A 115343-nucleotide genomic window follows, 5' to 3' on the forward strand; every position below is an offset into this window, starting at 1 on the left:
TAAGTCTGGTAAAACGTTGCACAGTTCTCATTAACCCTCTATACTATGAAGCAATAGAATTCAAACGGTCGAGGAGGATTCATGAATCCCACACAGATTAGCCTTGGCATCGCTTTTCTCGCAGGCCTGGCATCATTTCTCTCGCCATGTGTGTTGCCCCTGGTTCCAATCTATTTAGCACAACTGGTTGGACCTAGCGTATATCAATCAGCAGGTCAACAACAAACGCTACAAGCCCGCTTAAATACGTTTCGTCATGCCGTGCTATTTGTCGCTGGCTTTACGCTGGCGTTTGTGGCATTGGGAGCTACAGCCAGTGCACTGGGGAGTTATTTGAAAGAACATATTGCCATTCTACGTCAGGCTGGAGGTGTAATTATGCTTATCTTTGGCTTGCACCTGACTGGCATCTTGCGCATACCATTCCTCAATAGCAACAAACGTTTTACATTTATACCCGAACACCCAAACTATCTCGCCTCAATGCTCGTCGGTCTGATCTTTGGAATAGCCTGGACTCCCTGTGTTACACCAATCCTGGCTGGTATCTTGATTCTGGCTGCCAATGCCACAACCTTGCAACAGGGAGTGCTCCTCTTGTTGATTTACTCACTTGGCCTGGGCGTACCTTTTCTTCTGCTTGGTCTGGGCGTGAATCAGTTGAGTCGCGTGTTAAAATGGTTTAAGCCATATCTGGGAAGAGTTGAACTTGGGACTGGAATATTAATGATGGTGGTAGGGGTACTGATATTTTTTAACGTTCTGACATATCTCAATTCCCTCTTCACCATAAGTCTCAATTGGTAATCTCTCTTAGGATGAGATATGATCCAGAGAGCTTCTGTAAAACGTAATACATACAGAGAGAGACCGATCATCCGTGCACTACTGCTCTGACTACGAGCGGTACTCTCTACCTGAGCCCAGGACTATTCATAGAACGGACACGCAGATACATATCTGAGACTTTGACATATTGCTATACATGTCATGCTTATGCTTGCGAGCTGAATCTTTAACATGCATGTACAAAATAGCACATTCCGTTATATGCAAAAGTCCAAACGGGCTTTTAGCTGCTTTCTGACGAGACTATGACCACTCTTTAAGGTCAGCCTTAATTTCGTCCCTGATTTCTCTTGCTAGATCCGCATCCAGATTGTTACGCTGGCCTTGTGCCAGACGCATCACGGCTTCCCGCAAATGAGCAGGAGCGCGTTGAATTGTACAGCGCTCATGTAACAACCGTTTTAGTTGCAAGTCGAAATGAAAGCGGCATTCACAACTCGGGCAACCCGACAAATGCTGTTGGACGATTTCTACTTCTTCGACCGTGAGTTCACGATCGATATAAAGATGCAGACGCGCTGTCGTCTCAACACAATCTAAACATTCCATAATAAAACTTCTCCTACTCTAGCTCGCCACTCTATCTGTTCATTCTAACATAATTCAGTAGCCCTTTCATTCCCACCGCCTATAAGATATACTAAGATTACTTTCCGAAAGAAAGAAGGAGGAACTCGTGGTGAGCCCCTTGTCAGAGGAGTATTTGATGCAGGACAAGTCAAGATTTGATGATATACAGACCTCGGAGTTAATAGATGCAGAAGAAGAGGAGATTGAAGAGACACCAACGAAGAAAGAGCCTCCAACCGAAGATTTTGAGGCGGGACTTCTCGCCCAATTAGATAGTCTGTACCGTACCGCACTGCGTATGACCAATAACCCACAAGAAGCTGAGGATCTGGTTCAAGAGACCATGCTCAAAGCCATACGTTTCGCTCATACCTATCAATCAGGTACAAACTTACGCGCATGGCTCTTTCGCATACTCAACACATCTGCTATTAACCGTTATCGCAAACAAGCAGCTCATCCGACTCCAATCGCGTTACCTGATGGAGAAGAATTTTACCTCTACAATCAGATTCGAGATTTAAGTGGGCAGGAACGCAACCAGGGAGCTGAGGAAGAAGTTTTAAACCAATATCTCGATGAAGATGTCTATACCGCATTAAAAGACTTACCCCCCAATTTTAGAATGGCGATCATTCTGGCCGATATTGAAGGGTTGTCATACAAAGAGATTGCTGATGCTCTACAAATTCCCATTGGAACTGTGATGAGCCGCATCTCACGTGCTCGCCGACAATTGCAAAAGTCCTTATGGCAATATGCCAAAGATCGAGGTTATGTCAGAACGGAAGCATCTTAGAGCTCAAACAAGGGATTGAGCCAGATCTTCCGCACTGCCATCATATGTCTAAAAATAGGCTCAGCCATTCAACTACACAGGATTAACCATCTGACTTACAGCATTACTACCCGCATGTGTAATACGCACATTTACACAGCGCCGATCCATCATATCCACCGAACGCGAAACCAGACCTTTACGTTCAAGACGCACAATAGCTTTTGTTGCAGCAGCAGAACTCACTCCCAGCACAGCGGCAACTTCGCCAACTAACCAGTGCTCACGTCGTGCTAGAAATGCAAGGACTTCCAGTTGACGAGAAGTAATACTGGCCGCTGTCCGACGCATTGTAGCCATACGTATTTTCTCCTATACACGAAATTCACTATGCATATACCTACTATATGTCATTCATAGGAAATGACGTTGTGCAAAAGAAAACCGGGTAGCTTTCCTAAAGAGTCCTGGTAGCGCATTAGACAGGAATTTGTACACTTGCGGCTTCTCTATGCCGCTTTTTTGGGACTACCTGGAGAGCAAAGACCAGGGCACTTCCTTCACCTGTCACGCCGCTACTCTCAATCCAAATTTGTCCTCCCATGACTTCCAGCAGGCGGCGGCAGATAAATAAACCCAGTCCTGCTCCACGCACCGGGCTATTGATGTCACGCTCTAAGCGCACAAAGCGTTCAAAAAGCTGCCCTTGCTGCTCTAGAGGCACACCCAATCCTCTATCCTGGATACGAATGATCGCTTGCTGCTCTACATAGCGCGCAGAAATGCCGATACTTGAGCCCTCAGGAGAATATTTCAAAGCATTACTGACCAGATTCAGCAGCACCTGACGTAAACGCGTATCATCGGCAGATACATACATATCATCGGCAATATCGACCACAACGGTGCGATGCTCACGCGTGATCGTAGCCTCCATCATCTCCAACACATATGATGTCGTTTGTATCAGAGAGATTGGACGCAAATGAACCGTATCAGCATAATTATTTACATGGCTGGCATCCATAATATTACTCACCAGCAGCGAAAGCTCATCACAGCCCAAACGTGCCTTCTCAATAAATTCAGCGCGTGAAGTCACCTCAAGTTGTTCATGATATTGATCTAACAGCTCGATATAGCCCAGTACAGTTGTCAATGGGGTGCGCAATTCATGCGATGCAGTCATAATAAACTGATCTTTTAATCGATCAAGTTCCTTTTGTCGTTCATAAGCATTTCGCAACTCCGTAGTCATTTGAACGTTTTCCAGAGTAGAGAGACATTGATTCGCAAACATCTCCAGCACACACATTTCTTCCCATAAAAATATATGTGGACGAGCATAAGTAATCATCAAAAATCCCATATACTGCTCATCCTTATGCAGTGGCAGCCAGGCAAAAGGGCAAGGAGGAATCTTTGGCAGGCAAGAAGGCAGATAAGTTGCCTGCATCTCCTCATCGATAGCCTGACCTTTGGCGAAGAAGCAGGCGGACCAATCTCTCTTTTGTATATTCTTGAGACGCTCGGGAGAAAACAGATGAGGGCCATGACCAGTCCTCACGGCAAGCTGTAATTCATTCTTCGATCTATCATATAACCACATCTCAACCGCCGCAGAAGTAGATTGAGCGGCCATAGTAGCGTACGTCGTCGCCGCCTCTATAACGTTACTAAAGGCGGAGTTGGGCATAACACTGACATTATACAAGCTGTTAAGCAGGTTGGTATGTTGGCTCACCCTTGCATAGAGACGAGCCCTCTCCAAAGCCATCGCATAGCACTCTGTCAACTGATGTACAATTTCAATATCAGTACCGCTATATGGTTGCCGTTCATCGCGTGCTCCCAGAAGTAACAAACCAATCATATTTCCCTGTGCCCGAATAGGAGCCAGCAGCCAACCATTATCATCAAAAAAAGAGGCGGAAGAGATATAACGTTCCATAGTTCGAGGAACTGCCAATGCCAGTTCTCGATTTAACACCAGCGGACGACGGCTCCGTTCTAAGTATTGGACAATGGGTAAATGAGCATCCAAATAGACAATGTTACCCTCTTGATTTAAGTCAGTCACATGCAATATATGTTCCAAAGATGTGAGCAATGCGTGGCCATCAGTATCAATCGCACGTGTAGCCAGATCGGGATGGAGAATATATTGCCCACTGCTCTCATCAAAGACAAACACACAGACTTGATTAGCTTGCAACGCATATAAAACTGTAGATGTGATCAAGCGAGCAGCAGCATCGATCTCTAAAATATTTTCAGGCAGCCTGGCAGGCTCATCAAACAGATGGCGATAGAGTTCTACCTCACGAAAAAAGAATTTTTCAGTAAAGCTTCGCGCCAGCCACCAGATCAGAGGAGTTAACAATGTCACGGTAAGAACAATGCCAATGACGACAGCATTTCTCTGCTGTACAATCCATTGAGAGGGGAAAAGATATCCAAATATAAAAACGCACGTGGCGAGCAGAGCAAAGAAAGCTATCCCAAAAAGAAGCGAAACCCATCGTCCCACCAGCGAATCGAACAAGAGTATTTGATCACGCAAAAGTGCATAGCCCGCAATCAAAGGGAGAAGACACAGCATCCCCTCAGCAAGTAGAGCATGTAAGGAAGCATAATTCGAAAGGTGGTTGAGCAGTAAGAAGGCAAAAAATGGTGTGCTGGTAATTATCATCCCACACCCAAGTAGCAGCAATTGTGAACGTTCGCGTGATCCTTTAGAATGCTGATATGACCACAAAAAAAGACCGAGCAATCCCGGCAAGGTCAGAGCCAGATAGAAGATACGACTGATTGATAAAACCCATGCAAGATCAAAGAGATGCATACTCATGCACAGATCCACTACGCCTATCCCCCCCCCTCCAACGCCAATCAACCAGAGATAACTCTTTATTAACAGTTTAGAACGTATCGTGTTTGCATCAGAATCAATTCGCTTCAACGTTTCAGCGTGACCACTGAATGAGTTCTCACGAGGAAAAAAAACGAATATAGCCGACAAGCAGACAATGAGACTGCTACTACTCATCCAGCAAAGCACATCCATCCAACCAATCATAGGATCATGAGTTTTGATAGTAAAGAAAACCATCATAGATAGACAGCCGATCAGAAAGGGGAGAGCAATCCTACGATTGCGTGCCTGGCACCAGACAAACAACCCGGCAGTAAAAAATGCTGACGCTATAAGAAAAGAAAATGCTGATGAGACCCAAACAATCGGGGCCTGGGCAACGGGATAGAAAACAAGATACATTGCGTAGGATGAGTCCAACACGAATACGGTAAAAAAGATCAATAGCGCTAATAAGATGCCGATGGATTGCTGAGATTTCATTAGCATTCGAGAAGCATGTAGCATGCCAATTCCTCTCAAAAAATGGTTGATATGTCAAGTCGGCCAGGATATTTGTGATTTCCCCTTGTGTTAAAGGTATTATGACCTTATGACTATTCTTTCAGCTTGTAACAGATGATAGAGAGTGTGTTTATAATTGTCAAGCTGAAAGGATTTTGCGACCATCTAACTAGTACTAAAACCAGTGCTGGACCAGCAAAAATTGACGCTTCAGCTTTATGCTGATCCGGTCACAAAAGCATACAGACAACCAAAGAAGGGCAACAAGACATACTATAACTGTAAATACCTTAAAATCCTCTTAAATAAGAGTACCAAAGAACCAAAGAAAAATCAAGAGAAAAGAACATCATAGCCTGAATGCCCACAGAAAAATAGTCTGCCACTAAACAAATACAAATGAAACGTTTAAATCAACCGATATTACCTATATCACCTATCCATTGATAAACGAATGATTGACGAAACCAGAGTTTGTTTGTAGAATCGAAACGAAAAGACAGAGGCGCGTAATACTGAAGAAGGTTTCGAGGCAAGCGGCAATCAGGACCAATTAGCCATTTTCGCCAATTATAATCATCCTCAAGCGCTTCAAGATTATAATGTACACGCGTACTACTTACTGCTCATACCTCGCAACAGGCGAGTTTTATCATACTAAGAAATCGAAAATAAACTGATTGGTACAGAAAAAACATGCATTTACAGACATTACTTGCATCTCTTACACATCAATCTCGGCCCTCGCAACCCGATCTTTTACCTGATCAAGAGAGGGAAATCATATCTATTGCCTATGACTCTCGCAAAGTCCAAAAAGACGGAATCTTTGTAGCCATCGCAGGTACTCATACTGATGGGAGACGCTACCTTGCAGATGCGGCTTCACGCGGTGCGGTAGTAGCAGTTGGAGAGGCGCTCTCCAGTGCTAAACAAGAGCTTCCTATTCCTTATATAGAAGTACCAAACGCGCAGCTTGCCCTGGCAGAACTGGCCTGTGCTTTTTACGATTATCCAGCTAATCATCTTTGCACAATAGGTGTAACCGGAACTGATGGAAAAACTACAACCAGCAATCTCATCAGTACACTCTTTGAGACTGCTGGGCGGCGCAACGGACTCATGACAACAGCTAACTTTAAGCTAGATGGGCAGGAATGGGAAAACACGACGCGCCAAAGTACGCTGGAAGCATTGGAGATACAAGAATTTCTCAAACGTTTGCAAACAGCCGGCATTCGCTATGGAATCGTTGAAGCTACCTCCCATGGGCTGGAACTTGGTCGCGTTCACGGCTGCAACTTCGATGTGGGTGTCGTCACAAATATTACACATGAGCATCTGGACTTCCATAAGACGATCGAAAGATATCGCCGTGCCAAGGCTCGCCTCTTCGAAATGCTTGATCCACAACGCGACAAAGGACTACAGAGCCATCCGACCGCCATTCTCAACCGGGACGATGTTAGCTATGAGGTGCTGAAACCGTACTGTCAGGTGCCTATTCTTGACTACGGCATCGACACACCTGCCGCTGTCAGAGCCGTTGACCTCCAGCTCCGTCCACACAGCACACGCTTTCGCGTCATCCTACCTGACTGCGAGGGGACGATCGAAACAGGCCTGGTAGGACGTTTCAACGTCAGCAACAGTCTGGCGGCCATTGCCACCGCTTACAGCCAGGGTATCACCATCGCTGAGATTGAAAAAGGGATGGCGACCGTTACAGGAGTGACTGGACGCATGGAAAACATTGATGAAGGACAATCGTTCGCCGTCATTGTAGACTATGCACACACCCCTGATAGCATGGGGAAAGTTATTGAGACGCTACGCCCTTTGACTACAGGAAATTTGATCGTCGTGTTTGGATCAGCTGGTGAGCGCGATCTGCAGAAGCGACCAATTATGGGGCGTATTGCCGCAGAGAAAACCGACTTTTTTATCATTACAGACGAAGATCCTCGTGAGGAAGACAGAGAACGCATCCTGGAGGACATCGCCACCGGAGCCGAAGCAGTCGGAAAACGGCGTGGACAGGACTTTCTCTGCATTGCAGACAGGACTCAGGCTATTCGCACAGCATTCGAGCGCGCACGACCGGGCGATACCATACTCCTGGCAGGCAAGGGGCACGAACAGAGCATCATCATTGGTCGAGAAAAATTCCCATGGGATGACCGCCGCGTTGCCCACGAACAACTAAAAAAGTTAGGTGGACAGGCATGAATCAGAACTCACCGTGGCAATTACTACTTGTATTTATTATCTGTGCCATAGCCAGTGTTTTACTTTGTCAGGCAGCCAGAATGCTTTTCCCCAGGTTTCGCAGCGGTGAGCACAAACCTGGTACGCATCGTGTCGACATGCCTGTGGGAATGCGTGAGATTAGAAATGTTGAGCTACCCTTGGTCGGAGGTCCAGCCTTTACGATCGCAGTGATTGGCATCGGCATTGGTACAGGCTATTTTCTCAATTTTTCACAGGACCAATGGACATTGCTCTTAATCTCATTGGGTGCCATGTTTGGCTATGCCCTGGTAGGTTTTATTGATGACTGGCGCAAAGTTTATCGCAAAGAAGGACTGGAAGAAATCACCAAGTTTGTGGGAGTATTTCTCGTCGGTGTAATTGCGGCTGCGTTATATTTTTTCTTACTGCCAAAGAGCGGTCAGATATCTTACAGCCTCTGGAAAGACCTCCCTATTCTCAATACATTTCTCTGTCCCACTCCCATTCATGGCCACACAGAGATCTGTTCAGTTGCAGGCAACCCGATCTCCTATTATGGTTGGCTCATTTTCCTCATGCTCATGACTGGAGTCGTCGGCAGCCTTACCTCTATTTCGGTCGATTTCAGCGACGGGCTGGATGGCCTGGCTGGTGGCTTGGTATTTAGCGCCTCATTAGGTCTAGGCGTAGTAGTCACTGGCCTGGTCGGCACACAACCAAATGGAGTCGTTTTAGAGGTACTTGCACTCTTAGGCGCGGGCGGAGTATTAGGATATTTACCTCTGAACTGGCCTTCTGCATGGGCAGCACGGCGTGGACATGCAACACGGCGTGCAAAAATCATCATGGGAGATAGTGGAGCACTGGGCATGGGTGGGCTCCTGGCAATGATTGCTATCTTCTCACGTAATGAAACCTTGCTCCTTATGATCGGTGGAGCTTTCGTTCTAGAAGGGCTATCCGCGCTTATTTCTGCCCGTCTCATGACACGTTTTTTTCGACGCTATCTTACCATTTTACGCTTTGCCAACAGCGATAAATTCGTTCCACATACGGAATTCCCGTTACCATTCTTGGCGACACCACTCCATCATCACTTCGACTTACTCGGCTGGGATCGTCGTCGCCTCGTATACGCTGCATGGTCACTGGGAGCATGTTTCTCTATTCTGGGCATCGCCGTCAGCCTGGTGCCATTACCCTGGGAGCGTTATATCGGACGTTTCTTAATCATCCTATTAGCCGTGTTGATCTGGTCCAGCGGGTCCTGGTCGAAAAACTATTTTGTCGGTAAGCATGCAGAAGAACGATCCAGACGCCGCCGTCTGGCACTCTATTATGGGTATCCCTTTAGCATCATGCGCATCAAACTTTATCATCTTGTAGAAGTCACCGAAGCCAGCGAGGATGTTATCGAAACGCCCGCCGAGGAATTAGCTCTCTGGCAACGTATGACCATCTTTGACACCAGAGCGATGCTAGGACTGTATTGTTACCGTGCAGGCTACTATCCAGCGGCACTTACTCAATGGACACGTATTCCCGAGCGTAATCGCGTGCTGCGTCCAGAGATCGTCCATTTGCTGAACGAACTTGAAAATCAACTCACCCTGGAAAACCAGATCACGCAACCAATACGCCGCCAGGATGTCTTACGACGTCAACAGGAGCCGATTCTGGAAGGGAATCTACCACCAGCAGATCTTCCTAACCCATTTGAGCCTGTCAGCCAGGAAGAAGCTCAGAGTGGTCCGACGAAGGTATGGACCACCCATGCGCCGTCGTACCCAATTGAAAGCGATGATGAGGAGATCAACATTTCGACAGCAGCAGGTGCAGAGGTACTAAGCACAATGACCACGCACGAGCACAATGGTCAGGAAGCACATGCTGCAACCAATGGACATACTCTGCCATCACAGCTAGAAGCGAGCGATGAGGCCGCTCAGAATAAGCAAAAAGATGAAGCATCTTCAGATTGGCTGGAACATGTTCTTCATCAGACAACAGACAAGTAAAAGAAAGCGATGTGTCCTGAATTGAGTTTCAGGACACATCCAACTACGCTGGTTTACCACGTTTGTTAGAGAGAGTATACTCCGCTTCCAGGTGATATTGAGTCACCATAAGCTCTACCTTTTCCCGCAACAGCCCCTCATAGGGATCACTTGCATCTTTACTGGAGTTCAGCGCTTGCAGCCATACATCCAAAGCTTCGCGATATTTCTGCTGGGCTTCATAGAGTAACCCCAAGTTGTACCAGATCTTGCCATGTTCACTTTGTAGCATCAGATCAAGGTGCAGAAACAGTTCATCAGCTTCACGATAATACTGTTCAGCCTCAACGAACTGATGAAGCACACGCGCCACATTCCCCTGTCCGAATAATGCCACCGCATAAATGTGCTGTGCCCCACACTCCTGAGCTACAAACTGAGCCTGTTCATACTTTTCTTTTGCATCCAAATAGCTACCATCGGCAAAGAAAAGCGCTCCCAAAGCATTGAAGGTCAAAGCCAGATCGATACGGGCTCCCAGTGATGTTAACAAAATGAGAGCTTCATTGTAACATCCTCTTGCCTGCAAGAAATCCTGTTTACGACAGTACACATCTCCTAGCGTGCGCAAAATTTGAGCTTCTCCAAGAGGCAGTTGATACTCGCGAAAGCGAGAGAGCAGTTCCAAACAAGCTTTTTCTGCCTGCTCTAATTTCCCCTGCCAGCAATGAACCATACACTTACTGGCAAGTACCCAGGCCTGATCTAGAGGTCGCTTCAACTCATTAAACAGACGTAAAGCTTCTTCGAAGTCACGTATCGCTTGATAATATTGACCCAGTGCCATATACACCATGCCACGATTATGCACTATTCGCGCTCGCCCAACGACGTCTGAGCCATGACTGCATAATAAATAAGCCTGTTCAAAGTGTGTAAGTGCATCCTGATATTGTGCACGTCGGCGACAGATTACGCCAAGGACATTATGTGACCATGCCAGCCCCTGCTCATGCCCACTGGTTTCAAAGAACGCCTGTGCATTTTGGGCATACGTCAGAGCCTGTTGAAAATCGCCCTCATCCGAGTATAAAAGAGACAGCTCAGCCAGAGACCACCCAACGGACTCACTTTCCTCCTCATATTGTTGCATAAACGCCAGACTACTTTTGAGGCAGACTTCCGCCTCCGCATAGCGTCCTAGTTGGCGCAACAATATCCCCAGATGCCCTTGGAGTTGACTGACACTGGTCTGATTATCCAGGCGCGTCGCGTATCCAACCGCTTGGCGAAGCATAGATTGCAAGCTTGAGAAGAGTCCAGCTCCTTTGAAGCTATCGGCCGCCCGTAAGGACACCCGTATTGCCTCCTGGATATCCTGAGCCTCCCCGGCCGCGACCAGATGCTCAAAAGCTTCAATCCACTCTTCCGGACCGGGCTGCGGGAGGCTGTAATAATATGCAGCCACCACACGATGTACACGACGTCGTTCTGCTTGCGGCAAGCGAGAAAGCGCAAAGTGACGAATCTGAGAATGGATGATATAGGACTGACCATCGAATGCTACAAATGAAGCCTGAACCAACTCATCGCGGGCTTCACGCCAGTGTCGGATCAATGTAGTAATAGAAGCCTCTTGCTGCGATGGGCTAACACCTTCATCAGGTCGGAAGGAAATTTGCGCCGACTCATGAGCAGCTTCTAACGTATCAGGTGAGACCAGAATAGAGATCTGCTTACTGCTAAATGGTAACCGGAAAGCGGCCAGATACGAAAGCAAGAGGCGCGCAGGTGCACTCAGGCGTTGATAAGACACCTCCAGGACAGCCATGATGCCAGCCAGAGGATTACTATACAATTCGTCGCGTACCTCTTCCAGCGAGCGTGTCGCCGCTTCAGGAGTGAAGACCTGTCCACCAATCGAGCGAGCCGTACCGAAGATCAATTCTGCTCCGAGTGGATAGCCGTCCAATAAGAGGCAGATCTCCTGCAAGATCTCCTGCTGTTTCGCATCTTCTAAATGGATACGCTGATCCAGTCCATTGCTGGCAGCCAGATCGGCAAAAAGCATGAGGAGATCGTTACTGGTCATCTTCCCAACACGATATTCATACCAGCGAGAGGTGATACCTTCAACGACCATCATATTTTCTGGATTAGAGTGAGACGTAACCATCACCACGACTTCGGGAGGTACTAAGCTGAAAAATTGTAACCATTGCTCTAACTCTCCACGATCACTAACTTCTTCAAAGCTATCAAATAATAGGAGGCATGGCAGTTCGCGGCTGGATAAAGAACGTAACGTCCCCTGTACCAGACGCGCTAGCTGCCTGGCATCCATAGTCTGTGTATTGCGTGCCTGGATAGGTAAGGCATGAACGATTTCCAGGAGAGCATCCTGGAATGTCTTACCCTCCTCCAAAGAAACGCCAATAATTCCACCCAGAAATTTGTCTCGATTCAAGCGGATCGCTTCAAATGCCAGAGCGCTCTTACCAATACCGGGCGACCCTGTCAGGGCAATATGGTGATATCCCTGGCGTAAACGCCTCTCTCCACGCGTCGATGGTCTCTGCTGATTAGTTGCGGCAGCAATAATTAAGAGTTCGATCTCTTGTAGCTCACGCTCACGTCCAACAAATGTGGCCGGCGGCCCAAGATGTAAAAGAGGATGTGCATGTTCATCTTGAGCATCAGACTTCACCATCAAAGCGACAGGGCCTTCTTCACCTTCAGCCACATGTCGATAAAGTACGGGAACAAACCAACTCTGCTGCGGCATCGAGAGCAGCGACTGGCGAGCACGGGATAAAGCTTCTTCTAAAGTTCTGCCATCAGCCAGAGCCTCATAAAAATGATACATAAATGTCGAGCTCAAGTCATCCTGGACAGAAAACGGCATCGCCACCACCGCCGGGACCTGCGCCGTGACCAGAGAAGTAGCCAATGTAGAATCGACAGCAGCCAGCGCAAGAGACCCCTCAAGAGCATTTTCGCTCTCATTGGACATCATAGCCGTCTCGCAGGCAGAAAACACAGCCAGGCGTACGTCACTACTTACCAGCACCCGGCGTAAAGCCTGCGTATCGACAAAACTATTATATCCATTTTCATCACAGAAACAGAGATAGGTCTGTGCGGTCACACGACTCAACGCATAGCCACATGCACTACATTTGCGAGCATAAGGACTATTGATCGTCTCACAGTCATCCCTGGGGCATAGCTTGCCATAGGCACCGTGGCCATCAAAATGCACCACATAGCAAGGCAGCATCGTTTCGTTATCATCTAACTTTCCTGCGCCGCCATATGAATTAAGATAACGCACAAATTGACCAAAGGTTGGCGGCTCTAAGCGATCCAGAAATACCTGGCCTGCATCAATGAGAGGTGTCAAAGCCTCTTCGATCGCCTGAAAGCTACGCTCGGTCTCCAGGGGAGCAAAATTTGAAGGGGATGCGCTAATATAAAGCATCCGAAAAGGTGGATGAACAGGCAATTCGCAGCCAACAGGAGAATCAGTACGCAGCAGCGACCGACTCAAGGTGAATACCCCAGAAGCCGTTAAAAAATGATTACCATTATGGAGCAATTCCCAGGGATAGCGCACAAATTCTTCGCATCCTGGCTCGAAAATCAATGAAAGCGCGACTGTTCCACGGCGCTTCAAAGTCCGTGAGATAACGCCTTGAAAAACGGTCTGGACTGATGTATCCGCTGCTGTGGCGAGCAGGCTTTTGCCAGGCTCGATGGCACAGATGGCACGAAAAAGCCGACACCCTACTTCACGTAGTTCTGCATCACTACTCTGTAAGGTATTCAACTTCTTCTGTAGTATGCTCACCTGCTTAGGCGTATATGGAGGCACAAACTTTCCGCCAACGGTATGTCCAGACCAACTTTCCTTCAGTTGTACCTCATATGAACCATTCTCACACGCTCGAAACAGTAAGCTTAATGTTTCCCCCATGAGTTTAAGTGCACCCGCATTCCGTTGCTTGTTCGCGTTTGTGTAAGAAGGCAAACGCAGAATATGGATCTTATCGCTCTAGTATAACATACTGCTAGGATGGGAAAGACACACTAAAAGGCAGAAACGAGTTACTCTCCCCAAAAGAGTTCAGCCTTGCCACAACGTACAGTATCGCCGACCTTGACGCCAGCCGCCTCGAGAGACTTTGTTACACCCATTTTCTCTAACTGGACCTGCATACGATCCATGCTCTCTTCGCTCTCTTGATTCGTCATATTAACCATACGCTCCACACGCCGTCCCCGCACGATAAAGACCCCATTTTCAACCGAAACAGTAAAAGCATCGTCTGGTTGAGGACGCAGAACAGGGCTCTCACCATCACGCAGATCGACAATCACTTCCGCAGCAGCTTTTTCAGCCTCATCGCGTTGCATCTCCAGCAAGAGGCGAGAAACTTCGGTCATCAATTCATCGGTCCCCTGATGAGCAGCAGCCGAGATCGCAAACACAGGATAATGAGCCGCACGAGCCTTCGCCTGAAAATCCGGCCAACGCTCCTGAGTTTCGGGAATATCCATTTTATTCAGCACAACCACCTGAGGACGCTCAGCGAGTTGTTGATCATACTCGCGCAATTCATGATTGATCGCTTCAAAATCCTGCCAGGGATCTCTTTCTACAGCCGACCCGTCCACCATATGGATCAGGATACGTGTACGACGGATATGACGCAAAAATTCATGGCCAAGCCCTACACCTTGAGCCGCCCCCTCAATCAGACCAGGGATATCAGCCATCACAAACCCATAGCCATCGCCGCCACGAGGCTGACCCACCTCAACTACACCCAGATTTGGCTCAAGGGTCGTAAAAGGATAATTAGCAATCTTTGGACGTGCAGCGGAAACAACCGAGAGCAAGGTCGATTTGCCAGCGTTTGGATATCCAACCAGACCAACGTCGGCAATAACGCGCAACTCAAGGTTTAACCAGCGCTCCTCCCCCGGCTCACCCTTCTGAGACTCCTTTGGAGCCTGACGCGTCGAGGTCGCATAATGGACATTTCCTAATCCACCTCGTCCACCACGGGCAACCATCACCTGCTGACCAGGCTCAGTCAAATCAGCAACCAGAGCGTTCGTCTCAGCATCACGAATGACTGTACCACATGGCACCTTCAAATAGACATCGCCACCTTTTGCTCCATGCATCTTTTGACGTATGCCCGGCTCGCCTGATTCCGCCTTAAATTGTTGTTTATAGCGAAAATCAATCAGAGTATTTAAGCCATTGGTGGCTTCAAAGTAGATACTTCCACCACGTCCACCGTCCCCACCGTCTGGGCCTCCAAACGGAGCAAACTTTTCGCGACGGAAATGTATTGATCCGTCGCCTCCACTACCAGCCTTCACAAAAATCTTAGAATGATCGTAAAACATAGTCTATCCCCAATATGTTGCGCAGGTATCCATATATATAACCAGGTATACTTTATCCTCTGGTTATATGCTATAACCGCTTCCCATACGCAATACAAGCGTACGCTAATATATCTTTATGGCGTGTGGAGTATATCACAAATCCGCTTCTGATGGTAGCAAGACCATTTGTTTCACCGCCCAGACTTTCGCAAAAAGGTTGGAGGGATCTCAAGAGAAGCCATCATACCAGTCGGGGGCTGCCGATAACCAGTGCCAGAAGGTGAAACATCCCAGGTGCCATAACCACCAGAATAGTCACACTGATTATTCCGATAACTACAATAATTGCCAGACATAGCTCCATTGGACTGAATGGTTCCTTGAAAAAAAAGCGGCATCAATGTCGAATACGAAGGCACAAGAAAGGAGATAGAATTTCCACTTACCGTACCGCTAAAATTACCATTGCCAGATAATCCGGTCCCAAACGCTACGTAGCCAGTCACAGCGGTACCATTCTGGCTCACATTAGACAATGACATACTGGCGTTTACACTGGCCGGTGTATTATGAGCTGTACCGAAATAAGCACTCGACAGCACAGCTGAGCCAAGCGTAGGCGGGCTCGTCGGAGGATTTGCGGTAGGAGTTGGTACTTGAGCAGTTGTTGGTTCCGGAGTCACCGTTGGCGCTGGCGTAGGAGTTTGCCTTGGTTGAGCCGTTGGAGTCGATGCTTGCACTGTACTTTTAGCCGTTGGAGTATGTATCACCGCCGCAGTAGGCACAGCGACAACAGCAGGAGTTCTCGTTCCAAACCAGGCGGCTGTTCCAATACCAATACTGAGAAGAACCACTATCACCAGAGCAGCCAAAATATATAACTTGTTACGAGATCGACGCCGTACGGGTGTCTCAGGAGCAAGCATAGCTGCTGGAGTCTGCTCGACAGCTTTGCGAGGTTGGGATATGGTTGCAACTGTTGTACGCCCTGCCTCTTCTCCTATGGAATGTGGAGTATCAGTAAGCGGCTCGACCGCAGCCAGCACCATAGCGCCATCATTTTGTACTGTATCCTCAGGGTATTCCTGCTCCGACAATTGTGATTGGGACAATACTGTACCATCAGCATCATGCGCTTTAATCTCTTCAACCTCTGCTTGCACAATACTCCAAAGATCAGCCACATCGGCGAAACGATCGTTGCTGTTAATTGCCATGGCACGCTGAAGTGCCTCAGAGATAGAGAGAGGAATGCCATCAAAAACTTCATGGACTGGTGGAAGTGGATCTGCTCGATTGACACTCATCCGTGTAATCCGGTAGAGAGCATCGATAGGAACGACACCCGATAACAGCGTATAGAGTGTCGCACCCAGTCCATAAACATCGGTTTGAGTAGCCGTTCCACTGACATATTGCTCAGGCGCACCATATCCGGGTGAGCAATGCCGAATCGCTGTCGTAGTTGAATCTTCGTCGTACTCTTTTGCAATGCCAAAATCGACAAGTACAGCAGATTCTCCCGAAGTTGGCACAATAATATTGGAAGGCTTCACATCACGATGGATAATTGGTGGCTGCTGAGCATGTAAATACGTCAGAGCCTCAACAATCGGCGTCATCATGCGCACAACTTCAAGTAAAGGGAAGCGTTTCTCAGGCTGTTGCAAGCGCAACTTCTCTAGATTAGGACCCGCCACATAATCCATCAAGATACAGACACGATTGCTCTTCGGTTCCTCAAATACCCGATAGACACGCGGTAAGGCGCGATGATCCAGGCGACGTAGCACTTCCCCTTCAAACAACACGCTCTCCCGCTGATGTCTTTCCGGGCTCTCTACCTCTTTAAGAGCAAAGATATTTCCTTTAACGCGTCTGTCCCGCACGCGATATACGGCGCCAAAGCCACCTTGCCCCAAAAGATCCTCAATAATATAGCGATCTCGGACAATTTTGCCTTTGGGAAGTCTATTCTGAAACTCTCGCATCCCTTTACCTCAAGTTCTTACTGTTCGCATTTTTGAATTATATGCGAATTAAAGGCTTGTAGCAAGGACTAACGAGGCAAAAGTTCCGGTTCTTTCTGCTTCGCATGGATGAAAGTACTGGCAGTATGATCATGCGCGATCAAACGTGCACCACGCTGGAACGTGATATAGCCCCAGAGCGACTGGAATAACACCAGGAAGCGGTTACGGAAACCGATCAGGAAAGCAATATGTACACCTATCCAAAATACCCAGGCCATAAAACCCGAAAATTTCACTTTTCCTAGATCTGCAATGCCAAATGAGCGTCCTACAGTTGCCAGGTTACCTTTATTTTTATAATGAAATGGCTGGCTAGTAGCCTTACCAGTCACGCGAGCTCGAATCACTGAAGCGGCATACTTCCCTTCCTGCATAGCAGCGGGAGCGATACCCGGAATCGGTTTACCATCTTGTACCGCCAAGCAGGTATCTCCAACGATAAAAAGATTGGCGTAACCTGGTAAATTGAGATATGCATCAACTTTTGCACGTCCAGCTCTATCCAATTCAGCATCCAGCCACTTACCAGCAGGAGACGCTGAGACGCCCGCCGTCCACACGACTGTCCCTGCTTCAACTTGTTGACCACCTGATACGACTCCGTGATCGTTTACTTCTGCAACTGGCGAGCTGGTACGCACCTCAACCCCCAGGCGATGCAACCCTTCCTGAGCTTTCTTCGCTAGTCCTTCATCAAAGGCAGGCAAAATGCGCGGAAGAGCCTCGATGAGAATGATACGTGCAGATCGGGGATCAATATTGCGGAAGTCGCCTGCCAGAGCACGATGCGCCAGTTCAGCGACAGCTCCAGACAACTCGACGCCCGTCGGGCCTGCACCAATAAAGATGAACGTTAAGAGGGCGCGCTGGCGATCAGGATCTGTCTCAACCTCCGCCTGCTCAAAGGCGAGTAAAATTTTATGTCGCAGGGAGGTCGCATCAGAGATCGTTTTCATTCCCGGGGCATAGGGAGCCCATTGATCGTTTCCGAAATAGCTATGACTGGCTCCGGTTGCCACGATCAAGTAATCGTAATGGATAGAACGACCATCTGCGGTCAGAACTAATTGCCGCTGACGATCTATGCCGTTCACATCGGCGAGCAAGACACGTGTATTCTTTTGTCGACGCAAGATCGCACGAATGGGCGCAGAGATATCCGCTGGTGATAATACCGCCGTCGCAACTTGATATAACAAAGGCTGGAAGAGATGATGATTATTCCGATCAATAACAGTTATATTAACGGGCGTATCTTTGAGATCTTTTGCTGCATTCAATCCGGCAAAGCCGGCACCAATAATCACTACATGAGGCCGTTGAGTCGATGCAACCACAGCTACGTTACCCTGTGTTTGTATAGTATCCAATATATGGTAGTCTCCCTGACTCATCCATGAAATAGCAGTTCCTCAGCGAACCTTGTTAGATTGATTAGTATATACAGATAGTATATCTATACCTTTTAGCTTATCACGTTTTCTTATTTTTCAAAATACCCTCCCTCTTTGATTTCTTCTCCTTAAAAGAGTTCTGTAAACTTCTCCGCACCCATATAGATAAAATAACCATAATCAGGATGCTCCAAAAACAATAAATTCTCGCAAAGCTACTCGCAAACAATAAAGTTCGGAGAAGCAATAAAGTATCTTTCCTCTTGCATCAAACACTTTCGCCTGTATAATATAGGCATGCGTTGTGTCTGCTTCTTGATGCATCACTTCTCTGTACAGCAGGGACCACTAGGATGGACCCAACGCGTATCCTTATCTGCTAACCTCACAAGCTTTCCTTCTAGACCGATTACGTGCTAAAATATTATTTACATGCAATTTTTTACATGCATACGGAGACAGAGAGCAAATCAGACTCAGACTTGGACAATTGTGTTTCCATCTTGTATCATAAAGGCATACTTTATGGAAATACTACCCGTGTCATCACTCATACAGAAAAACACGTTTTCCATCCAAACTGATTGCAAGATATATGCCAGGACCAGGAGCAACGATGAGTAAATTTAATCCACGTGATCCCAAATGGATCAAGGAATCACGCGAATATCTCGAGCCAAGAGGCATCATTCCTTATGTTGTGGAAACCACACCACGAGGAATCGTCAGTCATGACCTCTTCTCACGTTTATTGCAAGATCGCATCATCTTCGTGGGCACGCAGATCGATGACATGGTCGCCAATAGTGTGGTAGGCCAGTTACTCTTCTTGCAAAACGAAGATCCGAATAAAGATATCAGCATGTACGTCAATAGCCCTGGCGGAGTTATCTACGCAGGACTGGCGATCTATGATGCGATGGAATCGCTCAAAGCAGACGTCTCCACGGTCTGCATGGGGATGGCAATGAGTATGGGAGCCGTTTTGCTCGCCGTCGGCGCAAAAGGAAAACGCTTCGCCCTACCTAATTCAACCATCTTAATTCATCAGCCTCTGGGAGGCGCCGAGGGTCAGGCATCCGACATCGAGATCACCGCCCGCGAGATCCTGCGCTTACGCAAAAATCTGCTTGAGATCCTTGCCAAGCATACAGGACAACCCATGGAACGGCTGCAAAAAGATGCCGATCGTAACTACTATCTCAGTGCACCACAGGCCGTCGAATACGGTCTCATTGACGAAGTTCTCACCCGTGGGGAGGACTAATCTCTCCCGAGGAAAGCGCCATGGAGAATGTGTTCTTCATGGCGCTTTTTCTATGTTCCCAACGGCTTTGGAAACCTACGTGCTTGGATGATTGCTTTTCTTCCTGGAATCGAGTATTCTTAACAATAGGATATAGTCAGTGTCTTTCTCTTCGTAACCTACGGAGGCAGAGGCGATAAAAGTGGGACCATGTATGTGTTGAGCCCTCTGGCGTCTACATCAGAGCGTACGCCAAATCTCTACAGATATACCACAAGTCATACGCTAGCAACTCCTCTTTCAGGTAAAATCAGAGCGCATTGCCGCGCTGTACCCCTTTGATTTTTAATAAATCACCACGACGGTGACGATGCGTGAGCATGTATATCGAAGAGATTTTGTTCCGTTCAGCCCACACCTTTCTCACGCAACAAGAGCGGGGCAAAAACCTGGCAAAGACCGCCAGCTAGACAACACATATAGCCTGCCTTTTTATTCTCTTACTCGTTAAGGAGTATACTATGAGACAGACTATCGACACATTGGTCAACGCCCATCTGAAGGGCAATGGTCCTGGAGCAGCTATTGGGGTCATGCAGGCAGGCAAAATGCTGCATTGTCAGGGCTATGGTATGGCATCGATTGAATGGAACGTTCCCGTTCAACCAGACACGGTTTTTCGCGTCGCATCATTAACGAAACAATTTACCGCGATGGCGATCCTCATCTTACAAATGCAAGGACACCTCTCCATCGAAGACCTACTCGTGACCTATATGCCAGACTGTCCTCCAGCCTGGTATTCGATCCGACTCAGACATCTGCTCACGCATACGTCAGGACTGGTCAATGTTTCAGAATTGCCAGAATTCCAGGCACGCTCGGCTCAACATCTCTCCCTTCAAGAGGTGATTGAAATCTTCCGACCGCAACAATTACTCTTTGAGCCCGGAACAGATTTTTGCTATAGCAATTCTGGCTATCACCTACTCGGTCAGATCATCGAACATATCACACAGACCAGCTATGAAGACTTCATCCACGCAGCCATCCTGGAACCGCTGAAGATGAAGAATTCCTACTTTCAGCGCAAAACACCGATCATCCTCCGCCGCGCAAGCGGCTATATTATGCAGGACAGCAAAGTCATCCCCGCACCACTGGCCAGCAGCATCAGTACCCACTCATCTGGAGCCATGGAATCGTCTCTGAATGATCTACTCATCTGGGAGGCCGCATTACATAATAATGTGCTCGTCGATGCCGACACACAAAGGCTTATGTTTATGCCTACACGCTTGCCCGATGGACGATGTGTAGAATATGGCTTTGGCTGGTCATTCTCAACGTATCGAGGCAAAACGGTCACGTGCCATGGAGGCTGGGCCAATGGCTTCCGCTCCCTTGTCGCCAGATTCCTCGAAGATGATCTGACAATCGTAATCTTAACCAATTGTAGAGAGTTTTCCACAGAACGCGTCGGCCTGGAGATCGCCGCGCAATTCATTGATTTTCCTCCCATCACGCGCCAGGCACTCTCTCAGGAAATCATCTCCTTCAAAAAAATCGTCGGATGCTACGATATACCCGGCGCACATATTGAGGTAATCGAGAGAGAACAGCGCGTATTCCTACGCAAGGGTTCTAAAGAATTGACACTTTTTCCGGTCGGTGAAAACGTTTTTGTGCCAGAAACCGATCACGACGTTATCTACCACTTCGATGAAGAGCGGGACGGTACTTTCCATTCACTCGTGATCTCTTATCCACTTCACTTTACCGTCGCCAAACGTAAAACGCACGAATATGCCAGTTAACCTCCACGTACACGTATCCTTGCATTGACGCAAAGCATGAGTAATCTCGCATAGGACAGCATGAAGCTAAAGGCCTCGAAACTCTTCAAGGTTAGCCTTGATGCCAAAGAGTTTCAGGGACCTGATAAGTTCATAACGCCATTCAAGTCATAGACCCGGACAATCGTCAGAAGGACACAAAGAAGCAGATGGCATCACAGCAATTGTGTGTGATGCCATCTGCTTCTTTGATGAGCTATTTCTAGGAGATTACCAAATAGCAGCATCCCCTTGCATGTATGCATGGGTGCTTCACAGTATTGACCAGTAATCAGCTGCGTCGTCGGCATTCTGATCAGCATTCGAAGAGGTCGATACGACCGTATCGCCTTCTTTCATCATAGCGCGCATTCTACCAGTAACCTGGCTGACAGGTGGACCTGCATACGCAGGCGATGGCATAGGCTGACCCGGTTGTTGTATGAGCCTACCACCCTGACCAGCTTGACTTGGAGGGCCTTGTGGTCCCTGAGTTTCATACGCTGGTGAGGCTCCCGCAATCCCCGAATTGGAGATGGGAGCGTTAGGATTAGGTAATGGTGCCGAGACATTCCTCTCATTTCTCATATTCGCCAACGTTTCCGTCGGCGAAATGATCGCGGGAATACGGACCACAGGCTGCACAACCCCTTTATTCATCATCTCATAATACTCAGTCAAGCGTAATGCGATCAACTGTCCCGGATTATCAATCATATGGTGCTTAACGGCATCTTGCCGCAAGGCCTCCAAAGCGTCAGAGTCCTTCAACAGGCCAACGGTAAAATAGAGGAATTTATCTGCTGGAGTTTGTGACATATGATTTCTCCACTATATTTTTTAGAATATACGATTACTGGTTGAGCTCCCACTGCTCACCCCATTCGAGGGGCTACTTCCGCTCGTACTGCTGCTAATATTGCCAGTCTGCACCTTGCGTATCAACAAGCGACCCGCTAATGTACAATAGCCAATACAATTCGCATGGACCGGATCATCCGGGCGTGAGAGATGAGGTATACGCTTCTTGAGAAAGTTATAAAAATAGAAAACTCCACCACCAATATTTAAGACTGGTTGGAAGCTAGCAGCCACGGCGTCGCGATCACTCTGTCTCCAAGCCGAAGCAACAAAGGAAACAATTTCGCTCCCGACCTGCGTCACAGCCTCTTTGACCAGGCGCTCCAGATCGTAGTGACTGATCGATTGTCCGTACGAAGAGATTTCAGGATATCTGGTGATCTCTCCCTGTGCCTGGGCCGCGTAGGCATGCATAATTTCACGCGCTTCAAGCAGAGAAAGCGGACGATCATATTTATTCTCAAAAGAATCCATGACCATCTGCGTTGCCATTTCCACGCCGACTGGTTTACCTTTACAGTATTCAACCACAGGTACCTGTCCACGTGCTACATACAGATCAGTCGTTCGCCCACCGATGTCAATAACCGCACTCTCGGTAAACTTGTTCGACGAGCGATCATTATACGCAATCAGTGCGCCAGCACCTTCCATGACAACCGTCGCTACTTCTACAACGATACGACGCGGAGTTTTTTCGTCATTCAGAGTGAAAAGATACGTACCATCAAGCGATTCTTTAATCGCCGTACGTAGGGGAGCATTCTTAATATAAGTCTCAGCTGGGAGACCGGCCACTACATAAATACCAAATTCAGGATCAGGAATTAATGTCGCTGCAATAGTAAGCAATCCACGCAGACTAAATTTACCAGCGTAACGCTGAATATCACCACGCCCGTTATACACATCGATCGACTGCTGCAAAGCCAATTCACCAATGGCGTAAGCAGCCTCCTCATTCACAAATTGCATTATGTGTACGTTCGATTGCTCGACATTGATACCAAGATTGCGTAATGCCGTCGTGTCAACCTTGGCAAATGCTGTCGGAATGCTGAGCGTAACTGTCTTACCGTTGATAACGGTCACGCCTCCGATTTCAGCATTCCCAAAATCGTGACCATACGGGTACCATTTCATTAGTTTTAACTCTCTTCTGTCATTTCTAGAAAATGAGAAAGAATAAAATACAGGTTCCATGCCACACACATATATATATTCAATTGTGTAACAATGAACGCTCTTATGAACAGCTTTGTGGGACATATTGGTACTTATGGCAGTTTTCCACAATGTATCATCCCAACCAAATTGTGATAGAACGCCCCAATGCTACTGAAGTAGCAGGCTTTTTTCTCTCCCATAATTGCACAGATCAGGCAAAAGATATCTGTCAAGGATAAACACTCGTATAAAGGGAGATTTTAGGGGGAAGAGGTTTGTATGTAGCAAGGAAGTGGGCCCAGTTGGGGTCGAACCAACGACCAATCAGTTATGAGCCGACTGCTCTAACCACTGAGCTATGGGCCCTTGCGAGAAGCATTATACCATAGCCACCTCGATTTGGGAAGTAGCATGAAGGTGAATTTTTGATCATCTCTCTAATTGCATTTGTCTGAAGCCTTTTGCGTGCGGAGGCTCATCACAGGCAAAAGTAGGTAGATCTCATACGTGGATCTGTCCAGTGAAGTCAGGCAATAAATTGAGATGAAGCTCTCTTAAAAAGCGGTAGATGGTCTCTTTTCGTGTACGCACATCAATTTGTTGTGCTATAATACCACTAGTCAAAGTGCCAGGGTCAACCCGACACAGTCATAGGAACGGACAAGTTAGATTGAGGATGTATATGCCCAGTCAGCTAGGAACGGGGTTGGTATAATGCACTTGTTGACACATTCCGTTCAATGTTGGCTGGCATGTAGAAGAAGAACCTATAGTTTATGGAATATGTTTCTCGCTCTCGTGTTGAGAGGGAGTTATAGATTTTTCTGTACAAAAAATCCCCTTCTGATTATCTATCCTACTGCGCTACACGACGTTTTGTTTTTGCCGCGCTATGCTTGAGGGTATAGCGCGGTCAATGCTTTTCAGGGGGCATTCAATGACGAATGAGGTGACAATTCGAATCGGAGGCGAGTCCGGCGAGGGTACTATCTCTGGCGGAGATATCCTTGCTTTGGCCTCCGCTCGTTGGGGGTATCATGTCTATACCTTCAGGACGTTTCCGGCCGAGATCCTCGGTGGGCCATGTATGTTTCAGGTTCGTATTAGTGATCATCCGGTGAAGTCTATGGGCGATTACGCTGATGTGTTGATCTGCTTGAATAGAGAGGCATATGATCGAAACATTAGTGAGTTGCGTCATGGTGGCGTGCTGATCTATGATCCCGCCGACTTTACTCCCGATCCGGGTGACAGTATCATGTATGCCATTCCTTTTAACGAGATTGCACGTAAAGAGGTTCAACTTTTCCAAACCAAGAATATGGTCATGTTAGGAGCCATCTGCGGCCTCTTCGGACCTCCTATTGAAGCCATCATCCAGGTAGTACAATCAAAACTCTCGCGCTCACGCAAAGCAAATGCAAATCTCATGGAAAAGAATTTGCTGGCGCTCAATATCGCGAAGACATACGTTCAAGAAAAAGTCCACAAAAGCGATCCATACATGCTTGGCGCCGTAGAGAAAGCTGATCGCGTCGTGCTCAATGGCAACCAGGCAGTTGTAGCTGGTGCATTAGCAGCCCAGTGCCGCTATTTTGCAGGATATCCAATCACGCCTGCTAGCGACATTATGGAAGGCATGGCCAAAGAGCTTCCTCTCGTGGGAGGCACGTTTTTGCAAGCCGAGGATGAGATAGCAGCTCTGGCATCTGTACTTGGTGCCTCCTATGGTGGTAAGCGGTCAATGACAGCCACCTCTGGTCCCGGTCTTTCGCTCATGACAGAGTTGATCGGTCTCAGTTCAATGGCAGAGTTACCAGCCGTGATCGTCGATGCTCAACGCGCTGGCCCCAGTACCGGTATGCCCACCAAGATGGAACAATCCGACCTCAGCTTTGCGCTGAATGCTGGGCATGGTGACACTCCACGTATCGTGATCGCTCCATCCGACGTAGCAAACTGCTATGAGCTTATCATCCTGGCATTCCATCTAGCCGATCGTTACCAGATGCCTGTCCTGTTTCTGACAGATCAATCGCTCACAGCCCGCGTCGAAAGTATTGACACGTCGATCTTTCAAATGCCTGAGATTCAGGAGCGTATCCAATATCATGATCGTGCCTCTGATGGAAGCAATAGCCATCATGAAGATATCTATGCAACCATCCCAAGCACGTCTGGTGCGGATGCGTATGAACGCTATGCCTATACCACCAGTGGCATTTCTCCTATGAGTATTCCAGGAACAGGCGCGCCGTCTTATGTAGCCACTGGCTTAGAGCATGATGAGGCTGGACATCCTAATTACGAGCCTGAAGATCATACGGCCATGATGAAGAAACGCTTCCGTAAACTCGAAACAGCTGCCGCTGAATTGCCGCAACCACAGCGTTATGGAGATGAGCAAGCCAGAATCGGCATTATCGGCTGGGGCTCAACCGAGGGAACTATTCAGGAAGCAGTTGATCGTGCTTGTGCCAAAGGGCATAAAGTTGCATCACTGCATCCAAAGGTGCTCTCGCCCCTGCCTGATCAAGCGATCCAGGAATTCATTCGTTCTGTCGACAAGGTAATTGTGCCAGAAAACAACTATTCGGGACAGCTGGCTAATCTGCTAGGCGCTAAATATGGCTTACAAGCAATTCGCGTCAACAAATATGGAGGCCTGCCATTCACAGCGGGAGAGATCCTCCAGGCAATTGAGGAGGTTTGTTAATCATGACTCAAACAATCATCAATCCAACACCCAAAGATTATAAGAGCGAGGTCAAACCCACCTGGTGTCCTGGCTGCGGTGACTTCGGAGTACTCAACGCCGCATTCCGTGGCCTGGCTGAAATGAAATTGCCAACGGATCAAACCGTCGTCGTGTCTGGGATTGGTTGTTCCAGTCGTTTCCCACACTTCATGAAGACTTTTGGTTTCCACACCGTCCATGGGCGTGCGCTACCAGTCGCTCAGGGACTCAAGATGGCACGTCCCGATCTGAATGTCGTTGCAGTTGGTGGAGATGGCGACTTCTTCAGCATTGGTGCCGGACACCTCCTCCATGCGGCGCTCCGTAACATCGATATCACCGTGATTGTGATGGATAATGAGATCTATGGGTTAACCAAAGGACAGACCTCTCCAACCTCACCACAGGGTCATGTGACAAAATCCACTCCTTATGGTCTGTTAGCTTCTCAATTCAATCCAATCGCTACGACGCTCTCGTTAAATGTCAGCTTCGTCGCCCGAGGATACTCGGCAAAGCCAAAGGATCTCGCTGCACTTATCAAGCAAGGAGTTGAACATAAAGGCTTCTCATTCATCCATGTTCTCAGCCCATGCCCGACTTTCTTCCACACGTTCGATGCCTGGGACGCATCTGTCACACCGATCGATGCCAGTCACGACATACACAATAAAGCGGAAGCCATTGCACTTGCACTAGAAACTGAGAAACAATTTACTGGCATTTTCTACAAAGAAGAAGAAAATCGTCCTACCATGGATCAAGCCGCCCATCATCTTGTTCAACAGGCAAAAACATTTGATGTCAATCAATATATACAGCGTTATGCCTGATCAGTCAGTTTAAAAACATAACAAAGAGAGGGCTGGTGTCAATACGCCAGTCCTTTCTTGTAAGCGAGCCTAAGACCACCGGCTGAATTGAACCATCTCTATTGCTGCTGCTGACGCGCTGAAACAGCAGCCTTCACCGGGCGCACCGATTTTGCAACTCCCTGCGTAAATAATTCACCACAGGAACGGCAAAAAATACCACTCTCATTGTGATATGAACCACCAATAGCTGTTAATTGTCGTTCTGCGGGCTTTCCACACCATTCACAATGGCTACCCTGGGGGGCAAAATCTACCGAGACGGGTCGTTGAAATTCATTGGGCATAGGAGTCTCCTCTACTGCGCTAATCAGTGTGACGGATCATACATGGGAAGATAAACAGCACAACATCAGAGGTGATCTCGTATCGGATGGAGAAAAAGGTTATCCACACGGATACGTCTATCCACATGCATCTTTGCCCTGGAGCCCCATTGCTCGCATGCTCAGCCCTATAGATTATGATTTCACTATAAGTTAAGCTGAGTAAAAGATACTATACCACATATGGGAAGAAGATTCCAAACCACAAATAATGTTCACAAGTACTGACCTATTTTTATTACAAAGAAGGCCGATCGTTACGCATTTCTTCTTCGGCTTCCGTAATCTGTACCTCAACTTCTGTTGCAACTTCTTGCTCTACACTATCGACTGGAGCTTCATCCTGCGCACTTTCAGTGGACCCTTGTCGCCCCTCTGAGGCTATAAGCTCGGCTCTCTGAGCAGCAAGCTGCTTTTGCGTCGTCAAAAATGCACCAATGACCCACCCAACCAGGCCAAGCCCAAGTGTGAGAGCTAACCAGATTAACGAGACGGTATTAAAAGAGACATTGAAGGAGGCGGCCAGGATACCAGCCAGAACAATCCCCAGGATCAAGCCAGTGGTGATGCCTATCAGACAGCCAGGATGAGCGAGGTTTCGCCCTTCTAAACGATTCATCATGATGATTAAAAATACCTTTACAATTTTTTGTTGCATTAGGATGATAGCGCGATGGCTCAGGCACGTCAAGAGATTTTTTGTCCACGACAGAGCAAAGAAAATACCACAATGGCATACACCTATACCCTAAGGACATCAGTAAGACATCGTAACTATTAGATACACAAAAAGATCCAGAGCATACTCACTCACGTATAATAAAAGTGTTAGTGAAAGATACTCCGGGCATTGGATAACTACCCGGGAGCTCTATATAGCCTGCTTTTTATAGCTAGCCATGCACATCTGTGCAATTGAAAAGGATCATGTTTTATGACACAGACAACCCGAGAAACCCCTGTCTATAGAATCGAGATCGTTGATCAACCAGAAGAAAATGAGCAGCCCAAAAAGAGGGGGCTTCGCTTCTCATTGCCATTTATTTTGGGATTAACCCTGTTAGGCATCCTCTTGCTCCTTCGTCTACGTTCTCAGCCAGAAACACAATCATAAAGCGCAAGCTGTATGTATCTGTATGATTTAGTTAGCTGAAATTTCACCTCAAGTTCACACTACCAACCATACAGATACATACTTCCTTAACACTTAGATGTTTTCCTTTGTAACAATATAACGTAGAACCAGCATGTCCAGTAGAGGAATGCCATCAACGACTAAAGGTGGCTGAATATACGAAAAGAAGTTGGATCGCACATGATCCATCCGAAAACCACATTTCTGATAAAAAGCAATTGCTCCCCAGGCAGTGTTATCCGTTCCAACCAGGATTGATGCAATGTTTCGTGCATGAGCCTCTTCAAAAATCTGCGCAATTATCGCCTTGCCATAACCACGACCGCGCACATCAGCTGTCACAGCGATATACTCGATCTCACTTGCAGCGGACTCCCAGCGCATGACCACAGATCCGACCAGAGATGCTCCATCCCAGGCCGCATACGATGTATGCGTCCCATCACTAACAAGAGAGCGAATACGCTCATCATCCTCATCTGCATCGTGAAGCAGCGGCAAAATAGTATCGCAGTCAGCTACAGGAACAACCCGCAGCACAATTGGCCGCATAGGCAACCTTTCTCTATCTACTTTATGGCTATAAGATAACCAATTGCAAAGCACGATAGCCAGCAAGAAAATTTTACTACCAGGCAGTGGAACCACCATCAACCACAATCGTCTGCCCGGTAATATAGGCTGCTGCCGGCGACGCCAGAAAAACAAGCACCCCCTTTAAGTCCTCCGGAGCCCCAAAGCGAGCCAGCGGAATGTCTGAGAGCATTTCTTTTCCATAGCGTTCAAGTAAGGCATGAGACATACGTGTGGGAAACCATCCTGGTGCAATCGCATTCACTGTAATACCGTAACGTGCCCAACTCGTTGCCAGATCGCGTGTCATATTGATTACCGCAGCCTTGCTGGAATGATAGCCCACTACCTGGATATATTTCGGATTTCCCCCGGTCAGACCAGCCACAGAGGCTATATTGATAATTTTACCACCCTGCCCTTGCGCAATCATCTTGCGACCGACCAGTTGACTCATAATAAAGGTACCCTTGATATTGACGTCAATCACCTGATCAAATTTATCCAGCGGCATATCCTCTGCGGGGGCGCCCCAGGTAGCTCCACTATTATTAATTAAAATATCGATAGCACCAAAGCGTTCCAGAGTAGCTTCCACGACATGTTCAACGTCACTCAATTTCGTCACATCACAGGCCAGAGCCAGAGCATGACCACCTTGCGCCTCAATCTCCTGACGGACCTCCTCGCAAGCCGCCAGTTTCCGCGAACACAGCACCACATTGGCGCCTCCATCAGCCAGAGCCTGCGCGAAATAGCGCCCCAGACCACGACCGCCTCCCGTAATAATCGCAGTCTTGCCATCCAGGCGAAATAGATCTAGTGTACTCATCTCTGAATATTCCTTCCTGACCAGCTTTAGTCATACCTCAGATATACTTACTTTCGCAACCAGGAGAGATCAATGGGAAGTTTCCTGGATAACCGAAAAGAGACAGTCACGCATGTTTGCGAGCTCGTTCTTCAGTTTGCGCTCGACAACTCAAGCATGCTATGATTACTTTAACACCTATATTGATACATCTTTTCTAGTACAATCGCAAGGAGCCTATCATAGTTAGCAACCCAGCCAAAATACAACTTACCATGGATAGAGAGCATCGACGCAGACTGGAAGATCTCCCCTGGGATATTCAACTCGAAGAATGGGAAACGCATGGCATCCAACTGCTCGTCGTACGCCGTGGCGACTCTCGCCATCCAGTTATCTTCATCGAGCGGCAAGGTGTGCGCTATGCGATTAAAGAAACGACTCCACACATGGCGGAGAAAGAGATACGCAATCTGCAAGAGATCGAGCACCGTGGCATCCCCGCGCTGAGCCCGATTGGAACAGTACACGTCACGATGCCGCCAATTGCCATAGACGTCCCCGGAGTCAGAGGCATGCGCCAATACATCAACGCAGATAGAGGCTATACCGTCACGCAGTTAGCTCCACGTGTTGTCCCCCACGTTCTGCTCTACAGACTCCCCCTGACACGCAGGACCAAGCAACGCATGCTTTCAGCCGTTGCCGTTCTGATGGTTGAGCTACATGAGCATGGTGTCTATTGGGGTGATCCTTCGCTCGCCAACGCGCTTCTGCGCATCGATGGCCGTGAGATTCTTGGCATCATGGCCGATGCAGAGACCGTTGAGATGTTTTCAGGACCAATCAGTGAAGGTCTGCGTGAACAAGATCTGGCACAATTTGGAGAATCACTGGCCTGGCAGGCAGAAGATCTCCGACAGGCCAAGGGACTCCCAGAGGACGTCCAGGTGTTAGACGACAGCGACTATCGTTACTTCTACCAGCGCTATCGTGCTGTACGCAAAGAGCATGCCCGTATCACTGGAAGTCATGATATAAACACCATTTATCAAACGCAGCGCTTGCTTCGAGCGGTAGACGATTGGAGAGGCATCGTATCGGAGAAGGCCAGTGGTGCAATTCATCAGCTCACACCCATCATCCCAGGATGGTATCAGCAACGCGTTTACGACCTTATTCACATCACAATTCCGCGAGCGTATGCACGTCGTTTCTACAATTTGATAGTGGGCCACAAAGATATCATGACGAAGAATACCGGACGCGAAGTCAGTCTTGAAGAGGCGGCTCGGGACTGGTATGATCATTATCATTTGCCAACGATTTTGCTCTTAAGTCAACGCCTGACCAATGAGCAAGATCCAATGCTTGCATACTTCGCAATCATGCAGCACAAATGGAACATGAGTATGAAGGCCGGCTATGAAATCCCACTCGATGAGGCGATACTGGACTGGGAACTTCATTCAGCGCGGACCGGGAAACTTGGTCCTGTTGATCCCGCGACGATAGCGACCTGGTGGAGAAAACGAAAACCTGTAGTGAACGTCCTGGGAACGCCTTTAATTGAAAGCGAAGAGTTGGACCCATTGCTCACTACCGCAGAGAGACCATTGATCCATCTGGACCCACCCAGCCTTGAGCAAAAGTTACCACAAATCTTACATCCAGAACCACAAGCCTCGCAAGAGGCTGATAAGTCCCAGGCTTAGCTATAGACAACAGCAAGAGCGAGGCTCTTTTCTGAAGAGTAAACCCTCGCTCTTGCTGTTATGACAAAAAAGCACAAGAGAGTAATGGATCCTACAGGTTCTCTTCTATACCTGCTTCTGCCAGCACTGTCTCTTCTGTCTCTTCTTCTTCCTCAACCACTTCGGCATCGGCAGTTCTGAAAGCCAGCATATTTCCGCGAATCTGATCTTCGATGGCAATCGCCACGTCGCTGTTCTGACGTAAGAATTCTTTAGCGTTCTCACGACCCTGACCAAGGCGAATATCACCAACCGTAAACCAGGCGCCACTCTTTTTCACCAGGCCCATCTCCAAGCCCAGATCGATCAAGCCACCTTCACGAGAAATACCCTCGCTATACATAATATCAAATTCGGCGGTTTTGAAAGGAGGAGCCACTTTATTTTTCACGACGCGGACACGGGTACGATTCCCCATGACATCCTGTCCCTGCTTAATCGAATCAGTGCGGCGAATATCCAGGCGTACCGAAGCATAGAACTTCAACGCCTTACCGCCAGCCGTCGTTTCTGGATTGCCGAACATCACGCCGATCTTCTCACGCAATTGATTGGTAAAGATAACAGTCGTATGTGAATTACTGATAGCACCTGTCAATTTACGCAATGCATGACTCATCAAACGTGCCTGTAGACCCACATGCGAGTCACCCATCTCGCCTTCGATTTCGGCGCGAGGTGTCAAAGCAGCAACCGAGTCAACCACGATCACATCGATAGCATTACTGCGCACCAGTGAGTCCACGATCTCCAGAGCTTGCTCACCAGTGTCGGGCTGCGAGATAAGCAGATTCGTCGTATCGACACCCAGCTTGGATGCATAGAGCACATCCAGAGCATGCTCGGCATCGATGAAAGCGGCATATCCGCCAGCGCGTTGCGCATTAGCAATGACATGCAAACAAAGCGTGGTTTTACCAGAAGACTCAGGACCATAGATCTCGGTGACGCGTCCGCGTGGAATACCCCCGATGCCCAGAGCCAGATCCAGCGCGATTGATCCCGATGGGATGGCCTCAACATGAACTTTGGCGGCATCACCAAGTTTCATAATCGCACCTTTGCCGAAGCGGCGCTCGATTTGATTCAGCGCCAGATCGATCGCCTTCTCGCGATCGCTCATACCGGCTGTATTTGTGCTGCTACTGGCAGCGGCTGCGGCTGCACTTTTTTCTTTCTTACTTATTGGCATTGTTTCACTTTCACAGGGCGTGAGATACAAATTGACTTGAAGTCATCTCATAATCCCTCACACTCTGCATCCTCCTTTTTTCAATCCTCGCAGGGGCTGCGACGTACAATAGATGTATGTTTCACAGAGTACACGGATATAAATGGATGTGCAGAGAGTATAACCGTGCCGCTCTCGTTTATGTTTCTACTATCTTTATTCTTTCATAGGGATAGGAAACCGGAAATAATTTCTGTCAACGCTCAAATCTCGCCCGAAGTAGAACAAGTGTACCATGAGGTGATATATGTGTCAAGTTGTACGAAGAGGCGTTACAAAGGATACTCATCTGGTGCCGGTAGAAAGAAACGGGGATGCTTCTAGAAGCATCCCTTCTCAGTGCTAGCTATAATTCGCGACGTCCCTCAAGGGCTCGACTCAGTGTCCCTTCGTCTGCATACTCGAGATCGCTCCCCAGAGGAAGTCCGCGAGCCAGAGTAGTCACACGCAACTGTGGCACATTGAGCTCATTTTTAATCCCATCTTTGATCACGCCAGCGGTATAATCGCCTTCGAAGCCTGGATTGGTGGCCAGGATAACTTCGTGCACGGTTCCAGATGACAGACGTTTTAACAGCTCATCGATACGTATATCTTTGCGCCCAATACCATTTAAAGGTGACAGAGCCCCATGCAAGACATGATACTGTCCTTTAAACACATTCGTCTTCTCTAAAGCCAGAACATCAAGCGGCTCTTCTACCACGCAAATACTATCCTGATCCCGACCCGGATTACTACAAATAGAGCAAGGGTCAACCTCAGTGATATTATAACAACGCGAACAATAGACGATATTCTCTTTGACGCGCATGATAGCCTCAGACAGGCGACGGGCCTGGTCCGTAGGGCTACGCAAAATGAAAAAGGTCAAGCGCTGCGCAGTTTTCACGCCGACCCCAGGCAGCTTGGATAGTTCATCAACTAAGGCTGCCACAGGAGCTGCGACTTCATTCATGATTTAAAACAACCCGGGAATCTTCATTCCACCAGTGGCGCTACTGACAAGCTTCTGCTGAGCATCGGTTACTCGATCATGAGCATCCTTCGCAGCCGCCTTCACCATCACCTCTAGCTCCTCGATATCATCCGCACTAAATGCCTCGGAATCAATTTTTACGCTACTAATTTCATACTTTCCACTCATAACGATAGTTACGGCACCACCGCCAGCAGTTCCAGTAAATGACTTGGCCTCTAACTCTTCCTGCATCCTCATCATCTGCTGCTGCATCTTCTGAATTTCGCGCATGTTCATGAAACGAAAACTCCTTATTTCGGTCGAATATCATTGATTTCTGCTTTAAACATACGAATCACTTCTGTGACGACAGGATTGCTCTCCGCATGCTGCTTCACACTTTGATAACGTGTCTCACCTTGTTCAGGTGTCGCTTTAGTATTCTCTCTCACAGACTCTTTTCTGGCAAGGGGTTGAGAGGGCAAGTTGGCCTTTTCTTCTGGCACAGATTGTTGAGCTGCCGGTGCTTTCGGCGGTCGAGATCCATAATCAGAAGGCGGCGACGATGGCTGAGCCGGAGGAGGCTCAGGGCTGGCTGGACGCACAACATTGGACGATGATTGAGGGGGAGATGTGGGTGGCGAATGCTGTCCTTTGGGAGGTGGCAATACCGCCGGAATCGTAACTTGAGCCTGCGGCGATAATAAACGCACATCACACTCAATATCTAATTCCATTTTCAACGCCCAACGGATAGTCGCATAATACTCTTCATTTTGTAAGGTCTTATAATGGAAATCAGCAATAGCTTTACAGATGACGATCGGCAACTGACCAGTCCCCTCCACCCCAAGAATCTTATATCCACCCAGGAGGGCTGAAATCTTCGAGCCATCCTTGCGTGTTCTCACACGCTTTCTAATCAATTCCCATTTTTCGGTCACATCCCCAAGAGTTAGCGTCGGCACATCAACGTTGTCTGTGACCGTCTCCGTTACAGCAATGATTGTTGAATCCTCCACAAAAGGCGGCTCGGCAGCCACAACTGGAGGAGTCACCTCCACAGTGCTATAGGGAGTGGTAACGACATCCACCTCAACCTCCTCAATACGATACGAGGCAGGAATATCGATCTCATCAGGAACTGCATGCCCTGACGCGGATGAGGGACGCACAAGAGATGCGTTTGACTCAGGCTGCTTGAGAGACTCGAAGGTAGATGCCGAGGAATAGGATGGGGGCGATGACGAAGCATCACGTGGAGGACGCGGTATGGCTGGTGTCTGTACAGTTGGTGCAGACGACGGTCTCATCTGTGCGGCCTGGACAGTTGGTCCGGAGGATGGTCGCGAGGAAGATGCAGGAACCATCGCCCCAGATCCATCCTGGCTACGACGATGTAATTCCACGCAGGCCAAAAATGCCAGCTCAAGTCCCAGCTGTGGAGTCGCCTGACTCTTCTGCATTAACTCATTTTGTGCAAAAATACGAGCGCATTCGGATAGCTCTACGAGCGTAAAATGCTGAGACATCTGCACAATCTCACGAATCTCCTCATCAGTATTATCCAGGATCTCCGCAATCGTAGCGCCAGCTTTCGCTAACATCATCGCACGCCAGAATTCCGCCACCTGCACATTAATCTGACGCAGATCAGCTCCCGATTCGGAGAGCTCATTGATCAGATGCAGGCCATGAGCGCTATCTAACGTCGCCACATGAGAAATAAACTTCTGAATAGCACGAGGATCGGCGACTCCCAGCATCGTCTGTACCTGCTCCAACGTCACAACGCTGCCCGAGTACGCAATCGCCTGATCCAACAGACTCAAAGCATCGCGCATACCTCCGGAGGCCGCACGAGCAATTAACTCAGCCGCACCGTTCTGCAATTCGACATGCTCTTCTTGCGACACATAATGGAGGCGCTCCACCAGCTGCCTGAGGTTAAAGCGCTTAAAATCAAAGCGTTGACAACGTGACAGGACAGTCGGCAACATTTTATGCACATCGGTCGTTGCCATCACAAAAATAGCATGAGGAGGAGGCTCTTCCAGTGTCTTGAGGAGGGCATTAAAGGCTTCCGTTGTCAGCATATGTGCCTCGTCCAAAATATAGACTTTGTATTTCCCGGTGGTCGGAGGCATCATAACTTTTTCGCGTAGATCGCGGATACTATCGATACCACGATTGGAGGCTGCATCGATCTCAGAGACGTTAAAGGAGCTACCAGAGGTGATTTCGCGACACTGATCGCAGACATTGCACGGTTCACCGTCCCGGGGATTCAGACAATTGATGGTTTTGGCGAGGAGACGCGCGGTGCTGGTTTTGCCAGTACCTCTTGGACCCGTGAAGAGATAGGCATGCGCGAGCTTACCACTATTGAGTGCATTCTTCAGCGTACGAATTACTGGCTCTTGACCAACGAGATCGCTAAAGGTCTGAGAGCGCCATTTACGGTAGAGTGATTCTGAGGCCATATTATTACTCCCGCCTATGTGTCCTCATGACGGGCCACGAGCCCACTTTGTTGCCAGAAGAGTTGAACGAGGTTTTTAACAGCGAAAACCGATTTTTTCCCGGTCCTGCCGGTTAGCGTAATCAGGCGACCTGCATCACCCAGAGAGGTCCATTTACCGTTGCTTCCTCACGGACCTAGCGGGATTCATAAACATCTGCCGCGCAGGACCCAATTACGCCAACCGACAGGACCGGAAAAAAATCGGTCCATCCCACCTGAATGTATTGCTTTATTCCCCTATGGGATGAACCCATTTTACACCTGATTGGCCTAGCTGTCAAGAGATGTAACGTCCAATTAACAACTGATATTTTTCTTTAATCTCAGCCGGTATGCGCGTCGCATCGGTCATGATGGTTGACTCAAGCGCGTGATCACAACTACAGATCTGACTACTCCGATCGGGCGGTAATTTTTGTGCGATACTGAGTAGAATACGTTTGGCATTCTCAATATTCGCGTTCAGATTACCGATCACCAGATCAACTGAGACCGTCTCAGCAGATTCATACCAGCAATCGTAGTCAGTAGCACAAGCGATCGTAGCATAGCAAAGCTCAGCTTCACGTGCTAATTTCGCCTCAGGGAGAGCTGTCATACCAATGATATCCATGCCTAACTTTCGATAGACATTCGATTCAGCCTTAGTCGAGAATAGCGGACCTTCCATACAAACGTATGTGCCTCCCTGATGAACCTTTACATCACCCAGCTCGTTAGCCGCATCTAAAAGTAGCGTGCTCAACGTGGGGCAAAACGGCTCTGCGAAAGCGCAATGAACGACCACGCCGCCCTCAAAAAAGCTATTGACGCGACTTTTGGTGCGATCAAAGAGCTGATCAGGTATCACCAGATCGCGAGGAGCAATATCCTCCCGCAGACTACCAACTGCACTGACAGAGATCACCCATTCAACCCCCAGGCTCTTTAACGCCCATATATTGGCCCGCGAGGGAACCTCTGTAGGATTGAGGCGATGCCCACGACCGTGACGAGGCAAGAACGCCATTGAGACGCCTGCGACCTTTCCCACCGTAATCACATCGCTCGGATCTCCAAAGGGAGTATGAACCTGCACCTCCTCAATATCCGTCATCTGCTCCATATGGTAGAGGCCGCTACCTCCAATCACGCCAATCTTCGCCTGTGGTGCCATCTAGACATCCTCCTTGAATACGACTAGCTTCAATATCAAAGATTACGCCTTGATACGAATATACTGGCGCTTGCCTACTTTTAGTATAGACCCATCCACCGCATCAAGCGTGAAAGCAGGATCAGTAATACGTTGAGATTCGCCACTGGCTCCCTGAGGGAAAAGAGCAACGCCGCCTTGCTTAATCAGTTCACGAGCCTTATTATTACTCGCAGCTAATCCAGCGCTCACAATCACCTCGACAATATTGGTCGCGCTCGCCAGAGGATAATCAGGAATATCGGTCGGCAGCTTGCGCTCTGAGAACTGGCGAATAAAGGCCTCTTCAGCCTCATGGGCAGACTCAGCATTATGGAACTCGGTCACGATCTCGCGCGCCATCCGCAACTTTACATTACGCGGATTCAACGTCCCCTCGGCCATTTTGCGCTCGAACTCATCCAGTTCATCATCATCCACCTCAGTCAGCGCCTCAAAGTAAGAACGCATAATGGGATCGGGCAACGACATCAATTTCCCGAACATATCTTTAGCGGGAGCAGTCATCGCAATATAATTATCGAGCGACTTACCCATCTTTTTCACGCCATCCAGACCAACGATAAGATTCATCGTCAGAATCTGCTGTGGCAGCTGACCAAAGATAGGTTGCAGTTCTCGCCCAACCAAGAGGTTAAAAGTCTGATCTGTACCACCAATCTCCACATCGGAGCGCAGCGCCACAGAGTCATAGCCCTGCAACAGCGGATACATGAACTCAGACAGATAAATCTCAGTACCACCTTTATAACGCTTCGAGAAATCATCGCGCTCAAGCATCTGAGCCACCGTTTTATGGCCAAGCAGTCGAATAGCATCACCAAGATCAAACTTGTCAAACCACTCAGTCTGATGATGAACCTCCGTCTGCTCCCTATCTACAATGCGATAGAATTGCTCAAAGTAGGTGGACGCATTTGACTGAACCTCTTCAGCAGTCAAAACCTTGCGCGCCTCAGCACGGCCACTCGGATCACCCAGCCGAGCTGTCCAGTCACCGATCACCACCACGGCCTTATGCCCCAGACGTTGGAACTGGCGCAGCTTCCGGAAAACAACGGCATGCCCAATTGTCAAATCATAATGCGTTGGATCAATGCCAAGCTTGACACGTAATGGCTCTCCTTTGTTGCCTTCCAGCAGCAAGCGCCGCATATCTGCTTCTTTCTCGACCTGCGAGACGCCGTGCTTTAAGAGATGATCTATCTCTTTCTTCGTTGGAGACTGTTTCAACACCATTATTCCTTCTTCCCATGATACGTAAGTGCTATGTTAGCTGCATTGTAGCAGAAGATAAGAATGCCGTCGATAGTACAGCCAGCACCAGAAAGCTTGATAGTCTGGCTATCAAAGTTTCTAACAAACTTCTTACACTACGCTTACGTTCCTCTAACACTTCATGGAGTATAGTATCACCAGAAAGAAAAAACACCGATGTGAGGATGAGGACACATGAAGAACTTCTACTTCCTCACATTATAAAAAAAGTATATGTCATATGAAATACAGAAAGAAAGAAGGAGTTACGACAATGGCTAACATTACACGTTACAATCCTTTCAGTGAAGCAGTTTCCTTACGCGATGCGATGGATCGCTTGTTTGAAGATAGCGTGATTTCTCCACGTTTGGCTGGTACGTTAAGTGGTCGTGGAGTAGCTGCTAACCTTTACGAGACAGCAGAAGGTTTCACTCTGCAACTGCCAATTCCTGGCATCAAACCTGAAGATGTCGATATCACCATCCAACAGGATGTTGTCAACCTCAAATGGGAGACAAAGGTGCAATTCCCAGAAGGCGCTCACGTCCATTGGAACGGTTTCCAGGCAGGGAAATATCAGCAATCCATCACATTACCCGCTCCTATTAACTCAGAGCGTGTTGAAGCTCGCTATGAGAATGGTATTCTGACACTGCAACTGCCAAAAGCAGAACATGCAAAAGCACGTAGTATCAAAGTGAACGCGCTTTAATACCACATCAAATTTCTGCTCTTCTAAATAAAAGGAAAAGGTTGCGGATTAAATGCATTTTTTAGCACGCAACCTTTTACTTCACCTTTACCAACTTATATTATCGATATAGACAGGCTGTACTGTCCCTCCGCCAGATGTTATATAATAAAGGTTGATACCTATCTCGCCAATCGGCGCTGAAAATGACTGGGCGGTATAGCTAATATAATTCCAACTTCCAGGTGAAAGTACAAACTCATTGGAACCTGACCAATTGCTGTTTGCATCAGATACTGATATATCAGCATGAACGCTCACACTTCCAGATGGTACATAAATATAAGCGCCAATGGTCTGTCCAGTCTTCAGAAGAGAACCCTTACCTCCATCAAGATAGAGATAAGGGTTCTTATTACTTGTTCCTGTGTTGACATGAGGCTGGGTAATCGCTAGAGAGTGACTTCCTATCTGCGCTGTAGTAGTGCTATTAGCAAAAGAGCAATCTGATACTTGCCAATTATCCAGAGTTCCATCTTCAAAAGAATAGACAGTTCCTGTGGTTGCTATCGTTGGGGTTGCCGTTGGCGCAAGAGTTGGAACTGTCGTTGGGACTGTCGCTGGAAGCTGTGCTACCGACGTTTGATGCTCCGCTACCGACGTTGGAAGCTGTACTACGGACGTTGGACGCGGTGACGCCCTGGTAGGTCGTGCTGCGGGCCGTGGCGTTGCGGTTATTTGTACGTTTCGAGTCACATCAGGAGTTGGGAGCGTCGTCGCGACGGTGGTCAGGGGTGCATGCTCCTCTGATGTTATCTTCCCTGTATTAGAAGGATGTAGCAGCAAAGCAGCAACAGTGGTTATCAACAATAAAACCACTCCAAGTACTACAATTGACGATTTCCAGCCGGCCAACAGTGGACGTGTAAATGCTCTCTGCTTTTTCGGAGGTGGACTTACTACCATGCTGCTATGAAGCAGATTTGTGGCTAGATGCACGTTTTGAAGGGCCTGTGCTCTTTCATTTACTGGCTCTTCATTGATTTCTGCAAGCATCGCTGGGGACAGCAGATCTCCTTCTTCGGTGGTTTCAGAAGCAGCTTCATGCGATAGTTGACCATAAGAATGGATATGAGCATCATCTCCGATAACTGGCAAGGGGTTTGTCGCTTGCTCAGGTTCATCTCCGATAACTGGCAAGGGGTTTGTCGCTTGCTCAGGTTCACTTCCGATACTTGGCAAGGGGGTTATCACTGGCTCAAATTCTTCTTCAGTAGGTATTGCCAGAAACTTGCTCTCAGTTGCCGCAACCTGACTCTCTGGCCGAGGCGCTGATTTTATTCCTGACATGATTTTTTTGAGCGCGGATAGTGATGGTGGATCAATCTCAAGGAGAGCATCCTGCTCCGGCATGACACCCTTTTCGAGTGCTTCAGGTCGTTTAACCAGATGAGCTCTCTCTGCCGCCTCTGGAAACGGCGTAAATCCAAAGGGCTTGGTCACTGGAGCTTTTTGTATGTCAGTTGGGGCATTTGAGAGCAAGGCAGCAAACGCTGAGGTGCTTTCAAATGGCTTTTCAGACTTTGATGCGGATAAGGCATGCTCAAGTGCGAGCAAAAATGCGTCCATATCTTCATAGCGATCCTCGCCTTTCTTCGCCAGGGCTCTGAGAATAGCTGCATCGATCGGCATTGGTATCTGTACGTACGAGGAAAGGGGGGAAGCATAATCATTTGTATGCATCCTCCACATCGATGAGAAGTTCTGCGCTTCAAAGGGCACGTGTCCTGTAATCAGTTCATGAGCCAGGCAAGCCAACGCATATTGGTCGCTCGCTTTTTCCGTTTTCCCAACAAATTGTTCGGGTGCCATATACCTCGTTGTATGCAGATCCGATTTATACTCTAATTTGGTCACATCAATAAACGGCGACAGGCTAAAATCGGTGAGCTGTACCACATCATTATCAGAGTAGAAAATGTTTTCAGGCTTGATGCGTCCATGAATAATCCCATGGCTATGGGCATAGCTTAATGCTTGACCAATTTGTTGCACAATATGTACAGCATCAAGCCACCTCATATGTTTATGAGCACCACGCTTAAGATCCTTCAGGCGTAGAGCAAGAGAACCCAAAGCTCGATATTCACTGACAATATACGGCTTCCCTTGCTCTACACCAATATCTAAAATTGGTACAATAGAGGGATGATCCATACTCATCAATGAATTTAAGCTCACTGAGCGTGCTTTTTGATCCTGATTGGCACATTCTTTATCAAATATCTTAACAATAACTTTTTTTCGCGTCTCTCGCAACGGATAAGCAAGGTAAGTTATTCTTAATGTTTTGGATGCCAATTCTTCTACAAGATGATAAAAAAGGAAAAAATCTTGCATAAATACTATCCATTTAAGTACACTGCTATATTTTGCGGCATCTGAGATGAGTTCCTCTTAAATGAGTTCTTCTTGATTATAACATACTTTCTAATTCTCAGAGATAAGGCAAAAAAGTGCGATTTCCCGGTAGAATACACAAAATGGGAATTTGTAATGTCCTCAGTAGATATATCATTTCGATTCGACATATGAACAAACACTTGACCTTCTTCTCACCAGTCGATGTTCTGTTTGTTAGAATTGGAAAGCCATGCTCATTCGAGCATTATGGTTGACTTGCAAAGCTAATTCACAAGTAGTATACTTGTACAATCCAGGCGTAGCAGATATCTTTTGCTGGTCAAAATCACAGCAATAAAATACTACGCAGTGGAAGGAAATATCTCTCATTGTTGAAAGTTCGACTAGTTAATAATTCAAAGAAGAGGAGAATAGCCCTATTAACAAGGATTTTCGGGGGAACGACCGTTCACGAGAGCGAGAAACACGTGTTAACGAACGTATTCGTACACGTGAGGTACGCCTAATTGATGAAAATGGCGAGATGTTGGGAGTCATGTCTCCTATGCGAGCTTTAGATATTGCTCGTGACAAGAATCTAGATCTGGTTGAGGTATCTCCAAACGCCATGCCACCAGTTTGTAAGCTGATGGACTACGGTCGCTACAAATATGAGCAAGCTAAGAAAGAAAACGAAGCCCGCAAAAACCAGAAAACCATCACGCTCAAAGAAATTCGTATGCGCCCACGTACAGACGATCATGATGTCGAAGTGAAGACGCGTAAAATCCAAGAATTTTTAGCTGACGGCGATAAAGTAAGAGTCAGTGTACAATTCCGAGGACCCGACATGCGTCATCCTGACATCGGTCGAAAGTTACTTGATGGTATAGCAGAAGAGTTAAAAGGCATTGCGACCATCGAACGTACTCCGGTCATGGAAGGCCGTATGATGTCGATGATCGTCTCCCGAGCTCCCGGTTGGGAACCACCCAAAAAACAGATACCTGTCCCTGCTAACAAGAACAAAACCGAGCATGTAACTGAGACCACTACGCAAGCATCCACAGAACAAGCAACTGCGACTACAGAGCAGGAGTCTGCAACTACCGAACAGGCGCCTGTCGAGGTTCCTGAGGAGTCACGAGTTGCGGAGCCACAGGAACTGTAAGTTATTCACCTCCTACGCAAAGCTTCCTATGCCGTATGGTTTGTAGGTTGGCCTGACAGTGAACTTCATCAAAAGAAACGATAGAGGACTATAGTTCAATTGGACTGTAGTCCTCTTTTTTCTAGCACTATTATTTGACTTTTAGCACAGCGACCACTAAGATAGAATTACTACATCCAGAAAAAAGAGATCAAATCAACAGAGATTAACGCACTCAAACAGATAGTGCCGTAGGAGGCTATTGGTGAGCAGATATGACGAACCAAGCTGGTACGAACAACAATTTACAAATGATCAATCGTCCTCATCAGATTCCCAGCCAGCGCCCGATGACTTCGATCATTATCCCTTTCTTCCAGGTCAAGATGCCAATCGGCAAAACAATCCGGGGCAGACAGCTCTAGCTGCTCCCAATGCATCGCAGCACCATCTGCAACGTACAATTGGACGAGTTATTGCACTCATTGCACTTGTAGTCATTGCATTTTGTGCGGGCTGGTTTAGCCAGCAATATTATAGTAATAATTTCTTTAATCAGAATGATAAATCACAAGCATACGCCAAACTCTTCCAGCAAGCCTGGAATAATATAGATCAAAACTATGTCGATCGTTCAGCGATCAATTACCAGAAGATGTCATACGCCGCCATCAACGCCATGGTTGCTACTCTGGGCGATACAGGTCATACGCGCTTCATGGATGCCAAGACAGCCAAGGAGGAAAATCAGCAGCTTAGCGGTCAATTTAGCGGCATTGGTATTTATCTCCAACAGGATGCCAAGACAAAAAAGCTCATTGTGACATCCCCTATTCCTGGTTCGCCTGCGGAAAAAGTTGGCATTAAATCCAATGATGTGATTACTGCCGTGGATGGTAAAAGTACCGAGGGCAAAGACGTTGCCGGTGTCAGCGCCATGATCCAGGGAAAAAATGGCACCAGCGTTAAAATCACCGTTCTTCGTCCCAGTGAAAATAAATCGCTCACATTTACAATCACACGTTCCGAGATCAACGTTCCAAACGTTCTCATGTACTATATTCCTCAAGATCATACAGTACAGATTCAAATTGTACAGTTTGCCAGTGGCGTCTCTGATCAAGTTAAAGCCGATGTGACAAAAGCCAAAAGCGAAGGCGCGACGAAGATAATATTAGACTTACGTGACAATCCCGGTGGCTACTTACAAGAAGCGCAGGATACAGCCAGTCTCTTCGTCAAGAAAGGCCACGTACTGATCCAGGAAGATAGCAAGGGCAACAAAACTCCGCTTGATGTCACAGGAAACACGATTGACACGACAACCCCCATGGTCGTACTTATCAACGGTAACTCCGCCAGCGCCGCAGAAATTGTCGCTGCATCACTCAAAGAGAACGGGCGTGCAACGCTTATTGGTGAAAAAACGTTCGGCACAGGAACAGTCCTGCAAGCATTTGATCTCTCCGATGGTTCCGAACTGCTGATTGGAACACAAGAATGGCTGACACCCGACGGACAATTTATTCGTAATCAGGGTATTGCTCCCAATATCACAGTAAAAATGCCTGCTGATGGCTCAGTCCTTACCCCCACACAAGAGAGTGCCAATAATCTAACCGAGCAACAGATCTTACAAAGTAAAGACGCACAACTCATCAAAGCGCTCCAGTATCAAAAATAATCACGATAGCATCGGTAGATAGAGCACTCTACGCATCATAGAGAGCAAAAATGAAGCGGCAAGTGTATCACTAATAGTGATTAACACTTGCCGCTTCACTCATATAAGATGTATGTTTACGCTTCTTTGTACTCGTAAGAAGAGGATTGATCTGACGTGCTAGAATTTCCATCGTGCTCGTCGGTCGTATCGCTTTCATCATCGTCAGCAGGTTGCGCCCGGGCTGCCGGCGGTGGCAACAGCAACATATCGGTCTTCTGCTCATGATGGCGTTCAACACGGATTTTTAAAATTCGGCGTCCACGCGTAGCCAGTACAAAAAAGGTCAGGTTTTCAAAAGAAATCGTATCACCGATGCCCGGTATTTTATCCAGCTGTGCATAGACAAAACCACCCAACGTTTCATATTCGGTATCAACCATATGAGTATCCATCAAATCATTGAAATCATAAATACTCATTTTGGCATCGATAATATACTCATTCTCATTGATCTTCTCATACAATTTTTCCTCGTGGTCATACTCATCCTGGATATCGCCCACGATCTCTTCCATCAAATCTTCAATGGTCACCAAACCAGCCACGGAGCCATACTCATCAATAACCATCGCCATATGAGTACGGCTCTGCCTGAGTTCACGCAAGAGATCATCTAATTTCTTCGTCTCGGGCACACAATACGCCTCGCGTACCAGACCTTTAATCGGAAACGAGCCATGATCTTCACGCAATTGACGGATCATATCCTTCGTGTACAGAATGCCGACGATATCATCAAAGCCAGTTGTAGCCTCATAAACAGGAATGCGCGAAAAACCGCCTTGCAGCGCCAGATCCACAGCTTCATTGACCGTCATAGTACTGGGCAACGTTACCATATCAATACGGGGAACCATTACTTCGCGCACTGTCGTATCTGCAAATTCAAAGATACTACGAATCATCTCCGTCTCTTCTTCCTCAAGCACGCCCTCCTCTTCACTGACGGTCACAAGCAAGCGCAATTCATCTTCAGTAATGAAAGGGCCTCGATGACGCATAGGACCACCCAGAAGACGCACCAATCCAGCGGTTACACCAGTAAGGAGCAACACAACTGGTCGCAATACCCAGGCAGCAGCACGTACGGGATCAACAAAGATACGCGCCCAACGCAACGGATTTTGTACAGCCGCCGTTTTGGGGGAGATCTCACAAAAAATCAAGACAACGAGAGAAGTTACAATTGAGGAGATGAGTTCACCAAAAGATGTTGAAAAAAAGCGCAGTGCCAATACAGTTGCCATACTAGAAGCGACAACGACTGCCACACTATTGACAACTAAGATAGTTGACAGAAAAACATTTGGCTTAGCCAGCAAGCTCTCAATCCTGATGACCTGTTTATCGCCCTCTTCAGCTAAATTTTTCAGCTTAATGCGGTTAACCGATGTAAAGGCTGTTTCGGCGGCAGAAGCTAAGGCACAGAGCACGAATGCGACCAGCATCACGATTAACTGTAGCCAGGCAGTCCCATCAAAATGTGAAAAATGAAAATCAATCGTGGCGGCTAAGCTCCATAAGCCAGGGCCGTCCCCGTCCATATAAGTACCTATTCCTTTTTACCATCCTCGCTTGCCGGATCTTCTGATGAGGGCAACATACGCGCAAAGCGTGCCGGAACACCATACACCAGGGCATGAGGAGGGACATCTTTATTCACTAACGAGCTCGCTCCTGTGAGGGCATGTTCGCCAACAGTTACAGGAGGAACAAACACTGTATCACAGCCGATAAAAGCACCGGCACCTATCGTCGTATGATATTTTTCCTTTGTAAGTCCATTATAATTAGAGGTGATCGTTCCTGCGCCGATGTTGACATGATCGCCTATTGTCGCATCTCCCAGATAACTAAAATGATGGACATCGACCCCGGCACCTACATATGAGTTTTTAATCTCTGCAAAGTTCCCCATCTGTACACCCTGTGCCAGATGCGCCCCGGGTCGGCAATGGCTAAAAGGACCGATACTCACTTCATTATCTAACACGGTCTCCTCCAACGAGGAGTTTCTCACGCTACAACGATCTCCCAGCGTTGAATGATCGATGGTCGTTCCTGGACCGATACGACACCAGGATCCAATCGTTGTCTTACCTGTGATCAAAGTTCCGGGAAGAATCACCGTATCGCTTCCAATCTCTACCTCATTCTCAATGTAGGTCGTAGCAGGATCGATGATTGTAACTCCAGCGTACATATGCCGCTCAAGGATACGACGTCGCATCACCTGCTCAGCTTCGGCCAATTGAACGCGATTGTTAATCCCCAATGTCTCATCAAGAGCACCTGTCACGGTGGCAATTGAGCGATCCTGAGCGCCAGCGATAGCGATGAGGTCGGTTAAATAATATTCTCCCGCCGCATTGCGAGGCAAAGTCGCAAGTGTTTCCCATAACCAGATACGTTCAAAACAATAGACACCTGAATTCACTTCTTGAATACGCAATTGCTTAGGCGTAGCTCGCTTCACTTCCACAATCTCACGTACGCAACCTTGAGCATCGCGCACGACACGTCCGTAGTCAGAAGAGACATCGGCATGAGCGGTCAAGAAAGTCACAGTAGCCTGCCGGGATATATGTTCAGTCAGCACCTGTGCCAGGATCTCGCTTCTCACCAGGGGAGTATCCCCATAACATACCAGAACAGTATCCGGCAAAGGATCGAGCGCATCAACGACTGGTTGAGCAGCCAACACGGCATGTCCAGTTCCCAGTTGTTCATGTTGCATCGCATACTGACAACGCGCTCCAAACGCCGACAAGATCTGCTCGGACTCGTGACCAAGCACGACGATAGGACGGCTCGTGGATACGTTATCATGCCAGGAAGAAAACTGAGAGGTGGCAGGAATCGCCTCAACTGCGGTAAGGACATGTGCCAATAGCGGCTGGCCAGCCAATGGATGAAGGAGTTTTGACAAGGTTGAACGCATCCGTGTACCTTTGCCAGCGGCAAGGACAACGGTCGCATAAGTATTCATAGTTTTGCTTTGCAAACCCTTTATTTTTCTGAAATTGCTGTCTAGAGGACGGACCAGATAGCTGATAGACGGCTATCGCATTCCTATTGTAGAGGAAATATATCTCAAGGCGCAGCTCAAAAAGCACCTGATCCAAAGAGAGAACCAGCCTCAGACAATGATCCGATAAAAGCTTCGATCTCCACTTTCACACATGTATAGTACACGAAAGAAAGCCATCCTGTCAATGCGAGCAAAACATTCTGCAAGTCATGAACTTCTCTTGACGACCTCTCAAGGGAGTACTATACTGCAAATGCAGCGCGGTGGAGCGCACAGCCATGACGACCAATCCTGACCCATCAGCGACGTTGAGAGGATGTAGATTCTATGGCAATCATTGAAACGCATATAGATCAGCACGGCACCGACTTTAGCGAAAACACAGCCTATCTGCTGCAACTTATTGAGCAACTTGACCATCATATCCAGCAGGTGCAGCAAGGAGGCGGAACCGATGCCATCGCACGACATCATAAACGCAACAAATTGCTGGCCCGTGAACGCATACAACGCCTCTGCGATCCCGGCACCCCATTCCTGGAATTGAGTCCACTTGCAGCCTGGGATATGTATGATAATGATGCTCCTGCGGCCGGTATTATCACCGGCATCGGTCTGGTCGAAGGACAGGAATGCATGATTGTGGCCAATGATGCTACAGTCAAAGGCGGCACCTATTATCCCATGACCGTCAAAAAGCACCTACGCGCTCAAGAAATTGCTGCCCAAAATCATCTTCCTTGCATCTATCTTGTCGACTCTGGTGGAGCATTCCTGCCTCTCCAAGCAGACGTCTTTCCCGATCGTGACCACTTCGGTCGTATCTTTTATAATCAGGCGCGCATGTCAAGCCAGCGTATTCCGCAGATTGCAGCAGTGATGGGCTCTTGCACCGCAGGAGGTGCGTACGTGCCTGCGATGAGCGACGAAACAGTGATTGTCCGTGGAAATGGCACCATCTTTCTTGGAGGGCCTCCACTCGTCAAAGCCGCTACGGGAGAGGAAGTGACCGCAGAAGATCTGGGAGGCGCCGATGTCCACAGTCGAACCTCTGGCGTAACCGATCATTATGCACTGAACGATGAACATGCACTCGCCATCTGCCGCAGCATCGTCACACATCTCAATCGACGCAAGTACGTCCCCTGGGACATCCGCCCCCCCATCGAGCCACGTTATTCTGCAAGCGAGTTGTTAGGAATTATCCCCAAAGATAATCGCAAAAGTTATGATGTTCGCGAAGTGATCGCCCGATTGGTCGATGACAGTGATTTCCATGAATTCAAAGCATTATATGGCACGACACTCGTCTGTGGCTTCGCTCATCTGATGGGCTATCCTGTAGGCATCATCGCCAACAACGGGATTCTTTTCTCAGAAAGCGCCTTAAAGGCCACGCACTTCATAGAACTTTGCGCTCAAAGACAGACGCCGCTGATCTTCCTACAAAACATCACAGGATTTATGGTCGGCAAGCAATACGAGAACGGCGGCATCGCCAAAGATGGTGCCAAACTGGTTATGGCCGTCGCCAATGTACCGGTCCCCAAATTTACTGTGATTATTGGTGGCTCGTTCGGAGCCGGCAACTACGGGATGTGTGGACGAGCCTTCTCTCCCCATCAGCTCTGGATGTGGCCCAATGCACGTATCTCAGTCATGGGGGGACAACAGGCAGCAACGGTCCTCTCCACGATACGCAAGGATGGACTGGCTGCACGGGGACAATCGATGACACCAGATGAAGAGGCCGCCTTTATGCAACCGACACTGGATAAATATGAAGAGGAGGGAAATCCTTACTACAGTACAGCCCGCATCTGGGATGATGGGATTATTGATCCACGCGACACGCGTACCGTGCTCGCTCTTGGTATTGCGGCCTCATTAAACGCACCTATGCCAACACCGGAGACATCGTTTGGCGTTTTCAGGATGTAAATAGTATTCATTGATCCCATTTATGGCTAATTGCTTTGCTAATTTCGTATATATATTTGAATGGTCTCATTTGAGACAACTTATCTATGGAGAAAAGATTATCAGCTCTAAAACAGCTCTATTTTCTCCCCCAAAGTTACTCCTGGTTCTTATCTCAAAAAGGAAGCCCATATTCCTATGCAACAAATTTTTATCTGGCAAAATGGATCACTACAATTTAGCTGCACACCCGATCAAATACATGATGCTCTCGAGGATGATGATGCGATTGTCTGGCTTGATATTCAATTCGACGGCACGTTACAAAAATATGAAGCTCTCCTCAAAAAAGAATTTCGTTTACTACCACTCGTAATTGAAATGATCCAGGAGAGCAAAGAACGCGCAAAATTAATCGGTCATGGGCATTATTTTTATCTTGTGGTCCACAGCCTCGTCTTCAATGCCAAAACAATTGAGACCACAACACCGAAGCTAGATATCGTCTTTGGCAAAAATTTTCTGATTACAGCGCATCAAACCTCCCTTCCCTGGCTCGATGAGCTTCGTGAAACAATTCATGGCGAAGACACAGAAGATAACTTCATACGTCAAGGGACATCGTATCTACTGCACGTCTTGATGGATAATCTTGTCGATAGTTACTTCCCCGTTCTGGATGAAATTGACGATGAGGTCGATGATTTAGAAGATGCCACGGTTCAGCTAGCCACCAATGAAGTTCAGGCACGCATCTTTCGCATGAAACGCGTCTTAGCACAGATGCGACGAGTCATCAGCCCTCAAGTCGAGGTCTCCAACTCATTAATTACACGCACAGGCGACTTCATTCCAACAGAGGTCGAGCCTTACTTTGCTGACGTCCATGACCATCTCATTCGCACGTTTGAAGTGCTGGATTCATATCGCGATCTGATGAGCAGCCTCCTTGATGTCTACCTGACAACTGTTTCTAATCGTCAGAATGAGATCATGAAACAACTCGCCCTGATTTCAACCATCTTTTTGCCTATTACATTTATTACTGGTGTCTTTGGACAAAACTTCGGTCATGCCCCACAAATCGATTTTGACAGAGGTTATGACTTCTGGATTGTATTATTCGTCATGTTTATCATCTCGGTTGGGCAGATCTGGTATTTCCGCTACCGTAAATGGATTTAAACAATGAGGAGAACTTCATGGCATCCCCTTATACGCAACTGGCAGTTGAATATAGCTTCGGAGATCGCATCGCGACGATTACGCTGAATCGTCCAAAGGTACGTAATGCATTAAATACGCTCTTGATTCAAGAACTCACCGCAATTTTTGTTGAGCTCAGTTTTGATGAACGTTTACATGGCATCGTATTGACCGGTGCGGGAACAGTCTTTTGCGCCGGCGCAGATATTCATGCCATGCAAGAGACCATCACCTATACTGAGGAACAGAATCTTGACGATGCCATGCAATTGCATAACATGTTGCACACCATTAATACCTTTCCCTGTCCAGTGATTGCGCGTGTCAACGGCGATGCGATTGGTGGTGGTATTGGTCTCATCTCGGCATGTGATATTGTGATTGCTACCGAAGAGACCCGTTTCGCATTTAGTGAAGTGAAGCTGGGCATAGCACCAGCCGTGATCGCTCCCTACGTCATCAAGAAGATTGGGGAAAATATGGCACGCGTCCTCTTTGTTACCGGGGAGCGCTTTAGTGCCGCCCGTGCTTACGCGATTGGACTTGTTCATTCAACAGTGCCAGCCGAGCATCTTGATGATGCGACTCAGAAAGCGATCAATGAGTTGCTTCGAGGAGCACCACAAGCCATCCGAGCCTGTAAAAATCTGGCGTTACACGTCGGCCAGATGAGCGATGAACAGGCCCGTCAGTACACCACTGAAACCATAGCTCACCTACGGGTAAGCCCAGAAGGACAGGAGGGTTTAAAAGCATTCCTGGAAAAGCGCTCACCCTCCTGGCTTAGTTAAAGAGGCATCATGTTCAAGAAAATTCTGATCGCCAATCGAGGGGAAATTGCTATCCGCATTATGACAACCTGTCACGAAATGGGGATACGTAGTGTTGCTGTCTACTCAGAAGCCGACCAAAACGCACGTCATGTCTTCAATGCCGATGAAGCCTACCTGCTTGGTCCCGCTCCGGCAACGCAAAGCTATCTCAACGCAGCAGCGATCATTGAGATAGCCAAACGCAGCCAGGCAGAAGCGATCCATCCCGGTTACGGCTTTCTGGCCGAAAATGCAGATTTTGCTGCCGCTTGCGAGCAAGCAGGGATTGTTTTCATCGGACCATCAGCAGAGGTAATCAAGTTGATGGGATCAAAGATTGCCGCCAAACGACTGGCTCAATCCGTTGATGCTCCCATCGTTCCTGGTTACAGTGGCGAGAGCCAGGAAGTAGATGTGCTTCAACGAGAAGCAGAGCGGATTGGCTTTCCACTACTCATCAAAGCCTCAGCCGGTGGTGGAGGAAAAGGTATGCGTGTTGTCCATCAGGCACCAGATTTCCTTGAGCAATTAGCAGGTGCTCGTCGCGAGGCTCAGGCTGCCTTTAACGATAGTACCGTTTTTCTTGAACGCTACCTCCAGCAACCTCGTCACATCGAAATCCAGATTCTGGCGGATCATCACGGCCACATCGTGCATCTAGGAGAACGTGAATGCTCCATCCAGCGTCGACATCAAAAAATCATCGAAGAAAGCCCCTCCAGCGCCTTGAGCCCATCCTTACGGCAACGTATGGGCGAAGCCGCAATAAAGATTGCGCAAGCTGCACATTACACAAATGCAGGCACGCTTGAGTTTATGCTCGATACCTCTGATCAGTTCTACTTTCTCGAAATGAATACACGCCTACAAGTGGAACATCCAGTCACAGAATTCGTGACTGGATTGGATCTTGTACGTCATCAACTCTATATCGCTGCTGGCAAGCCACTGAACATGACTCAGGAAGAGATAGAATTTCGCGGGCATGCCATTGAAGCTCGCCTTTACGCGGAAGATCCTCAACAACAATTCCTACCCTCAACAGGAACGATCATCAGCTTTATCAAACCAGAAGGACCTGGCATTCGGTGGGATAGTGGAGTCGAGGCAGGAGATAGCATCACCCAATATTATGATCCTATGCTAGCCAAACTCATTGTCTATGCAGAAGATCGTTCCACAGCCATCAGCCGTCTACAATACGCGCTTGAGTGCAGCGTGATCTTCGGGCTCACGACAAATATCCCTTTACTCCATACGATCAGTCTTAATCCTGCATTTGCCAGTGGAGACACACCAACAAACTTCCTTGAGCAACAGCACCTGCTACCACCAGTTTCTGAAGAGCAACTACCAGCGCCGCTTCTCATGGCCGCTGCCATCTGTGAAATAAGCGCGGAACTGCAGGCGCCACGTGACCTATCAGCCAGCAATCATAAAATACACAGCAACCTACCAAACCCATGGCAGACACTTGGTCCCTGGCGCATAGGGCACGGGCCACGAACATTCAAGTATCGCTATCAGAATCAAGACTATATGGTTACTATTCAACCCGATACAACACATCCAGGAGGATGGCAGATCGGTCTGCCACAACAATCAATACAACATGTCATAGGCATCATACATGACCACCAGATTATCCTCAGGCTGCAAGAAATACAGTTACCCATCTATGTCCATCTGGACAAGTATACACTACACCTCGCTCTAAAAGGCCAACGTTATCAACTCCAACGCCAACAGCCACCAGATATCTCCATAGCAGCCCAGGGAGGCCATATCCAGCAACGCCAGCAGAATCTGACGGCCCCGATGTCCGGTACCATCGTTAAAGTTCAGGCCAGCGATGGTGATATAGTAGAAGCGCACCAGGTCTTACTCATTCTCAGTGCCATGAAAATGGAGCATGCAATTACGGCACCATACTCCGGCAAGGTGCATCATATTCATTATGCCGAAGGTGACGTCGTGTCGGGAGGAGCAATCGTTGCCGACATGGAAGTTGAAAGTTAGGCCACATAATTTGATAGAGAAAAGTAGCGCCGCTACACGTCCACAGCCATGAGGAAAGGTAACAGGGAGTCATGCAGGTAGGTTTTATTGGTATTGGAGTCATGGGTCACGCCATGGTCCTTAACTTACTCAAAGCGGGTCATGATGTCACAATCTACGCCCGTCATCCAGAAAAAGCAGAAGTACAAGAAGTACTCAAAGCTGGAGCTCATCAAGCTCCATCAGCGCGAGCGGTCGCCATTGCATCAGAGATCGTCATCACAATGGTCCCCAACTCGCCTCAGGTAGAAGAGGTCGTTGCTGGAGATAATGGTATCTTAGATGGTGCACGCAAAGGACTCATCATTATTGACATGAGTACCATCTCTCCATCGGTTAGTCGTAATTTAGCTCAGCAAGCATCTGAGAAAGGTGTATCTTTTCTCGACGCCCCTGTCAGTGGTGGATCGCAAGGAGCCCGTAACGGAACCTTAACTATTATGGTGGGCGGAGAAAAAGAAATATTCGACAAAGCTTTTCCCGTCCTGTCTGCCATGGGCAAAAAAGAAAATATTGTACATGTAGGACCAAACGGTTCAGGAGAGATTGTCAAAATCGTCAATAATATGCTGACCGGAACAATTGCAGCATCGATTGCTGAAGCTTTTGTCCTGGGTGTGAAAGCCGGAGCCGATGTAGAAACCATGGCTCGCATTATCGGCACCAGTACTGGTGCCAGCTGGCAATTAGCCAATCAATTTCCTCTGCGAGCCTTCAATGGCAGTTTCCAACCAGGTTTTATGACGAACCTTTTGCACAAAGACCTCAGTCTGGCCATGGATCTTGCAGCGGAAATTGATACCCCGATTGCCATGACAGCATTGGCACGTCAACTCTATGAGAAGGCACAAAACGCAGGCTATGGTACCGACGATTATACCTCTATTCTCAAAGTGATCGAAGAAAATAGTGGAGTCGAAGTGCGCATCAAATAACGCACTTACGATTCAAAGATCAACGCTGTAGACGAACGAGATACGTTTAAGATGTAATTCTGAAAGTATCTCGCTCGTCTGTTCGTTCAAAGCGGTTATTTTCTCAAGAGAAAACTACAAATTATAGCAAGCATATTTTCTCCAGCGACGCTCCTCTCCAATGAACTCATATGGCATATAGAAAGCCGCTAATCTGGGTCGAGAAGATGTATTCGACGTGAGCGCCGGAAGCACTGGTGATGTAATTGTAACATAATTGTTATTAGGGTTACTATCTCCAACAATGCTGCTTTCAAAATAGTCAGTGACTGAAGGCATGGCGGCCTCTGAGAAAGTCGCCGTAAAAGTAATGGGAGGCAAAATTGCTGCAGGAGCAAGTAAATAAGGTGAACTATATGTAGCAGAAAATATCATTGGACTAACATCTGAGGAAAGTGAAAACACCCAATTTGTCCCGATAATTTTTATATTAACGGCTCCAGCCGGGATCACCCCTGAAACATGGATTGTCTGATTTATGGGAACTGTCGAACTTCCATTAGATGCAATGAGACTAAGTGACACAGTAGATCCTACTCTGGGAATTGTCACGTTACTACATGGTGCGAATTGCAAAATAGCAAAATCAGGGAGGTTTTCCGGCAATGGAACAGGAGTATAATGACCAACAGGTGTTGGCGTACTCCTTGGAGTTGGTGTCGCAGGCGAAGGCGGAGTAGGTGTATAAGGTGATGATGAAATTAGAATCGTATCAGTAGCAAGATTGTTAGCTGGATTACTATCACCAGGGATACTTGTTGATGCCGAATCTATCAAGATAGTAGCAACATCAGCATTTAATGTGCCAGTGATGATAATAGGTGGCAAACTCGTTCCAGGTCCACAAGGACTATTTCCTACATACACAGCCGAAATAAGTAGTGGGCTTGTGCTTCCCGTCGCCAGAATAGACCAGTCCTGTGCTTCTACAGAGACATTACTGAGACCAACTGGAATAACCTCATTGGCACGAATAGTGTTTGATGGAAATATTGGTGTGGATGTCGAAGAGACAGAGATAGTTACCATTTCAGTTACGGTCTGCCCTATATGAAAAACGCTTCCACCCATATGAGTCTTCTGAATCCCAATATCTGGCAATTGTACAGGAGTTGGCGTCGGCGTCAATGTTGGGGTTGGCGTCGGGGTTGGGGTTGGCGTCGGGGTCGGGGTTGGCGTCGGGGTCGGGGTTGGCGTCGGGGTCGGGGTTGGCGTCAATGTTGGGGTTGGCGTCAATGTTGGGGTTGGCGTCAATGTTGGAGTTGGCGTCGGCGTCAATGTTGGGGTTGGCGTTGGCGTCAATGTTGGGGTCGGGGTTGGCGTTGGCGTCAATGTTGGGGTCGAGGTTGGCGTTGGCGTCAATGTTGGGGTCGGGGTCGGCGTAATTGTAGACGGATTCAGCAACAAACTGACGGTATTATCACCAAAATTCGCTATGGCAAGCTCTTGATGCCCCTGACCACTAAAGTTTCCTGCAACGATTCCTCTTGGAGCCACACCGACATCAATTGGTGATTGCACAGAAAACGTTCCACTTCCATTATTAGATAATGTATTAATAGTGCTATCACTTAAATTGGTCACGGCAAGATCCGCATACCCTGATCCCGTAAAGTCGCCGGTAGTTATCCCAAACGGATAGGTTCCTACTGTGACAGGAGGCTGTACCGTAAAGGTTCCACTCCCATTATTGGATAAGACATTAATACTATTACTATTAGCATTTGTCACGGCAAGATCTTGATGTCCCAACCCCATAAAGTTTCCGACAACAAGTTGCTGTGGACCACTCCCAACAGTAATAGGAGGCTGTACCGTAAAGGTTCCACTCCCATTATTGGATAAGATACTGACGCTGTTCGCACTCACATTGCTATTTGTGACAGCGATATCTGCACGCCCCATGCCAAGAAAGTTACCCGTCACGATGCCAAGAGGAGAGCGACCTACAGTAATCGATGACTGCAAAGTAAAAGTACCGCTTCCGTTGTTCGCCAGAATACTAACAGTATTGGCAACTTGATTGGTGACTGCAAGATCGATACGTCCTAACCCCATAAAGTTACCAGCAGTTATTCCAATCGGATTGGTTCCAACAGCAACAGGAGGTTGCACAGTAAAAGTTCCCGATCCATTGTTCAACAAGACACTTATCGTATTAGCCCCAATATTTGTGACCGCAAGATCTGCATGCCCTAAACCTGTAAAGTCTCCGACAACTATCCCCACTGGATTTTGACCTACCGTAATTGGGGGCCGAACTGTAAAATTTCCACTTCCGTCGTTTGCCAGGATGCTAACCGTATTGCTAATTTCATCTGTTACGGCAAGATCTTGACGTCCTAATCCCATGAAATTACCTACCACTATCCCAAATGGATTATTCCCAACTGGATATGATACGGGAGCGGCAAAAGCATGGATAAATGCATGGGTTTCATGTACGCCTCTAAAAAACGGGGCAGGGCCTGTAATTAAACCAAACATACTAAATCCAACTAATAGCAGAAGAGAAAATGATTTCACGTGAAACATTGAAATCTCCTTTTATGGGTATCAAAGAGTATGCATGGATGTTTCAAAATATTAAGGCCTCATAATAGTACATAGTACGAAAAGATAAAAGAAAAACACCATTATAATAGCTCTACACTATCCAATAGCCGCTACTGTTCTCCTGATAATCAGCCCATTGAGCATCCAGCGCATTGTTGACAAATACTACACATTTAAAATCATTATCTCTTCTCTCAAAAAAGATCTTTTTCTATATAAAAGAAAATAAAGCCAATGCTACCTCCAATTCAAAGTTTGTATTCTTATCCATTAAAACTATTTTTTTACATATTCTTCTTCAAATACGAGATCAAATCTGAGAAATTGTATGGGCGTTTACTATTGATCACCGATTATAGTATATATATGCAAACATACCTGTAAAAAGAACATATATAATAAAAACAGAGACCAATAGCACGTGAAAATTTTACAGGAATTAGAAATATTAGCTATTTTTGACAATTCCTATTCCAAACTCTCCTTTCACAAAGGGTTTCGTGCTGGATGGAAACTACCTTACGCTTTAATACCGAGGAGGCTGGTGTTATCCTTGGCTCTTTCTACTTCTAATTCAAGGAGAAGCTACTATGGAGCAGACATTTATCATAAGTCCTTCTGCATGTCATTAGTAAGTTGGAGAGAAAACAGAATTGATGATCTAAATTTAACCCTTTAGATCATAAAGAAAGAGGCTTATTACTATGAAATTTTACAGACAAGGGCTACTAAAAAAAACATTTAGTTTTCTATTACTTAGCAGTATGCTCGTAGCAGCCACGAGTGCAATGGTAACGAATGTCAAAGCTGCATCCATGGTCGCATGTACCGTTGGTGTTGCGTGTACCACAGGTGGTGGTACCACCGTCGGTGGTGGCACTCTTACGGCTGCCACAAATGCACCAGTCGTCAACAATGGAACAGCATTAGCTGTGACAGGACAAGATCAGCTCATTCCGTTCAAGTTTTTGACAACAGTCAATGATGCTCGAGGTACAGGCATCGGATGGAATATCACTGCGGCGGCAACTGCAATGGATTTTACAACTGCTACTTCTGACATGTTTCTTGACACTACAACACCTGTAGTAGTTACCTGTGCAGGAAATTCAACTTGTTCAAATCCTGGCGCTCTGACACTTACTCCAAATGTTGGCGCGGATCTAACCACCACTCCTACTCAACTGGTTGACGCAACAGCCGCAACTGGCCTGGGAGCTTACAATATTAACACGCTGGGCACATTCAACCTACCAGCCAGTGCCAGCGCTGGTGCAGCTACTGGTGGGGCCATTTCAGTCACATTAGCTGCTGCTCCGTAATATCAATCTCTACTGACTCAAAACAAAAGGGGAGCCGTGCAAACGGTTTTCCCTTTTCGCGTGTCTCATCCACATACAAAGAGGCCAATATGTATTTCATGGCCCATAGCAAAGGGAAGATTTTATGAGAATATCAGATACATTTCGAGCTGGTAGGAAAATTTTAAGTCTGTTTGTGCTTTTATTGACAATCTTCCTGCTACAAACACTGAATTTCTCGATCATTCATGCCGCTGATGTTCAGCCGATTATTAATCTTCAACCTGTCTTCACTGATCCTCACAACCCTGTCACGCGAGCTTATTTTGTGATGGATGGACAATCACCTGCACAGTTACAAAATAGTGTACATATCAGCAATAGTGGTAACGCCACCGGAACTATCAATCTCTACGCGGTAGATGCCTTTACCGCCGCAGCTGGAGGGACCGCCTTCCATAAACGTCAAGATCCACGCCTCGACGTGGGCGCATGGATTGTGTTAAGCCTCCAAAGCTTAACTCTGACGCCAGGTCAAAGCCAGAATGTCCCCTTTCATCTCAACATCCCCCTTCATACTCGCTCCGGCCAACATATCGGCGGCATTGTTGGTGAAGAGATCACAAAGCAGTCAATTCAAACAGGAGCAAAAGGCAAGCTTAACGTTCATATCGCTCTACAGCAACTTCACGTCCTGGCAGTACAGGTCAATCTTCCAGGTCCAGCAATCGAAAATTTGATCGTGACAGGACTTCAATCAAATAATGAAAAGATTTATCAATACATACAAATCGGACTACATAATACTGGCAATATGATGGTCAAGTCATCTGGATCATTACAAATTTTTGATCACAACGGGAAGCGTTTACAAAATCAGGCATTGCGCATTAATACATTTCTTCCACAAACATCTATCAACGATCAGGTCTACATTCAACACAAAGCTCTTCCTGTTGGTCAGTACAAAGCTCTTCTGCAACTTACGTATGGGCACAAACAACATCTCACTTATACAACAAGCTTTACTGTCGCCCCCAAGGCAAAGTCTATCGCTGGCGCCATCTCTGCCCTTACCTTTCTCAATGAGAATGAAAATATCTTCAGTTTACTTTCCCCCTGGCAGATAGCCATCGGCGCGGGTGTTTTACTTTTGATTCTCTGTGGTCTCTATTCCTTGATAGTCAAACTCATCAAGATAATTAGCCATCTACGCAGCAAAAGAAAATCGCGGAAGGTTCTTGTGCACTCATCAAAAGATCATACGGAGGATGTTAAAAGCGTAAAAAAAAGATAAGAGAGTATGTATTTCATATGCATATCAGAAAAGGATGCATTGAGTGTTCAACGCATCCTTTCGTCTCTTCGGTAAAAGAAGCCATCTATAATGAGAAATGTCTGGCTCATTTTCATGATCCAACGACACAGTTGTTACCCAACAATTGTAGAAAGGAGATTATGCGATAACGTCATCCCTAAAAACAGCACAATTATCAGGCCAAAGTATAAGATGCCCAGGAGAATACGTGAACTTAATTGCACTTTATAATAGCTCCGTTCTTGTGGGCTCTGAGAGCGTAAGCCTCTTGACCATAATTGTGTGGCCGCCATAATCACAAAGAGAAGTAGCCAGGGAGAAAAATCGCCATGCACCCAGGCCCATATCTGATATCCCAACAATGCAAGAAAGCCAATGATCCACACACGCCTGTCGATCGCCGCTACGACTCTACCGCCATCAAATGGGATAATCGGGACCAGATTGAACAGGTTCAAAAAGAAACCAAAGTAAGCCAGGGGAGCCCAGAGCGTATCGGGAAATTGCTGCGCAAAAAAGAAACAGACACTTGCGGCAATAGCTCCAGCGATTGGTCCAGCGATACCAATCTCTGCCTCATCCTTGGCATTTTGTGGCATCTGGCGCATAGTCACAGCCGCTCCCAGGAGAGGAATAAAGATCATCCCCCCCATAGGGACCCCTTTCAGCTTCATCACGACAGCGTGGCCCATCTCATGGATAAACAGCAAAACCACCAGACCAATTGCAAATTGCCAACCGAAGAATAATGAATAGACAAAGATTGAAGCAAAGGCTGAAAAACCAACCATACCGAATTTCAGCAAAAATGCCAGACTCTTAAATTTAAGTAAAAAGCCCCCTATTGCCACCAGTATGCCACCCAGGCCAGCAAGCTTTTTCTTTGGCTGCGTGGAACGAATGTTTTCATCCTCATGCACCTGTTGCTGCTCAGTCACATCTGGTGTAGCATCTCCGTACACATTCTGTGGATGTTGATACTCTTGTACCGGTGCTGAAGCATATGGATTTAACGGGACAGGTTGATAGCTTGAGTAACCATCCTTATAAGGATCGGGGAAATCGCTTTTATATACAGAATATGGATCATCTAAGGGTGCTGACTGGACTGAAGGAGATTGATAATATTTCGGATCAGCATAATCTATCTCCTGAGCACCCCCATTATCCTCACGCTTTGAAGAATGGTCTTCGGGATTGCTATAATACACCTTGTGCCTCGTTTCTGAGAATTAAAAAAATGGTGTTATGCATAATTTTATCATATATCTCGTATACATAAACACTTAAGGTGCCCCTACTATTCCAAATCAAGCCTGATAGCAGGGAGAAGTACTCTGTATTCCTGTGACCTATGCCAATATGCCATCGTCAATTATTATCAAATAATCGACGTAATTAAGAGCATAGCCACCAATACTGTAATTAATATCACCGTTGCCCAGGAGATAATGTTAAAGACGAGTCCATTGACATGTTTGCCCATTAAACGTCGATTGTTGACTAATAAAATGATGAATGCAAGCAAAATCGGCACCATAGCAGCATTCAAGCTTTGCAGCACAACCAGCACTTGAATAATTGGTAAGCCAGGAATTAAGGCGATCAGTACACCGACAATGATCAGACCGGTAAAAATACTCTGAAAAACAGGTGCCTCACTGAAGCTACGTGAGACTCCACGCTCAAAGCCAAAGGCCTCACAGATGCCATACGCTGTCGATAGAGGTAACACGGCCGCAGCAAGTAAAGATGCACCAAACAAACCGATACCAAAGAGGTAAGAGGCATACACCCCGGCAAACTTATCTAATGCCATAGCGGCATCCAGGGGAGTCTGGACAGGATGTCCAGGATACAGCGCTGCTCCAGTGGTGATGATAACAAATGCAGCAATAATCACAGCAAAGATGGTACCACTATAGACATCTATTTTTTCGTATCCATACTCACTAACGGGAATACCTTTATCAGCCACCGAAGATTGTACAAAAAACTGCATGTACGGACTGATCGTCGTTCCAACCAGAGCGACAGCCGCTAAAAGATACGTGCTATTTCCGCTAATATGAGGTACAACCACACTATGACCCACTGCCAGCCAGTTAGGACGCGATGCAAAGGCTGCCGGCACGTAAGCCAAAAAGCCCAGCGACATAACCAAAAAGACCTTTTCGACGCGACGATACGATCCTCGTGTCACCATCCACCAGACCGCCAGACCGCATACTGGAACGACGATATAGACAAATGGTGTATGAACATCATTAGCAAATACCTGCACACTGGCCGCAATACCCAGAAACTCAGAAACAGTCACGCCAGTATTCGCAATTAACAGCGCCAGCATCGCCACAACCGTCCAGCGCACACCAAACTGTTCCCGGATCAGATCGGCCAGCCCCTTTCCTGTCACGACACCCATCCGAGCGCACATCTCTTGCACAATCGCTAAACAGAAGCCTGCTATGATCAGTGCCCAGAGCAAATTATATTGGTAGGAAGCGCCAGAAGTCGAAAAGGTCGCAATTCCGCCAGAATCATTCCCCGCATTCGCCGCAATCAAGCCTGGCCCTAGCACGGCGAAAAGTTTCACCAGGGACGAGGTACGACGAAGGCGAAAACGAGACCGCCCAGGCTTTTTGTGCTCGGTGCGGTCTTTGCGAGATTTTGATGCTTTCTGATGGTTTATATCCATGGGGTGCACACATGAGTAGCGACCTTCAGCAACAATGGTCTACTAACCCACCCTTTCATCAGTGTTATTTTGTACGAGCTTGATGATATCATCCTCAACCCACGAGAAACAAGAGGCAAGTACAATAGGATGATAGCAAACGACTCTATCAGTAACACGTTTGAAAGCAATTACTAAGAGACGCATAGAGAATCTCATCTACGGCTAGATAAAAAAACACCAATACACTGAAATTGCATGACGAAACCTCACGAGGGAATCTTCGTGCCTTGTAGATAGTGCCGTAACAGATCAAGAGCAGTCAGAACCGCATAGCGTTTGTTATCAGCACGCGAACTACGCCACCCCGGTCCCATACCCACTATGGTGCCCTGTGGACCCTCTACCGCAATATAGATTGTTCCCACTGGTTGGTCTTCCTGCTTGTCAGGACCAGCAACTCCAGTCACACCAATACCAAAATCTGCTCCCAAACGCTCGCGCACCGCATGAGCCATAGCACGTGCCGTCTCCTCACTGATCACCCCGTAGCGCTCAACTGTCGCTTGAGGTACACCCATCTGCACTTTCATAGAAGTACTATAGGTCACGATACCTCCAAGAAAATGTTTTGAGCTACCATTGAAATCGGTAATTGTGCTGGCAAGCAGTCCTCCAGTCAACGACTCCATCACGCCAAGCGTCTGCGTTCGCTCCTGGAGGATAGTTCCCACGACACTGGCAAGCGTGTCACCTTCAATCCCAAAAACATGCGTACCAAGTAGCGCACGAGCTTTTTCTTCCATCGCAGCAACCAGCTGTCGAGCCTCATCAGCCTGAGCAGCTTTAGCAGTGATACGCACGTCAACCGCATCAGACTTTGCGTAGGTTGCCAATGTCGGATTGGTCGTATGGATCAATGGCTCAAGCACCTCTTCCACTGCGGATTCACCAAGCCCATAGACGCGTAACAGGCGTGTAAAGATCAGGCCACCGGTATGACTGGCCAGGCGTGGTACAACTTCATTTTCCCACATTCGATACATTTCTCTTGGCACACCCGGCATCGCCACTAAAATATGTTGATCTTTTTCGACCCACCATCCTGGCGCTGATCCTACGGGATTGATAATACTTTGAGCCGAAGGGATCAATGTCGCTTGCTTCACGTTACTTGGAGGCATTATGAATGCAGAATGAGCATAGCGTGCTCGCAATTGTTCCTCCAGGACAGGGTCCGTCGCCATCGTCTCACCAAGCAACTCGCTGATCGCCTCACGTGTCAAATCATCTTCGGTCGGACCCAGTCCACCTGTCATAATAATAAGCTCAGAACGTTGCCATGCCTGACGCAATAATTCAACGACGCGCTCCTGATTATCACCTACCTGTGAGACATGATAGAGATCAATACCTTGCGCCGCCAGGCTCTGCGCTAAATAAGTCGCATTGGTGTCACTAATGTGGCCTAATAACAATTCAGTGCCACATGACAAAATCTCTGCACGCATGCATCCTCCCGATTATAAGGCCATTATGGCCGCATTCACTAGTACCCATCAGGCCAACTCTTGCTAACCTTAACAGGTAGTCATATAATATCATACTGTGTCGTACATCAACATATTGTGCTAATCCTCAAAAAAAATCAATATGTTGTGTCCAAAGGCTTGTTTTTGGTGGCGATTACGAGTATACTGAGTGAGGTACAGAAAAAAATCAACAATACAGTGCCTACAAATATTTACAATTATTTGCACCAAATTATACTTATTCGAAAAAGAGGAGCAGTTTAGGATGCTAGATCAAGAAGCCCGCTCAGTTGATAGTAACGATAAAAACATTCCTCAGACTATAACCGAACTAGATGGTATTCGCCAAAAGGTTTTCATGGATCGCTATTCTCTCAAAGATCCTGATGGGAATGCTTTAGAGTTTTATCCTGAGCAACTCTGGCAACGGGTAGCAAGAGGTATCGCCGCTGTCGAACAAACCGAAGAGAAACGCGCAGAGTGGGAAAAACTTTTCTATGATGCTCTATCCGATTTCAAGTTTGTCCCTGGTGGTCGCATTCTTGCCGGCGCGGGAACAGGACATCAAGTCACCTATTATAACTGTTTCGTCATTCCCAGCCCTGAGGATAGCCGCCAGGGTATCCTTGATAACCTCAAGGTGATGACCGAGATCATGGCTCGTGGTGGCGGTGTCGGTATCAATCTTTCTACGCTACGCCCACGTGGCTCATATATAAAAACAGTCAACGGCACCGCATCCGGCCCTTGCTCATGGGCACAGCTCTACTCAGTTGCCACTGGTGATGTCATCCAGCAAGGTGGATCCCGACGTGGTGCATTAATGCTCATGATCGATGATACCCATCCCGACGTGGAAGAGTTTATTACGGTCAAGCGAACAGCCGGCAAGATTGAGCATGCCAACCTTTCTGTCTGTATTTCTGATGCCTTTATGCAAGCCGTTAAAGCTGATGAAGACTGGAATCTGACCTGGCAGGGAGAAGTCAAAAAGACGATTCGAGCTCGCAGCCTTTGGGATCTCATCTGCACCTCAGCATGGCAGTCAGCAGAGCCCGGTCTTGTCTTTATGGATCGTTACAATACCGAATCCAACACCTGGTATTACGAAAATATCCGCTGCGTCAATCCTTGTGGTGAGCAGGGACTTCCACCCTGGGGTGTTTGTAATCTGGGAGCACTCAACCTATCCGCCTTCGTACACAACGGCAAAATGGACTACGAAGGGCTGGCAAAAACCAGCAAGATCTCTATGCGCTTCCTGGATAACGTAGTTGATGCCAACGAATATTTCATCCCTGAAAATCGCGAAGCACAAATGAGTACCCGACGAACGGGCCTGGGCACCATGGGCCTGGCTGATGCTCTCATCAAAATGGAGATCGCCTACGGAAGCAAAGAGTCATTACCGATCATTGAAAGGATTTACACGACCATCCGCAATGCGTCATATGAAGCCTCATCGGACAACGCTGCGGAAAAAGGTTCATTCCCCAAATTTGATCGTGACAAATATGGACAGGGAAAGTTCATCAAGCGACTGCCCAAAGGTCTTCAGGATAAGATTCGTAAACAGGGTATTCGTAATGCCGTCATTCTGACGCAAGCTCCAACAGGCACCACAAGCTTATTGGCCGGTGTCAGTTCGGGTATCGAGCCAGTCTATGACTTTGCTATGATCCGTCGTGACCGCACGGGCGAGCATATCATGTATCATCCACTGCTCCAGGAATGGCGTGAAAAGCATCCCAACGAGACAACACCTGACTACTTTGTTGCTTCAAAGGATCTCACACCAGAAGAGCATGTACGCGTTCAGGGTATGATTCAGAGCTATACTGACTCTAGCATCAGCAAGACTGTGAATGCTCCAAACGATCATACAGTAGATCAGGTACAGACCTTGTATCGTTTGGCATATGAGATGGGTTGTAAAGGTGTCACTTACTATCGCGATGGTTCCCGTGACGCAGTTCTAACCCGTGTCGCAGACGAAGAAAAAGCCAAAAAGGATGCAGAAGCTCCACAAGCACCAATGTTTGAGCCTGTCACGTCAATCCATCAAGGCATCAAACAGCGCCCAGCTGTCGTTCAGGGCTACACGCGCCAGGTCAATGCTCCCGAAGGGAAAATCAATATCACGATCAACAGCGACGACCAGGGACCATTCGAGGTCTTTGTCAACGTTGGTAAAGCTGGTAGCGATATTTCCGCTCTCTCTGAGGCATTGGGACGCTTAATCTCGATTAATCTCCAACTACTCAGTCCCCTATCGCAGACAGATCGTGCCCAGGAGATCACCAATCAGCTACGTGGGATTGGTGGTAGCCGTTCCGTCGGCTTCGGATCACAACAGGTTCGTTCCATGCCAGACGCTGTCGCACGCGCTCTGGAGATCCATTTGGAGACGCTCCAGGATACTGCTGAAGCCGACAGCACAGTGCCAGCAGCACTGATTGAGCAATCAGTCAGTTCAAATGGACATGGCGAACATAATGGTAATGGGAAAGTAAGCCTCGATCTACTTCCCACTACTGGTAATCTGTGCCCCGAGTGCGGTTGCAGCACGTTGGTAAATGAAGAGGGTTGCCGTAAGTGCTATAACTGTGGTCATAGTGAGTGCTAATCACAAGTAGTATCTCATTGAAATATCACATCTAAAGAAAGGTGAGAGCTGAAGTGGATGCTTCGGCTCTCACCTTTTCTACTAACACCTTCCGCATAAATGTTATCGACAAACGCTCACTATATAACCTCATGCATGCTACGTACCCGCTTGACATCTTTCCAAATACAAACGTATGCTATAAAAAAAGTTTACCTTCCTCTACAATTAAGGAAAGAATCAAACAAACAATTAGACAGCAAAAGAGGTTTTGCATCATGACTACACAAGAAGTAAGTACAGCACACATCAACTTCCACTTCGATCCACGGTGTCCCTTCGCCTGGCGCACAGCCGTATGGGCACGTGAAGCACGTCAAGTGCGACCACTTGAGATCAGCTGGCGCTTCTTCAGCCTGGAAGCGATAAATCGTCCAGCAGGCACACAGCCAGATTATATCAGCGGTGGGTGGACGGCGCTCCGCACCCTGGCCCTCGTACGCCGCTTACAGGGGAACGAAGGTGTTGAGAAGCTGTATGTCGAGTTAGGAAATGCCGCTCATGGACGCAAAGAAAGTATCCAGGAACGCAATGTTGTTGAGGCCTGCGTGGAAGCGGCTGGCTTTGATGTAGATCTCGTTGAGAAGGCTCTGGCCGACGCCTCGACGATTACAGATGTCACAAACGATCATGAAGAAGCAGTCAAACGTTATCACGCATTTGGAGTCCCTACCATTGCGCTCGAAGGCTCTGATATTGGCATCTATGGACCGGTGATCATAACCGTACCTCGTGGAGAAGAGGCTGGCGAATTATGGGATCATATCTCCTGGACCTTGAAGTACGATAATCTCTACGAAATCAAGCGGGATCGGGCAGCTGCACCTTCTTTAGGCCCAATTACTGCCTAAAAAGATACGTTCACTGGAGTGGAGATAGCAGGCACAGATCTTTCTCACCAACACCTCCACTCTCTAATCAAGCCAACAAAGATCAGGCGTGTTTTTTCACGAAACGTTCGATACGGACCAGCGCCTCTTCTAGTTTTTCATACGATGTACAGTAGGCTGCACGAATATATCCTTTTCCTGCATCACCAAACGCGCTCCCCGGAACTACGGCGACCGACTCTTCAAGCAGCAGCTTTTCAGCAAACTCTTCATCAGTCATACCAGTATTGCCAATAAAAGGAAATGCGTAAAATGCTCCGCGGGGTTCACAGCACGGCAAGCCAATGTGATTGAGTCCCTCGACAAACATGCGGCCACGACGACTGTATTCGGCATGCATACGTTCTACATCTTCTTCACCATGACGGAGAGCTTGCAATGCTGCCTCTTGTGGTGCCGTTCCTGCACACATAATCGAGTACTGATGAACTTTCAGCATGCCGCTCAGCAAGTGTACAGGAGCTGCGACATAGCCAACGCGCCATCCGGTCATAGCATATGCTTTCGAGAAGCCATCCAGGACGATCGTGCGCTCTTGCATCCCAGGCAGGGATGCGATACTGATATGTTCAACCCCATAGACAAGACGACTATAGACTTCATCGCTAACAACAATCAAATCATTCTCGATGGCAAGTCTGGCAATTCCTTCTAACTCTTCGCGAGGAATTACAGCTCCCGTCGGATTATTGGGGCTACCAAGCAAAATGGCCTTGGTACGAGGAGTAATTGCTGCTTTGATCTCGGCCGCACGCACAGCAAAATTGTGTTCCATATAGGTAGGAACCGAGACAACGACGCCATCAGCTAAAGTAATATCGGCTTCATACGCCACATATCCGGGATCGGGCGAGATAACCTCGTCTCCTGGATCAATAATCGTACGTAGAGCCAGATCAACGCCCTCACTGACGCCTACAGTAACAAGCAATTGTGAAACTGGATCATAGGTCAGACCATAGCGGCGCTGAAACATCGCAGCGATCTCTTCACGCAGCTCCAATGTGCCCAGATTCGACGTATACTGTGTACGTCCCTGCTGAATAGATGCAATACCAGCCTGACGAATGTGTTCTGGTGTCACAAAATCTGGTTCACCGACCCCCAAAGAAATCACATCCGGCATGGTATTGATAATGTCAAAAAATTTGCGAATACCGGAGGGTTTTATTTGACGCACTCTCTGCGATAAAAACTCACGCTTGAGCGTATCCATCCTGGCAACTCCCTCTTCTGCTCTCTAAAACACAGGTGTTGAAACAATTGTAATTGAATTATGTAAATTATACATATTCTGACAAGATGCATCTATGCTGGCAGATAGAGCTATGTTACCAATCTACCTCAACCATAAGCATCCGATCTCATGGTAACATAGATCGGATGCTTGAGACAAGCAAGAGGATGTTACTTTAGAGACCTAATCCGCGCAGTCGCTCAATGATCCCTGGCAGAGCAGCCAGGAGAGTATCTACTTCTTCCTGGGTATTGTTCTTACCCAGAGTCAGGCGTAGACTGCCATGTGACCACTCTGGAGGAAGTCCAAGCGCCACCAGGACGTGCGATGGGTCGACAGAACCAGAGGTACAAGCAGACCCAGTCGAGGCTGCAAAACCAAGTAGATCCAGATTTAGCAGGATAGACTCTCCCTCGACACCCTCAAAAGCGAAGCTGGCACTATTGGGCAGGCGATCCGTTGGGTGTCCTGTGAGGCGACTGCGAGGAATCTGTAAGATCCCCTCTATCAGCTTATCACGCAGGGCCTGCACATGTGGGGTAGTCTGCTCTGCTTCCGCATACGCAAGTTCTAAGGCTGCGGCTGTGCCCACAATGCCCGCCACATTCTCAGTACCGGCACGGCGACCTCGCTCCTGTGATCCACCCTGAAGTTGTGGCAAGATACGCATACCCTGGCGCACATACAAAATCCCCATCCCTTTCGGACCATAAAACTTATGTGCCGACAAGGAGAGGAGATCAGCTTTCAATTCAATCACATCCAGAGGCAATGTCCCCCCGGCCTGTACAGCATCAACATGGAACGGGATTTTACGCGCCCGGCAGATACGACCGATCTCGGCGATCGGTTCAATCGTTCCCACCTCGTTATTGGCATACATAACCGAAACCAGTATCGTCTCATCAGTAATCGAGCGAGCCACATCATCAGGATTAACCCGTCCGTACTCATCGACAGGCAGGTAGGTAGTCGTAAACCCGAAGCGTTCTAGATACTGACAGGTATATAAGACAGCGTGATGCTCAATCGGCGTGGTGATAATATGCTTTCCCTTCTTTTGAGAAGCAAAAGCCATCCCCTTGATTGCCAGATTGTCGCTTTCAGTGCCGCATCCTACAAAAGCTACTTCTGACGGACGACAATGCAAAAGATCCGCTACCTTTTCACGCGAATGGTCGATCGCCTGCATTGCATGACGTCCAGCAGTATAGATACTACTGGCATTCCCATATTCCGTCGTCAAATACGGCAGCATCGTATCAAGCACGCGCCGATCCAGCGCGGTAGTGGCTGCATGATCAAAGTAGATAGTACGCTCTGACATGGTAGATTTTTCCTGTTATTGGCTGAGTTGAATAATGAGGCGTTATGGACAACTGGTAGGAGTACACAATTAAAAGTATCACTAGATTATATCACAGCTCGGAATGCTGCTTTTTCTTTAAAAAAGTTTCGTTCATACTGCCAGTACGATAGCCCAGCAGATCCACAGTCACATAGGTATAGCCAATTTTACGCAAGCCATCAGTCACGATACGGCTCATATCTTCTTCAATCAGACGTGGAATCTCAGCACGCCCGACCTCAATACGAGCTATTTTATCATGGTGGCGTACGCGCAACTGTTGAAATCCCAATTCACGCAAGAGTTTCTCCGACTTATACACCATCTGTAAGGATGCAACATCAACCTTGCTTCCGTAGGGAATGCGTGACGAGAAACAAGCCATGGCGGGCTTATCCCAGACAGGCATACCAAGCAGGCGAGCCACGGCTCGTATCTCCTTCTTGCCCATCTTCGCCTCTTTCAAAGGACCTCGCACTTGAAACTCTTTTGCCGCACGTTGCCCGGGACGGTAGTCACCATCATCATCAGTATTGACCCCATAAGCAATATAAGCTAAATGGTGCTCTTTCGCCAATGGCTCAAGATGGGAAAACAGTTCTGTTTTGCAAAAATAGCACCGATTAATATCATTTTTTGTATAGCGCTCATCTTCCAGCTCATGGGTCTCTAAAGTAATCAATGGAAGGTGCATCTGCTGAGCAACAGATACTGCCTCTGCGGTCTCCTCGTCTGCATAGGCAGGGGATGAAGCAATCGCGCCCAAAGCACGTTCGCCCAGGACGTCATAAGCAACCTTAAGCAACAAAGCGCTATCCACGCCGCCAGAATAAGCGACCAGCAAAGAGCCCATTTCGCGCAAAATGGCTTGAAGATGCTCATATTTTGCTTGCGTCTCTACATCCAACGTCACAACACTATCATCATGTATTTGAGGGGTATTCAGCATTACAAACTCCTGAACGTGTGCAGTCTACGACATGTAGAAAGTCTATCGTCGCAGCCGGAGGAGGCCAGTATCAGACACACATCTAGCCGATATTATATCATTTGCCACAATCTTCATATTTCTTTTTGTACTAAAATAGTATAGTATTTTTACGCAGGCAGCTGCAAAGTTAATTACAAGCGCTTGTCATTCTCAGAAAGAACAGATAATGTCAGAAAATCAGACGATTGCAGCCATTATCCTTGCGGCAGGGAGTTCTAGCCGCATGAGTGAGGGGCAACATAAACTTTTATTGCCACTCGGAGATCGTCCTGTCCTCACCCATGTGGTAGAAGCAGCCTTGCACTCTCAAGCAAGACCGATACTCTTAATTCTTGGTCACCAGGCCGAACAACTCACAGCAGCTATTCATGGCTATACGCAAGACGAGCAGCCGATTATTATCAGCAATCCTGACTATATGCAGGGCATGAGCACCTCGTTACGCCTGGGCCTCAACTATCTCTCAGAGAGCAAAGCGCAACCACCTATTGAGGGCGTGCTTGTCCTGCTTGGCGATCAACCTTTCGTCAGCACTAAAATTATAGATACGTTGATCTCTACCAAACAAGCCAGCCAGAAAAAAATTATTGCTCCCAGCTATCATGGAAAGCGTGGCAACCCGATCCTTTTAGATAGGAGTCTTTTTAACGAGCTTGCAGCGGTACATGGAGATGAAGGTGGCCGTAGCGTCATTGCACGTCATCCAGAAGAAATTGAGAGCGTTGAATTGGGCGACGTCATGGCCAATCATGATGTAGATACATGGGAAGCTTATCAGCAGGCCGTCAACATGTGGCAGCACCAGCATGCAACAAAGAAGGAAAGTTAGACATGACAATAGATAATACGCACAAAAAACAAGCTGAATTCTGGCTTGAATACAGCCAACAGCTATCGAACTCCATTCGTTATGAAGAAGCATTGAAAGCGGCCCAGCGTTCCGTCGCGCTTGATGATACAAACCCAGCAGCCTGGTACGCACAGGGCACATGTCAGGCCATGCTCGCCAACTACACGGCAGCTCTCGTCGATTTCGAGCAGGCGCTCGTACACGACGCAAATTATGTTGCAGCATGGGATGGTAAAGCATGGGTTGAGGGCATTCTCGGACATAAAGAAGCCGCGCTTCAAGCAGTCAACACAGCCTTAGAAATCGAACCTGACTACCGTGAAGCGCAACATCGTAAAAAGCGCCTTGAAGCGATGTGACACATCCAATCGCGTCTACGCTATCAGAAGAGCCTAACGTGCAGATAAGAGATCTGTTGCGTTATGATCCGGATGACCATTACCCGAGGGATTTAACAGCTCAGATGATACGTATCTGGTATCATTTATGATCAAGAAGCCAATACCGCAACACCCTAAAGCGATACCAATCAAATAACCAGCAATGGTATCGGTAATAAAATGGGCTCCAATATAAAATTGCATAAAACCACCGAGAAAGGCTCCGATACAACAAAGAATCGCCAGTACTGTTAGTAACATATTACCAACAAACCATTTCGATCGAGAGCGTTTACAGATCCACGCGAGCAAGATACCTACAAAGCACCAGCGCATAGCATGGCCGCCAGGATAACTATTTTCCCGATCACCGATCGATGGCAGAAGAGGTTGTTGTGAAACAGTACGAGCCCAACTCACTTGATTCGCAGGAGGATCTGGTACATATCCGAACAATCCAAGGCCAGCGGCCAAACGCACGGAGAAGGACTGACCGTGCATTTGTGGACAGTTCAAAACTGTCATGCCCGAGCGCAAAGTTGGAGGTAAGGCTAAGGCTAAGGTACTCTTTCCAACCAACTCGCAGCCAACTGAGACGCAGAGCAGCAACAACAGATAGATCAGTACACGTCTACGATATCCCAGGCGCATACATAAGATGCCAAGCAACGTGATCACAACCACAGTCACGGGTGCCTCGCCAAGTTGACGCCATTCATAAAAAGAGCAATCCAATCGTGTTATTGGACGTCCAAGTAACCAGCGCTCTACCTCCAGCGTCGACTGATTCAATATTCCTGCAGCATCAATCGCAGTATAGGAGAGAAACAATAGCCCGACGAAACTCGCGGCGACAAACCAGGGAAATGCAGCATTTTTTTTTTGCAAAATCATAAAGGTGCGCATTGATAAAACTTCCCCAAGGCTATAATCTCCTTCCTTCTCTTGCAAACAAAAAGAGATTACTTTGACTCATCTGAAGTATAGACAGGATCATCAACATGCTCATTGGCAACGTCCGTGCTCTCCGGCACATTGGTTGTCTCAGACAAAGGCTCAGATGCTTGACTTTCTGGATGAAATTCATATTGTGTCTGCGCCATTTCCTGTGATACCTCTGGCGAGGTTACTGAGATGATTTTATGCCGTGCCACCGCACGGGGCAAGGTTATTCGCCGCAACATGCGTTCTGACCCCTGACCTGAAGATCCACGCGACGCTCGCGATGAAGGCATTCTCAATGACCAGGGAGCTCGCTTATGTGAGAGCATCTGATCGGCCGTCTCACCATGCGCTGAACGATAGAAGCTCGCCACCACTACCCATGCGGCTGCAACAATTGGGGTCGCTACAAGCGCACCAATAGCTCCGCCAAACGGTCCAAACGAGGCATCGAACAACTTTGCAAAAACCACGAGGGACATGATCGATACGACTGGATGTAAGCCCACTGCATGCCCGACAATACGCGGTCCCAGAATATTGCTCTCGAAAATCTGGATAATCACAAAGCAAGCGATTACAATCAAGGTACGAGGAAAAGGATCAGGGAGAAGCAGAGAAACAATCACTGGCGAGATTGATGCCAGAAGCGGGCCAACCATTGGGATGGTTTCAAAGAGAAATCCCAGAACTCCAAAGATGACAGCGAACTCGCCCAATCCAGTCGCTGTACAGACGACCGCGACCGCGACACCAATAATTAGAGCTAATGTCAACTGGCCACGAATATAATTTCCTACCACACGGGTCAAAGCATCCTCAAACAGGTGCGCATTTGATAACGAACGCTTTGGCAAAATACCAAAGATGCTATCTCGAATACGTTTACCATCCAGAGTCAAGTAGAAGCTCACCATCAAAACGATCAAAAAATCCAAAAACGTATTCGTCATCAGAACGATCAGATTAATCGCGTTAGTCACAGCAGAACTGGCAAACGTTTGAACCTGTTGCTCCATAGAGGTCAAAGCATTACTAATGCTAGACTGTGGAATGCCAGCCTGGGTTGTTAAAAAGTTGATAAAGGCGCTATAACGATCAGGTATTTTTACAGTAAAATCTACAATCGTCGCTGAGAATGTCTGCACCTGATTGACCAATGAAAAGATTAATAGGTAAGCCAGTGCCACAATAGCAACAAGCACGAATATATAAGAAATCACGGTTGAGAACAGACGAGGTATTCCACTGCGCGTCAAAAAATTTGTGAGAGGCGTAATCAAGAAGGCTATTGCAGCCGAAAGCAAGAGTAACAATATCGCCTCAATAAATTGATTAACAAGAGTCCAAACCGTCCATAAGATGATCCCCATACAAATGATGGAGATTAAGATATCTCGCCTCTGTTGCCAGTTGACTTGGCCCATAGCCATTTATCCCTCTCAGCTGCTAATAACGTTCAGAAAAGTCCAGAGCTCGCTTTTATATAATGAAAATTCACTCAATACTCTCTTAAGATAATACGATCGTACTGACAAGAATGCTGCAAGTCTAAGTGTAACATACAGGCAAGTCAAAAACTCGGCCAGTTACGCAGTAACACACAAGCTGCGCTCAAGATATGGTTCGAGAGAAGAGTCGTTCAGCCAGAGCAACAATATCCGAGTGAACGCGCGCAGGCGTTTGTGCAGCATCAATACGTTTGACTCGCTGAGGATATGTCTGCACCAAAGCCAGAAAAGCTTGTCTTAAACGCTCGTGAAACTCGACTGATGCTCGATCAAAACGACTTTGTGCTTCAAGTTCACCCTGAAACTTTCGTGTATTACTGGTACGGCTGTGCACTAATGCGGGATTTAAATCCAGAAAAAAAGTGAGATCAGGTATATGCCCCTGAGTAGCTAAAAGTGAAAGTTGTGTGACAATCTCCGTTCCCACGCCCTGAGCCTGCCCTTGATAGGCAATGCTGGAATCAAAGCAGCGATCAGACACAACTACCTTCCCGGCAGCCAGCGCCGGCAAGACAAGCGTTTCAAAATGCTGAGCTCGATCAGCCTGAAATAAAAACGCTTCTGCGAGAGGAGTAATTAATAATTCAGGGCGCTGAAAAAGCAGTTGACGAATCTCCAATCCGAGGGGCGTCCCCCCTGGTTCGCGGGTACGCACATATGCAATTCCCACACGTTCCAGCCACTGCTCAAACAGATCCATCTGCGTGGTCTTCCCAGCTCCATCCAGACCCTCAAACGAGATTAAAAAACCCCGCTCCATACACCCATCCCCCTTACTGACGACATAAAAGAAGCAGCGTATTTACCTGACACGATCAGTCCGATAGACGTCATAATCCCAATCAAAATATGGCTTCGGCAACATATCCTCAGGGCTCCATTGCTGACCAGCATCGCGAGTACCATATTTTCCATGATATTCTTTCAGCGTCTCACCCACATATTCAAAGGTCAATTGACAGATACGGAAGCCTACGGGCACCCAGATAGTTGTCTGGGTATGATTGCTGATTTCCATGGTCCAGCGACTAATATAGCCAACATCGCCAACGCCTGCACAGCGACATACCGATAAACCAGAACGCGCCACTGTACTACGTGAATACATCTTCGCCAGATATCCATTGTGTCCACCAATGATCTCCTGGGTATGAGCCAGAATCGTCGTCCCAGGTCTGATAGCAATTTTCCCATCCATTGCCTGACGTGCCTCGCCCCAATAATGGCGAATCTCCTCCGGGATATCCAGGTGCATGACTTCAACATTCGCGTTACCCTGAAAATACCACTCCCCCAGTCGACAATCATACGAATTGGGTCCTAAATGACGCTCATTAAATGGCTCGATTACCAAATTGCCATTTTTCAGTTCTTCCACAATACGTTTATCTGACAGTAACATAACAACATAGCTCCTGAATAAAATCTGGCACAAATCCCTGATCACATATACAAGCGATCGTATACTTGCAGCATCAATAGCGCAAGAGAAAAAACATCTTGCGTCACGCCAACAAGCATCAATCTAAAAATAGAGTTGGAACTTATTATAGCGCATTGCCATCCAATGGAGTAGCCCCTATCATCGAAAACGACGGCATCTCTTCAGGGTCATTTTCTGGTGGCAAGGTGCGGGCCAGATCGACATCGTTCCAGATACGCTGGATGAGTGCACTCATTTCATCTTCGTGCACGAGGGCATGTTGAAAGGGGAAGAAAGCTCGATCCTGGCTATGATGATGCATCCAGCGGCTAATGATATTAATTTGATCAACTTCTGCTTTTCCAACCACATTGGGCGGCTCCCCCAACAGAGCCGCTTGTTGCAGTAGCTCACGAATGGTCGCATGCATCATCGTCATTTCATGAGGGACGCGGCGCTGCTCTATCAAGCGTCCGTGACGGATCAAAAATATCTCATTGCTGCCTACCTGCGCCGAAGGATACACAATAAAAAGATTATTCGCCTCTACAGCTCCCGTGATCAAGCGTTGCCCGATCAAAACCTCATCGGCACTCCGAATCGCATCGCGTAACCAGGTGGCGCGTTCAAAATTAAGCTGCTGAGCAGCCTCCTGCATCTGCCGCCGTAAGCGTTCCAGTAGATCTTCACTTTCACCGCCAAGAAACGCGCAGACACGCGCAATCGTTTGCTGGTAGCTCTCAAGATCGGCATCACCCTTACAGGGTCCAGAACAGCGTCCCAGATGAAAACGTAAGCAGGGATCAGATGCTTTTGCCGTGGGTGGTAAGCTCCGTGTGCAAGTACGGATGGGGAAAATTTTCTGGATGAGCTCAATCGTGAGATCAACCATGCGCCGACTGCGAAACGGACCAAAATAGCGAGCGCCATCGGCTGCGACCTCACGCGTCGCATAGACACGAGGGAAAGCATGTTGGATGTCTATTTTAATAAAAGGATACAACTCATAATTACGCAACTGCACATTATAGGCTGGTTGCAGTTCTTTGATTAAACGAGACTCGACCAGCAACGCTTCCAACTCTGAGCCCAACACGCGCGTCTCAATCTCTTTGACATTTTGCAGCAAGCCATCCATCTTACGTGTATACCCGAGCGGCTGGCTGTAGTAACTTGACAGCCGATCTTTCAGGCATTTGGCCTTTCCCACATAGATGACCTGATTGGAGGCATCCTTCATAAGATACACACCGGGGCTGAGGGGAAAATCGCGCTTCCAGGCAGCATTCAAGAAAAGTCCTCCATTGGGACGGACGCTGGCAGCATTAGCAGTAGACAGATTACTATCTGCACGACCCTGCCTTTTCTCTTTTCTAGTTATCTGAGTAATATCGCCACTCCAGGCGACAGGCAACTGCACACGCTGCCGCAAATAGCCAAGCGTCGAGATCCCTTGTTGCTGCGCCAGCGCCAGGATACGCATAAATACTTCCGCCGTTACTTCAGCATCACCAAAGGCGCGATGGCGATTAGCTGTCTGAATATGCAAATGAGCGGCCACCATGTCCAACTTAAAGCGTTTCAGACCAGGCAAAAAACGTCGAGCGAGAGGAATCGTATCAAAGCCATCGGGTGGAAATGACAACCCCAACCGATCGGCTTCGTGAGAGAGGAAGTTTATATCGAAGCCAAGATTATGTCCTACGAGCGGCGCTCCATCAATAAACTCCAACAGGGCCGGCATCACCTGAGCTGCCAGAGGAGCCTCAGAGACCATATCCTGTGTGATACCTGTAAAGCGCTCGATAAAGGTTGGAAGGCGGCGTTGAGGATTCAGCAAACTCTGAAATGATCCAGTAATTTTGCCTCCACGAATACGTACAGCAGCTACCTCGATGACACGATCAGAGCCCGGGCGTAGACCAGTCGTCTCCGTATCGATAACCACAAACGTCACATCATCGAGAGCAAGTTGAGTACTACGCCAGGCAGTCAATAGCCAGCGCACCTCTTCACCTGCGGCCCAATCTCCTTGCTCTTCAAACAAAGCAGATTCCCGCAGTGTCTGACGCAGTAATATCGTCCAGAGTTGCTGTTTGCCTTCAGCTCCAAAAAGCTGCTGAATCAACACAGCTTCTGTGACCGGCTGCCCCTGTGCATCTAATAAATCGAACGCACGCCGAACCAACGTACGACGCTGCGGAAAGTCTTGATCCCCCTCCAGCACCATAGCCACGCGCCTCCTCGTCACAAACAGAATAAAAATACTAGATCATATGTACGAGGATAGCACGCACAAAATGGTTTTGGCAAGCAAACGAACAAGATGGCTACTACCCCTGTATGCAGTGACACATTCATATTATAAATATTCTATTCGTCTGTATACAGATAGGTAAACGCCAATCAATCAAGGAAACTCATCCTCGTATTAAAAGCTAAAGAAATGTCACTTTTACCAGTAGAATAAAGAATACTAAGAGGAGAGAATCTCACCTCAAATTTACTTCACAAGAGCCATATCAGGTAATTTTTGTATGGTATAATACCCTAAAAATAGGACAAATGTTCTTACAGAAAGGAACGAACGATGAGACAGAATCAGCAAGCGCCAGAGGATGAGGGCCAAAATTATCACACCCATCCGGTTGTCTATGCTATCCCGCACATGGAGCAAGTACACATACGGAAAAACATCACGTATAAAACAGTAGAAACTGATCATTTAAAGCTTGATATCTACTATCCAGAGAATTATCAGGATCGCGAAGCGCTACCAGCGGTAGTATTTATTCATGGTGATGGACCCAGCCACTATCTCAAAAACATAAAGGACTCGGGACAATACACGTCCTGGGGAAAGCTCGTTGCCGCCTCTGGTCTGATCGCAATTACGGCCAACCATCGATCAACGGAAAAGCTTACCAATGTAGTTGGTGTCGCCAATGACGTTGACGATTTGATTACCTATGTGCGTGAGCAGAGTGATCATCTTCACATTAATGCAGATGCACTCGGCATCTGGACCTGCTCAGCAGGAGCATTATTCGGATTACGAGCCGCCCTCTACGAAACGCCCGCATTTATCCGCTGCGTTGTCAGCTACTATGGCATTCCAGAATTACAAGCATATTATCAAGGACTCTACGGTGAGATAGAAACTGAAAGTGATTTTATCCGCCCGGTTTTCTCAGAAGAGGATTTCGCTGAATTTTCCGCCTGCGATCTCCTGCTGCGCCGCATCAATGATATTCCCCCCATTTTTATTGCACGTGCGGGCTTAGACTATCCTGGACTCAATAGTGCGCTTGATGCATTCATTACCGAAGCCCTGGCTCAAAACGTCGCACTCACAGTCATGAATCATCCTACAGGACAGCACAGCTTTGACATTCTCGATCCTCAAGCTCGCTCCGAAGAAATCATCGAAACATCTTTGAAGTTTCTTCAAAATCATCTCCAGTAATAGGGAAAACGCTTACTTGCTTTCTGGATCTCAAATTTCTCTCTGCTGCCGATCACAACTGTCGCTGCTATAAGCGTTCAACTGATCAGCAGCATACTTTTTTATAGCAATGTTATAAAAAAGAAACAGACGAAAAAAGTGAGCAAGGACATGAGAACAAAATGTAGTATTTCGTTGCTTCACTCCCTTTCTTGGGTTATAATGGGGAAAATGTAGGCATAATTATGCGTCTCTGCTACCACCTAACCGATGTATTCCACAGAGAATGCACACAGATGTCAGCGTATAAGCATATGCGGGCATAGGCGACGCGACAAGAGACAGTCATACAATGGGCGATCGATGGCACAAACAACTAGCACTCATTTGTCATTATCTATTAAAACGACAATCCGCCCGGTCGAACAGATTGCACAGTCTTCTTCAACTCCTACATTCTGATCGCCTTACTGATAATCCTAACAGCTACGACACTTAGCAGATAGTTCAAAAGGAGCAGATATGATTTTTTGCGGTCAGTGTGGTTTACAACTAGCCTCTGGAAGCACGCGCTGCCCTCGTTGCGGCGCTATCATAGAAGAAACAAGTAAGCAAGCCGGAGAACTACACTCTGACGACCCTACCGTTGCCACACCATCACTACAAAACCAACCATCGACACCGCAGCAGCAGGCACAACTCAACCAGCAGCCACTTATTTTACGGCCGGGGGCCAATCCCATAAATAGCACTCAAGGCACGCAAGCCCCTTATAACAATTACGATGAAACCAGCATGATGGAGCGCTCAAATCCGCCGCTCTCAACCCAGATGGGGAATTCTTACTCAGGATATCCAGCACCAGGATATCCCCCCCAACAAAGCGGGAGCAGTTATCCCTCGCAAAGCGGAGGGAACTATCCATCGCAAATGTATCCAAACGACTACGGCACCGGGCATGGAATGTCATATCCCAATATGCCACCACAGGGTATGCAATCTCAAATGGGATTAGGTTATCCATCCGCCCCCGGCCAATATCAACAAGATGAACATGCAGCCCGAGCCGCAAGAGGACGTACCACAGGACTGGTGCTTGTACTCTGCGGACTGATCTTTATCTTAGGGGCAGTTATCCTCTTCGCGCTACAAATCCATATGATCTAAATAAACAACATCCCAGGGGCTACCAGACAACCTGAGTAGCCCCATCCTCTCCTCAGGATAGCTATCACACCTTTTTAGGCATCATTTTCACCTACAGATATGTTCCTCATTTATCTCACAAGTATCTAGAGACAACGCGGCTCTTATTTTTCCCTTCTGATAAACTAAAAGGAGAAAGCAGAATTACAAGAGATAGAAAGATGATGGCCTAATAGATGAGGAAGATACAAAAAATATCAAATTATTCTATCCAACCAATCATGCTGCCAACAGCGCCATCGAAGCGACAGAAGCCACGTCTATTAATTCTACTCATCTGCCTGCTATCTCTTCTCGGGCTGGCACATTTCATCGCAGTCTCTCAGATAGGCATACCGGCTGTAGTAGCAGCCACACAAGCAAAAAGCTGTGCAGCGCTGATCCGCAACAAAGACTATACCAAAATCGTGCCAATGAGAGCCAAAACACAACAGATGGAAGCAATCCAATTTATTAATACAGTCACGGGTGGACAGCCCTCAGCCTTAATTCAAGTTACTTCTGCTGGAGCGCAACAAAAGCTCGATGCTTATATCTACGGTTGCCACCAAATGCCACACCAGAAGTTCCCACAACTCACCCAACTCTTCAAGCAGCGAGGGATTATCAACGGAAACATCGATATTACCCAGATACATACATTGAGTGTCGAGCAAACCGACACTACACTCCCCACTGATAGCGATACATTGTTACAACCACTGCAGCAAAATGTTTTCCAGGAGTATAGCTGGAAAGACAACTCTTTTACTCAGATATCGTTCCCCGGCCTCTATCCAGTCACCAGCCGCAGCGAAGCGGAGGCGCTACAAGATACAGCCAATCATGGACAAACACTCCCCTGGACCAATCCTCTAACAACAGCGGAACAAATGGCAAAAGACATTTTTCAGTGGCCTGTCAAGTCGATTCATGGCGCACTCCGTGATACAAGTGGGACAGAAGCGCACGTAGTATTAGAAGAAAAGAATACGAATATACAGATTGCAGTTTCTCTTAGCCGTCTCATTCAATCAAATAATAAAGGATTATGGTGGGTTACCAGTGCTCAAACGCCAGGTATCTCGCTTGATCAGACCAGATTCAACATGCCACTCACCTCACCCATCGCGATTCAAGGGACCATTAATCCCACACAAGGAACGATCACAGCGACGCTCTTCAACCATACGCTATCGCCGATCCAACAGCAGCAGAACTCCGACATGCATTCAGACCAAAATGGTCAATTTTCAGGAAGCATTTCCTATCAGCATATCTTCCCCGACCAGCCTGGATTACTCCTTGTAACTGTCTATCCCAAAGACCCACAGGATGAGGGATATCTTTTCCTGACCAATCTTTTACTGCATTAGCTTATCACAAACCCAACGTAGCTCAATTGGCAAGCTGAAAGCATCAAAAAGCAGAGCTTCAGACGCATTGCGACGAATATTCATCCAGAGGTAATGTGCAATCAGACAAATTTCATGTTAAAATAGGCGCTATGAATGAATTACTCCATCGAATCGAACGCCTCCAGGAACGCGTCGAGAAAATTATGGTGCGTCTTTGACCTGGCTACAAAAGACGCACAAATAAAAAAACTAGAAGACGAAAGTATGGCCGCAGACTTCTGGTCCGACAATCGTAACGCGCAGACAGTGATGCAACAGATTAATGCGTTACGCGAAGAAGTCACCACCTGGGACGGGATCGCCACTCAGCTCAAAGACCTGCTCGGATTAGCACAATTGCTGGAAGAGGAGCCAGATGAAGAGATGCAGGCAGAGGTAGCTCAATCCCTTATCCCTATAGAGGAGCAGATTGAAAAGCTTCAGTTTGACCTGATGCTCAATGGGGAACACGATGATCGCGATGCGATCTTGAGTATCCACGCGGGCAGCGGTGGCGTCGATGCTCAGGATTGGGCGGAGATACTTCTGCGTATGTATCTCCGCTGGGCTGAACACCATCACTTCAAAACTGAGATTTACGACTATAGTGAAGGTGAAGAGGCCGGGCTTAAGAGTACAACCGTCGAGATTACTGGACGCTATGCCTATGGTTACCTCCGTTCAGAAGCTGGTACACATCGGTTGATTCGCCTCTCTCCCTTTGACGCCGCTCACCGTCGTCATACCTCCTTTGCAAAGGTCGAGGTCATCCCCGATATCGAGAATGCCATCGATATTGTGATTCGACCAGAGGATATCGAGGTCGATACGTATCGCGCCACGGGAGCTGGTGGGCAGCATGTGAATAAGACCGATTCGGCTGTTCGTATGCGCCACCTTCCGACAGGCATCGTGGTAACGTGTCAGAATGAGCGCTCACAGATCCAAAATCGCGAAGTCGCCATGAAACTCCTTAAGGCTAAATTATACGAGTTGGAACAGAAGAAGCATGAGGAAGAGACAGCGCGTCTCAAAGGCGAACACGTCCAAGCCGATTTTGGCACTCAGATTCGCTCGGTAACCGTCCATCCTTACAGTATTGTCAAAGATCATCGCACCAACTACGAAACAGGCAATACCGACGGATATCTAGCCGGTAACGTCGATCCTTTTATTCACGCTTACCTGCAAGCACAAGCAGGCGGAGTCGTAACCGCAGAATAATCCGGCAATGCGGACCACCAATGTGTCTTCACGGACCTGGTGGCCCGCATTTTTTTGTGTGCCTACGAGCACTTCCTGAATAATGAAGATTTATACATAATTAAGGATTTCTCATTACAAAGCTGTAATCCACGAGTTGATTCATGCGAATGCTTGACTTGAGTTGTATCACCTGTTATGCTGAAGGTAAGAAGCAAAGGACTATGCTTCCAACCACATCTTTTGTCGGGTGAGAAATGAAATTTACTCTCTTTTTCCGCAGGAAAATGAAGAATTCTTCATTTAACTACTGACAGAGATGAGGAGTTATGATATTATATGTAGGGTATGGGTAACACCTGCTGTGGGGATGCGGATGCAGTGGCGGAGGCTTCCCTCGGCTTACTATCTCGCTAAGCCTCGCTTGTCAAGCAAAATAGCAAGCGCATATTACCTCCAGAGAGAAGGAAGGAGGCGATTTCGTGGAAAATGCATTTCCTCGGTGTCGCAAGTGTAGTGAAGGTGATCTGGTTCCGCTTTCAGATTTCGGCAGCCAGGGAGCTTCAATAGAGTACAAAGCATGGGTTTGCACCAACCCCTCTTGCCTGTACAATATTAAGATCCGTAATGGTGATATCATCATTAACGAACCAATTAGTGATGGCTCACTCCATACATATCGCAGCGGTCGACAGTAGGAGAGTGGGGGGTAACACACCACAAATTGGCGTTCACGGGCGATGTATGTCGCTTGCTGACGTAACAAGGAGGCCAAAGGTTGGACAGATGATATACCTTCCTTTTGCCTCTTTACACATAGAGGGGTAGTCACAAACAAGGGCCACTACCAGAGCCTGGATGGGTGATTATTAACCCTCTATTTGGCATTTCACTAAAAATGCGGTATAAAGTTAGAGGATATATCTTATCTTTTTAAGATTTTAAATTTATTCAAAAGGAGTCAATGCCGACGTGCTCAATAGATTCTTTGGGCAGAAGCCGCAGGAAGATCCGAAACAGGAGAAATCAGAGCTCGCTCCCACAGCTAATGCCGGCGAGCCTGCCACTGAACAGCGTTTCACCTTCCTGAATCGCACCCGCCAACTTTTTAGTCGGCTGGGCACGACTGTTCAGGATACTGATATCATTACTGATAGCCTATGGGATGAGATGGAAGAGTCTTTGTTGGGGGCTGATGTAGGACCAAGCACTACGCTATGGCTCATCGATCGTCTGCGACAACGTGTTCAGGACGAAAATATGCGGACCGGTAGCCAGGTACAAACAGCCTTACGCGAAGAATTATCGACCCTCCTCGGACAACCATCATCTCTGCGTTTTTCTAAACAATCCCCACTCACAGTTATCCTTGTGATTGGCGTTAATGGTTCAGGTAAAACTACTACGATCGCCAAGTTGGCCTATCGCCTCAAGCACGAAGGGCATTCCGTTATGCTCGCGGCCGGCGATACTTTCCGTGCAGCCGCTATCGACCAGCTACAAGAATGGGGCAATCGCGTTCAAGTTCCTGTGATTAGCCAGCATCCCAATTCTGATCCTGGTGCGGTGGTCTATGATGCGTTACAGGCTGCTGCAAGCCGAGGGAGCGATGTTCTGATTGTCGATACAGCCGGTCGCTTACATACCAAATTTAACCTGATGGAAGAGTTGAAGAAGATTAATAAAATTATTCAGAAATTCGTTCCAGATGGGCCGCATGAGCTTTTAATGGTTATCGATGCAACGACTGGCCAAAATGCTCTGCTACAGGCGCGTAAGTTCGCTGAGGACATCGGTCTTACTGGTGTGGTCATCACCAAGCTGGATAGCACTGCGAAAGGTGGTTTCGCCTTTGCTGTCGCCGACGACTTGGGCGTGCCGATAAAATTTATTGGCACGGGTGAAAAAGTAGAGAATTTGATGCCATTCGAACCGCAAAATTTCGTGGCAGCGCTTTTCGCACAATAATAACTGGAGGTTCCCTCTATGGTAAAAGAAGCAGCTGTTCCATTTACCAGGCAGACTTTATCTTCTCATTCGAGTAAGCCTGCTCTGTCAGAAGTGGGCAATATAGCTGTCAAGTGTGTCAAATGCAAAGAGATTTTATACAGTCGCGATTGGGAAAAGAATCTGAAGGTTTGCACTCGCTGTAATTATCATTTTCGCTTGACAGCCTATGAGCGCATTGAGCTCTTAACTGATCCTGGCAGTTTCACAGAAAGTGATGCCGATATCATTTCTGTGGATCCGCTTCAGTTCAGCACTTTTCCACCATCGCATGCGGACCAGCGGAGTTACGCGGATAAGCTTGCACAGGAGCGCAAAAAGTCCGGTATGAATGAGGCTGTGGTCATCGGCGAGGCGACCATCGAGGAAAAGCCCCTGGTCATGGCAATTATGGATTTCCATTTCATGGGCGGTAGTATGGGCTCCGCAGTCGGCGAAAAGATTACACGTGCGATTGAGATGGCTATTGAGCGTCACGTTCCGGTCTTGATTGCTTCAACATCAGGCGGTGCACGCATGCAAGAAGGACTGTTCTCCCTGATGCAACTGGCAAAAACGTCGGCTGCCCTGGCAAAGCTAGGTGAGGCAAATCTTCCATACATCAGCCTTCTTACCGATCCCACCACAGGTGGTGTCTCGGCCAGCTTTGCAATGCTTGGCGATATTACGCTGGCTGAGCCTGGAGCTCTCGTCTGCTTTACAGGCCCTCGCGTAATCGAACAGTTTATGCATATCAAATTACCTGAAGGCACCGTCAATTCGGAATTTGGCCTCCAGCATGGTATGATTGATACAATTGTGCATCGACGCGACTTGAGAGCGACATTGGGACGCATCTTGCGTCTCTACTCGTGAACGCCGTTGAGTGAAAGCACTTTTTGTTACCGCCGAGCACAGCGCGACAGCAAAGCACAATAGAAGGGAATGCGATGGCTTACGATCTGGAATTTGAAAAGCCGCTAGCTGAGCTAGAAAAAAAAATTTCTACGCTGCAACGTAAGGGTGATCGCCTGAAAGCGGAGGAACTGGTGCAGTTACAAGAAGCTGAGCGCGAGCTCCGCCAGAAGACTGAGGATATTTACAAAAACCTCACGACATGGCAAACTGTTTCAGTGGCCCGCCATAAGGACCGTCCTTACGCAGCAGACTATATTCGATTGATGTGCGATGATTTCTTTGAGCTCCATGGTGATCGCTCATTTGGAGACGACCATGCCATCATGGCTGGCCCCGCCAAAATTGACGATCTCTCTGTGATGCTGATCTGCCATCAAAAGGGCCGCGATATGAAGGAGAGGCAATTCCGCAACCTTGGTATGCCACATCCTGAAGGATATCGCAAAGCACACCGCTTGATGAGGCAGGCTGAAAAGTTCAAGATGCCGATTGTGACACTGATGGATGCTTCAGGTGCATCTCCGGGTCTCGTTGATGAGGAGCGTGGACAGGCAGAGGCAATTGCTTCTACTCTTTATTTGATGCCTCGCCTGCGTGTGCCGATCGTTTCAACCATTATTGGCGAAGGCGGTAGTGGTGGTGCACTGGCCATTGGTGTTGCTGATCGCGTACTCATGTTCGAGCACAGCATTTATATGGTGGCCGCGCCAGAAGCGGCGGCATCCATCATGTGGAGAGACTCAGCACACGCATCATACGCCGCCGAGAGCATGCGTATCAGTGCGCGTGAACTCCTCCCTCTTGGCTTGATCGACGAGATACTACCAGAGCCCATTGGTGGCGGACATCGCAACTATCATCAGATGGCAAACACGCTGAAAGAGGCTCTGAAACGTCATCTGACAGAAGTTGGACAGCTCTCCACGGATGAAATGCTGGAGCGACGCTATCAGAAGTTTAGAGTCATGGGCAAATATGGATCGATTGAGGAACAAATCCTGGCCGTATCTGAAATTTCCTGAGAGACGCTCATTCCAGAGCTAGTCTCTGGGCTATCTCGCTCTTGCAAAAAATGGACCCGGTCGATAGTGTAACCGGGTCCACTTCTTGATAAATTCTTGCACCATGCGATCTATCAGGAGTGCATATATTCAGCCAGAGATTTGATTAAATATCCCATCTTCGGATGCTCGGGGATAACATGTGGGGTTACTCCATATTCCAATAATACGCCCGTACATGTTGGACCAATTGAAGCCACAATCGTCTTAGTATTTAAGGCCACCACCAGGTCAGATCCAAGTTGCAACTCTTCTGCAATCAAGAAGAGATGCCGTATCTGAACCTGACTTGTAAACATCACAGCATCAACACGCCCGGACACCAGATCTCGAACCAATGACTGCAAATCATCGATACGTTCTGGCAGAAGCCACTCATACAGACACAACTCCTCAACCTGCGCGCCACGCGCCACCAGTGTCTCGGCAATCAAAGCATTACGCTCGCCATAATGGAGTATCCCAACGGTCTTGCCATCCACATCAAAGGGAGCTAAGACCTCGATCAACTCATACGTTGTATATGGCTCTGGCGCACTGGCAGCAATCGGAATATCTTCCCGCCTGAGTACCGCTGAGGGTTTAGGACCTCGACAAACAACTGTGATCTTGCGCAAGACATCTACCAATTCAGCACGACGTCCCAAACCGTCCGCTTCCTGCAACAGCGTCTTAATGCCAACGCCTGTAAAAAACACAACCAGAGGAATCGAGCCCGCCACCAATTGATCCAGAAAAGCATTGACAGGTTGAGAGGCATTCAATGATATCTCGCGCACCGCCGGGACACTCCAGGCAGTCCCTCCATTACGACGAATAAGATCAGCCATCTCACCACTCATACGTGCTTCCAGGACGGCAATACGCGCATCTTGAAAAGAAACCATCTTGCACTATCTCATTTCTTTTAGCACACAAAGCGCCAGAACAGGAATAACAGTGAACATCATTTAAAAATCGACACCTTTTTGCGCCAGAATTCCCTGGTTATAAGGATGTTTGATCTCATTCATTTCCGTGACCAGATCAGCATATTCAATCAATTCTGCTGGAGCGTTGCGTCCCGTCAGAATAACATGCATCTTAGGATTGCGAGCCCGCAACGTGGTTAATACCTCCTCAAGATCAAGCCATCCATAGTTTATCGCGTAAGTAATCTCATCCATAATCACAACGTCGTATTGATTGCTTTCGACTTTCTCGCGGCACAGTTGCCAGCATTGCAGAGCCAGAGCCTTATCATGTTCCAGATCATCGCTGTTCCAGGTAAAGCCATCGCCCAGAGGAATTATCTCGACGCCCAATTTCTGGGCGGCACGCACCTCTCCCCACTTACCAGTCTGAGACTTGAGAAATTGTAGCATCGCCACTCGCAGATTCTGTCCCCAGGCCCGAAATAGGACACCCAGAGCAGCCGTCGTCTTCCCTTTGCCATTACCAGTATTTACAATTACCAATCCTCTTGCTGGCTGGCGATGAGCACGCTTATCAGCCTGCTCCTTACGTATCTGCGCACGTCCCTCTTCAGTCAACTCATCAAGTGGAGTATGTTCATTATCTGCCTCAAGAGGCATCTGCTCTTCCATAATTATCCATCCCCTTAGAACCTTCTGCTACTCTATTTTAGCATCAGCAAGACTAACAATATCACGGAGCACCCATATCTCAAACAGACACACAGTAATAGTCTTCTCTACCACATCACAAACCACATACCTCTTTCAAACGCGTCATATCAAGAGAAGAATGCAACACGGCTGCCAACTTGGCATACTCAGTTTGTCGATTAAAAGGAACAAATTTCGTCGCATCCATAGTTAGAGAACGCCTCTCGGCCAAAGCCTTCACAATACCGTGACGAAAAGCATCATTCTCAAACAACCCATGCAGATAGCACCCAGCGCACCATCCATCAACACTCAGCCAGCCATCAGACTCAGGAGATGTATCCAGAGAAAACAGCTCGGTAGCTGATGACTCATGCTTAACTTGCACAGTACGCCCCAGATGAATCTGATATGCTTGCATATCTTGCTCGCCTAGATGAGCGAAGAGTCCACGTGCGGAGGACGACAGTATCCGAGCCTGGCTAAGTTGCGTTGTCTTTTCATCCAGCGCGGCAAAAAAAGTTTCGGCCTTGAGTAAATGCAGCCCTGGTTCAATAGATCCCATCTGACTCTCTATCCCATCAGGATCACTGACACGCTCACCAAGCATCTGATAGCCACCGCAGATGCCCAGAATAGCACTACCAGCATTGACACACTGCCGAATATGCTGAGCCAATCCACACCGCCAGAGCCAGGCGAGATCGAATAATGTATTCTTGGTTCCGGGCAAGATAATAAGATCCGGTTGGGATGGAAAATCAGCAATGCTTCCGGCAAAGCGCACATGAACCATTGGATCGGCTGCTAATGCATCAAATTCATCGTAATTGCTCAGATATGGCAAACGCACAACGACTACTTCAAGTTGTGCCCCATCTGATTGAGCTAAGCGTTGTAATGCTGCTGTTCCCTCATCAAGCGCCACCACATCTTCTTCGGCAATAGAGATATTGCGAAAGAAAGGGACTGTTCCCAGGACAGGTAATCTACTACGTGCGGCCAATAATTGCTCACCATCTCGCCAGAGTGACATATCACCACGAAACTTATTTACAATCAGTCCTTTAACGCGTTGCCTATCCGCACTATCCAGCAGCATCAGAGTGCCAAGCAAGGAGGCAAAAATCCCTCCACGATCTATATCGCCGACCAGGAGCACTGGAGCCTCCGCAATCTGTGCGATCCGCATATTTACAAGATCATTGCGTTGCAGATTCAATTCAACCGGACTTCCAGCTCCTTCAATGATCACAAGATCGTATTGAGCGCGTAAGCTGGTCAATGCTTGCTCCACGACCGAAAGCATCTGGGTACGATTGCGATAATACTCACGCGCTTCCATAGCAGCGAGAGGACGTCCCATCAGAATCACCTGACTCCGCGAATCGCCCTCCGGCTTGAGCAAAATAGGATTCATCTCAACAGTGGGCTCTATCCCCGCCGCCTCGGCCTGGACAACTTGCGCACGTCCCATCTCGCGGCCATCACGCGTGACCCACGAGTTTAACGCCATATTTTGCGCTTTAAATGGAGCGACCCGCCAACCCTCCTGAGCAAAAAGGCGACAGAGTCCAGTGACAAGAGTACTCTTTCCCACAGTCGAGGCAGTCCCCTGAATCATCAAAGTTTTTGCCTGATTCATCATTTTACGATCTCCTGTAAAGCGCTCACCAATTGCCTCCATGCAAACTCGGGATGTGTGGCCACTCTGATATAGCAAGGCAGGCCAAATGAAGTACAATCACGTACCAACATTCCCCGCTGCAATAATTGTTGACGCACACGCTGGGCATCGCCAACCTCGATCAGACAAAAATGCGTCTGAGAAGGCACTATATGTACATCGATTCGTTGTAGAGCCGCAAAGAAAGCTTCACGCTCATGCACAAGCTGGATCATAGATTGCTCAAGATGAGCACGATCGGACAAAGCAGCCTCGCCGGCTGCCTGAGCAATACTACTCACATTCCAGGCAGGCAGCTGCATCTGTAGCCTTTTGACGACATCGACACCGCCGACAGCATAACCCAGTCGGATGCCAGCCAGAGCAAAATCCTTTGTCAAAGAGCGCAACACAAGTACAGGACTGGTTTCATCAGATGAAATACAAGCGACAGATGAAAACTCTTCCACTGGCCAGACAAAATGCCGATACGACTCATCAACAACCAACAACGCACCCGCACGCCGACATTCTGCCACAAGCGCAACGAATGCCTGACGTGCCAAACAGCTACCTGTGGGATTATTGGGATTACAAAGCCAGACCACACGTGGATGTTCTTTGCGCAGAGTTAATAATAGTTCAGCCAGATCGAGCTGGAAGTTCTGCTCTATCCTGGCTCGGACTTCTAATACCTGAGCGCCTACCATGCGAGCAGCTACCTCATACTCACCAAATGTAGGACCAACAATCAGCGTTCTATCACCCACTTTGAGATAAGATCGGGCAATTGTCCAGATCAGCTCGTTCGTACCATTGCCACAAATTAAAGAAGACAAAGCAAGTTGACTGCCATCCAATTCATATTTCAAAATGGCCTGACGCAGTTGCCAGCATTCGCGATCTGGATAACGTTCAACGACTACATTGGCAATCGCTGCACGTACGCGAGGAGATGGTCCATAGGGATTTGAATTGACACTAAAATCCAGTATTTTGTCGGGATGTATGCCCAGGCGCCTTAATTCGCCATAATCCAAAGCGCCATGTACAGCTCGCTCAGATACCTGTGAAGAATCGCTCATGACAACCGCCTTCCGAACCCAAACAGGTATCTACACAACAGCGTCAAGAGCAGCGTAAGGCATCCAACGCACCAGACCATATTCTCAGCACGTCCAATATCGTCAGACGTGGCTGGGCGCTCATGATCACCAAGTTGATAGTGATCAACCTTTTCCAGTTGTAGGCCCAATGCTCCAGCGGCAGCTGACATTGGCTGACCTGCATTAGGGCTTTCCGTTTTACGCGCATCACGCCGCCAGATCCGCCAGCTTCTCCTCCACGTTCCTCCATAGATGGGAGCACACGCGATGATCATCAAAGCCGTCAAACGTGCCGGGATAATGTTCAGCAAATCATCTAAACGAGCTGATACCTTACCCAGGTATTCGTATTTCCCATGATAGCCAATCATGGAGTCAAACGTATTTATCAAACGGTAGAGTGCTGCGCCAGGTAGGCCCAGACAGGTATAGTAAAAAAGCGGAGCCACAACTGAATCGCTCATATTCTCAGCCAATGACTCCACAGCGGCAGCCGCAACTAACTCGGAAGAAAGCTGCGAGCGATCGCGACTGACGAGACTCATCAAAGCATCGCGTGCTCTCGGGAGATCATCAGACGCTAACGCCAGGCGCACAGCTTTACCAGCATCGGCCAACATATGTAAAGCGAAAAACGGCTTGAGAGCTGTGCCTAGTAGGACACCATACAGCAACGTACCAACAGGTGTTCGCAGGCGCAGCTTCAAGCGATCTATACACCAGCACACCATTCTTTGAAAGAGGAGAGCCACAGAAAGGACAATTCCCGATGCCAGAAGAGGCATTACGCCTCCATATATGAGCTGAGCATGATGATCACGTGGGGCAGACCGCTCCAAGCGACTGATCAACCTGCCATACCATACAACAGGATGCCAGGAGACTGGTGGCTCACCAAGTGTATCCAAACCAAACGCAACCAGAACAGCGATCATCGATCCTACCAGCTTATATCCACGCCCACCCTGCTCGTCTCTATACATCAATAGATGCTCTTTCTACTTATCCAGGTGCTAGACACTGGCCGAACAGTAAGCAGGCAAAGCATCAGAAAACTGCGCGGGATGAAGCACCTGAGCCAGACAACGGATACCCTCAACGATACGAGGTCCAGGCCGCTGCATGATATCAGAATTAATATGATAGACCTGACGAGACTTCACAGCTGCAATCCCACTCCAATTTGCGCGTTTATAGACAGCGGAAGCCTGTCCCCCATAGAGAGGATCTTCAGTGAGCACAATATATTGTGGATTCGCCGCAATCACTGCCTCATCAGAGACCTGTGGATACCCACCATTGGAAGTATTGGTATGGAAGATATTAGTACCATTCACATATTGCAACATTTCATCGCCAAAAGAGCCTCCACCAAAAACATATGGCTTCCCTGGTGTACTATCATCAATTTCCAGCAATACTTTTGGTGAAGATGTTCCCTTTACATCGGTTTGAATCTGCGCAATTTGTTGCTGCATCTGTTTCACCAATGCTTGAGCAGCTGCTTGCGTATATGTCAAACGACCGACCAGCAAGATCTGATCTAAGGTCTGCGAAACGTTTGGTGATGGTAGATCCACAACATTCAAACCTAATTTTGTCAGTTGCGTATCATATTTTTCCGACAACCCGCCCGAGCTCAAGATCAGATCAGGCTTCAGCGCCACTATGCTCTCCACATTGACAGTACCTGAGCTATCTGAGACTTTTTTGATTGAAGCCATTGTTGCAGGATAATTCGTCAATGAATCGACGCCGACCACGCGACTTTGCAGGTTCAGAGCGCCCAGGATCTCGCTGACACTGGGAGCTAAAGACACAATACGCTGTGGAGCAGTTTTAGGCAGCACAATTGGAGTGCCATAGGCATCCAGAGCGGCTGTCGGCGTTGGAGTAACTTTTGCTTGCGAAGGAGAAGGGGAAGAGGTTTGTCCACAAGCGGCTAAAGAGAGCAATAAGACCATCAAACAGGCCAAAAGAAAATGAGAAGAGATGACATGGGTGCGCATACAAATAGTATCCTTCTAGACAACGCCCGCAGTCACCTCGCGTGAAATGGAGACTCATCTGAGACACTTGATAAAATAATCCACAGCGTGTCTCGATAGCTCGCTCCTTTTACGCGAAGGATCATGAGCTCAACTCATCAGGCAGGTCTCCTGACTTCCAGCAATACATGTTTATTGGATCTTTAGCGAGCCCATAATGAGCGCAAAAAATTAAACATGATACCAGTTACAGTAGCGCGACTGCGTCGGATTTGCACCGACTTCCCTATTCTGCTGAGATTATTTGTCTCAACCACCTGATGAAATAAATATAGAGATAGTTTCAATCAATAGTATACCGATCATTAGCTAATGATGTCAAACCTGGAATGAGCTTAAGTGATTATCCCCCCATGTATTTACTACTCTTCACCCATCAAAGACTATACGAAAAAGCCAAGGAGTTACAGGGTTACTTCTTCATGTAAGCGCTTAATATCAACTCCCAATCCGGCGATCATCAGATAGACACGTGGAGCTACGGCCGCAAGACGTTGGTTGACTAGCCCTAATAAATCTCGATATACGCGTCCCAAAGCATAGGCAGGAACAATTCCCAAACCGACTTCATTTGTCACGACAATCAACGTCTTATCTGATCCCAATGCAGCCACAACCTGCAGCAAATCATTAATCGCAGCTACTACAGCATCATAATAATGTGAACTGATAGCCGATGCATCCTTTGAAGCATCATCGCCTTGCGCAAAAAGCCAATTTGATAACCAGACCGTCATACAATCCAGAATCAGCACATCTGCCACTGCTGATGCCTTACATACAGCATCAGACAGATGTAACGGCTCCTCAATCGTCGACCAGACAGCAGGACGCGCCGCTTGATGTCGCGAGATACGGTTACGCATATCTTCATCGCCAGCAGTAGCAGTGGCGATAAAAGCCACCGAGCGTCCACTCTCTAGTGCCAGACGTTCAGCAAATGTGCTCTTGCCGCTCCGTGCTCCTCCCAAAACCAACAGCAGATTCGAGATGCTAGACTGCTCCATATGTTTTTTTTCACTATCCATCAAACGATTTCCTATCTTCCCTTAAAGCCAGAAACGTAGCAGAGTAAATAAAAGCAAGAGGACCACCTCAGAGATTTCTGTGATGGCTCCATAAGTATCTCCAGTCAAGCCGCCCAGAGTTGAGGTAACATATTCGCCGATCGCCCAGGTCAATAGCGCCCCGCACACCAAAATGATCAGCCCGACCACAACATGTCCAGCCAACACAGCAATAACCCATGTCAGAATGGCAGCGCAAATAACCCGCTTACGTGTTACCGTTTGTCGAAAAGATGTTCCTAATCCACTTGCGCGTGCTCCTGGATATGCATACATAGCTAATACCATATTCCAACGAGCAATCGGTAAAATTGTCAGCAAAGCCAGCGGTAATTGATGAGTATCAAGACTTGCCAATAAGGCAAACTTTAGAAGCAAAAGACAAATGCCACCAAGTACACCAAAGCTTCCCACCCGACTATCACGCATAATCTCCAACTTATGCTCACGATCACGCCCACCAAAGAGGCCATCGCAACAATCCATCAACCCATCCAGATGCAGGCCACCAGTCAATATGACAAGAGCAACTACGAGTAAAGCAGCCAGCACTAATCCTGACACAACCGATCCAAAAATAAGCACCACAAGCCAGAGAATCACTGCCAGTATCAGACCAACCAGAGGAAAATACACGCTACCTGAAAAAATCTTTACATCAGCCTCATCAGTATCCGTCCGAAAAAGTTGCGTGGCACCAGGAACTGGTAGTATCGAAAGAAAGCGGATCGCAGCCACAAATTCTTTCCACTGCTCTAAAAACCAGGAGTCACGCGCAGGCCTCAAAGAAGCCCGAGGCATCCGCCCCAGATCAGATTGAGGTGGAGGTATATCAGACATCTAACGCATATCCTTCCGCATTGCAAAATAATCCATAGCTACAACGTCACCTCGATAAGATGATGATTCAGTAGAGCTAGCGTCGTTGTCGAGGCCACATCCTCAACTCCAACAAGGAAATCCACTGCACTCAATGAACCATGATCAAAGCGTAGCTGCCAGTGATGCTCAACAGGCATGCCAAGTAAGTGACATAACAGCACACGTAATACTCCCTGATGGCTAACCAGCACCAGATCTCCTTCGGGCAACATGATAGCATCTTGAAGCAGTTTCCCGAACGCCCTCTGTACTCTCTCAAAAAGAGCGGTCAGTGTCTCCCCACCAGGAGGAGACACTTGCGCTGGAGCGGTAAAAAAGTCGAGTTGATCAGGAAAACGATCAACAATCTGAGTATATGTCAGCCCTTCCCAGGCCCCAAAAGAGAGCTCACGCCACTCTGGCGATGACCTAATCATTAATGGAGCAACACAACTTTGAGCAATACCCTCAGCCGTCTGCTGAGCACGTTGCAGATCGCTGGTATACACAGCGACAATCGGCCGCTGCAGTAGCTGCTCACTTACCCATTTAACTTGAGTCTCTCCCAAAGGGGATAAAGTGATATCGTAATGACCACAAAAACGCTTTTCTCGATTCCATGCGGTCTCTCCATGGCGAACCAACCAGAGACGGCGCACCGTCGCTTCTAATGTTGTCTTCACAGGAACATCCTCTCCCCGTAACATCCCAAGATTGTTGTTGACACACTGAGGACTCTTCTTGCTCTCGACCGAGAGCAAGAGCTGTCTTTCCTTTAGAGAGTAGTACGCTCCGGTCGAAAAGCAGGCATGCACAGAGACCAATACTCACACGGAATATCTATCTGAGCATTACTATAGATCACACGTGTTTGCCGTTCCACCAAACATGTCTCGCCAGGTCCCACCTCTACCCGTTGCTCATCAGCCTCAACAGCCAATCTTCCCGACACAACAATCACCACTTCATCAAATTCGGCAACCTGCGCAGGCTCATGCCACGCAGGAGGAGCAAACATGTGTGCCAGACTAAAAGCGTCTTGCTGAGTATTAAGGACACCAAAGTGCTCGTCGATAATTTTCCCATCCTCGCGAGGAAAAATACTGCCATGTTCTATTTTTCGTAACATCTGTACTTCACGCCCCTTTTCATTTATGAGATTTAAAACGACCTCTATCACCAATCCAATCGGCCATCACTGATTAATCCCCCGCGCTCAATGCAGCAGGATTAATAGCCTGGACTCCTTATATGATATCTCAGTCGAAATAGATGTGTGCAAAAATTGCACACAAAGATTCCTCTCACCGCTATGCATCCAATTGCCTGCGAGATTTTTTTGCCAATATGCTTGCACGCACACGTATCAAGAGATAGGTCCCAATACATCCTACCACCAGAGCGGCAGCCGTACCGCTATATACGACACTATACGTCGAAGCGGTCAGCCCCAGGCCAAAGAGTGGAAAGAGCACGATCATCGCCAGGCTGAACAGGCCCGTTTCAAAAGAGAGAATCACTGCTCGCTGCTTTTCAGGGCTTCCTTCATTCAGACGTGTACTGATAGTTGGATATAGAATTGCCGTCGAAGCCTGAAAGAGCAACAAAAATCCAACCAGATTAACGATCGCATTTGGGACAATCATCAAAAGCAAGCCACCAAACTGCGAGAGCACACAAGCGGCAACAAGCAAGCGCAGAGATAAACGCCGCATCAGCACTGGAGCCAGCGCAGTAAAACCAAATTGGCTCAAACTACTGACAGCCATAATCAGTCCGATAGTACTCAAAACAAAACCAAGATCATGAAATTGCAGTTGCACAAAAAAGTAGATGGTTGTGTTACAACTTTCGGTAATGCCCGATATAAAAATTAGCCCCAACAATTTTGGTGAATGCCAAACAACGTGTAATCCTTTACTCAAATGCAAGATAGGATGAGGACGCTCCAGTTTCTCACGCTGTGGTTCAGTTACTTCTTTAGGAATCAGTAACAAAGGGATAATAGCCAGCAAGCATACAAAGATACGACAGATAAAAGGCAACACTTGTAGCCAATTGCCCAGATAGCCACCGGAAGCTGTACCCGTAATCTCACACACAATACTCAACATCAGAGTCAGGCTAAAAAGTTTACTATAACGTACCCCTTGTTGTTGTGGATCTCCTGGTGCCGCATATCCCGTCAGCGTCCAAAGCACAGCCTCATTTGCTCCTCCGAGAAATGCATAGGATATACCTGAAAGCGCAAAGCTTATACATAAAAATGCAATGTTTGGAGTCAGGAAAAACACGTTCTCAATAGCTCCGAGCAGGCAGTAAATGATCAAGCTTTTGCGTCGTCCAATCAAATCTGCAAAGATGCCCGTTGGTACCTCACAGATAAATTTAGCCAGATGAAACGTCATTTCCAGCAGGCCAAGATCAAATGGCGAATAGCCACGTGACGCCAGATAGATCATCCAGATAGCGCTGGTAAAAAGCAACCTCATGGCGCCATTGTAGCCAAGGAAGGCAATAAGCCAACGGCGCCACGGAACAATGCGTGGCTCCCCTAAGATTAAAGATGGTGGAGTAACAATAGACTCGTTCATCAGAGTCAGACCCTTTCTTCGTTAGAATCCCCATACTTATCAAGACTGTATGAGGTACAAGATACGATTGAGGCCTGGCTTGAAAAGCATACGAAGAAAGGTATGGCGCTTAGAGAGTGCATCTATCCCGATAGTGATCTCTGATCATGCATAGCAAACAGGATCATATAAGGTTACAGTAGGGAAAGTTGAATGGAGGAAAGTAACTCCACGCTAAAGAGCGCATGCCAGAGGAGGCATACGTTTATCATAGCGCGACATTCCGCCGTACAAGCATTTCAGCGCCAGGCTGCTTATACGGCAAAGACATGTCCGATACGTGTCGGAAGAAGATAATAATAGGCTGCGCGCAAAACATTGATAGCTAATAACGCACAGCTAGCTTGTGGAATACTCATAACGTTAATAGTACTCAAGACACATATGATTGTCAAGGGGATACTTCTCTTGCTCCAATATTCAACAAGGTGATTGATAGTGTTGCATACTTTGTCTCCATGCCTGCCAATATAGTTCTCGACCAATAGTTTTTTCGACTTGCTCCTGCATATGTTTGATCTGTTCCTGCGCATAGGCATCATAGGCAACGAGATCAAATGCTCGCCGAAGATAGGCAATAAAAGATGACAGGTGGCCTTTAAAAGACGAAATGATTCCCAGGTAAATGTGTGTCTGACTCTCAGCAAGATGATCACTGCACAGATAAAAGATTTTTTGTGCTCGCAAAAAATGATCCTGGGCTTCTTCAAACTTCCCTTGCATGGCATATGCGATTGCTAAAGAACAGTATTGCTCTCCTTCACCTTTACTATTGCGTACTGTTTGATAAAGATCTCGTGCACGTTGAAAATAGGAGATTGCTTTATGCGACTGTCCTAATTCCATACATATGAATCCAGAACTGCTGAGTAGCCTTCCCTCCTCCTGCTTATTACCATGGATATTTGCCACTTCAAGCGCATAGTTTAGATACAACTTTGCGTCATGAACTTTGTTATGCAAGCGAGAAACCTCACTCATCTTTCTCAAAGCGATACTATCAAGCAAGCGATCTTCATAGATATCAGTCAGATTTAAAGCCATATCAAAACATATACGCGCTTCTGAAATCAAACTGGTCTGTAATTGAAGAGTGCCCAGATTCAGGAGCGTTTTTATCACATTACTTGTGTCATCAAGAAAGCGAAACAGTTCAAGTGATTGCTGGAGATAGGCGATACCTTCATCAAATAGGCCCGCCTTTGAATAGCTGCAGCCTAAATTGCCTAACAATAATGCTTGCGTATCTGGTCTTCCCAAACTGTGCTCAACATTCAAAGCCTCATGATAATAAATCAGCGCATCCGTCCAATTCTCCTCCTGTGCAGTCATATCTCCGCGTCGCCAGGCCAAATTGCTCCCTTGATGATTAAGTAGCAAGAAATCATCATCATCATCTAATTCCCTGGTATAAAAAAGGAGATCATTGTTCTTGCCACCAGCCGTAAAAATTTCTTTTCTAATCCGATAGCGCTGAAAAATCAACAAACGCAAATAATTCTCGCTCATACGCCACCAATGCTGGAAATCTCTTTGATGAGCGATATCTTTAAGGCTATCAATTTTTTGCTGGATCTTTTTATACTCAGTCTGATCCCCAGTTTTTAGCAGGAATCGGCCCATGCGCCAATATGCCAGAGCTTTCCCTTTGTTACCCCTTATGTCATAGATAAATTCACCACAGCTCCACACGATCTTCGTTTTAACATGGGACATACCGATATTGACATAGATACAACCTTCGCCAAGCGTATCCCCCAGTTCTTGAAAGAGTGTCAGTGCACACTTGTTATGGAGATGTGCCTCTTCTATCTTGCCCAATGACGTAAGCGCACCTGCAATATTCCCAAACTGCCTTGCCTCTCCCGAAAGATCCTTCCTGTTACGAGCTAGAGCAAGCGCCCTTTGGTACAGTTGGGTAGCCTCCTCTAGATGCCCTTCAGCCTGTTGCAGCAATCCAAGATTATTCAGGTGCTGTTCTTCTGCTCTCCTATCGCCACGCCCTTGATCAAGTAATAATGCTTGCTGATAGGCTCGAAATGCCTCATCATGCTGCCCCAAAGTGCGATAGACGTTTCCTACGTTACTTACAATGCTGCCAAGTAACCCTCTATCACCGTGTTCAGTCGCAATGCATTTTGCTTGATCAAAAAAGTGGAGCGCCAATTGAGAGCGTTGATCTTTCCAATGAGCGATTCCAATATGTGCCAGGGTTTTGGCTTCGTTGTACTGATCATGCACGGAGCAGAATAAATCAAGTGCCTCCTCAAAGTAACAAATACCAATAGCAGGCAACTCAAACGCTTCTACATATGCACACCCCATACTGCCTAATTCAACAGCCTGGTACTCAATATTCCCCAACTCTTTTGCTATAAGAAGAGCAGCATCGTGACATGCCATCGCTTCATCCGCACATTTCAGTCTGGTATAGATTGCCCCCAAATTGCTTAAAGCATGCATTTCAGCTTCTCTATCATTATTAATGCGGATAATAGCCAACGCTTCCTGATAATAAGAAATTGCTCTCTGAATTTTTCCCTCTGCACCTGAAGCCAGGCCAAGCTGGCAGAGGCAATCAAGGAGTAAGCGACCAAAGCGAGCTTGTTTCGCTATCGCCAGTGCCTCTTCAAGGACAACAAGTGCTCGGCCAAAGTACTCTGTCTGATACAAAAGTGATCCAAGCTGTAATAAGACTGCCCCAATTTCAACCTGACTATGAAATTCCCTATACATAGGCATAGCCTGCTCAATTGAGCACACAGCTTCAGCCATCAAACCTAAAACCGCACAACTCCTACCCAGAAATATCCCTGCATCGCCTTCCGCTTGTCTGTCATCCCCACATCTCACCTCATTGAGACGTTGCTCGGCATACGCTAGCTGCTGCCAATCTTTATCGTTTTCCGTCATATGCACCTCCCGAAAAAGCAATAGCGGCTATTCAAGCACCATACTATATTATTATATCCTTTCTGCAAGACATTTCAAACAGTTTCTACATCTAAATTAATCAATATTTGCTCATTAAACTGCCATGAGAAGCAAAAACAGGGAGTGGAAACGTGTTATTTACGTTTCCACTCCCTGTTTTTGCTTCTCCAATAAGCTTGACAAGACAACAAATGTGTCTCATGATCCCATGCTGTCAGGCCTCAAGCTAACGCTTCAAGACCCAATCACCATTCTGTTTGACAACCGTAGAAGGTGGGCCAGGAAAATTCTGAATCGATTTTCCTTGATTAAGATACATCTGTATATCTCTCCAGATTGGGCCGGCGCCATCAACACCTGTGACATCGACCATCTTGGAGTCATCATTATTTCCTGCCCAGACGCCAACCGTATAGTGGGTAGTATAGCCCATCGTCCAGTTATCAACAAATGAGTTCGATGTACCCGTTTTCACCGCTGATGGAATGACTTGTCCTGGATTACCTGCATAGCACTGTGAGGTACTATTAGCATAGAGGTAGAGCGCACTACATGGCCCAAACTCTAAATTTCTCGATGTATTATCGCTCAGGATACTGGTTGTCATAAAGGCTGCCGCCTGACTCAGCACCCGCACGCCCTTTGTATTCGGCTTGAATACGACTTTTCCATTTTGATCTGTCACAAGATTGATGGCATGATATGGAACGCGTACACCACCATTTGCAAAGGTCGCATAGCCTTCAGTATTATCGATCAGTCGAATACTTAGAGCTCCGAGCACCATCGTGATATTTGGTGTGCCATAAAAGACATTTGATGCTTTTGTCGTCGTGCCATCAGAGATACCCATCATCTTTTCAGCATTTTGCAATGCTTGATCGATACCTACCGCTTGTTCGATCTTTACAGCGGGAATATTTAACGAGTTATCTAACGCCAATCGATAGGTAATTAAGCCGTTATAATTCCGGCTATAATTTTGTGGCTGATAGGCAGGCAAGCCACAACACATAGGGACCGTCAGGGGAGCATCAAGCACCGGTGATCCAGGACTGGCAATGCCTTGCTGGAAAGCTGCTGAATAGACATATGGCTTGAAGGATGAGCCTGGCTGCCGATAACCTTGCGTGGCGACATTGAAGGAGCCATACTTTGGATTACTTGGATCAATATTACCAACAATCGCACTCACTTCTCCCGTATGTTGATCCATCACAACTACGGCAGCATTACTCATATTATGAGCCGACATTTGTTGAATATGGAGCTTGGCATCCGCCTGAGCATAATTTTGCACTTTGAGATTGAGGGCCGTAGTAACATTCAAGCCAGAGCGTGAGAGATCCGATGTTTTTACATTAAGATCCGTATCTAATTCAGTAATCACATAGCTAACATAGGTTGATGCTTGTATGGCTGGCAAATAAGTAGGCTTGATAAAATTTGGGCGCTGAATTTCCTCAATCGCAGCGGCTTTTTGCTTCCCATCTATATAGTGCTGGACATAAAGTTGTTGGAGCACTTGAAGTGTGCGTACGTAGTTATTTTTTGGATAAGCTATTGGATTGCGTAATGCCGGATTACTTGGGATACCCGCCAGGGTTGCAGCTTGAGCTATATCGAGTTGCTGCGCGGCGGTCTCCTTTGCCGTATCATGTAAACCAAAGTAGCGCGTCGCAGCAGCTTCCGTACCATATACCATATCGCCATAGTAGGTCGTATTGAGATACATCGCCATGATCTGCTCTTTAGTATAGTGACGCGTAACCTCTGGAGCAAGCATGATCTCTTGTAACTTGCGCAAAGCAGTATCCTGATCACCTACCAATGTATTCTTCACTAACTGCTGCGTGATAGTGCTCCCACCCGAAACTACCCCATGGGCCGTTACATCTTCAATCGCGGCACGCACAATACCAGAGATATCATAGCCATCATTTTTCCAAAATGTTTGATCTTCAATCGCAATTTCTGCATGAACCATATTAGGTGAAATTTTTGCCAGAGGCAGGCTCGTCTGAAGCCCCTGGTCTGCTGCCTGATAGATAACACTCCCCTGAGAATCATAAATCTTTAAATTATCCTTGGGCAGGAGATCTTGCAGCGTCATAACGCTTCCTTGATATTTTTGATTGACTGCATTAGAAAATCCTTGTACAGTCACAAAAATAATCATAACGACCAGCGCAATTGAAACGATACTGGCACCAAGAGTCACCATGGTGCGCGTACTTGTACGGGTAGTAGCAGCGACTTTTAAATTAGAAATGCGTAAGTTTCTACGCTTCAGGTGACGTTTTATATACCAGCCAGGTTCGTGTAGACGGGTCTGAGAAGCCTGATACATGACTCCGCGAGGCACTTGTTCAGGAACATCGGCCAAACGCTGAGCCGCAGCAGCTTGACTATAGGTTGGAAGCTTGGCAGGTTGCCTGGGGCGCTCGGTTCCTTCATCGGATGCTGGAAGCTGCACGAGCGCTTTTTCGTCATTGGAGCCCGAATCTCCCCCGGTGCGCATTCCGGTTGCCATAATGGTATCTCTTTCTAGGTTCTATAAAGCCATCTTTCCCTAAGTTTGCTACATATACATAATAGAATATCAGTATGCATTTTAACACGATAGGCGTGAGGATGAAGCGACGTACTTAACACTGTGAGGTAAAGTACACGACTTGATGCAAAATAATCAGAAGCAAAAGCACATATAGACATGCGCATCCTTGCGATATCGCACTTCTATTTAACACTATTTATGATTTTTTGATACATTTGTAGGAGTAATAGGTATGTTCGAGTGGTGAAAATAACTACTTGCTGGTTGGCTAACTTCTGCTGCTGCCATGATCTAATCTTTCATCGGACATCACCCAGCATGCCTATCTCCTCAATAATACTACGCACGGAGGTAACAAAGGTTTAGCCAGATTAGCCTCTGTTCGTCATCGCTTGCTTGTCACACCGTTGTAGCAACTATTTCCCATTTCAAAGAGATTAGTGCTCGCACAAAAGCAAAAACTAAAAAATGGAATATATATTTGACAGCGGAGGCATCTGGATGCTATCAATGATAAGATTTGAATAAATTCAGTGGAGAGAGAAGCCACAACAATCCAACTTCGAATCAAATCAAAGGGCATCTCAATCCAATTCTTGCCGGGCATCACAGATACGTAAAGGAGTTCACAATGAACGAGCCACTGCATAGCTCTCTAGATGTGAGTACGACTGATACAGATCCAACGGTAGCCACCAACCCTCCTATCATACACGCAGCGCCACGCCAGAAAAAAGATGTCGATTACGTCTTTTACGAGTTGACACGCAGTATCTGCCCCGAGTGCCGCCGCGTCATCGACGCGCAGGTGCTTCTACGCAACAACAAAGTATACATGCGCAAGCGGTGTCCTGATCATGGTGCATTCGAGGGGCTCGTCTATGGTGATGCAGCGGCTTATGTAGCCAACGCCCGCTTCAACAAACCCGGTACCATTCCACTAGAATTCTCCACAACGATACAACATGGTTGTCCCCATGATTGTGGTCTCTGCCCAGATCATCAACAGCATGCCTGCCTGGGCATCATCGAAGTCAACAGTGCCTGTAACATGAACTGTCCGCTCTGCTTTGCCAACGCTGGAAGCGGCTTCAACCTCACCCTGGCCGAAGTTGAAGGCATCCTGGATCATCTCGTGGAAACGGAAGGAAATCCCGAAGTCGTACAATTCTCTGGTGGAGAGCCATCGATTCATCCCCAGATCATTGATATGATCAAGGCCGCCAAAAAGCGCAATATCAGACATGTGATGCTCAATACGAATGGTAAACGCATCGCAGACGATGATGCATTTCTGAGCGAACTAAGTGAATTGCGTCCCTCTATCTATTTCCAATTTGATGGTTTTGAAGAGGAGACCTATCGCGTACTACGCGGGGAGCCTGGTATCCTGCCACAGAAACTGCGTGCCCTGGATCGTCTGGCTGAGATCGGTGCTCACGTCGTGCTGGTTCCTGCGGTTGATCGTTTTGTTAATTTGCACGAAGTGGGAGCTATCGTTGCCTTTGGATTAAAGCATCCAGCGGTGCGCGGCATTAACTTTCAACCCGCCTTCCAGTCTGGACGCCATGGCGAAAGTGATCCCATGGAGCGCCTGACCATCCCTGATATCCTCAAAGCGCTGGAAGAGCAGACATCTAATACGCTGATGGTTTCCGACTTTGTACCTGTCCCCTGCTGCTTCCCTACCTGCAACTCAGTCACCTATATTCTCAATGACGGTGACACGGTCCTGCCCATGACAAGAATTCTCAATGTCGAGGATTATCTGGACTACATCACCAATCGCGCCGTGCCCGATATATCTGATGACATTAAGACTGCACTTGAAGGTTTATGGTCATCTTCTGCTGTGCCCGGTTCAGACAAAGCTGCACAACAATTTGCCCTTTCATGCGCCGCTTGCGACCTCCCTGGTGGCCTGGATCTAGGAGCATTTGCAAAAAACATCTTCATGGTCATGTTACAAGACTTTATGGACCCCTGGACATTCAATCAGAAGAATTTGATGAAGTGTTGTAAAGAGATCCTCTTACCCGATGGTAAACAGATTCCATTCTGTGCCTACAACAATGTAGGTTATCGTGAACAGGCACGGACACAGCTACAGGCGAGAGAACGTCAACGCAACCAGGCCAAACGTGCGGGAGTACCATTCGTGGCAGAACCTTTAACCTTCTCCTTTGAGCCGGTTCCTCAGCACAATCTCCTTCAAGTCACACCGGCCACGAAAGGTCACATTCATGAATAGCAAGCCCAACACCATCAGTGAAAGCGATGCACAGACAATCAAATCCTGTTGTGCCGACCTATATCAAAGTGATTGGGCCAAATTATTACTAGGGGAGTCGTTTCATCCAGGTGGAACAGCACTAACCGATCGCATCGGACATGAGCTGTACCTGAAACCTGATATGCGGGTGTTGGATGTTGCAACGGGACAGGGCACCAGTGCAATCTATCTCGCTCAGCATTTTGGATGTAACGTCTTAGGGATAGATTATAGTCATGCCAACGCAGAAAGTATCATGCAGGCAGCGCAGGTAGCGGGTGTTGCTCATCTGGTCACATTTAAACAGGGAGACGCCGAATGCCTGCCTGTACCAGCGGATAGCTTTGATGCTGTCATCTGTGAATGTGCCTTTTGTACATTCCCTCACAAAACCATGGCCGCAGCTGAATTCAGGCGTGTCCTGAGGGCCGGTGGGCGTGTTGGTCTCAGCGATCTGACCCGGCAAGGTGACCTCCCAGACGATTTACAGGGCTTACTGGCTTGGATTTCCTGCATCGCAGACGCTCAGCCGCTCGCAGACTATGTACAGTATCTTACTGAGGCAGGTTTAAAAGTCGACCTCATCGAAGAGCATAACGATGCTCTATCGAGCATGGTAAGAGATATTCAGGGCAAACTTCTGGGAACGGAGTTGCTTGTCAAGCTCAAAAAGATTACCCTTCCCAACACAATCGACTTTGAGCAGGGCAAAGCACTGGCAAAAAACGCAGCAGCCGCTATCAAAGAGCAAAAGTTTGGCTACGCAGTCATTACAGCCACAAAGCAATAAGCACTACCAGTAATCACAATGAGCCAGAGCAGATTAAACCGATCGGTTTAATCTGCTCTGGCTTGCACTATCCAGCCTTGCCAGAGCCAGTTGATAGAGAACTGCTTGGAGTTCATCGCATGCACTTCAGCAAGTTGGCACAAGGCTTCCGCCTCAGATAAGGTATAAGCTCGTACATGTCCTGGATCAACACGTCTGATAAGCCACTCAAACAACCTCCATGGGAAGGGGAACGTACGGCGAGCATAATCCTCAACGACCAACATTCCTTGTGGGATCAGAAGTGTGGCCAATCCACGTAACACCGCAACAGGATCATTGAAGTAATGGAAAATATTTGTAGCAGTGATCAGATCAAAAAAGGCTGGATCATAAGGCAATCCAGCAGCCTCTGCACCATTAAGAGATGCCTGCAAAAAGTGAATGTTCGGATAATCTTGTAATAACAACCGTGCCTGATCAAGCATCTCTGGACTTTCATCCACTCCATATAATTCTGCTCGAGGCAGACGAGACGCCAGAGATTGTAAAAGCAATCCTGTGCCACAACCAACATCCAGAATACGCACAGGATCTTCTCGCGACAGACTAACAGCTTGCAGACGTGCAAAATCAATTATAGAGCAGGTATTTGCCAATGTCTTCGCCGAAAAGCTCTTCCATCTTTGATTATATGCTGCGGCATAGGTGCCAGTATAATACGTCATCACGATCCTTTGCGAAATAGCCGACTGATCCATCTGTTCAGACGCAGCAAAGTATGGACAACATTCCGATTCGTGCGTGCGCTTGCGCTGCTGAGATATGCCTCAAATGCTGCCTGCTGAACACCTGTGCTATATGTCGGATAGGGATGAATTGTAGCCAGAATGCCCGAAATAGTCATGTGATGTTGCATGGCAAGAGCGATTTCTCCCAGCGATTCCCCTGCGTGTGGACCAACCAGATGAGCTCCGACAATCTTATCTTTCTTACCAGCCAGCACCAATTTAATAAAGCCTGTGCTTGTATGTTCTGTCTGAGCGCGATCAACAGCTTTCAGTGGGACGGCGACAACTCTTGTACGAGCATACTCTTTCTTAGCTTGTTCGGGAGTCAGTCCAACGCGGGCTACCTCTGGATCAGTGAAGATGCACCAGGGAATGACACGATTATCGACCTTTTTCTTCCCGATTGGAAGCAACGCATTGCGAACCGCAGTGCTCGCCTGAGAAGCAGCGACATGTGTAAAAAGGTATCCGCCAAGTACATCGCCAATCGCAAAGACAGTATCGGCCTCCGTTTGCAAATACTCGTTGACCTGAATCCCTTTCTCCGTATAGCGCACGCCAGCTGCCTCTAGATTGAGATGTTCAACGTTAGGCTGTCGACCACCAGCGATCAAAATCTCGTCGGCCTCAAAGACAACCGATTGATCATCTTGAGTCGCGAGCAGAAATTTACTACTTCCCTGACGACTGACCTCGACCGCACGTGTATTCAGAGAAAGGGTAATGCCTTCAGCTTGCAATACTTCAGCAATCATTGCTGATACCTCTGGATCTTCCTGCGGCAACAGGCGAGCAGGTCCCTGTAACAGTGTTACATCGACGCCCAGGCGGGCCATGGCCTGTCCCAATTCTACACCGACGGGACCACCACCAACAATAATGAGCGATTTGGGTAACGTTGTCAGTTGGAAAATAGTCTCATTTGTGAGATAGTTAATCTCACGTAGTCCTTTAATGGCCGGTACTGTAGGATGCGAACCAGTCGCAATAACTATTTTACGACTTGTAATCGTTTCGTTATTCAGCAAGAGGGTAGTTGGAGATGTAAAAGTAACTGTACCAAACTTAACCGTGACGTCTTTGACATAAATACCTTCTTCTTCATGAACATGCCCGATAACGTCCTGAATCGATGCCGCAACTTTTGTCATATCAATACGCGGCTGAGCAGAAAAGTATCCTAGATCGCTGGCGCTGTTTAGAGAATGCGCTATACGCGTAATATGCAACAGACTCTTACTGGGAACACAGCCCGAGTATAAACAATCTCCGCCCAAACGTTCTTTATCAATAAGTAAGGTAGTTGCCCCCAGCGAGGCCGCAATACGGGCAGCGGTCAATCCCCCTGACCCACCACCAATAATAGTAATATCATAGTCACTCTGCGTCATCGCGTCAGTCCTTCTTTTTACACAATAGGAAACTATTACGCCAGCCTCCCCAACATATCATCATCAAAAATTGCCAGACAGCAATTGAGTCAATATGACTGCTTGCTTTAGGATATCATGACACATACTGAAGCCAATGTCATCCCACCTGTGAAGGCTGATTAATTTTCCATGCTTTCGTCCCGACTTGAGCAACTGGCGCCATCACAAGCAAACAAATAGTAACTATTAAAAGAGGTATATTTAGCATATGAGTATATTTAGACAGCGAAGAAGGAAGAAGCAGTACTATAAAATAGAGACTCTGAGCCAATCCCGCATATTTACCGAACCGAGTCGAGCTAAAACGGATCGGATGAGCAAATACCAGGTAGCTGAGTAAGACCGCTACCAACGGAAGGATAAAGCGTAATATCATCACACATCCAACCCAGAGTGGTAAGACACCATTATGCAGCAGAATAATCGTAAGTGCCAGATAGAGACAAAAATCAGCTTCAGCATCGGCAATCTGGCCTAACTTGCTCTGTGTGGCTGTACGCCTGGCGACCTGCCCATCAAAAATATCTGTGATGATCCCTCCCAGGAAAATGAGCAGCGCCAACTCTGACGATATCGTCAATCCAGCAAAGAAGCGAGCCAGTAAATAGGATGCCCCCAATCCACGCAGCCAGGTCAAAGTATTGGCTATTCCCACATGAGGCAGAAGATGGTCATTGTGAGTTGAGCGGTTAAGTCCAAGATGCCAGAACAGATCACTTTGTTGCCATACGATGCAAAAGACAAACCAGGGAGACAGGAGTACCGTATCAGCTAATCCAGCGACCAATCCATTCCATAACAGCACAATGAGAGCAAGCAGTGTTATCAGATATGTTACATGCTTCCACGATTGTTTGAGCTCAGGATGATCATTGGCCGTCTGACAAGACATCAGCCAGGAACGCTGGAAGAATTCTCCCCACGCACGCAGGCTAAAGCGATGTCGACGGAGTGTTGTTAGCAAATCAACCACAAATGTCGGACCAGTATCTTGTTGCACGAGAAACGTTCCTCTCGCATATATCCTACGCAGGAATTACAGATAAATAGGGATGTAATCACTCTTGTGACCGCTTTCTTCTACAACTATTTTCGCACAAGCTCGATGGCAATACTACACCCTTCGATGTCCATAGCATTTGTAGTACATCAATCTAAAGGCCACATGCACATCCCAACACTAAATAGGTCTTATCCACTCCTGGTGATAAGGCATACGATCGTTCGTCCCACTTTGGAAACTGAACAAACCGGAAGCACGAGAGCTCTCCGGTGGTCACCCACCAGAGAGCTCTCACAAAGCATTGTGGTGCGATGTTATTGCAGCTTCCAGATATTGAACGTAGCTGCGGAGGGATCAGTTACTTTGGATGGGCCTGTCATTGTAGCCACTTCTTTGCCATCAGGCGACCAGGCAATACTCAGGATCTGCTGTTCGGGGTTGGTCGGACCTACTGTGGTTACGGCTTTACCCGTACTGGCATCGTAGATGGTCACGCCGTGATTGCCCGCAGCGATAAAGTGACCGTCTGGCGACCAGATAGCGTGTTCAAAACCCGCAGCAGCAAGGTTGAATGAGCGCACAAGCATGCCATCCGACAGATGATAGATCTGGACCAGGGTGCCGCCATCATTGCGAACCAACGAGGTATTATCAATAGCTAACACGTCTGGACCATTACTTTTATGGTTGGATGAGAATGTCTCGATCTTTTGCCCCTTTGCGATATTCCAGAGCTCTAAAGATTTGTCCTGATTGACAGGATTTGGGTTAATCACGACGGCGAATTGAAGATCAGATGAGATCTGATCTAAAGTAGATTTTGCAGGAAGCTTGGTCATATCAGTTATTTTGTTGTTTTGAGAGATATTCAGACTTCTGATAATTGTACGATAGTTGGCATCTGTAGAAGCAAAGAAGAGTTGGTGATTGTCAGAAGACCAGCTTACAATACCAATACCTTCTTCTTCAGGCGCCTGTAGCGCATTCAATTGCGCAAAAGATAGGTGTGTAAGGATGTTGCCCTTGTTATCGAATATGTAAAGGCTATTGTCCGCTGTCACGGCAACTGCCTTGCCATCTGGCGACCAGGTAGGGCTACTGGCGTTTTGGACAGTTCGAGAGAAGATTGTCGCGCAATCGCGAGCTGAGACTACTTTAAAGGTTGTCTGAGCACTATAGGCAATCTGTCCCTGTGTGGACCAGGAAAGTGTAGGAGGCCAGGTGGCGCTGTTGCGCGTCGCAGGATCATCGCTAATGTGGCAGACCTGGCCATCCACTTTGGCAGAAGATATTTGTGGCTGTCCTACAGAACCCGCAGTCGTTGAGCGTAGTGCCTGAAAAGCTGGTTGCAACCTCCCTGAGAGGAGTATGAAACCAACAATGAGAAGAAAAGCTGCGGCAGTCATTATCACTACGCCAACCGCACGCCTGTGCGATTGGCGTTTGGGCATGTATGCAGAGGGAGAAATATGGATATCTCTGGAAATGTCTTTTTTCTGCATCGTTGTCCTTTCCTTTTCTATTCTTTCCCTTTCTGGAAATGTATATTCTGTCGGCATTCCCCATGAAACCGACGAAGAGAAAGCGTGTTCATGGCTCGCATGCAAGCGATTCCAGATGCGATCAAGTGATTGTTTGTTTGCTCTAGCGTCTGGTAGAGACATCGTTTGCATCTGGTGGAGCAAGTTGGCTGTTTGCATGTCAGACAGTGGAAATTCAGTACCTTCAATCACCTGGTCGATGGTTTCGGGTTGCAAGTTATCGTTGTGGTCTTTCATTGTTCACCTCCTTGTGCTTGGTCCTGGTAGTGTTTGCGCAACCTTCGCAGAGATCGTGATAGGAGCATACGCACGGCTGTGCCACTTTTCTCAAGTACCGAGCCAATTTCATCGCTGTTGAGCCCGTGACTGAAGCGCAAGCGCAACACATCCTGTTGGATTTGAGGTAGTGTCCTGACTGCGTAGATAAGTTGTGCGTACTCTTCGTGCACGAGGCTCACTTGTTCAGGATTGCTCCCTTCATCGGCATAGAGAGGCTCTGTAAGCCACTCAATAGAGACCTGTGGGCGTCGAGTTGTATGGCGATAGTGATCTACCATTTTGTTGCGTGTGATCGTCCAAAGCCAGGCCGCTTGCTTTGATGCAGCAAACGTCGGGAATTGTTGATTCTGCCACACCGATAGAAACACATTAAGCACAATGTCTTCCGCATCTTCGCGAGAAGAGGTGTGTTGATAGGCATAGGCAAAGAGTGCCGGTGCATAGCGCCGGTAAATAGCTGCGTAAAAATCGTCATCAGTTGATGACGATTGCAACTGATTGTCATTTTTGTAATGCATTCCCGTCCTCTAGAGTTTTTTGAGACCTCAACAGGTATCTCGCTACAAGAGAAAAAAGTGTAACTAACTCACAAGTAGGACCGAAATTGTTGGGATTCGTATCAAGCTGCTTTCGAGATAGGACCAGGGATAAAAAACAAGAAAGGATAAAAGCTATCTTATTTATAGCAATTGATCCTCTCAAAGAGATAGAATGTGAAAGGGACCATTTGGCATCAAATTCTACTCATCGTTACTAGCTAATATCCAAGTTACTGACAGATGATAACGCACAAAGGAAATATACAGTGAAAGAAACACCAGAAGCTGAAGCTGACAGCCCAACAGCTAAAAAGAAGACAGCGCCACAAGGCATTGGTATGGCAGTCGCTTTTGATTGGGGACTCGCGGTACAAATTTTACTAACGCCCATAGTGTACACATTTTTTGGTCATTCATCCATGCCAAAAATGTCTGGTCTCAATCCACTCATCACCAACATACTCCTATTCGTCGTAGCGTGGCCTATCGGTTGCTTCCTGCTATTTTTTGGCGAGATGGTGCGTCGAGGTCGCAATTGGACACGTATGATACAGATCGTCGCCAATACGTTGCTCTCACTCGGCGGGATTTTTGCACTTGTCAACTTATATCAAAGTCTTAAAGTGGGGAATTTCTGGCCGCTCGTCACAGAAATCATTCTCATCATTTTCTCACCCTTGATCGCCTGGCGTTTAAGTCGCTCCTCGACAGCACATTGGTTTAAAACAGTTTCAGTGGCAGAGGCACGGCAGCGTCACGGTGGCAAATGGGTATGGTTCATTGCCATCTGGGGGATTGTTGGTGGTATCTTACAGACCCTGGCCAGTATGAAATAAAGCCTCTAATTTCAATGGAGAAATTCATGTTAAATAGATTCGTTACAAAGATCAATGGAAAAAATCGCGATAAATTGCAGGCATACATTCTTCTTAGCCTTGGCCTCGTTTGTATGCTTGGAGCACTTTTACTTCATCCCAGTCCATTCTTAGTTCCTATTGGACTTCTCTTGTTTGGACTGGGAATCCTTTTATCTGCTCTATTTAATCCAGCCCGACTTACAATTGCAGGTGTGATTTTTACATTGATTGGAGCAGTAATTTTTATTGCCTATAAGCCAATCATCCCTTATGACAGCGGCCTCGCGGTTATAGCCAGTGGTCTTGCTCTACTCGTAATAGCCGTTCTCACACGTCGGGGATATATAGGTAAAGGAGCAATAACCCCAGGCTTCTTAATTCTACTGGTGGGTCTCCTACTTTATCAACCAACAGGGAGAGCAGCATCCAGATTTCTTGCTCCATTTATCCTCTCACTCTGGTTTCCAGGTTTGGTGCTCTTTCTCATAGGATTACTCTATTACATTCGTAGTATCAAGAAAATTTCCACATAACGCCACTCGTCATACCTATTCACAGCAATGAGCGCAAAAACATAGAGGGGAGACATGTATGATATACTAAGAAAGCAGAATAATCATAACATGCAGATGCAACATTCCCTTCCATTCCTCAGAGTGCTCAAGAATATTGTACTATTAATTATTGTCTTCCACTGTTCAAATTGCACTTCTGTTCCCAAAGATCACTTAATATGCATGCAGCCAAATAAATTGTTATCTATACGCCTACTTACCTGCATCTCTATAATTGCAATCCATTGCAAACAATAAGTTAATGCTGTGAGCTTATGAAGATTGACACGTCTAGCAGCAATGTTTATAGTGAGAAATATAGGTGCTCTCATTTTTAAACATCCCTTAAAAATAGCACAACACATATACATCAAGCCAGAAAGCAGGTGTATCCTTTCATGAACACAACTGAAACGCCTTCGACCATTCCTCATGAACTTGTCGTGATTGGGTCATCAGCTGGCGGTATCGAGGCACTTTCACTCTTAATTAGCACACTACCTGCCAACTTCCCAGCACCGATTGTGCTGGCGCAACACCTTGATCCCAATCGCCCAAGTACACTTAATACTATTTTACAGCGGCGCTCCAGCTTACCAATTGTACTTGTCACCTCAAATGAAAAGCTCAAGGCAGGATCAATCTATGTCATTCCCTCTAACTACAATGTCAGTATTCGTGATCATAATGTCGAGATTCATGATAACAATGCCCGTCACCCAAGACCTTCTGTAGACACCTTGCTCTCTACAGCCGCAGACTGCTATGGTGAACATCTTATCGCTGTCATTTTGACCGGCTCAGGTAATGACGGAACTGTGGGAGCTATCGATGTCAAAAATAGCGGGGGAACGGTGATCATTCAAGATCCCCACACAGCACGCCATCCTTCTATGCCGATGTCTCTCCCTCCGAC

Annotated in this window: 89 protein-coding genes, 1 tRNA gene, 1 other RNA gene and 1 riboswitch (2 of these 92 only partly in view); of the genes, 37 read left to right on the forward strand and 54 right to left on the reverse strand. The window is 47.4% G+C overall.

Going from position 1 to position 115343, the window contains the following annotated elements; all coding sequences use genetic code 11:
- On the forward strand, nt 1-34 hold the 3' end of the coding sequence (locus AC27N8_RS15380; protein ID WP_487068265.1) for a HEAT repeat domain-containing protein. The gene continues 1655 nt to the left of window position 1, outside the view; 34 of the gene's 1689 nt are visible here — the last part of the coding sequence; the start codon falls outside the window, past its left edge; it ends in the stop codon at nt 32-34.
- A gap of 47 nt (nt 35-81) precedes the next feature.
- Nucleotides 82-807, forward strand: coding sequence for a cytochrome c biogenesis CcdA family protein (locus tag AC27N8_RS15385; RefSeq protein ID WP_487068266.1), 726 nt, complete (start codon nt 82-84; stop codon nt 805-807).
- Nucleotides 808-1092: 285 nt separating this feature from the next.
- Here AC27N8_RS15385 and AC27N8_RS15390 read toward each other — a convergent pair whose 3' ends face one another.
- Nucleotides 1093-1398 (reverse strand): anti-sigma factor family protein, encoded by a 306-nt coding sequence (locus AC27N8_RS15390; protein ID WP_487068267.1) that lies wholly within the window; start codon nt 1396-1398, stop codon nt 1093-1095.
- A 157-nt stretch (nt 1399-1555) separates the two neighbouring features.
- On the opposite strand from AC27N8_RS15390, the gene AC27N8_RS15395 reads away from it, so the two are divergent.
- Nucleotides 1556-2218 carry a sigma-70 family RNA polymerase sigma factor gene (locus tag AC27N8_RS15395; RefSeq protein WP_487068268.1) on the forward strand — a complete coding sequence of 221 codons (663 nt, stop codon included), beginning with the start codon at nt 1556-1558 and terminating at the stop codon, nt 2216-2218.
- Between the two features lie 72 nt (nt 2219-2290).
- Here the strand turns inward: AC27N8_RS15395 and AC27N8_RS15400 are convergent, their stop codons facing one another.
- Both AC27N8_RS15400 and AC27N8_RS15405 read right to left on the reverse strand, forming a co-directional pair.
- Nucleotides 2291-2557 (reverse strand): MarR family transcriptional regulator, encoded by a 267-nt coding sequence (locus AC27N8_RS15400; RefSeq protein ID WP_487068269.1) that lies wholly within the window; start codon nt 2555-2557, stop codon nt 2291-2293.
- A gap of 118 nt (nt 2558-2675) precedes the next feature.
- Complete coding sequence (locus AC27N8_RS15405) at nt 2676-5048, reverse strand: GAF domain-containing sensor histidine kinase (RefSeq protein WP_487068270.1); 2373 nt, start codon at nt 5046-5048, stop codon at nt 2676-2678.
- Between the two features lie 1224 nt (nt 5049-6272).
- Here AC27N8_RS15405 and AC27N8_RS15410 point away from each other — a divergent pair.
- Entirely contained in the window at nt 6273-7805 is a 1533-nt protein-coding gene (locus tag AC27N8_RS15410) for a UDP-N-acetylmuramoyl-L-alanyl-D-glutamate--2,6-diaminopimelate ligase (protein ID WP_487068271.1), read from the forward strand.
- The gene (locus tag AC27N8_RS15415) at nt 7802-9826 is read left to right on the forward strand and encodes an MraY family glycosyltransferase (protein ID WP_487068272.1); all 2025 of its coding nucleotides are present in this window, start codon (nt 7802-7804) and stop codon (nt 9824-9826) included. Before AC27N8_RS15410 ends, AC27N8_RS15415 begins: the two co-directional genes overlap by 4 nt.
- A gap of 43 nt (nt 9827-9869) precedes the next feature.
- Here the strand turns inward: AC27N8_RS15415 and AC27N8_RS15420 are convergent, their stop codons facing one another.
- The 4 genes from AC27N8_RS15420 to AC27N8_RS15435 all read right to left on the reverse strand — a co-directional run bounded on the left by AC27N8_RS15420 (nt 9870) and on the right by AC27N8_RS15435 (nt 18611).
- Nucleotides 9870-13781 (reverse strand): tetratricopeptide repeat protein, encoded by a 3912-nt coding sequence (locus tag AC27N8_RS15420; protein WP_487068273.1) that lies wholly within the window; start codon nt 13779-13781, stop codon nt 9870-9872.
- Between the two features lie 131 nt (nt 13782-13912).
- The gene (gene obgE / locus AC27N8_RS15425) at nt 13913-15226 is read right to left on the reverse strand and encodes a GTPase ObgE (protein WP_487068274.1); all 1314 of its coding nucleotides are present in this window, start codon (nt 15224-15226) and stop codon (nt 13913-13915) included.
- Nucleotides 15227-15399: 173 nt separating this feature from the next.
- A complete protein-coding gene (locus AC27N8_RS15430; RefSeq protein WP_487068275.1) occupies nt 15400-17199 on the reverse strand; it encodes a serine/threonine protein kinase in 1800 nt (599 codons plus the stop codon).
- Nucleotides 17200-17267: 68 nt separating this feature from the next.
- Nucleotides 17268-18611, reverse strand: a complete 1344-nt coding sequence (locus tag AC27N8_RS15435) for an NAD(P)/FAD-dependent oxidoreductase (RefSeq protein WP_487068276.1) — start codon at nt 18609-18611, stop codon at nt 17268-17270.
- 640 nt (nt 18612-19251) lie between these two features.
- Here AC27N8_RS15435 and AC27N8_RS15440 point away from each other — a divergent pair.
- Nucleotides 19252-19902, forward strand: coding sequence for an ATP-dependent Clp protease proteolytic subunit (locus AC27N8_RS15440; protein ID WP_487068277.1), 651 nt, complete (start codon nt 19252-19254; stop codon nt 19900-19902).
- A 500-nt stretch (nt 19903-20402) separates the two neighbouring features.
- The gene (locus tag AC27N8_RS15445; RefSeq protein WP_487068278.1) at nt 20403-21698 is read left to right on the forward strand and encodes a serine hydrolase domain-containing protein; all 1296 of its coding nucleotides are present in this window, start codon (nt 20403-20405) and stop codon (nt 21696-21698) included.
- Nucleotides 21699-21989: 291 nt separating this feature from the next.
- On the opposite strand, the gene AC27N8_RS15450 is transcribed toward AC27N8_RS15445, so the two are convergent.
- The 3 genes from AC27N8_RS15450 to AC27N8_RS15460 form a co-directional block, all read right to left on the reverse strand.
- On the reverse strand, nt 21990-22535 hold the full coding sequence (locus AC27N8_RS15450) for a hypothetical protein (RefSeq protein ID WP_487068279.1): 546 nt from the start codon (nt 22533-22535) through the stop codon (nt 21990-21992).
- A 21-nt stretch (nt 22536-22556) separates the two neighbouring features.
- The gene (locus AC27N8_RS15455; RefSeq protein WP_487068281.1) at nt 22557-23720 is read right to left on the reverse strand and encodes a ParM/StbA family protein; all 1164 of its coding nucleotides are present in this window, start codon (nt 23718-23720) and stop codon (nt 22557-22559) included.
- A gap of 317 nt (nt 23721-24037) precedes the next feature.
- Nucleotides 24038-24110: transfer RNA gene (locus tag AC27N8_RS15460), tRNA-Ile, on the reverse strand.
- Between the two features lie 571 nt (nt 24111-24681).
- Between AC27N8_RS15460 and AC27N8_RS15465 the strand changes: the two genes are divergently transcribed.
- Nucleotides 24682-26460: a 2-oxoacid:acceptor oxidoreductase subunit alpha gene (locus AC27N8_RS15465; protein WP_487068282.1), complete on the forward strand. Its 1779-nt coding sequence runs from the start codon at nt 24682-24684 to the stop codon at nt 26458-26460.
- A 2-nt stretch (nt 26461-26462) separates the two neighbouring features.
- A complete protein-coding gene (locus AC27N8_RS15470; protein ID WP_487068283.1) occupies nt 26463-27314 on the forward strand; it encodes a 2-oxoacid:ferredoxin oxidoreductase subunit beta in 852 nt (283 codons plus the stop codon).
- A gap of 98 nt (nt 27315-27412) precedes the next feature.
- On the opposite strand, the gene AC27N8_RS15475 is transcribed toward AC27N8_RS15470, so the two are convergent.
- Together AC27N8_RS15475 and AC27N8_RS15480 are read right to left on the reverse strand one after the other, a co-directional pair.
- Complete coding sequence (locus AC27N8_RS15475; RefSeq protein WP_487068284.1) at nt 27413-27640, reverse strand: hypothetical protein; 228 nt, start codon at nt 27638-27640, stop codon at nt 27413-27415.
- A 277-nt stretch (nt 27641-27917) separates the two neighbouring features.
- A complete protein-coding gene (locus AC27N8_RS15480; RefSeq protein ID WP_487068285.1) occupies nt 27918-28301 on the reverse strand; it encodes a hypothetical protein in 384 nt (127 codons plus the stop codon).
- A 312-nt stretch (nt 28302-28613) separates the two neighbouring features.
- On the opposite strand from AC27N8_RS15480, the gene AC27N8_RS15485 reads away from it, so the two are divergent.
- The gene (locus AC27N8_RS15485; RefSeq protein ID WP_487068286.1) at nt 28614-28793 is read left to right on the forward strand and encodes a hypothetical protein; all 180 of its coding nucleotides are present in this window, start codon (nt 28614-28616) and stop codon (nt 28791-28793) included.
- A gap of 93 nt (nt 28794-28886) precedes the next feature.
- Here AC27N8_RS15485 and AC27N8_RS15490 read toward each other — a convergent pair whose 3' ends face one another.
- A complete protein-coding gene (locus tag AC27N8_RS15490; protein ID WP_487068287.1) occupies nt 28887-29366 on the reverse strand; it encodes a GNAT family N-acetyltransferase in 480 nt (159 codons plus the stop codon).
- A 76-nt stretch (nt 29367-29442) separates the two neighbouring features.
- On the reverse strand, nt 29443-30219 hold the full coding sequence (locus tag AC27N8_RS15495) for an SDR family oxidoreductase (RefSeq protein WP_487068288.1): 777 nt from the start codon (nt 30217-30219) through the stop codon (nt 29443-29445).
- A 254-nt stretch (nt 30220-30473) separates the two neighbouring features.
- On the opposite strand from AC27N8_RS15495, the gene AC27N8_RS15500 reads away from it, so the two are divergent.
- On the forward strand, nt 30474-31913 hold the full coding sequence (locus tag AC27N8_RS15500; protein WP_487068289.1) for a DUF4032 domain-containing protein: 1440 nt from the start codon (nt 30474-30476) through the stop codon (nt 31911-31913).
- 91 nt (nt 31914-32004) lie between these two features.
- Here the strand turns inward: AC27N8_RS15500 and recA are convergent, their stop codons facing one another.
- From recA to tyrS, 7 genes are all read right to left on the reverse strand, one after another.
- Nucleotides 32005-33075: a recombinase RecA gene (gene recA, locus AC27N8_RS15505; RefSeq protein WP_487074697.1), complete on the reverse strand. Its 1071-nt coding sequence runs from the start codon at nt 33073-33075 to the stop codon at nt 32005-32007.
- A gap of 454 nt (nt 33076-33529) precedes the next feature.
- Entirely contained in the window at nt 33530-34141 is a 612-nt protein-coding gene (gene recR, locus AC27N8_RS15510; protein WP_487068290.1) for a recombination mediator RecR, read from the reverse strand.
- A 3-nt stretch (nt 34142-34144) separates the two neighbouring features.
- Nucleotides 34145-34441: a YbaB/EbfC family nucleoid-associated protein gene (locus AC27N8_RS15515; RefSeq protein ID WP_487068291.1), complete on the reverse strand. Its 297-nt coding sequence runs from the start codon at nt 34439-34441 to the stop codon at nt 34145-34147.
- A 14-nt stretch (nt 34442-34455) separates the two neighbouring features.
- A complete protein-coding gene (dnaX, locus tag AC27N8_RS15520; RefSeq protein WP_487068292.1) occupies nt 34456-36627 on the reverse strand; it encodes a DNA polymerase III subunit gamma/tau in 2172 nt (723 codons plus the stop codon).
- A gap of 116 nt (nt 36628-36743) precedes the next feature.
- Nucleotides 36744-36842, reverse strand: an RNA gene (gene ffs / locus AC27N8_RS15525) — signal recognition particle sRNA small type.
- Between the two features lie 103 nt (nt 36843-36945).
- Nucleotides 36946-37824: an S-methyl-5'-thioadenosine phosphorylase gene (mtnP, locus tag AC27N8_RS15530; RefSeq protein ID WP_487068293.1), complete on the reverse strand. Its 879-nt coding sequence runs from the start codon at nt 37822-37824 to the stop codon at nt 36946-36948.
- 42 nt (nt 37825-37866) lie between these two features.
- Entirely contained in the window at nt 37867-39096 is a 1230-nt protein-coding gene (gene tyrS / locus AC27N8_RS15535) for a tyrosine--tRNA ligase (protein WP_487068294.1), read from the reverse strand.
- A 298-nt stretch (nt 39097-39394) separates the two neighbouring features.
- On the opposite strand from tyrS, the gene AC27N8_RS15540 reads away from it, so the two are divergent.
- The gene (locus AC27N8_RS15540; RefSeq protein WP_487068295.1) at nt 39395-39835 is read left to right on the forward strand and encodes an Hsp20/alpha crystallin family protein; all 441 of its coding nucleotides are present in this window, start codon (nt 39395-39397) and stop codon (nt 39833-39835) included.
- Nucleotides 39836-39922: 87 nt separating this feature from the next.
- Here the strand turns inward: AC27N8_RS15540 and AC27N8_RS15545 are convergent, their stop codons facing one another.
- The gene (locus tag AC27N8_RS15545; protein ID WP_487068296.1) at nt 39923-42214 is read right to left on the reverse strand and encodes a protein kinase domain-containing protein; all 2292 of its coding nucleotides are present in this window, start codon (nt 42212-42214) and stop codon (nt 39923-39925) included.
- Between the two features lie 442 nt (nt 42215-42656).
- Here AC27N8_RS15545 and infC point away from each other — a divergent pair, with 442 nt between their 5' ends.
- On the forward strand, nt 42657-43388 hold the full coding sequence (infC, locus tag AC27N8_RS15550) for a translation initiation factor IF-3 (protein WP_487074699.1): 732 nt from the start codon (nt 42657-42659) through the stop codon (nt 43386-43388).
- Nucleotides 43389-43632: 244 nt separating this feature from the next.
- The gene (locus AC27N8_RS15555) at nt 43633-45051 is read left to right on the forward strand and encodes a S41 family peptidase (protein WP_487068297.1); all 1419 of its coding nucleotides are present in this window, start codon (nt 43633-43635) and stop codon (nt 45049-45051) included.
- Nucleotides 45052-45167: 116 nt separating this feature from the next.
- Here AC27N8_RS15555 and AC27N8_RS15560 read toward each other — a convergent pair whose 3' ends face one another.
- Entirely contained in the window at nt 45168-46637 is a 1470-nt protein-coding gene (locus tag AC27N8_RS15560; protein WP_487068298.1) for a hemolysin family protein, read from the reverse strand.
- 8 nt (nt 46638-46645) lie between these two features.
- Nucleotides 46646-48082 (reverse strand): bifunctional UDP-N-acetylglucosamine diphosphorylase/glucosamine-1-phosphate N-acetyltransferase GlmU, encoded by a 1437-nt coding sequence (gene glmU / locus AC27N8_RS15565; protein ID WP_487068299.1) that lies wholly within the window; start codon nt 48080-48082, stop codon nt 46646-46648.
- Nucleotides 48083-48451: 369 nt separating this feature from the next.
- Here glmU and AC27N8_RS15570 point away from each other — a divergent pair, with 369 nt between their 5' ends.
- The 5 genes from AC27N8_RS15570 (at nt 48452) to AC27N8_RS15590 (ending at nt 55055) form a co-directional block, all read left to right on the forward strand.
- Nucleotides 48452-50065 (forward strand): carboxyl transferase domain-containing protein, encoded by a 1614-nt coding sequence (locus AC27N8_RS15570; RefSeq protein ID WP_487068300.1) that lies wholly within the window; start codon nt 48452-48454, stop codon nt 50063-50065.
- A gap of 177 nt (nt 50066-50242) precedes the next feature.
- Entirely contained in the window at nt 50243-51229 is a 987-nt protein-coding gene (gene corA / locus AC27N8_RS15575; protein ID WP_487068301.1) for a magnesium/cobalt transporter CorA, read from the forward strand.
- A 17-nt stretch (nt 51230-51246) separates the two neighbouring features.
- The gene (locus AC27N8_RS15580) at nt 51247-52041 is read left to right on the forward strand and encodes an enoyl-CoA hydratase-related protein (RefSeq protein ID WP_487068302.1); all 795 of its coding nucleotides are present in this window, start codon (nt 51247-51249) and stop codon (nt 52039-52041) included.
- 9 nt (nt 52042-52050) lie between these two features.
- Nucleotides 52051-54081: an acetyl/propionyl/methylcrotonyl-CoA carboxylase subunit alpha gene (locus tag AC27N8_RS15585; protein ID WP_487068303.1), complete on the forward strand. Its 2031-nt coding sequence runs from the start codon at nt 52051-52053 to the stop codon at nt 54079-54081.
- A gap of 71 nt (nt 54082-54152) precedes the next feature.
- A complete protein-coding gene (locus AC27N8_RS15590; RefSeq protein WP_487068304.1) occupies nt 54153-55055 on the forward strand; it encodes an NAD(P)-dependent oxidoreductase in 903 nt (300 codons plus the stop codon).
- 114 nt (nt 55056-55169) lie between these two features.
- Here AC27N8_RS15590 and AC27N8_RS15595 read toward each other — a convergent pair whose 3' ends face one another.
- Complete coding sequence (locus AC27N8_RS15595) at nt 55170-57629, reverse strand: FG-GAP-like repeat-containing protein (protein ID WP_487068305.1); 2460 nt, start codon at nt 57627-57629, stop codon at nt 55170-55172.
- A 725-nt stretch (nt 57630-58354) separates the two neighbouring features.
- On the opposite strand from AC27N8_RS15595, the gene AC27N8_RS15600 reads away from it, so the two are divergent.
- Complete coding sequence (locus AC27N8_RS15600; protein WP_487068306.1) at nt 58355-58972, forward strand: hypothetical protein; 618 nt, start codon at nt 58355-58357, stop codon at nt 58970-58972.
- A 124-nt stretch (nt 58973-59096) separates the two neighbouring features.
- Nucleotides 59097-60248, forward strand: a complete 1152-nt coding sequence (locus AC27N8_RS15605; RefSeq protein WP_487068307.1) for a WxL protein peptidoglycan domain-containing protein — start codon at nt 59097-59099, stop codon at nt 60246-60248.
- A 134-nt stretch (nt 60249-60382) separates the two neighbouring features.
- Here the strand turns inward: AC27N8_RS15605 and AC27N8_RS15610 are convergent, their stop codons facing one another.
- The 3 genes from AC27N8_RS15610 to AC27N8_RS15620 all read right to left on the reverse strand — a co-directional run bounded on the left by AC27N8_RS15610 (nt 60383) and on the right by AC27N8_RS15620 (nt 64457).
- The gene (locus tag AC27N8_RS15610; RefSeq protein ID WP_487068308.1) at nt 60383-61480 is read right to left on the reverse strand and encodes a site-2 protease family protein; all 1098 of its coding nucleotides are present in this window, start codon (nt 61478-61480) and stop codon (nt 60383-60385) included.
- A 170-nt stretch (nt 61481-61650) separates the two neighbouring features.
- A complete protein-coding gene (locus tag AC27N8_RS15615; protein WP_487068310.1) occupies nt 61651-62967 on the reverse strand; it encodes an Nramp family divalent metal transporter in 1317 nt (438 codons plus the stop codon).
- A gap of 248 nt (nt 62968-63215) precedes the next feature.
- Nucleotides 63216-64457, reverse strand: coding sequence for a competence/damage-inducible protein A (locus tag AC27N8_RS15620; protein WP_487068311.1), 1242 nt, complete (start codon nt 64455-64457; stop codon nt 63216-63218).
- Between the two features lie 286 nt (nt 64458-64743).
- On the opposite strand from AC27N8_RS15620, the gene AC27N8_RS15625 reads away from it, so the two are divergent.
- Together AC27N8_RS15625 and AC27N8_RS15630 are read left to right on the forward strand one after the other, a co-directional pair.
- On the forward strand, nt 64744-67104 hold the full coding sequence (locus tag AC27N8_RS15625) for an adenosylcobalamin-dependent ribonucleoside-diphosphate reductase (protein ID WP_487068312.1): 2361 nt from the start codon (nt 64744-64746) through the stop codon (nt 67102-67104).
- Between the two features lie 257 nt (nt 67105-67361).
- Nucleotides 67362-67994: a mycothiol-dependent nitroreductase Rv2466c family protein gene (locus tag AC27N8_RS15630; protein WP_487068313.1), complete on the forward strand. Its 633-nt coding sequence runs from the start codon at nt 67362-67364 to the stop codon at nt 67992-67994.
- A gap of 82 nt (nt 67995-68076) precedes the next feature.
- On the opposite strand, the gene AC27N8_RS15635 is transcribed toward AC27N8_RS15630, so the two are convergent.
- The 3 genes from AC27N8_RS15635 to larE all read right to left on the reverse strand — a co-directional run bounded on the left by AC27N8_RS15635 (nt 68077) and on the right by larE (nt 71567).
- Complete coding sequence (locus AC27N8_RS15635; protein ID WP_487068314.1) at nt 68077-69249, reverse strand: aminotransferase class I/II-fold pyridoxal phosphate-dependent enzyme; 1173 nt, start codon at nt 69247-69249, stop codon at nt 68077-68079.
- A gap of 196 nt (nt 69250-69445) precedes the next feature.
- Nucleotides 69446-70597, reverse strand: a complete 1152-nt coding sequence (nifS, locus tag AC27N8_RS15640; protein ID WP_487068315.1) for a cysteine desulfurase NifS — start codon at nt 70595-70597, stop codon at nt 69446-69448.
- 91 nt (nt 70598-70688) lie between these two features.
- A complete protein-coding gene (gene larE, locus AC27N8_RS15645) occupies nt 70689-71567 on the reverse strand; it encodes an ATP-dependent sacrificial sulfur transferase LarE (protein WP_487068316.1) in 879 nt (292 codons plus the stop codon).
- Nucleotides 71568-71775: 208 nt separating this feature from the next.
- Between larE and AC27N8_RS15650 the strand changes: the two genes are divergently transcribed.
- Together AC27N8_RS15650 and AC27N8_RS15655 are read left to right on the forward strand one after the other, a co-directional pair.
- Nucleotides 71776-72438 (forward strand): nucleotidyltransferase family protein, encoded by a 663-nt coding sequence (locus AC27N8_RS15650; RefSeq protein ID WP_487068317.1) that lies wholly within the window; start codon nt 71776-71778, stop codon nt 72436-72438.
- A 2-nt stretch (nt 72439-72440) separates the two neighbouring features.
- Nucleotides 72441-72818, forward strand: coding sequence for a hypothetical protein (locus AC27N8_RS15655; RefSeq protein ID WP_487068318.1), 378 nt, complete (start codon nt 72441-72443; stop codon nt 72816-72818).
- A gap of 33 nt (nt 72819-72851) precedes the next feature.
- Here AC27N8_RS15655 and AC27N8_RS15660 read toward each other — a convergent pair whose 3' ends face one another.
- The 5 genes from AC27N8_RS15660 to AC27N8_RS15680 form a co-directional block, all read right to left on the reverse strand.
- Entirely contained in the window at nt 72852-73745 is an 894-nt protein-coding gene (locus AC27N8_RS15660) for a phosphatase PAP2 family protein (protein WP_487068319.1), read from the reverse strand.
- 56 nt (nt 73746-73801) lie between these two features.
- Nucleotides 73802-75208 (reverse strand): AI-2E family transporter, encoded by a 1407-nt coding sequence (locus AC27N8_RS15665; RefSeq protein WP_487068320.1) that lies wholly within the window; start codon nt 75206-75208, stop codon nt 73802-73804.
- Nucleotides 75209-75395: 187 nt separating this feature from the next.
- Nucleotides 75396-76052 (reverse strand): dTMP kinase, encoded by a 657-nt coding sequence (gene tmk, locus AC27N8_RS15670; protein WP_487068321.1) that lies wholly within the window; start codon nt 76050-76052, stop codon nt 75396-75398.
- Nucleotides 76053-76094: 42 nt separating this feature from the next.
- Nucleotides 76095-76694 carry a dCTP deaminase gene (gene dcd, locus AC27N8_RS15675; protein WP_487068322.1) on the reverse strand — a complete coding sequence of 200 codons (600 nt, stop codon included), beginning with the start codon at nt 76692-76694 and terminating at the stop codon, nt 76095-76097.
- A 145-nt stretch (nt 76695-76839) separates the two neighbouring features.
- The gene (locus AC27N8_RS15680) at nt 76840-78945 is read right to left on the reverse strand and encodes an exonuclease domain-containing protein (RefSeq protein WP_487068323.1); all 2106 of its coding nucleotides are present in this window, start codon (nt 78943-78945) and stop codon (nt 76840-76842) included.
- A gap of 360 nt (nt 78946-79305) precedes the next feature.
- On the opposite strand from AC27N8_RS15680, the gene AC27N8_RS15685 reads away from it, so the two are divergent.
- The 7 genes from AC27N8_RS15685 (at nt 79306) to AC27N8_RS15715 (ending at nt 87871) form a co-directional block, all read left to right on the forward strand.
- Nucleotides 79306-80181: an alpha/beta hydrolase family protein gene (locus tag AC27N8_RS15685; protein WP_487068324.1), complete on the forward strand. Its 876-nt coding sequence runs from the start codon at nt 79306-79308 to the stop codon at nt 80179-80181.
- A 501-nt stretch (nt 80182-80682) separates the two neighbouring features.
- Complete coding sequence (locus AC27N8_RS15690) at nt 80683-81327, forward strand: hypothetical protein (RefSeq protein WP_487068325.1); 645 nt, start codon at nt 80683-80685, stop codon at nt 81325-81327.
- Nucleotides 81328-81542: 215 nt separating this feature from the next.
- Nucleotides 81543-82721, forward strand: coding sequence for a hypothetical protein (locus AC27N8_RS15695; protein WP_487068326.1), 1179 nt, complete (start codon nt 81543-81545; stop codon nt 82719-82721).
- A 131-nt stretch (nt 82722-82852) separates the two neighbouring features.
- Nucleotides 82853-83966 (forward strand): peptide chain release factor 2 gene (gene prfB, locus AC27N8_RS15700; RefSeq protein ID WP_487068327.1). Its coding sequence is split into 2 segments (ribosomal slippage): nt 82853-82918 and nt 82920-83966, totalling 1113 coding nucleotides; the frame shifts between segments, so codons are not numbered across the junction.
- Nucleotides 83967-84917: 951 nt separating this feature from the next.
- Nucleotides 84918-85913 (forward strand): signal recognition particle-docking protein FtsY, encoded by a 996-nt coding sequence (gene ftsY, locus AC27N8_RS15705; protein WP_487068328.1) that lies wholly within the window; start codon nt 84918-84920, stop codon nt 85911-85913.
- 18 nt (nt 85914-85931) lie between these two features.
- Nucleotides 85932-86807 carry an acetyl-CoA carboxylase, carboxyltransferase subunit beta gene (gene accD / locus AC27N8_RS15710; RefSeq protein ID WP_487068329.1) on the forward strand — a complete coding sequence of 292 codons (876 nt, stop codon included), beginning with the start codon at nt 85932-85934 and terminating at the stop codon, nt 86805-86807.
- Between the two features lie 74 nt (nt 86808-86881).
- Nucleotides 86882-87871: an acetyl-CoA carboxylase carboxyltransferase subunit alpha gene (locus AC27N8_RS15715; RefSeq protein WP_487068330.1), complete on the forward strand. Its 990-nt coding sequence runs from the start codon at nt 86882-86884 to the stop codon at nt 87869-87871.
- A gap of 113 nt (nt 87872-87984) precedes the next feature.
- On the opposite strand, the gene AC27N8_RS15720 is transcribed toward AC27N8_RS15715, so the two are convergent.
- The 13 genes from AC27N8_RS15720 to AC27N8_RS15780 form a co-directional block, all read right to left on the reverse strand.
- Nucleotides 87985-88797 carry a uroporphyrinogen-III synthase gene (locus AC27N8_RS15720; protein WP_487068331.1) on the reverse strand — a complete coding sequence of 271 codons (813 nt, stop codon included), beginning with the start codon at nt 88795-88797 and terminating at the stop codon, nt 87985-87987.
- A 63-nt stretch (nt 88798-88860) separates the two neighbouring features.
- Nucleotides 88861-89496 carry a cob(I)yrinic acid a,c-diamide adenosyltransferase gene (cobO, locus tag AC27N8_RS15725; protein ID WP_487068332.1) on the reverse strand — a complete coding sequence of 212 codons (636 nt, stop codon included), beginning with the start codon at nt 89494-89496 and terminating at the stop codon, nt 88861-88863.
- 115 nt (nt 89497-89611) lie between these two features.
- Nucleotides 89612-91165 (reverse strand): cobyric acid synthase, encoded by a 1554-nt coding sequence (locus AC27N8_RS15730; protein WP_487068333.1) that lies wholly within the window; start codon nt 91163-91165, stop codon nt 89612-89614.
- Entirely contained in the window at nt 91162-92268 is a 1107-nt protein-coding gene (locus AC27N8_RS15735) for a pyridoxal phosphate-dependent aminotransferase (protein ID WP_487068334.1), read from the reverse strand. The genes AC27N8_RS15730 and AC27N8_RS15735 overlap by 4 nt, the downstream gene beginning before the upstream one ends.
- Nucleotides 92265-93272, reverse strand: coding sequence for an adenosylcobinamide-phosphate synthase CbiB (cbiB, locus tag AC27N8_RS15740; RefSeq protein ID WP_487068335.1), 1008 nt, complete (start codon nt 93270-93272; stop codon nt 92265-92267). Before cbiB ends, AC27N8_RS15735 begins: the two co-directional genes overlap by 4 nt.
- Before the next feature lie 30 nt (nt 93273-93302).
- Nucleotides 93303-94298: an ABC transporter substrate-binding protein gene (locus AC27N8_RS15745; RefSeq protein ID WP_487068337.1), complete on the reverse strand. Its 996-nt coding sequence runs from the start codon at nt 94296-94298 to the stop codon at nt 93303-93305.
- A 123-nt stretch (nt 94299-94421) separates the two neighbouring features.
- Nucleotides 94422-94613: riboswitch (cobalamin riboswitch) on the reverse strand.
- Between the two features lie 128 nt (nt 94614-94741).
- A complete protein-coding gene (gene cobU / locus AC27N8_RS15750) occupies nt 94742-95365 on the reverse strand; it encodes a bifunctional adenosylcobinamide kinase/adenosylcobinamide-phosphate guanylyltransferase (protein WP_487068338.1) in 624 nt (207 codons plus the stop codon).
- Between the two features lie 21 nt (nt 95366-95386).
- Nucleotides 95387-96244 carry an adenosylcobinamide-GDP ribazoletransferase gene (gene cobS, locus AC27N8_RS15755; RefSeq protein WP_487068339.1) on the reverse strand — a complete coding sequence of 286 codons (858 nt, stop codon included), beginning with the start codon at nt 96242-96244 and terminating at the stop codon, nt 95387-95389.
- A 38-nt stretch (nt 96245-96282) separates the two neighbouring features.
- Nucleotides 96283-96948 (reverse strand): histidine phosphatase family protein, encoded by a 666-nt coding sequence (locus AC27N8_RS15760; RefSeq protein ID WP_487068340.1) that lies wholly within the window; start codon nt 96946-96948, stop codon nt 96283-96285.
- A gap of 92 nt (nt 96949-97040) precedes the next feature.
- Complete coding sequence (locus tag AC27N8_RS15765; RefSeq protein ID WP_487068341.1) at nt 97041-97394, reverse strand: cupin domain-containing protein; 354 nt, start codon at nt 97392-97394, stop codon at nt 97041-97043.
- A 181-nt stretch (nt 97395-97575) separates the two neighbouring features.
- Entirely contained in the window at nt 97576-98859 is a 1284-nt protein-coding gene (locus tag AC27N8_RS15770; protein WP_487068342.1) for an MFS transporter, read from the reverse strand.
- A gap of 459 nt (nt 98860-99318) precedes the next feature.
- Nucleotides 99319-101811, reverse strand: a complete 2493-nt coding sequence (locus AC27N8_RS15775; protein ID WP_487068343.1) for a tetratricopeptide repeat protein — start codon at nt 101809-101811, stop codon at nt 99319-99321.
- 247 nt (nt 101812-102058) lie between these two features.
- Nucleotides 102059-104365 carry a transglycosylase domain-containing protein gene (locus AC27N8_RS15780; protein WP_487068344.1) on the reverse strand — a complete coding sequence of 769 codons (2307 nt, stop codon included), beginning with the start codon at nt 104363-104365 and terminating at the stop codon, nt 102059-102061.
- A 655-nt stretch (nt 104366-105020) separates the two neighbouring features.
- On the opposite strand from AC27N8_RS15780, the gene AC27N8_RS15785 reads away from it, so the two are divergent.
- A complete protein-coding gene (locus tag AC27N8_RS15785; RefSeq protein WP_487068345.1) occupies nt 105021-106640 on the forward strand; it encodes a radical SAM protein in 1620 nt (539 codons plus the stop codon).
- A complete protein-coding gene (locus AC27N8_RS15790; RefSeq protein WP_487068346.1) occupies nt 106633-107451 on the forward strand; it encodes a class I SAM-dependent methyltransferase in 819 nt (272 codons plus the stop codon). The genes AC27N8_RS15785 and AC27N8_RS15790 overlap by 8 nt, the downstream gene beginning before the upstream one ends.
- Nucleotides 107452-107498: 47 nt before the next feature.
- Here the strand turns inward: AC27N8_RS15790 and AC27N8_RS15795 are convergent, their stop codons facing one another.
- The 5 genes from AC27N8_RS15795 to AC27N8_RS15815 all read right to left on the reverse strand — a co-directional run bounded on the left by AC27N8_RS15795 (nt 107499) and on the right by AC27N8_RS15815 (nt 112995).
- Nucleotides 107499-108158, reverse strand: a complete 660-nt coding sequence (locus AC27N8_RS15795) for a class I SAM-dependent methyltransferase (protein WP_487068347.1) — start codon at nt 108156-108158, stop codon at nt 107499-107501.
- Nucleotides 108158-109612: a dihydrolipoyl dehydrogenase family protein gene (locus AC27N8_RS15800; RefSeq protein ID WP_487068348.1), complete on the reverse strand. Its 1455-nt coding sequence runs from the start codon at nt 109610-109612 to the stop codon at nt 108158-108160. The genes AC27N8_RS15795 and AC27N8_RS15800 overlap by 1 nt, the downstream gene beginning before the upstream one ends.
- Before the next feature lie 139 nt (nt 109613-109751).
- A complete protein-coding gene (locus tag AC27N8_RS15805; protein WP_487068349.1) occupies nt 109752-110654 on the reverse strand; it encodes a CDP-alcohol phosphatidyltransferase family protein in 903 nt (300 codons plus the stop codon).
- A 317-nt stretch (nt 110655-110971) separates the two neighbouring features.
- On the reverse strand, nt 110972-112435 hold the full coding sequence (locus AC27N8_RS15810; protein ID WP_487068350.1) for a WD40 repeat domain-containing protein: 1464 nt from the start codon (nt 112433-112435) through the stop codon (nt 110972-110974).
- Nucleotides 112432-112995 (reverse strand): RNA polymerase sigma factor, encoded by a 564-nt coding sequence (locus tag AC27N8_RS15815; RefSeq protein WP_487068351.1) that lies wholly within the window; start codon nt 112993-112995, stop codon nt 112432-112434. The genes AC27N8_RS15810 and AC27N8_RS15815 overlap by 4 nt, the downstream gene beginning before the upstream one ends.
- Nucleotides 112996-113282: 287 nt before the next feature.
- Between AC27N8_RS15815 and AC27N8_RS15820 the strand changes: the two genes are divergently transcribed.
- From AC27N8_RS15820 to AC27N8_RS15830, 3 genes are all read left to right on the forward strand, one after another.
- Nucleotides 113283-113852 (forward strand): hypothetical protein, encoded by a 570-nt coding sequence (locus tag AC27N8_RS15820; protein ID WP_487068352.1) that lies wholly within the window; start codon nt 113283-113285, stop codon nt 113850-113852.
- A gap of 26 nt (nt 113853-113878) precedes the next feature.
- The gene (locus tag AC27N8_RS15825; RefSeq protein WP_487068353.1) at nt 113879-114406 is read left to right on the forward strand and encodes a hypothetical protein; all 528 of its coding nucleotides are present in this window, start codon (nt 113879-113881) and stop codon (nt 114404-114406) included.
- Nucleotides 114407-114825: 419 nt separating this feature from the next.
- Nucleotides 114826-115343, forward strand: the start of a protein-coding gene (locus AC27N8_RS15830) for a CheR family methyltransferase (RefSeq protein WP_487068354.1). Its footprint extends 2125 nt past the window's final position; the window shows 518 of its 2643 coding nt (coding positions 1-518); the start codon lies at nt 114826-114828; the stop codon falls past the right edge of the window.

The sequence above is a fragment of the Dictyobacter sp. Z7_2 genome, from assembly GCF_057551105.1.

Excerpts from the sequence above, each read along its gene's own strand:
- AC27N8_RS15455 (WP_487068281.1), bottom strand. The coding sequence starts at position 23,720 with ATGAAATGGTACCCGTATGGTCACGATTTTGGGAATGCTGAAATCGGA.
- tmk (WP_487068321.1), bottom strand. The coding sequence starts at position 76,052 with ATGGAGCGGGGTTTTTTAATCTCGTTTGAGGGTCTGGATGGAGCTGGG.
- cobO (WP_487068332.1), bottom strand. The coding sequence starts at position 89,496 with ATGGAAGAGCAGATGCCTCTTGAGGCAGATAATGAACATACTCCACTT.
- AC27N8_RS15795 (WP_487068347.1), bottom strand. The coding sequence starts at position 108,158 with ATGACGTATTATACTGGCACCTATGCCGCAGCATATAATCAAAGATGG.
- AC27N8_RS15515 (WP_487068291.1), bottom strand. The coding sequence starts at position 34,441 with ATGAACATGCGCGAAATTCAGAAGATGCAGCAGCAGATGATGAGGATG.
- AC27N8_RS15395 (WP_487068268.1), top strand. The coding sequence starts at position 1,556 with ATGCAGGACAAGTCAAGATTTGATGATATACAGACCTCGGAGTTAATA.
- AC27N8_RS15600 (WP_487068306.1), top strand. The coding sequence starts at position 58,355 with ATGAAATTTTACAGACAAGGGCTACTAAAAAAAACATTTAGTTTTCTA.
- accD (WP_487068329.1), top strand. The coding sequence starts at position 85,932 with ATGGTAAAAGAAGCAGCTGTTCCATTTACCAGGCAGACTTTATCTTCT.
- AC27N8_RS15620 (WP_487068311.1), bottom strand. The coding sequence starts at position 64,457 with ATGCGTGCAGAGATTTTGTCATGTGGCACTGAATTGTTATTAGGCCAC.
- AC27N8_RS15480 (WP_487068285.1), bottom strand. The coding sequence starts at position 28,301 with ATGATGAATCGTTTAGAAGGGCGAAACCTCGCTCATCCTGGCTGTCTG.
- AC27N8_RS15470 (WP_487068283.1), top strand. The coding sequence starts at position 26,463 with ATGACTCAAACAATCATCAATCCAACACCCAAAGATTATAAGAGCGAG.
- AC27N8_RS15445 (WP_487068278.1), top strand. The coding sequence starts at position 20,403 with ATGAGACAGACTATCGACACATTGGTCAACGCCCATCTGAAGGGCAAT.
- AC27N8_RS15410 (WP_487068271.1), top strand. The coding sequence starts at position 6,273 with ATGCATTTACAGACATTACTTGCATCTCTTACACATCAATCTCGGCCC.
- AC27N8_RS15695 (WP_487068326.1), top strand. The coding sequence starts at position 81,543 with ATGAGGAAGATACAAAAAATATCAAATTATTCTATCCAACCAATCATG.
- AC27N8_RS15605 (WP_487068307.1), top strand. The coding sequence starts at position 59,097 with ATGAGAATATCAGATACATTTCGAGCTGGTAGGAAAATTTTAAGTCTG.
- nifS (WP_487068315.1), bottom strand. The coding sequence starts at position 70,597 with ATGTCAGAGCGTACTATCTACTTTGATCATGCAGCCACTACCGCGCTG.
- AC27N8_RS15785 (WP_487068345.1), top strand. The coding sequence starts at position 105,021 with ATGAACGAGCCACTGCATAGCTCTCTAGATGTGAGTACGACTGATACA.
- AC27N8_RS15405 (WP_487068270.1), bottom strand. The coding sequence starts at position 5,048 with ATGAGTATGCATCTCTTTGATCTTGCATGGGTTTTATCAATCAGTCGT.
- obgE (WP_487068274.1), bottom strand. The coding sequence starts at position 15,226 with ATGTTTTACGATCATTCTAAGATTTTTGTGAAGGCTGGTAGTGGAGGC.
- AC27N8_RS15770 (WP_487068342.1), bottom strand. The coding sequence starts at position 98,859 with ATGAACGAGTCTATTGTTACTCCACCATCTTTAATCTTAGGGGAGCCA.
- cobU (WP_487068338.1), bottom strand. The coding sequence starts at position 95,365 with ATGGATAGTGAAAAAAAACATATGGAGCAGTCTAGCATCTCGAATCTG.
- AC27N8_RS15685 (WP_487068324.1), top strand. The coding sequence starts at position 79,306 with ATGAGACAGAATCAGCAAGCGCCAGAGGATGAGGGCCAAAATTATCAC.
- AC27N8_RS15810 (WP_487068350.1), bottom strand. The coding sequence starts at position 112,435 with ATGAAAGACCACAACGATAACTTGCAACCCGAAACCATCGACCAGGTG.
- AC27N8_RS15815 (WP_487068351.1), bottom strand. The coding sequence starts at position 112,995 with ATGCATTACAAAAATGACAATCAGTTGCAATCGTCATCAACTGATGAC.
- glmU (WP_487068299.1), bottom strand. The coding sequence starts at position 48,082 with ATGAATACTTATGCGACCGTTGTCCTTGCCGCTGGCAAAGGTACACGG.
- AC27N8_RS15440 (WP_487068277.1), top strand. The coding sequence starts at position 19,252 with ATGAGTAAATTTAATCCACGTGATCCCAAATGGATCAAGGAATCACGC.
- AC27N8_RS15420 (WP_487068273.1), bottom strand. The coding sequence starts at position 13,781 with ATGGGGGAAACATTAAGCTTACTGTTTCGAGCGTGTGAGAATGGTTCA.
- AC27N8_RS15660 (WP_487068319.1), bottom strand. The coding sequence starts at position 73,745 with ATGCGCACCTTTATGATTTTGCAAAAAAAAAATGCTGCATTTCCCTGG.
- AC27N8_RS15665 (WP_487068320.1), bottom strand. The coding sequence starts at position 75,208 with ATGGGCCAAGTCAACTGGCAACAGAGGCGAGATATCTTAATCTCCATC.
- AC27N8_RS15580 (WP_487068302.1), top strand. The coding sequence starts at position 51,247 with ATGGCATCCCCTTATACGCAACTGGCAGTTGAATATAGCTTCGGAGAT.
- AC27N8_RS15570 (WP_487068300.1), top strand. The coding sequence starts at position 48,452 with ATGGCAATCATTGAAACGCATATAGATCAGCACGGCACCGACTTTAGC.
- AC27N8_RS15590 (WP_487068304.1), top strand. The coding sequence starts at position 54,153 with ATGCAGGTAGGTTTTATTGGTATTGGAGTCATGGGTCACGCCATGGTC.
- AC27N8_RS15500 (WP_487068289.1), top strand. The coding sequence starts at position 30,474 with ATGGATAGAGAGCATCGACGCAGACTGGAAGATCTCCCCTGGGATATT.
- cobS (WP_487068339.1), bottom strand. The coding sequence starts at position 96,244 with ATGTCTGATATACCTCCACCTCAATCTGATCTGGGGCGGATGCCTCGG.
- AC27N8_RS15745 (WP_487068337.1), bottom strand. The coding sequence starts at position 94,298 with ATGCGCACCCATGTCATCTCTTCTCATTTTCTTTTGGCCTGTTTGATG.
- AC27N8_RS15730 (WP_487068333.1), bottom strand. The coding sequence starts at position 91,165 with ATGATGAATCAGGCAAAAACTTTGATGATTCAGGGGACTGCCTCGACT.
- AC27N8_RS15625 (WP_487068312.1), top strand. The coding sequence starts at position 64,744 with ATGCTAGATCAAGAAGCCCGCTCAGTTGATAGTAACGATAAAAACATT.
- AC27N8_RS15385 (WP_487068266.1), top strand. The coding sequence starts at position 82 with ATGAATCCCACACAGATTAGCCTTGGCATCGCTTTTCTCGCAGGCCTG.
- dcd (WP_487068322.1), bottom strand. The coding sequence starts at position 76,694 with ATGTTACTGTCAGATAAACGTATTGTGGAAGAACTGAAAAATGGCAAT.
- AC27N8_RS15490 (WP_487068287.1), bottom strand. The coding sequence starts at position 29,366 with ATGCGGCCAATTGTGCTGCGGGTTGTTCCTGTAGCTGACTGCGATACT.
- AC27N8_RS15615 (WP_487068310.1), bottom strand. The coding sequence starts at position 62,967 with ATGGATATAAACCATCAGAAAGCATCAAAATCTCGCAAAGACCGCACC.
- AC27N8_RS15765 (WP_487068341.1), bottom strand. The coding sequence starts at position 97,394 with ATGTTACGAAAAATAGAACATGGCAGTATTTTTCCTCGCGAGGATGGG.
- AC27N8_RS15585 (WP_487068303.1), top strand. The coding sequence starts at position 52,051 with ATGTTCAAGAAAATTCTGATCGCCAATCGAGGGGAAATTGCTATCCGC.
- dnaX (WP_487068292.1), bottom strand. The coding sequence starts at position 36,627 with ATGGCCTCAGAATCACTCTACCGTAAATGGCGCTCTCAGACCTTTAGC.
- AC27N8_RS15800 (WP_487068348.1), bottom strand. The coding sequence starts at position 109,612 with ATGACGCAGAGTGACTATGATATTACTATTATTGGTGGTGGGTCAGGG.
- corA (WP_487068301.1), top strand. The coding sequence starts at position 50,243 with ATGCAACAAATTTTTATCTGGCAAAATGGATCACTACAATTTAGCTGC.
- AC27N8_RS15450 (WP_487068279.1), bottom strand. The coding sequence starts at position 22,535 with ATGTCACAAACTCCAGCAGATAAATTCCTCTATTTTACCGTTGGCCTG.
- AC27N8_RS15495 (WP_487068288.1), bottom strand. The coding sequence starts at position 30,219 with ATGAGTACACTAGATCTATTTCGCCTGGATGGCAAGACTGCGATTATT.
- AC27N8_RS15780 (WP_487068344.1), bottom strand. The coding sequence starts at position 104,365 with ATGGCAACCGGAATGCGCACCGGGGGAGATTCGGGCTCCAATGACGAA.
- AC27N8_RS15415 (WP_487068272.1), top strand. The coding sequence starts at position 7,802 with ATGAATCAGAACTCACCGTGGCAATTACTACTTGTATTTATTATCTGT.
- AC27N8_RS15430 (WP_487068275.1), bottom strand. The coding sequence starts at position 17,199 with ATGCGAGAGTTTCAGAATAGACTTCCCAAAGGCAAAATTGTCCGAGAT.
- AC27N8_RS15400 (WP_487068269.1), bottom strand. The coding sequence starts at position 2,557 with ATGGCTACAATGCGTCGGACAGCGGCCAGTATTACTTCTCGTCAACTG.
- mtnP (WP_487068293.1), bottom strand. The coding sequence starts at position 37,824 with ATGGCACCACAGGCGAAGATTGGCGTGATTGGAGGTAGCGGCCTCTAC.
- cbiB (WP_487068335.1), bottom strand. The coding sequence starts at position 93,272 with ATGTATAGAGACGAGCAGGGTGGGCGTGGATATAAGCTGGTAGGATCG.
- recR (WP_487068290.1), bottom strand. The coding sequence starts at position 34,141 with ATGAATGAAGTCGCAGCTCCTGTGGCAGCCTTAGTTGATGAACTATCC.
- AC27N8_RS15825 (WP_487068353.1), top strand. The coding sequence starts at position 113,879 with ATGTTAAATAGATTCGTTACAAAGATCAATGGAAAAAATCGCGATAAA.
- AC27N8_RS15715 (WP_487068330.1), top strand. The coding sequence starts at position 86,882 with ATGGCTTACGATCTGGAATTTGAAAAGCCGCTAGCTGAGCTAGAAAAA.
- larE (WP_487068316.1), bottom strand. The coding sequence starts at position 71,567 with ATGCTGAATACCCCTCAAATACATGATGATAGTGTTGTGACGTTGGAT.
- AC27N8_RS15775 (WP_487068343.1), bottom strand. The coding sequence starts at position 101,811 with ATGACGGAAAACGATAAAGATTGGCAGCAGCTAGCGTATGCCGAGCAA.
- recA (WP_487074697.1), bottom strand. The coding sequence starts at position 33,075 with ATGAGCGATCGCGAGAAGGCGATCGATCTGGCGCTGAATCAAATCGAG.
- AC27N8_RS15595 (WP_487068305.1), bottom strand. The coding sequence starts at position 57,629 with ATGTTTCACGTGAAATCATTTTCTCTTCTGCTATTAGTTGGATTTAGT.
- AC27N8_RS15680 (WP_487068323.1), bottom strand. The coding sequence starts at position 78,945 with ATGGTGCTGGAGGGGGATCAAGACTTTCCGCAGCGTCGTACGTTGGTT.
- AC27N8_RS15655 (WP_487068318.1), top strand. The coding sequence starts at position 72,441 with ATGACAATAGATAATACGCACAAAAAACAAGCTGAATTCTGGCTTGAA.
- AC27N8_RS15650 (WP_487068317.1), top strand. The coding sequence starts at position 71,776 with ATGTCAGAAAATCAGACGATTGCAGCCATTATCCTTGCGGCAGGGAGT.
- AC27N8_RS15545 (WP_487068296.1), bottom strand. The coding sequence starts at position 42,214 with ATGCAAGATTTTTTCCTTTTTTATCATCTTGTAGAAGAATTGGCATCC.
- AC27N8_RS15720 (WP_487068331.1), bottom strand. The coding sequence starts at position 88,797 with ATGGTTTCTTTTCAAGATGCGCGTATTGCCGTCCTGGAAGCACGTATG.
- AC27N8_RS15560 (WP_487068298.1), bottom strand. The coding sequence starts at position 46,637 with ATGGACGGGGACGGCCCTGGCTTATGGAGCTTAGCCGCCACGATTGAT.
- AC27N8_RS15485 (WP_487068286.1), top strand. The coding sequence starts at position 28,614 with ATGACACAGACAACCCGAGAAACCCCTGTCTATAGAATCGAGATCGTT.
- AC27N8_RS15630 (WP_487068313.1), top strand. The coding sequence starts at position 67,362 with ATGACTACACAAGAAGTAAGTACAGCACACATCAACTTCCACTTCGAT.
- AC27N8_RS15635 (WP_487068314.1), bottom strand. The coding sequence starts at position 69,249 with ATGGATACGCTCAAGCGTGAGTTTTTATCGCAGAGAGTGCGTCAAATA.
- AC27N8_RS15735 (WP_487068334.1), bottom strand. The coding sequence starts at position 92,268 with ATGAGCGATTCTTCACAGGTATCTGAGCGAGCTGTACATGGCGCTTTG.
- AC27N8_RS15475 (WP_487068284.1), bottom strand. The coding sequence starts at position 27,640 with ATGCCCAATGAATTTCAACGACCCGTCTCGGTAGATTTTGCCCCCCAG.
- AC27N8_RS15790 (WP_487068346.1), top strand. The coding sequence starts at position 106,633 with ATGAATAGCAAGCCCAACACCATCAGTGAAAGCGATGCACAGACAATC.
- AC27N8_RS15465 (WP_487068282.1), top strand. The coding sequence starts at position 24,682 with ATGACGAATGAGGTGACAATTCGAATCGGAGGCGAGTCCGGCGAGGGT.
- AC27N8_RS15390 (WP_487068267.1), bottom strand. The coding sequence starts at position 1,398 with ATGGAATGTTTAGATTGTGTTGAGACGACAGCGCGTCTGCATCTTTAT.
- AC27N8_RS15690 (WP_487068325.1), top strand. The coding sequence starts at position 80,683 with ATGATTTTTTGCGGTCAGTGTGGTTTACAACTAGCCTCTGGAAGCACG.
- AC27N8_RS15540 (WP_487068295.1), top strand. The coding sequence starts at position 39,395 with ATGGCTAACATTACACGTTACAATCCTTTCAGTGAAGCAGTTTCCTTA.